Here is a 95710-nt window from a genome sequence, read left to right as displayed (position 1 = left end):
AAGACGACCACGTGGATAGGCTGGATGTGCAAGCGCGGTAACGCGCTGAGCTGACCAGTACTAATCGCTCGATCGGCTTGATCGCTCTCATGATCCGTGTCCGGATCAACCCAACCACAACACGATGAAGACGCGCGAACCAGCCACCCGGCTGCCACTCGCAAAAACATGCTTGCCGGACGACGTGCTTGGCCGGTCTGGTGGTCAGAGCGGGGTGATCAGAACCCGATCCCATCTCGAACTCGGCCGTTAACCGCCCCAGCGCCCATGGTACTGTGTCTCAAGACACGGGAGAGTCGGTCACCGCCAGACCTGCCAAGCACGTCATACATTCCCTCGTCACGATCCGAACCACGAAGCCCGCCAGGCGTAAGTCTGGCGGGCTTCGTCGCGTTTGGGATCATCGATGCAGGTATCGTGTGGCCTGTTCGATTCCTCGAATTCTCATCCTCGCCGCGTCCGGAACCGAGTCGTCGGCCATCGATCGGATGTCGGTCGCACTCGCCCGGTGGGACCGGGCTCACTGCCAGCGCGGTTCGTCATGCCGGGAACGCACGGCCGGGTACCGGGTGCGGCAGGGGAGGCGGGGGATGCCCAGCCGTCAGCCCCCCGCCGCCTGGCGACCGGTCCAGGTCCGCCGCTGCCAGACGTCGAGATGCGTGAAGCTGTCGTACAGCCCGATCCCGCCTCGGGAGAAGAACGAGGCGGCGAGCGCCACTGCGCGGGGCGGGTAGCCGCGCACCTGGATGTCGGCCGCGTAGCCGTAGAGATGCATCGAGTTGCGCGCCGCGTTCTCCAGCGCGGCGTTGTGCTCCGGCGTGCGGTAGCCGCTCGTCACCATCACGGGTAGCGGGCTGCCGTGCACCGCCGACATGCTGGCCTGCACCCCCGCCAGGAGATCGAACAGGCTCGGCTGCATCCAGACCGCGCGTCCGGCGTCGCGGATATCGCGCATGAACCAGGACAGGAGCAGGATTTGGGTCCTGTCGTGGCCGGCCCCGGTGCGGAAACGGCTGCGCAGTTCCGACCCGTCCGGCCGCATCAACCAGAGCCGGTCGCGGCCGGCGGGCGCGTCCCGCAGCGAGTCGGCGGCGCCCGCCAGGGCCGAGGAGAGACCCGGGCCGAGCCCGGCGCCGAGGCCCACGCCTCCGACGAGCCCGCGGCGGGTGAGGCCCGTCACCGGAAGGCGGCCGGCGGGGCCGCCCGAAATTTCGGGCTGACCGTCAGGTGGATGACGCGCTCGCCGACGAAGGCCCGCTCGCCGCCCGCCGCGACCCGGACCGGATGGTGGGTCCGGCTGAGTGTCGGCAGGCTGACTGCGCCGCTGCGGGCGAGGTCGTGGTAGCGGCCCATCCCGGTGAAGTCGCGGTCGAGGCGGTTGAAGTTCGCCGCGAAGCTCGCCCGGGCCTCGGTGATGCCGACCGCGAGGCCCGCCTCGAGCGCGACGCCCCAGACGCCCTCCTCGGTCGAATCCTCCGGACGCACCGCCGCCGCCGGCCCCGGCGGGGCGGGCGGCACGCCGGTATTGTAGAGGTAGTCGCGCCAGTCCGGCGGACGCAGCGCGAGACGCGCCGGGCGGACGATCTCGAAGGCGCCGAGCGTCAGGTAGAGCGTGCGGTCGCCGACGCGCTCGGCGAGCCGGTGGAGCTCGGTGATCACCGGCGGCACCAGGGTGCGCTCGATCATCAGCGGGCCGAAATCGTAGCGCCGGTCGAGCTCCGCCCCGTAGGCGCCGTCGAGCTCGGCGTTGAGCCGCGCCGTCTCCTCGGCGAAGCCCTGGCGGATGCCGACGCCGCGGGCGGCCTGGGCCAGGACCTGCTGGCGCAGGTCGCCGTTCTTCGATTGCAGCGCCCCGTAGCGCCCGAAGACCGGCGAGCCCGGATCCTGCAGCAATTCGTAACTGGTGGCGGGGTCTGGCGCCGAAAGCCCGGCATTCCCGCCTCCCGGCGAGCCGCCCTGTCCTCCCGCCTGACCGCCGCCGCCCTGTCCACCCCCGCCTTGTCCGCCTCCGCCCATGCCGCCGAGAAGGCCCTGCATCGGCGTCGCGCCGGCGCGGGGCGCGATGTTGGGGTTGGGCTGGCCCTGGGTGAGGGGGTTGAGGCCTGGATTCTGTGTCTGGTAGGGCGGATAGCCCCCGTAGACGTAAGGGGGAACGCCGTAAGGCACGCCGTAGGGGGCGACCGGTATCCCGGGCACCTGGGTCGCCGCCACGATCGGGCTCAGCTGCGCGAAGGCAGGCCCACCCGCGACGGTTGCGAGCGCCGCCGCCAGAATCGCCGCCCTCACAGCCCGCGCCGTCCCATCTCCTCCTTGAGGAAAATGCGCGTGCTCTCCGGAGATCCCGGGCGGCTTCCCGTGAGGGAGCAGGCCTGAAGGCACGCAGCACAAGAGAGAACGATAAGAAGCCATAACAACTTCATGTCCGATCGTCCGCACGCCACTGCTCCGGTCATGATCTCTCGCCATGGGATCGTCAATCGCCTACGGGAATGCGGATCGATCGCGGCAGAAACTGTGGCATCGGGGGCACAGGATCTAGGGAACGACGCCGGTAAAATAACAGCTCCGTCGGAGAAACGCTTGGTCCGGGCAAAATGTGCTGGACGCCGTCGATTTTCCTGCGATCTCGACCATTGCTTTCCCGCACTCCCTTGCGTCATATTGCCAGCCTGTAAGGGGCGTTCTCGGGGACAGGCGGGCCGGCAGGATGGGGGGACGGATCCGTACGGTGGGACTCGCCGCCCTCGCGGCGGCGGTAACCTGCGGGGCGGCGGACGCGCCTGCGCAACCGTGGCGCGTGGCCCAAGCGACCGGCGGCGCCGTGACGAATCCGGCCCCGATTTCTCCGGCTCCGATTTCTCCGGCACCGCCTTCCGCGGCGGCGCCGGTTCCCGGGCCTTCTCCCGCGGCCCCGCCCCAGGCGGCCGTTCCGGCTCCGGCTCCAGCTCCGGCTCCGTCCGAGGCCCCGCGTGCCGCCTCGCCGCCACCGCCGCGTGAATTGACCCCGGCGGAAATCTCGTCGCTCCAGACCGTCATGACCGATCGGTCGGGCAGCGCGATTCTCACTCCCGGCAATGTCGGGGCGATCCGCAACCGGGTGATCGACGCGCAGCGGGCGGCCACGGCCCCCGGATACGGGGACGAGGGGCCGCCGAAGATCCGGCCGCGGCTGATGAGCGTGCAGCCGCAGGTCGACATGGCCACGCCCCAGACCGTCCACCTCGCCTTCGGGATGGTGACGCCGATCACGATCCTGGATGCCGGCGGCCGGCCCTGGCCGATCGCCGCCTCCGCCTACGATCCGCGCAGCTTCGCGGTGGATGGCGGCGGCTGCGGCGGGCAGGCCTCGGCGCCCGCCGAGCGGCCGACCACGATCCACATCATGCCCTGCCGGGTCTCCACCTACGGCAACATCTCGATCACCCTCGAGAACTATCCGCTTCCGATCGTCCTGATCGTGCAAAGCGGCGGCCGCGGGGGCGACGCGGTGGACCTGCCGGTGACGATCGAGGTGCGCGGCCGCGCCGCGCCGCTCACCGCCCGCTCCGGCGAGCCGGCCGCGCCGACGAATCCCGCCGCCGCTGCGGCGCTGCGTCCGCCGGACGCGATCCCGGTGCCGCCGGGCCGCCACACTGCATTGGCGGCGGCCCCCGACGGGGCCGTACGCACGATCGCCGCCCGGGTCGGACGGGGCCGCGCCGCGCGGGCGACGGGCGACCTGCCGGACCGGTTGATGGACGAGTTCGGCCTCGGCACGCCGCCGCGCGGCGCGGTCCGGCTGCGGGTCGACGATCCGGCGGTCTCGGCCTGGATGCTCGGCGGGCGGCTCTACGTGCGCGGGCCGGTGGTGGTGGTGAATCCGGTGCAGGACGCGATGGCCCAGACGCCCGACGGCGTGCGGGTCTGGCGCTTCGACCGGCCGGTGCCGCGCCTCCTCGTCACCGACGCGGACGGGCGCGAGCGTGCCGTCGCAATCGATGACTGAGCGCGCGACGACCTTGCGGGCGCGCGCGCTCCCGGGGAGCCCGCCCCGACCGGCCATCGGGCCGGCCAAGGGCGCGACGACCGGGGATGTCCGGGGTACCGCCGAGAGAGGACGGACATGCCGATCACCGCACTGATCCTCGCCGCCACGCTGGCGGGCACGCCGCTCGTCCGGGTCCAGGCGGACGGGCAGGTGGCCGGGCAAGGGGGCGCGGCGGCCAAGGAGGCCGGGACGCCGGCGCCGGTCCAGCCGACGCCGCAGGCGACGATGCCGTTCATCCAGCCGCCGCTGCCGGGCCAGGCCCCGGCGGTGCCGAGCGTGGTCTATCAGGGCCCTCCGGGCCAGGTCCTGTCGGATCCGGCGATCGAGGCCCGCATCAACGCGCAGATCGAAGCCCTGATGACGCCGCCGAGCGGCGGCTTCACGGTGCAGCGCTACGCCCGGCCCGAGCCGGCGGCCCCGGCCAATCCGGGATCCGGCGGAAGCGGCACGCGCTCCGGCTCCCCGCTGCAGCAGGCGGCCTATCCGCAGCCGGGCGGCTCCGGCGGCGGAGTCCCGGGCGGGCCGGGCGGGTTCGGCCAGACCGGCTTCACCCCAGGCAATGTCGGTCAAGGCAATCTGGGCCAGGCGGCCGCCGGTCCCAGAGGCTACGGCCAGGGCGGCTACGGCGGAGCGCCCGGGCAGCCCGGTCTCGGCCAGGGTGGCTATGGCCAGGGTGGCGCCGGGCAGGGGAATTTCGGCCAGCCGGGCCAGGGAGGCGGATTCGGGGGTGGACCCGGCGGCATGGCGGGCGCCTATGGCGGCGCGCCGGCGCAGCCGCGCGAGCGGCTCTACGCCGTGGCGCGGGCCGGCGACACCGTCTACGCCTCCCTCGACCAGGGCTTCAACTCGGACGATCCCCAGGCGCCGATCTTCGCGACGGTCTACGACGTCGACGGCGCCCAGCGCGCCGGGCCGCTGCACGGAGTCCGGCTCATCGGGCAGATCGTCTACAGCACGAACCAGGCCGCGATCCAGTTCACGCAGCTCGTCCTCCTCGACGGTCGCCAGTATCCGCTGAAGGCCTACGCGATCTCGCCGCGGGACGCCCGCACCGGGATCTCGCGCGACGTCGACGACCACGCCTTCGAGCGCTACGCCGGGCTGTTCGCGGCCGCCCTCGTCCAGGGCGCCGGCCAGGCCGGGCAGCTCCTGCTGCAGACGAGCCGCAACGTGGCGATCGACCCCGCGACCGGCTTCGCGCTCTCCACCCCCGGGGGCGGCCAGCGCACCCAGGCGGCGCTCGCTGCCCTCCTGCCCCTCGGCCAGACCGCGACCGCCATCGGCGCGCAGAACTTCAACAAGCCGGCCACGATCGCGGGCGTGCCGGGCCTGCCGATCGGCGTCGTCTTCCTGGAGCCGCCGGCCCTGCCGCGCGACGCGGTCCGGATGGGTGCGACCGGCGTCGCGCCGCTCGGCCGCTCCCGGCTGAACTGAGGCGGCGGCGCGGGGTGCGGACGACGCGAGACGGCCGAGGCGGGCGATGACGCTGACCCTGCGAGTCCTGCAGGCGCCGGAAGGCGTGCCGGAGATCGATGCGCGCCGCCTCGAGCCCGGGGCCGGCCCGGTCTCGATCGGCCGCGGCCCGGACAGCGACTGGGTGTTGCCGGACCCCGAGCGGCACGTCTCCAAGCTGCATTGCCGGATCGAAGCCGGGGCGGACGGATTCTACCTCGTCGACCTGTCGAGCAACGGCGTCTACTTCGCCGAGGACGTGCGGCCGGTGGGCCGGGGCAACCGTCGGGCGCTCGATGCCGGCGACAGCTTCCGGATCGGCGACTACCGCATCGGGGTCGGGCGAGAGCCGGGCTCCGGGAGGGGCTGTCCGACGGGATTCGACGCGGCGCAGGACGGGAGCGCGCCTGGATTACCGCTGCACGAGGGCGGCATCTCGGCGATCCTCGCCGGCACCAGCGAGGCGAGCGAGCCGCGCGCCGCGCGCGGCCTCGGCGGCCCGGCGAGCGACTGGCTCGCGGCCGTGCCGGCCGGCGCCGCCGACGCCCAGGTGGTGCAGCCCTACGGCTGGCAGGCCCCGCCCGCCACGACGCTCACCGACCTGCCCGAGGCCGAGGAGGCCTTCAGCGACTTCGCGAGCCGCAGCGAGCACGTCCCGCCTATCAACGAGGCGCTGCAGCTCGCGCCGGCCCGCACCCTGTTGCCGACGGACTGGCATCTGGGCGACGCGGCAGGGCCGTCTCCCGCCGTCGGTGCGCCGGTCCCCGCCGCCCCCGACTGGAGCGAGGCCTGCGCCGCCCTGATCGAGGGGACCGGGCTCGGCGGCCTCGCGGCGGGGCCGGCTCCCGGCGACCGCGCCGCCCTGGTGCGGGCCGGCCAGCTCCTGCGCCGCCTCCTCGACGTGCTGGCGACGGTCGAGGCGGTCCAGCGCAAGACCGAGCGGGACCTCGGCCTGACCCCGCCGGACCGCCAGCGGTCCGGCGGGGCGGCGGCCGGGGCCCCTGCGGTCGAGGGCTTGGCAGTCCGAGACTTGGCAGTTCAAGACTTGGCGGGACTGGTGGCGGAGCTCCTGACGGCGGGCGCCGAGGATGCCGGCGACCGCCTGGTCGCGCGCCTCGCCGGGGTCGCGCGCGACGCCCGCGCGCTCGGCCTCGCGGTCGCCGAGACCGCCGACACGGTCGGCGCCCAGATCCTGCCGGACGCGATCGAGGACGCCGCCCGCGAGGGGACGCGGCTCGCGGTCGGCCCGCTGCTCAAGGCGGCCGCCTGGGAGCGCTACGCGGCCCTGCACGCCGCCCTCGCGGGCGGGGAGGGCGCCGCCGCGGCTGACGCCGTCCTGGCGCCGCTGCGCGGCAGCTACGCCCGCAAGACCTGACATCCGGGGAGCCCTGAGAGCCGATGCTGAGCGAGAACCGCGTGGTCTGGTCGGAGGGAATGTTCCTCCGCGTGCAGCATTTCCAGCAGGCCGACCGCTGGACCGAGCGCTTCGTGCGCGGGCTGACCCGCGACCTCTCGCCCTATCCGTGGGGCTTCTCGGAGATCGGCATCAACCGCGAGCTCCTCGGCGTCGGGCGCTTCGCGCTGTCGCATGCCCGCGGCATCTTCCCGGATGGGACCCCGTTCGAGGCCCCGGGCGACGCCGACCTGCCGCCGCCCCTCGAGCTCCTGCCCGGCACCCGCGACGTGACGATCCACCTCGCGGTGCCGATGCGCCAGCCCGGCAGCCCCGAGGTCGGCGCGGATCGGCGCGAGGACGTGGCGACGCGGCTGCGGCGCACCGCCTGCGACGTGCCCGACGCCAACGGCGACGGCTTTGCCAGCGCCGGCCTCGAGGTCGGGCGGCTGCGCCTGTCCTACGCGCCCTCGAACGGGCCGCTCGCCGGCACCGAGCGGCTGGCCGTCGCCCGCGTGGTCGAGGTCCGCTCGGATCTCGCGGTGGTGCTCGACGATCGCTTCGTGGCGCCCTGCCTCACCTGCGCCGCCGAGGGCCAGCTCGCCGCCCTCGTCGCCGAGCTGCAGGGCCTGGTCTCGCACCGGGCGGAGGCGCTGGCGGCCCGCATCGCCGACCCGACGACCCGCGGGGCCGGCGAGATCGCCGACTTCCTGCTGCTGCAGGTCCTCAACCGGGCCGAGCCGCTCCTGCGCCACGCCGGCGCCCAGGCCGGGCGGCTGCATCCGGAGGCGTTCTACGGCCTCTGCCTCGCGCTCGCCGGCGAGATCGCGACCTTCACGGCCCCCTCGCGGCGGGCGCCGCACCTGCCGGACTACCAGCACGACGACCTCGCGGCGACCTTCGCGGCGGTGTTCGCGGAGCTGCGCGCCGGCCTCTCGGCGCTACTCGAGCAGGTCGCGGTGCCGATCGACCTGCAGGAGCGCCGCCACGGCGTGCGCGTCGGCGCCATCAACGACCGCACTCTCCTGCGCGGGGCCGGATTCGTGCTGGCGGTGCGCGCCTCGCTGCCGCCCGAGACCCTGCGGCGCTCGCTGCCGAACCAGATCAAGATCGGCCCGGTCGAGCAGATCGCCCAGCTCGTCAACGTGGCCCTGCCGGGCATCGCCGTTCGCCCGCTCGCGGTCGCGCCGCGCCAGCTGCCCTATCGCGGCGGCACGGTCTACTTCGAGCTCGACACCACCAACCCGCTCTGGCGCGACCTCGAGCAGTCGAGCGCGGTGGCGATCCACATCGCCGGCAACTTCCCCGATCTCGACCTCGAGCTGTGGGCGATCAAGGGCTGATAGGGATCCCGCACGGGCCGCGGGCCCGCGATCGCCGCGCGATCGAAGATCCGGGCTCTTCGGCGACCGGATCGCGCCGGCCTGCGTCGTCGCGACCGGTCCGGTGCAAAAGGCGGAGTCGATCGCGCGCCGGAGCGCCGGGATAGTCTTTTGCCAGCCCGCCGTTCCTTCGGGAAGCGCCGGTGCGACATCTCTCGGGACGGATATTTTGTCGGTCGCGATGCGACGATCGGGCGTCTCGCGCATTGTCCGAACCGGGATGACGCAAGGGCGAGCACCCGCGATGACGAGAATTCCGGTCGGGGAACGGTGATGGAGGCGGATCCGCGCGGCTACGATTCAGAATCGACGGTGGTGAAGCCCACTCCGGGCGGCGTGCGTGCGCCGACGGTGCTCCGCGTCGATGCCGGAACGGCCGATTCCGGAACGGCCGGTCCCCGCCCCCCCGATTCCCGGGACGCCGGCCCGCGGGCGGCCCCGTCCGCCGCGACCGAGCCCGAGGCGGGCGACTTCGCCCGGGCCGGGATGCCCCCGATGGTCGAGGCGGCCCTGCCGCTGCTCAGCCTGATCGCGCGGCTGCGCACCCTGTCGGGCACGCCCGATCTCGAGGCCTTGCGCCTGCGGGTCATCGCCGCCGTCAAGGCGTTCGAGGCGGCGATCCTCGGCGTCGCGGTGACCCGCGAGCGGGCCCAGGCCGCGCATTACGCGCTCTGCGCGACGATCGACGACGTGATCCTGAACTCGTCCTGGGGCGCCTACAGCCTGTGGGCGCGCCAGGGCATGGTGTCGACCTTCCACACCGACGTCACCGGCGGCGAGCGCTTCTTCGACCTCCTCGCCCACCTGCACAAGGATCCGGGCTCGAACCGCGACGTCCTGCTGCTGATGTACCACTGCCTCTCCCTCGGCTTCGAGGGGCGGATGCGGGTGCACCCGCAGGGGCACCTGGAGATCGGCCGCATCCGCGAGGGCCTGTTCCGGACGCTGCGGGGGGATGCCGAGCGCGAGCTGTCGCCGGCCTGGCGCGGCGTCGACGCGCGGCTGGCGGCCTCCGGCGCCCGCCACCTGCTCTGGGCGGGGGCGGGCCTGGCGGTGCTCGCCCTGGCGGGCCTGTTCCTGCTGCTGCAATCGGCGGTGAACCGGCGCTCGGACGCGACCTTCGCGGCCTTCATCGCGGCGCCCCCGAACACGCCGCCGAGCCTGCGCGGCGGGCCGCCGGGCCCGGCCAGGGCCCCGGTCGCCGCCAAGGAGCAGAGCCGCCTCGTCGACGGCCTGCGCCGCACCCTCAAGCGCGAGATCGACGAGGGCGCCCTCGACGTCGTGCCGAACGGCAACGGAGCCACCCTGCGCATCCGCAATGCCGGCCTGTTCCAGAGCGGCAGCGCCGAGGTCGCGCCGGCCTACACCGCCCTGTTCGAGCGGATCGGCCGGGCGGTCCGGGGCGAGGACGTCTCGGTGCAGGTCATCGGCCACACCGACAACGTGCCGATCCGCACCGTACGCTTCCCGTCGAACTACGAGCTGTCGGTCGCCCGCGCCCAGGCGGTGGCGGCGATCCTCGCCCGCTCGATCGGCACCGACGCGATCCGCGCCGAGGGGCGCGGCGAGGCCCAGCCGGTGCGCCCGAACGACAGCCCCGCGAACATCGCCTTCAACAACAGCCCCGAGGGCCGGGCGCAGAACCGGCGCACCGAACTGGTGATCCGGCGCAACGGCCCGCAGGCGGCGCCCGACGGGTCCGTGCCCGAGAGCGCGCGGGAAACCGGGCAGGAGAGCGAGGAGGTCCGGCCGTGAACATCCTCAACTGGATCTACGAGATCCGCTCCTACGCGACCGCCTATGCGAGCCGGGTCAAGGCCTGGTGGCTCGTCGCGCTGATCTGGGCGCTCGTCGTCGCCTGCGTGGTGTTCTTCTACGGCGAGGCGGTGTCGTTCGGGACCTGGCGGCCCTTCGCGGCGCTCCAGACCCGGATCTACGCCGTCGCGGCCATCGCGGCGGCCTACGTCGTCTACTGCGCCTACCACCTCGTCCGCGGGCTGCGCCGCGACGAGGCGCTGATCGACGCGGTCTCCGGGACCGACCCGGCCCGGTCCGGTCCGGGCGACGTCGCCGAGCTGCAGGCGCGCCTGCGCGAGGCCCTGCGGCTCCTGCGCCGCACGATGGGCCGCCGGTCGGTCTACGCCCTGCCCTGGTACGCGCTGATCGGCCCGCCGGGCTCGGGCAAGACCACGGCCCTGCGCAATTCCGGCCTGCGCTTCCCCCTCGCCGACAGCGTCGGCGAATCGGTCGAGGGGGTGGGGGGCACCCGCTCCTGCGACTGGTGGTTCACCGACGACGCCATCCTGATCGACACCGCCGGCCGCTACACCGCCCAGGACGGCGACGGCGAGGCGGATGCCGCGGGCTGGCGCGGCTTCCTCAAGCTCCTGCGCAAGCACCGCCGGCGCCAGCCGCTGAACGGCGCCATCGTGATGCTGGGGCTCGACACGCTGGTCCAGGCCACCGCCCCCGAGCGGCTGCACCATGCCCGCACCATCCGCAAGCGCCTGCGCGAGCTCGACGAGGCCTTCGGCCTGCGCGTGCCGGTCTACGTCGTGCTGACCAAGGTCGACCGGCTCGCCGGCTTCGAGGCCTTCTTCGAGGCCATGCCGAAGAGCGAGCGCGAGCAGGTCTGGGGCACCACCCTGGCCCTGCCGAGGACCGGGACCGAGGGGCGCGACCTCGCCGACCGGCTCGGGCGCGCCTTCGACGACCTGATCGCGCGGCTCAACGGGCTCCTGCTCGGGCGGCTGCAGGACGAGACCGATCCCGAACGGCGCGCCCAGATCTTCGCCTTCCCGAGCCAGCTCGCGCTCGTCGCCGAGCCGCTGCACGAGGCGCTGGGCGAGATCACCGCCTCCTCCCGCTTCGATCCGCCGCCGCGCCTGCGCGGCCTCTACCTCGCCTCGGCCGAGCAGGACGGGCAGGTCGTCGACCTCGTCGGTCGCACCGCGAGCCGCCACTTCGCCCTCGACCTGCCGCGCTTCTCCCCCGCGGGCGCGGGCGGCCACCGCAGCTTCTTCCTCGCCCGGCTCTTCCGGGACGTGATCTTCAACGAGGCGAACCTCGTCTCCACCAACCCCGCCGCCGAGCGCCGCCGCCGCCTCCTGCGCCGGGCGGCCGCCGGCCTCGCCGCCGCCCTGGCGCTCGGCCTCGCGCTGACCTGGCTCGCCGCCTACCTGCGCCAGGACGGCCTGCTCGCGCAGACCGACGCGCGGCTCGCCCGCTACACCGCGGCCGCCGCGACGTTGCCGGTGGAGGAGGTCGCCGATGCCGACCTCGTGCGCACCGACGCGGTCCTGTCCGAGGCCCGCGACGCCGCCACGCCCTACGCGCAGGACCGCACGCCGCGCCTCCTCGACACGTTCGACCAGGGCGCGAAGGTCCGGGCGGGGCAGGCCAACCTCTACGAGCGGGCGCTGACCGGCTACCTCCAGCCGCGCCTGCTCGTCGCCCTCGCCACCCAGTTGCGGGACGGCGACGGCACGACGGAGGCGGGCAAGTCTCTCGCCGACAAGTCTCTCGCCGACAAGCCTTCCACCGACAGGTCCCCGCCCGGCTCCCCCGGGACGGAGGCCGTCGCGCCGGCACTCAAGTCCAAGGCCGAGCCGTCGCCCGGGCGGGCGGCGCGCAAGCCGGGCGAGGCCGCGCCGCCGTCCGCGCCCGACCTCGCCGAGGCACTGCGCCTCTACCGGATGCTCGGCGGCGAGGAGAGCCTCGACCGGGCCTTCGCTGTGCGGCGCCTGTCGGGCCTGTTCGCCCGCCTGTACCCGGGGGAGCGCCAGGCTCCCCTGCGGGCGAGCCTCGACGGCCACGTCGCCGTCCTGCTCTCGCGCCCCCTGATCCCGATCGCCCTCGACGACGGACTGGTGGCGCGGGCCGGCGACCGGGCGAAGGTGCAGGACCTCGCCGGGCGCTGGGCGCAGGCCGGCGGCGACCGGGCCTGCCGGGCCGCGACCGAGCGGCGCTACCCGTTCGACCGGAGCGCCACCGCCGAGGTCGGGCTGGCCGAGTTCTCGGCCCTGTTCGGGCCGGACGGCCTGTTTGCCCGCTTCCTGCGCACCGACCTCGCCGACCTGGTCGAGACCGGGACCCGGCCCTGGCGCTGGCGCGGCGAGGGGGCCGGCGACGAGACGGTCCTGCGCAGCGTCGAGGCGGCGGACGAGATCCGCCGGGCCTTCTTCCAGACCGGGGCCGCGCGGCCGGCGGTCGGCTTCGAGGTCACGCCCCTGCGGCTCGACGCCGAGGCCACCACCGCCTCGCTCGTCGCCGACGGCCAGGAGGTCACCTACACCCGCGGCAGCGCCCGCCCGCTGAAGCTGACCTGGCCGGGCCAGGGCCCGGCGAGCCCCGCCGCCCGCGTCGTGGTGCAGCCCGGCCCGCCCGAGGCCGCCGCGTTCACCGGGCCCTGGGCGCTGTTCCGCCTGGTCGAGGCCGGCCGGCCCGAGCCCGCCGGGCCCGACCGGCTGCGGCTCACCTACGACGCGGGCGGTCACGAGGCGAGCTTCGAGCTGCGCAGCCCGACGCGGCCGAACCCCTTCGCGCTCCCGGCGCTGCGGTCCTTCCGCTGCCCGAGGTTCCGGTGACCGGACGGCCTCCGGCCGCCGCGCCGGACTCGGCCGCGCCCGGGCTGTTCGGCAAGGTCCCGAGCCGGGGCGACTTCGTCAGCCGCCGCCTCGGCGGGGCCCTGCACGGCGCCCTCGACCAGTGGCTGTCGCGGGCGATCGTGGCGAGCCGCCGGCAGCTCGGCGAGGCCTGGCTGCCGGCCTACCTCGTCGCCCCGGTCTGGCGCTTCGTCCTCGGGCGCGACACGATGGGCCCGCATGCGGTCGCCGGGGTGCTGATGCCCTCGGTCGACCGGGTCGGGCGCTACTTCCCGCTAGTGCTCGCCGCCGAGATGCCGGGCCTTCCCGATCCCTGGCGGCTGTTTCGCCGCGCCGGGCCGTGGTTCGACGCCGCCGAGGCCCGGGCCCGGGCGTGCCTGGCCGACGATTTCGACTTCGACGCCTTCGAGGCGGGGCTCGCCGCGCTCGGCCTGCCGGAGCCGTCGCACCGGCCCGCCTCAGACGGCGCGGAGGTGTCGCGCCGCTTCGCCCTCGGCGACGAGATGGAGGCGGTCCGGGCCTATGCCGACGTCCTCGAGGCGGCGATGGCGGGCTCGCGCCGCAGCTTCACCCTGTGGTGGACCACGGGCTCCGAGACCGTCGCGCCCTCGCTCCTGATGCATCGGGGCGCGCCGGCGCCCGAGCAGTTCGCGGCCTTCCTCGACGGGCGCTGGGAGGCGAGGGGCTGGCACCAGGGCGGCCGACAGGACTCGGCACCGGAGGTCCGCCCGCCGCCGCCCGCGCCTCCTCCGGCCGACGCGCCGCTCGCGGCGCCGCCGCCGGCCGAGGCGGTGCGGCTCGTCTCGGCGGCGCGCACCCATCGGGGCACCCGGCGGCGGCGCAACGACGACGCGGTGGTGGACCGGCCCGATCTCGGCCTGTGGGCGGTCGCCGACGGGGCCGGCGGCCATGCCGCCGCGGATGTCGCCGCCGCCGCCGTGGCGGAGCGCCTGGCCGGGCTCCCGCCCGGCCCGGAAGCGCCCGGCCGCGGGGCGATCGAGTCGCTGCTGTCCGAGGCGAACGAGGCCCTGCGCGCCCGCGCCCGCCGCCTCGGCCCCGACGCGGTGGTGGCCGCGGTCGTCGTGGTGCTGATGGTGCGCGCGGGGCGCTACGCCGTCGCCTGGGCGGGCGACGCCCGCGCCTACCTGCTGCGCGGGCGCGGCCTCGTCCCGCTCACCCGCGACCACGCCACCCGCGAGGGCCGCAAGGTCGTGACCCGGGCGGTCGGGGCCGAGGACGCCTTCGCCCTCGACTGGGCCGAGGGCGCGGTACGGGCCGGCGACCGGTTCGTCCTATGCAGCGACGGCCTCGTCGGGGCGCTGGGCGAGCGCGGCCTCGCCCTGGTCGCCGGCCACGGCACGCCCGCCGAGGCGGTGGCGAGCGCCATCGACGACGCCCTGATCGCCGGCGCCCGCGACAACGTCTCGGTGGTGGTGGTCGACGCCTCCGGCGGGAGCGAGACGCGATGAGCCGGGCGGAGGAGGAGGCGCGCCGCGAGACCCTGCGGGTCCAGGTCAGGCTCGATGCGCTCGCGGCGGCGATCGGCCGGGACGGCGACGGGCGGCCGCGCCCGGAGCCCGAGCGCCGCATCGTCCTCGACGCCGCCCGCTCCGCCCTCGACCGCCTCGCCGATCCGGGCCTGCCGGCCGCCCCGCCCGGCGCGGCGGACGCCACGCTCCTGCCCGAGACGATCGTCGCCAACACCTACGCGGTGCGCGAGCGGATCGGCCGCGGCGGCCTCGCCGAGGTCTACCGGGTGCGCCACCGCGACCTGCGCAGCGATCACGCCGCCAAGGTCCTGCGGCCCGACCGCGCCGTCGATCCGGTGCTGGCGCGCCTTCATGTCAGCGAGGCCCGTGCCCTGATGAGCCTGTCGCACCCCGCAATCCCCCGGGCCCGCGACCTGCTGCGCCACGGCGACGGCCGCGCGGTGATCGTCATGGACCTCCTGCGCGGCGAGACCCTGGCGGAGGCGTTGCGCGCCCGGGGGGCCCTGCCGTCGCAGGACGTCGCGGCGCTGGCCCGGCGGCTTTCCGGGGCGCTCGCGGCGGTCCACGCCGCCGGCCTCGTCCACGGCGACGTGTCGCCGGAGAACGTGATGCTGTGCGGCGGGGCGCAGGGCGCGACGCTGATTGATTTCGGGGTGGTGCGCCGGGCCGGCGAGGCGCTGCCCGACGTCGAGTTCGCCGGCAAGTGGTCGGTCGCCGCGCCCGAGCAGCTCGACGGCCTTCCCGGCGGCCCCCCGGCCGACCTCTACGCCCTCGGCCTGCTCCTCGCCGCAGCGTCCCGCGGCGAGCGGGTCGGGACCGGCCGCGACCGCGAGAGCGCGCAGGCCGCCCGGGCGAGCCTGCCGGATCCGAGGATCGACGGGCGGCTGGGGCGGGTGGTGCGGGCGCTGCTCGCCCGCGATCCGGAGGACCGGCCGGACGCGGAGGCGGTGCGCGACCGCCTCGACGGGGGAGGGGTGTTCGGATGGCTCCGCCGGCCGTCACGCGCCGGCGCGTGACGGCCGGTGGGCGTTGCGGGTATTATGCAGCAAGCCCATCGGAAAGCGTTGATGGAGATGAAAGGTCGGGGGGCCGGAGCTTATCAAGCAAGATTTTCAACAAGCCGGCGTTGCAAGTTGACATGGCGGCTTGACAAGCAGCCACCTGAGCGGCACGTTGCATCGTGCGCAGAGTGCCGCCTATGATCGATCAGAACCCAATCGACGCGCTTATGCGAAAGCGTAGCGCCAACGCTGCAAGGATTACTCGCCTTAGCGAGAGGCTTGCGACTTTGCAGCGCGATAACGAGGAGATCCTTGTCGCCATAAGGGCCCTGGAGAAATTGGGGTTTAAGGGTGCGCCACTTGGCAGGCTTGATGATCAGCCCGTTACATCAGGAGTCCAAACGAAGCTGATTGATATAACAGTACCCGATATGATCTTCGCTATTCTGAGCGAAGATATTTGGGGGGAAGGCGTCGACGCAACCACAATAATCTCGGAGATCAAGCGTCGTTATATGCCCGATCCAGATCCAAATATTATCAGGCCAACGCTTTGGCGCCTGGCGAAGGCGAAAAGGCTGGTAAAGAGCGGCGGAAAGTATTTTCTTCCAGATTCATCCTCCACTGAGGAGGAGGAAGAAGACGAGTCCGAGCCTAGCGGCTCCTCATCTTCTAAGAATGAGCCGTCCAACGGTCGTGCGTCGGACGGCTCAGGTGCTGAGTCAGAATATGAGGACGATATCCTCTGAAATCTGGCTCTCCATTCCACCCCGCGTCCGGTCAGGCGCCAACGAGGAGAACGATATTGCGATCACTCACCCCCTCTAGGAGAGGGGAGAGGCCGGATCGGCGCTTCCGACGCCAACCCGGCCACGAACCTAACCAACCGGCCTACGGAGAGACTGGCGTGTAAGGCCCCGCGGCCCTAATGTTGCACGTCTAGAGGCATCCTTCAAGCCGGGTAGTTCGAAATCGCACTCAGGCGAGTTAACTACTTATGGCTAAATACGAGTTTCCCTGCGACCGCGAGACGGCAGGGCATATCATTCACGCTGTCAAAGTGCTTGGCTGGTCTCAGGCCAAGGCGTCCCACTACTTCTGCGTTAACGGCGGCACGGTCAGCAAGATCGTGCGCGGCCTCGCGCATCACGGAGTTGGACCGCTTCCTTTCTGATCTGACTCAGAAGCGTCGCCCGTAAAGGCGATCCCGGCCGGGCGTCCAACATGGTGAGCCCGGCTTCCTCAAACGCGCGCTTCATCGCCAGCCGGTTGTTGGCGATGGGCGTGCGCGAGCCGTTCTCGAACTGGTGGATCGTGCTCAGCCCTACGTTCGAGCGTTTAGCTAGGTCGGGCTGCGACCAGTCCAGCCACCGGTTACGACAACCATTTTGATGCGACAACATCAACGCTTTCCGGTGAGCTTGCTGCATAATACCGGGCGTTGCGGGTCCGTCCCGGGTCTCGTTTCAGGTCCCCTTGCCCGGCGCCTGGCCCGGGCAGTCGCCGACCCGGCGCGACAGGGTCAGGATCTCGGAGGAGTATTCCGGCCGGTCCGTGATCAGCGTGCGGGTGGTGGAGGAGACCGAATCTTTTCCGAAATGGAAGGTCAGGACGACCTTCGATCCCTTGCAGTCCATCGCGAAGGCGAAGCCGTCCGGCATCTCGCGGCTGTCGCCGAGCCGGCATCCCTCCAGGAATTCGGGATTGGTCTCGTACTGGGCGAGCGTCTCGCGCCGGAACGCCTCGTAGTCGGCTGAGGGAAAGCAGGTCCGGCTCGTCACGCCCTGGTCCCGGAACCGGCTGTTGCGGCTCTCGGTCTCGTAGAGGCCGGGGACGAAGACCGGCCTCGGGGTGAGGAGGGGGGCGGCCCGACCGGACGGCGCCTGCGCGGCGGCCGGCCCCGCGAGGGCGCCGAGGACGAGGACGGGGAACGCCGCAGGGAGGCATCGGCCGCCTCGCGCCGGCGCCCTGAGCAGACTTGCGTAGGCAGGCCAACGCTTCGCCCGCTCGGGTTCTTGTCTTGTCGCAGATGTCCGGCACCGAACCGGTAACCGCTTCGTCGAAATCAGCTTAGCCACCGACGGCCCGGATCGTGTCGAGTGCATCGTCCACCTGCCTCTCTTGGCTTTGCCCGAGCCAGACCTCGGGCACGATCGCGGTGATCCGGGTGCGGAACACCTCTGCGCACGCCCCGTACCGGCGCGCGAAGTACAGGCCGGCCGCCCAGCGGTTGTAGATGCTCTGGCACGGATAGCGCGCGGCGAGGTCCTCGTAGCCGCGCATCAGCAGATCGACGTCGCAGAGCGTGTCGCGCACGTCGTGGTCGCCGATCGCGTAGCCGCGGCCGTAGATCAGCGCGTAGAGGCCGGCGCCGAACCGGTCCTGGCCGACGCTCGCGGCGTGGCGGGCGAAGCTTTCGAGGTCGCCCATCCCGTCGCCGAACCAGCGCGGCAGCAGGCGCACGCCGTGGGCGACGCAGATCTGCCAGTTCGCGGTGTCGAGCGACCAGGCGCGCATGAAGCGGCCGTGGAAGTCCTCGAAGCCGTCGTTGCCGTGCAGGCCGTAATCGTAGTGCGTCCAGGCCCAGGGCAGGCTGCCGGCGCCCGACGCCGCGCAGGCGTCGAGCACGCCCCGGCCGGTCTCGATGCGCGCGTTGAACGCCGCCCACTGCGCCTCCGACACCGTGTCGACGTAGCCGCCGCCGCGATGCGCGAAAGCCGCGGAGAGCAGGGCCGAGGCGTAGGCCGCCCCGGCCATCGGCGTGCCGCTGCGCTCCCACCACCGCGCGAAGGGCTCGCAGAGCCGGTCGAGCGCTCGTCCGTCGCCGGCGCCCTCGGCGCGGGCCAGGAGCTCGGTCCAGAGCACGACGTGGAGCTTCAGGGCGTTGCCCATCATCAGGTCGCGCGCCTCGGCCGCCGCGTAGAGCGCGTCGAAGCGGTCGAGTTCGCCCGCTTGCCACAGGCGGTCGAGTGCGGCGAGGTCGTCCTCCGCCTCCGGCATGTCGCGCCGCAGCGGCAGGACGGCGAGCCCGTGCCGCTTGAGCGCGGCCCGGCGCTGCCGGGCGGCGCGGCCGTCGCGGATCCGGCCCCGCAGCGCGTCCAGTCCCATCATCGGATCCTCCCTCTCACGAGGCCGCCGCGGCGGGCGCGGTCTCCAGCGTCCAGCACGGCCCGTCGCGGGTGTCGGCCGAGGTGACGCCCCGGCTGGTCTCGTCCTCCGGAAAGCCGAACAGGATGCGCCGCCAGGGGCTGTCGATCTCGGTGTCGAGGCGCCGCATCAGCGGGTCCCACGGCTCGGCCTCGTGCGCGCCGGCCCAGAACGCCCGGCCGACGACGAAGTCGCGGCCGTAATCCTGCCAGCTCGCGAAGCTTAACGAGACCTCGCGGGCGAGGTCGAACAGGTAGGCCCTCACCTCGTCGAGCGACAGGAAGCCGAGGACGTAGCCGTTGCGGGCGAGCTGCGCGGCGCGGGCCGCGTCGAAGGCGAGGAAGCACGCGGTGCGGCAGCCGAGGAGGTCGCGCTCGACCGCCCGCATCCGCCACAGCGCGGTCCGCGCCGAATCGTTGCCCGCTCCGGCGTGCTCGGCGAGCATCGCCTCCCGTTCCCGCCAGGCGGGGCCCGGCAGGGCGCAGTAGCGCCGCACCAGGGCACGGTGGTCGCGGCGATGGCCGTCGCGGCCGAGCCAGCCCATCGCCGCGACGAGGTCGACCCGGTCCTCGACCGACCAGTCCCGCCGCAGCCATCCCTCCGCCCGGTCGCGCTGCGGGCGGAACCGCCGCCCTGCGGTCTCGGGATCGAGCGGCAGATCGACCGGATATTCGTGGTAGAGGTTGTAGCAGGCGCCGAGCGCGTAGGCCGAGCGCAAGGGCTCGCCCCGGTAGCCGGCGTCGTCGAGGTAGAGGAAGGGCGGCTCGGTCATCGGGACGGCTCGGTCATCGGGACGACTTGGGGCTGGGGGACGCGGCCCGCTCGCTCTGCCGCTTATGGGCGGCCAGGAGCGCGGCCGGGTCGTAGACCTGGTCCGAACTGCTCGCCCCGCTGCGGATGACGACGCGCAGCGTCATCCGCTCGGAGGTCGTCGGGATCGGCTGGAGCGGCGCGGTCGCGATCGCGTCCCAGTCGAGCACCCGCTCGGGGGCTCCGGGCGCCGCCCGCAGCCGGATCTCGCGCAGGCCCGCCCGGTTGGCGGGCCGCAGGATGTCCGACAGGTCGAGATACAGGGTACCGTCCCGGACGGTCAGCTTCGGCTGGAAATGGACGTCCGACGCGGAGGGCTGCGAGGCCGTGTCGTCCTCGGCCTCGGCCTTCCGCACGGCTTCGGCGAGATCGAAGTCGTACAACTCCGTGACGGCATCGTCGTCGAACACCAGCTGCACCCGCAGCGTCGTCCCGCCGGGCGGTACGAAGCGGATCGGCTCCCGCTCGATCGCCGCGAGGTCCAGCCTGGCGGGCTTGCGGTCGGGGGGGCCGATGCGGACCGCCTTCAGGACCGCGCGGGCCTTCGGGGACAGGAGCGTCGAGAGGTCGAGCCCGAGCCGTCCGTCGGCCTGTCGCGTGTGCACCGGAAAGTTCATCTCGACCGGCGGCCGGCGCGTCGTCGATTCCCGCACCGGCCAAGGTGAGGACGAGGACGCGGACACGGCCGCGGGGGCCGGCGGCTCCGACCCGCCCTCCCAGTGTTTGGCGACGTTGCCCAGGATGACGATGGCGAGCCAGACCATGCCCAGAGACGACCATTTCCATCGGCTCGGCGGGTTGATCGGCGCCCGGCTCGCGGCCTCGGCGGCCTCGCCCGGTGGCGCGACGGCCGCGGACGGCGCGGCGGCGAGCGGCGCCGCCCCGAGGGCGCCGCGCAGGGCCGCGAGGGTGCGGGCGTCGATCAGACCGTCGACCTCGGCGAGCGGCCCGATCACGGCGTTCAGCACCTCGACGGCGACCTCGCGCTCGGCATCGTCGAGGCCGCGGTCGAACAGCCCGACCCGGTAGGGGCCGAGCAGGCGCAGCAGCACCGTGTCCCCCGGCGCGCCCTCGCCCCGGCGGACCGCCTCGGCGCGCCCGCGCAGGGCGTCGGCGATCTCCATTCCCTCGATCCGCTGCCGCAGCAGCGCCAGCCCTTCCGCGTCGCGCGCCCTCTGGCGCGTCGTCGCCTCGCCCCAGGCGAAGCGCTCCGACAGCCCCCGCAGCAGCGCGGGGCCGGCCGAGGGGTCCCGGGCCAGGCGGTCGAACAGGCCGTCCTCGACGCTCTCGCGCCAGGCGATGTCGAGGCCGCCCGAGAGCGCCGCGTCGACGACCGCCAGGGCGCCCGCCGCATCGCCCCTGCGCCGGCGCGCGTCGAGGCGGTGAAGGAGGTCGTCGCGGGCGGCCGGATCGACGGTCGGGGCGGGGCGGGCATCCGCCCCGGCCCCCGGATCGCCGAGCGTGCCGCGCAGGGATTCGTAGGCCGCGCGCAGGGCCTGGAATCCCTCCGGATCGACGTCGGGCCGCACGGCCTTCAGCCGGCGCGCATAGGCGCTCTTCAGCGCGCGCTCGTCCGCCCCGGGTTCGAGGCCGAGGAGGGCGAGGGCCGCCCCGCGCTCGTCCGCCACCCCGGTCTCCTCCGCCGGAGCGGGGCCGGACGGCCCGGTCACGGGGCGGCCTCCAGGCTGCGGATCGTCGCGCGCAGGTCGTCCGCGGCCTTGGCGATCACCTCGACCTCGCCGGAATCCAGCGCGCGCTCGAAGGCCGCGATCGCCCGACCGACCGCCTCGCGCGGGGCGCCGAGCGCCTCGGCGAACAGCCGCTCGCCGCGGGCCAGGAGGGCGCGGTGGGCCTCGGTGTCGCGCGGGGCGATCTTCAGGTCGGCGAGGGCGGCGAGCCGCGCCTCGATCTCGGCCGGGTCGAGGGGGGTGGGCGAGTTCTGGATCACCAGCCGCTCGCTGCGCCCGTCGACGGTGCTGGTGGCCGAGACCTCGAGCACGCCGTTGACGTCGTAGGTGAAGCGCAGCTCCAGCGCCTGCCGGTCGATCGGCCGCGGCTGCAGGGTCAGGGTGAACTCGCCGAGCGGGATGTTGTCCTTGGTCAGCCGGCTCTCGCCCTGGAACACCGCGCAGGTCACCCGGCGCTGGTCGTCCGCGCAGGGATGCACGGTCTTCGTCCGGCTCACCGGGATCAGGGTGTTGCGCTCGATCACCGGCATGTAGAGGCCCGGGCGCAGCCGGCCGGAGGCGTCGGGCTCGGAGACCTCGACCCCGAGGGTGAAGGGCGCCACGTCGGTGAGCACCGTCTCCTCGAGCGCGGCGTCGCCGGCCTTGAGCCCGGCCTGGACCGCGGCGCCGCGGGCCACCACCTCGTCCGGGTCGAGGCTCGACAGCGGCAGCCGGCCGAACAGCCGGGCGGCGAGCCGGCGCACGATCGGCGCCCGGGTGGCGCCGCCGGCCAGCACCACGTCGGACAGGTCGCCGAGATCGAGCCGGGCGTCGCCCATCGCCCGCTCGACCGGGCGGCGAAGCCGCGCGAGCAGCGGCTCTGCGAGGTCGGCGAAGCGTGCCGCGGTGAGGACGGCCCGGTGCTCCCGGTCGCCGGCCTCGATCCGGATCTCGACCTCGGGCTCCCGGTCGAGGGCGCGCTTGGTGAGCTCCGCCTGGCGGCGCAGGCGCGCCCGGACGCCGGGATCGGCCCCGGTGAGCCCGGTCGTCGCCTCGAACCAGGCCACGATCGCGTCGACGAAGTCCTCGCCGCCCAGGAAGGCGTCGCCCGCAGTGGCGCGCACCTCCATGACGCCGTCGAACATCTCCAGCACCGAGACGTCGAAGGTGCCGCCGCCGAGATCGAAGACCAGGATCTTGCCGCCTTCCGCGTGCCGGGCCTGGAGGCCGTAGGCGAGGGCGGCCGCGGTCGGCTCGTTGAGGATGCGCTCGACCTTGAGATCGGCGAGCTGGCCGGCGGCGCGCACCGCCCGGCGCTGCACGTCGTTGAAGAAGGCCGGCACGGTGATCACCGCCTCGGTGACCTCGCGCCCGAGCGCGGCCTCGGCGTCGGACTTGAGCTGGCGCAGGATGAAGGCCGACAGCTCCTCCGGGCGGAAAGTGCGGCTGCCGAGCCGCACCTCGTGCCGGCTGCCCATGAAGCGCTTGAACGCCGCCGCCGCGAGCCCGGGCTGGGCCACCACCCGGTCGAGGGCGGGGCGGCCGACCGCGACGGTCCCGTCCCGGTCGAGGCAGACCGCCGAGGGGGTCAGGACCTCGCCGTAGACGTTCGGGATCAGCCGGGCCTCGCCCTCGGCCCAGACGCCCACGAGGCTGTTGGTGGTTCCCAGATCGATACCGACGATCATGCATCCTTCCTTCTCGCTGTCGCGGCGGTCGCGCGGCCTCAGAGCGCGCCCCGCATGGGGTCGAAGACCGACTGGTCGGCGTCGCGCTCCGCCGGCAGCTGGCGCAGCCAGGCGTTCCAGCCCAGCGCCGGCGCGTCCGCGCCGAGCCGGGCCTCCGGCACGTCCTCCTTGCGCAGGAGCACCTGCACGTCGAAGTCGAGGCCCGGATCCATGTAGAGCCGCACCAGCTCGACGAGCTCGGCCATGCGGGCGCCGCCCGGGGCGAGGTCGGCGAAGGCCGCGGCGTCGACCGGGCCGAGGACGACCCGGAAGGTGCTGGTCGCGTCGAGGACGCCCGCGCCCGCCACCGCGTCGACCCCGAGGCGGCCATAGGCCGGGGCGGGCCCGGCGAGCCGCGTCTGCTCCTCGGGTGCGATCGGCAGGCGCCGGACCCGGAACGGCTCCACCCGTACCGGCAGGCCGAGCCGGTCGGCGAGCAGCACCTCGAGCCCGGCGGCGGAGCGCACCGCGCGGCCGAGGAGCCCGGCATAGGGCAGGAGCTCGGAATCGGGCGTCGCCAGACGGTCGCGGTGGGCCGGCAGCATCAGGCCGGCGATGCCCCGCAGGGCCTCGGTGATCCGGTCGCCGCCGTCGATCCCGTGCCTGGCGATCCGGGCCGGCAGCCGGTACTTCTCGTCGGCGTCGAGGAAGGCGGCGGTCGCCCGCGCGAGGAACAGGTCGAGGAAGGCCGAGAGCCCCGGGCTGCGGGCGCGCCGCTCGCGCAGGGCGACCTCGGTGTAGACCGGCGGCAGCGGCCCGAGCGGCCCGACGAGGCCGACGAAAGCCGCCTCCGGCAGGCCGCGCCGGTCGAGCCCGAAGGTGCCGGGGGCGGCGAGCGGCGTGGCGACGTGGCGGTTCGTCACCGCCCCGACCGCGAGCGCGGGCTCGGGGACGGCGTCCCGGTCGCCGGGCCGGCCCTCGCCGTCGCGCCCGCCCTCCGGCGTCCGGAACGCCTCGATCAGGCGCAGGGCCTCGAACGGGTCGAACCGGTCGATCTCGGCGTCGAGGCGCGCGCCGAGGGTCCGCGTCTCGCCGGCGCCGCTCACGCCAGCGCCTTCGCGCCCGAGCGCGGGGCCCAGGTCTTGATCGGTACCGCCGCCCCGCGTTCGCGCAGGGTGAGCCGGGTGAAGCTGTTGAGGTTGACGTAGAGGCCGAAGAACCGGTCGAGCACCTGGCCGAGCAGGAAGGCGGCGCCCGGCTCGGCGAAGCGGCGGTCGATCTCGACCTCGATGTCGAGGCCGCGGGCGAGCCCGCCCTCCGCCACCCGGGCGGTGGTGCGCCGATGGGTGACCGAGACGATCGCGTCGATCAGGCTGCGGGTCTCGGGCGCGTCGCGGTAATCGTAGAGCCGCAGGATTTCGCGCAGGGCCTCCGGCCCGCCCTCGGCGTTCGACAGCGACAGGTGGCCGAGGGTGAGGTGGGAGACGAGCCGCCACAGCAGGCCGTCGCCGGGCTCGAGCCGCAGCGTCGGGGTGAAGGGCGTGAGCGCCCGCAGCCGGCCGACCTCGCCGGGGCCGCGCAGGACCTTGAGCACCGGCTGGTCGCCGCCGTAGGGCAGGCGGGCCGGCAGGTCGCGGTTGAGGCAGGTGGTGTCGATCGACAGCACCGCGTCGGTCGGCGAGGCCGGCGAGGCCTCGGCGTCGACGAGGGCGAGGCGCGCATCCGTGCCCTCGCCGCCCTCGGGCAGGTGACGCCGGCGAAGCTGCCAGAACAGCGCGCCGGCCTCGTCCGCTCCGGCCTCGTGCGCCCCGGTCAGCGTGCGGCCGAAGAGCGGCACGGCGTCCCGGGTCTGGCCGGCCCGGTCGGTCAGGGTGACGCGCTCGACCGCGTAGACCTCCCGGGTGGCGTGCCGGCGCGAATCCGGCACGATCGGGTATTCCCGCGCCGCGTGGGTGAGGGTGATCGGCTCGGCGGCCTGCGGGAACAGGTTGACCAGCGGCGTGCAGGCGAGCGCGAAGGTGCCGGGCGCGCAGGCCCGCTCCAGGTCGGCGGCGTGGCGCGAGAGGTAGACGAAGATCTCGAGCCGGTTGCCGGCCTGCCGCAGCGTCCGGGCGGAGATCCGCGTCAGGTCGACGAACAGGAACTTCTGCGGGTAGGCGAAGAGCTCAGTGAGGAGCCGGTAGGCCGGATGCGCCCGGGGCGCGGGCGGCAGCACCGCCTCCTCGGCCTCGAAGCCCACGGCCCGGATCGCGTCGCGGCCGAGGAAGGTGGCGGAGCGGTCCTCGGGATGGTCGGCGATGGCGACCTCGACGCATTCGGTGAGGAGGAGCCGGTAGAGCGCCACCGCCTGGCGCCAGGGCGCCCGCAGGTAGAACCGCAGGGAATCGAAGCCGAGATCGGTGAAGGTGACCCCCGGGTCGAGGGTCTCGAGGACGAGGCGCAGGCTCGCGGGCGCCTCGATATGCGGGCAGGGCGGCGCGACGAGCGGTCGCCCGGTGAGCGCGGCTGCGGTGACCCGCACCGGCCACAGCGAGACCTCCTGGGTGGTGCGGAACCGGCAGATGTCGCCCTCGACCGGGTCGGTCTCGACATTCGTGCCCCGCGGCAGGACGATCGCCTGCTTGAGGTCGGGCGGGAAGTCGACCTGCGCGACCGCCAGCGCGGGGATCGGCGCGAGGTAGTGCGGATAGAGGAATTCGAGCAGCGATTCGGCGATCTCGGGAAAGTCGTCGTCGAGCTTGAGCCGCAGCCGCGCCGCGATGAAGGCGACGCTCTCGATCAGCCGCGCGACGTGGGGATCGTCGACCGCGTCCGGCGACAGCCGCAGCCGGCCGGCGATCTTCGGGTGCGCCCGGGCGAACTGCCCGCCGAGCCCGCGCAGGGCCTCGAGCTCGGAATTGTAGAAGCCGTAGAGGCGGTCGTTCACGGGCGGCGGCTCCGTCCTTGGATCGGGCATCGCGGCGCGGGCCGCTGCAACCTCACCTTAGGGAAAGGATAGGGCGGCCCGGCGACCCCGGCCACGGGCGCGACAGCAGAAATCCGCCCCGAACGGACAACCCGTGGCGGCAACCTTCCCCGGGCCGGTGGTGCCGTCGGGCGCCAGACGGCCGCGTCACGGGCAACGTCTCGATCCCCCTACCACCGTCGCCGCGGTCCAGGCCGGGGCCGTTCGGACGGCGTGCTCAGTGGATCGTCGGATGACCGGGGAAGTCGATCCGCCCCCAGCCGTGACCGTCGAAGCGGGCGATGTCCCTGATGCTCATCGCCTACAGGTGGGCCGTCCCGGGTTTCCCGGAGGCTCCCCCTTCTGAGAGGATGGAGCCATGACGAAGCGAACAGCCCCGTTTTCCCCCGAGGTGCGCGAATGCGCCGTGCGGATGGTACGCGACCATGAGGGCGAGCACGGCTCGCAATGGTCGGCGATCCAGTCGATTACTGCGAAGATTGGCTGCTCGGGCGAAACGCCGAGGAACTGCTTGGTTTCAAGCGGTCATCGCAACACCATTTTGCACGTCCGCAAGAACAGCGTCGAGTGCCTCTGCCGGCGTCTTCCAGTTCAGCGTTTTGCGCGGTCTGCCGTTGAGGGCGGCAACCACAGCAGCAAGATCGTCCACGCCGTGGGCGCTCAGATCCGAGCCGTTCGGGAAGTACTGTCGCAGCAACCCGTTCGTATTCTCGGCCGTCCCCCGCTGCCAGGGCGAACGTGGATCGCAGAAGTAGGCCTGCAGACCCGCGTCGATCCGTAAGCGCGCATGCTCGGCCATCTCGGCTCCCTGTTCCACCCCGGGACGACCCGGTGACCGACGCGTCTCTCGAAGACACCGATCCGAACGCCGCCGACCTGCCATCACAACCGCCCCCCCGCCAAGCCGTTGCGACGACCACTTGAATCCACCCAATACTTGGCTCTACGGTACACAGAGCGCCCGGCCGGAGCGGACATCGAGCGGTCGGTCGGCAGCGTCGGCGGCTCTTACGACAACGCTCTGGCGGTGACGATCGACGGCTTGTTCAAGGCGGAGATGATCTATCGGCGCGGGCCGTGGCGCTTCCATCATAGCGGTCGAGAACGCCACCCTGGAGTGGGTCGACTGGTCCAACCACCGTCGCCTGCTCGCGCCGATCGGCAACGTCCCTCCCGCCGAGGCTGAAGCGCGCTCTCATACTCACGTCGGCGACCAAGCCCTGGCCGCCTGACCCAAGACAATCAGCCTCCGAAAAACCCGGAGTGGTTCAACGAGGAGGCTGGGGTGGCCTTCTGCGGCGAGTCGCCCGGACGCGCGATGTGACGGGCACAGTCGAGAGGTCCAGCCGGAAACTCACGCTCGGCCCGGTCCTACGCTCGAACGTCGCGAGGTGCACTGCGCCGTCACGAGACAACGACCTTCCTGAGCGAGCTTCGTGCAATGCCCCTCTGGCACCGCGGGTTCGCAGTAGCCGAATGAACGTCACTGCTATGGAAGTGTGATCCCGTTGCAATATGCGCCAAGGCGGGCGATCTTTGAAGCCAGCGAGTGCATTACTCGGCCGTGTCACACCCCAGCGGTAAAGTCGCGTCGATCACGACGCAGCTCGAGATGCCAGGGCAGATTCGGCCAGTTCAGGGGCAGTGCGAATCCGCTGCCAGCGGCCTCGAAGCAAGGCGCAATGCCTCATCGGAAAAAGCCCTTATATCTCAAGAGGGTTTGTGCGCAGTAGCCAAATTATGCTGAGATCGTGGACAAGAACGCACCCAAAAAGGGTAAATTATGGTGTGCGTTTCAGAATGCCTGGCGTCACAAACACCATAGATTTTCCGAAAACACCCTGTAAGTCATTGTTTCCTCAGCGTTCTCATTTTGGGCTTTGCTATTTTGCGCGATCCTTGTCACCATAATGTTGCGTCGCCAGACAGCATAATGCTGCGTCGCTGCACAGCATAATCTTGCGCCTAGCCGCTCGGTCATCGAGCATAGCGATGAGCGTTCCGGCAATGAACCAAAAGAAAGGCCCCGGCTTTCGCCGAGGCCCCATTGATTCAATGATAGACATTTGCTACATCATCGTACTTCTTAGATAGAATGTCGCCCCAACCTTTTCGTTGGTGATCGCAGGTTTTTTTCCACGCCTATCTAAGTCTGCCTTTAATTTGTAGGCGTTCACATTGTAACGTCGAGCCAGTTCGGATAGAGATACGTATTCACGCTCGAACGTATCGACTGTCTGCGATCGCACGATGAGAACGGGACACCGATTAACAGGGTTGATCCACTTCTCGCGGGCGAGATAACCATTGGCGATCAACCCAGTGACGGCGCGCTGGTGAATACCGAGACGCGTGCGCAGGTCGCTTGCGGTGAGGCCGTCCAAATCGGGTGCGCGCACCTTCTCCAAGACTTCGTCGGCGTTCACGAGGACGCCATGGAAGCCCGGTGTCTCGGGGTCTCTCCCAATCCACTCGAGGCCGTCATCGAGGATCATGCGCAGCAGGTCGGGCATGGTGCAGTAGGCGCGCTTGGCCGCCTCAGGGATGTCCATGACCGGCGGCTCCGGGTTCGGATGAACGACGGCGCGACGCGTGAGGCGGTCTAGGAAATCGTCGAGATCGGCCACCGCGTAGGTGGCACGTTGGCCTTGTCGTTCGACCGCATGTGTCACGAACGGCTTGATGAAGCCACCTCGGGTCAAGGTGAGTGTGTGGGCGTATCGCGTCCGCAGGTGGGCGGTCACGCCGCGGAGGCGAACACCCTTGGCGACTTGGCGCAGGTGGGGTGCCGCAGCGATCGCGTCGAACAGGACCTCCGAATCTTTGCGCGGAGCGTCCCGCGTGATGATCCCTTCGGCGATGAGGATCTTGCGCAGGCGTTTCGGATGCTGGCCGGTCTCGAGACCTGCGGTCGTGATCGAGTGGATGTGTCGGCGCGTGACGGGGAGGCCGACGAGGGTGTCCCCAGGACCGATCGGCACGTTCCGGAGGGCATGCTCGTAGACGATCTGGCGCAGCGGAGCGTAGGCCGGATCCGGTCGGTGATAGGTCAGGACGTCATGCAGGACACCGTAGAGCGCACGGGCACCGTCACGTCCCTTCGTGCGCGAGGCGCGCCGGCCCCGGAGATCATCCAGGAGGTCGCGAACCCGGGCCTCGCCTCCGTGGACGACATCGTATCCGTGGGCGGCGGCGTCGCGCCGAGCGATCTGGCCCAAGCCACGGCGTCCCGCGCGGGGTCCGTGCAATGCGACGATCCCGAGCGCTTCGCAAGTTCGCGCCGCCGCGTACCACGGCATCGCGTCCAACAATGGTGACGCTATGGGGGCGTCGGAGAACCGTGCTACGAGGTAGGCCTCGGCGGCCGAGGGGGTGACGGCCTGGGCCGAGGCCGCCCGCGCCTCGAGGGTGAGGAGACTGGACGCAACGGTCCGCGCAAAGTCGTGGGCCTTGTCGCCGTGCTCAACCTCGCGGATCGGCTCCAGCATCACATGGTGATGGGGGCAGGCCCGGATCGGGCTGAACTGCCAAATCGTTCGACCGTAGACAGCGGCCGGCGGCGGCAGGCGCGACGTCGCGAGATCGGCGATGAGGCACCTTGGACAGACGTGCGACCGTGCATGTCGCAGCATCTTTCTTTGAATGATCTCGCCTCGGTAACAGGAGGTGTGGCCCTGTACGGCCAAGGCCGCGCGCGTCAAGTCGACCGTCGGCACGCCCGTGAGATCCGCGAACGCCGCGAGCGCATCCGGATCTCCAGCTACGATCGGCTTATATGAGATACCAAAGCATCGCAGGAACGCGCGGACCGAGCCTCCATGATGGAGCGCCGTCACGCGGGCGGCATAGCTCGTGACGCTCTCGTCGGACATCAGCGCGAGGAAAGGGAGGAGCTTGGACATCAGCATCCCTTCCTCGACGCCTTGAACTTTGCGGTAGCGCGGCTGGACGGCCCCCGATCGTCGTCGGCGAAGGTCGAGCTGGTGCCGAGCGCGCGAAACGGGTCAGTAGCCTCCCAGTCCCCTACGACGAACGGGTTGTCGTCGGCCTGCACGCCTCGGCTGCGGGCGAAAGCGCGCGCGAAATCCTCCGGGACTAGGAGGGGGCTCGGCGTAACCGTGCCGCTCGTCGTCCGGTCGAGACGCTTCAAGCAGCACTCGATCGCGTCCTGGACGTACTCGATCGACCGGCCGAGCTGATACCCGCCGGCGTGGATCAAACGGGGCGTGATCCCCGCGATATGCTCAGGCGTGATCTCAAGTTCGGCAACCTGCGCCAGACGCCGGACGATGCTGCCCATCCGCTGCGCGTCGCCGTCGATTGTCAGGCCGTCCAGCGACACGAACTTCAGTCGCTCGCCGACCTGGGTGTCTTTCTGCAGGGCCGCGGTAAGTTCCGGGATGCCGGAAAATATCAGGGACACCGGCCATTCGTCGTCGATCATCAAGCACTTGAATGTGTTGATGATCCTCTTGATCTGAACTGCGTTGGCAGGCTGCGTGATGTGGTGCGCCTCGTCGATATGCAGGATCTTGACACCCATCAGCTTCAGCTGGTTGCGAATCATATGTGCCAGGCGGATCTCCTGCCGCGGAACTTCGCTGATCGGCATGCCGAGCTTGCGCAGTGTGTCGAGCGCGAATCGATCGAGGGTGCATGCGCCCTGCGGCGTGACCGTCACGAGCGCGCAGTTCGGCCGACCGTACGCCGGGAAAGCGGGATGCTCCCGGAAGACGCGCCGCAGCAGAGTGCTCTTCCCAGCTCGCGGTTCGGCGATGATGGCGATCCCGCGCGCTTCGTGCTCGCGGGCGCTGTCCGGGTCATCCTGACGTTCACGGACCTCGATCATCAGGCCGATGAGGTCGTCGATGTGTTCCGAGACTTCCTCGTGCTTCGGATGCCGGAAGTACGTCCCGCGGACGCGCTGCATGATTGCCGTCCGTCGCGCTTGGGCGTCGGATCGAACGCTGCGAAAATGGCTGAACGGGTCGATCACGTGATCAGACATCGGGCGTCTCCATGATCCAGTCGTCGTCGGCATCGTTCTCGGGCGGTGGCGTCTCGGTCGGATGCTCCTGCGCAGCGCGCGTCTTCGGCGGCCTCTTGGACTTGGTCGGCCCAAGCTCCGGATCGGTGACGGGGCCCGTCACCGGGATGCCGTGCGCCAGTGGGTCCGCGTCCGACGACCGATCCGGCCGGTGCGTCTCCACCGGGACGGCGAAGCCGCGGAAGAGTTCATCCTCGGCGCGGCCGATCTGGTCGGCGTTGTATGTATGCGGAGCGATCGAGAACCGACGTTCGGCCTTGGCGGCAATCGTCCGGATCTTCTGCAGCGCCTCCGCGATGACCGGCCGGCTTGCGGCCGCGGCGGTCTTGTGGCGACGGCGCTGATCGCGGACGACGGACAGCCAATCCCGGACTGTCGCTCCCTCCAACCCGGCGGTCGCGCACGGGACCGTTACCCAGGCTTTTCCGAGTTGGACGGAGATCCATCCCAGATCTTCCACATCAAGCCGAACCGGGAGATCGATACCGCCATTACTAGCCAGTACCCGAGCCAGGTCTTCGGACTGGTAGTGCAAGCCGAAGACGCGAATGCCCGTCTTTGTCAGCGTTCGCTTGAGATGGATGCCGAAAATAGCGCGCTGCTGGTGCGCGCCCGGTACGACGCGGACGGCTCCACGCTCGCGCATCAAGCGGATCCACGCATTGCGCGGAGTTTCGCCGTTCAGGCCTTCATGAGCCGAATTGTGATAGACATCGACATCGTAGATCACCAGCGCCTGGGCGAGCTCGTCGATGAAGAGACTGGCATTCTCGACCGCATTATAGCTCCCTTTGTCGGCAACATTCGCGAACGTCTGGCCACTAAATAGCGACAGGAACTCGGTTCGCGTTGTTCCGAAAGATCGCTCGACGTGGCTTCGTCTGTTCGGTTGCCCGATTTGTGACGCGTCGAACTGGACGCGCAAATCGGCGAGAACCTGACGCGTCCACTCCCCACGGAAAGCGAATGCGCCGTCGGGCGATATTGCTCGAGGTAGGCACGCGTATTCCCATGACGTTTTCGCTCCCATCGCCGTAGCGAGCGCGGTCTTGTCGTTGATGATCATGCGTAGAAGCGTGATCGCCGCCTTCGTCGACTCGGACGGAGTGAGGAGCTCGCCGAGGATGCATCGGCTGGCAACGTCGAACGCGCGCAGCAGGTACCAGCGCTTGCGCGGTACGGCCGCCTGCTGCTCTGGCGTCAGCGTCGCCCAGACACCGCTCTCGACGCAAAGCTGGATCAGAGAGAGCTGACACCCATCGATTTGGACGAGTTCTCCGATCTGCGTGACATCGAAGCGCTGCTTCGTCGCGCAATGCTTCCGTATGGCATAGTCTAATTCGTAGCGAGCTGCGTCCCTCTTAAAGAGCGATATTCTTTGAATTCGAGCGCGATATGTGCTCTTCCCGATCTGCCTGAGAGGTTGCAGGCCGAGTTCAGCACGCTCTTTGTTCTTTTCAGCGAGCGCATCAATGTAGCGTTCGTAGCATTGGTCATACGAGTGCCGCTTCAAGCTCAAGTAGTCATCGATCGCGTCGAGCAGCAGCGCGTACTCGTCAGGCTCGAATCGGTCGAGATGGTTGCCAGAGTTGCAGTGACATTGGCGCAGACCCCAGGCTTGGCAGCCGGCATCTTCGTACGCGCCAAGCCATGTTTGCAGAGTTCGCGGACCTGGAAGCGAACGGAAGACGATCTCGGTCCCTGCGCGGATCTTCCGCGGTGCACCCGATTTCGTCACGCTCGGTTGCTGCTTACTACGATCCGACGCTCCACCACGGCGCTTTGACTTCTCACGCCGGGCGTAGTCGAGCTGTAGCAAGTCCGGTCCAGCGAGACGCATCGCCTCGGCGAAGCCCGGAGCCGTACGATTGACGCGCTGCTTGTCCCTCGGAGGGGGATCCTCGCGGTGAAGCTTCTCCAAGCGCAGGAATGCTAGGACGCAAGCCTCAGCGAAGCGGACACGTGGCAGCTCCTCGACGGGGATCTCGTCCGTGCTCTCAAGCAGCGTCCGAGCTCGAGCGCGGGCCCGGGCCTCGGTGTAGTAAGCCGTGTCTTGGCGAAATTCGGGATGCTGTCGCTCGGCTTCGAACTCAGCGAAGCTGACGTGATCGGCAATATCAGTACCGAACGGCTGCATGACGTAGCCAGTCGGCGTTATACCTTTACATGTCAGGATGCGACCGCCGCCGAGCACGATGCGATCAGCAACTCCGAGTTGGTAGCGTGGTACGATTGGCGTTGGCCCGCTCATCGCGCAGCCCTCCGCTTGGCGGCGCGCACAAGCGTGCCGCCAGAGATGCGGCCCGTGCCCTGCGCGACGATACAGCCTGCACCAATAAGACGGACGATCGCCCGGAACGCCTCTCCCTCGTAAGAGGTCGCGTCCCTCAAATCCGCGACGCTGATCTGACCAGTCACTTTCGCAAGGACGGCGAGAACGGCCGCATCGGCTTCGCCGGGTGAATCGCGTCGGCAGTCATGCAGCAGCGCTGCATTGTGTAAAGCATCCTTCGGCAGATCTCGCTCTGTGTTGTGTATAATCTCGTCCGCGACCACCGGAGAAATCCGCGCAGCCAAATCGCCGAGGTAGTCTGCGAAGTGAAGCGCTTCCGCGCGGCGACGCGGCTTATAAGAGACGGCTTTGCGCGTGCCGTCGCGCATCGTTAAGACAGCGTCGAAATAGTGAGTTCGGACGACTCCAGCATCATCGCGATAAATTGCTGCTTGTTGCTCACGAACATCGACGATGTCGCCGCGAGCAAGCGCGTAGTGCAACAAGCCTAGCTCGCCGCTCGACTCGTAGAAGATTTGGCGCGGGGCGTCTCCAGTCGTGACGAGTATACCTTGGTTCGACCCGCGTGAGCGAAACCTCGTTGGCAGGCGATGCGCTAAACTCGGCTCGGTTGGGTGCCAGGCATCATCGAGCGTGCGATTACGACGCTTAGTCATAAATACATCCTTCTAATTTCTGAGGGTGATATGACGGCCAAGCTGAAGGCTCAGCGCGCCAAGTCGTGCGGTGCTGCTGACCGCCGTCGAATTCAGTTAGAGAAGAAGGGGTTTATCGTGACCGACGGCCTGCCGTCAGTGTTCGGCGGGACTTGCCGAACAGTCGAGCCCACGCTCGGTCAGCAAGTAAATTTCGTCCGCCACAGCTGGCGAAATCAGCCGTTGCAAAATTTTGAGATACTCTCCCAAATTATGCTTTTTGGCGTACGCTTCGTCATCGACGGCAATCACGAGACGCTTTCCGCAAATTGTGTGGGCGCGGAATGCGAAGCTGTAGCGACTAAACGATCCGTCGTCTCGCGAAAATATTACATTGAACGAGCCGTATTCTAATTTCAAAATATCAAATTCTGAACAAATATAAATCTCGATATTGCTCCGCACTTCCGGAGAGAGCGCGAGCATACGATGGTCGACGGTCGCTACTTGCCGGGAGCAGAAGTAATTCGGGGTGAGATCGACCGTAAAATTGCTCTGACGATTTTGTGTGCTGGACATGAGTATATCCTCATCTGTCGTCGTGCGCCGCATAGCGACACGGGAAGTGAAGCGGACAGCCGGCGGGGATCCTGCGACGCGGGGCGGCGCGGGGAGGGCGACTGAACTGAAAGACGATGAGGATGCTGTGCTGGGCCAGTGTCGCCCTTTCGAGGGCGCACAGGCTCTTGCATCGCACTGATGACCGTGCGAATCTCAAGCCTGTGCAGACCGTATGCGATTGATCGCATACGGTCGATCACAGCATCCTCTCAGGGGGATAGCCGACGCGGCTTGCTACAGCTGAGGCGTCGGCGTTCGGGTCATCACCGCCGGGGACATCCGACTGCAATCAGATGTCCCCTGGTGAACCGAGTAGATCAAGATCATAGACTGCGCATCGCGGTCTCCTTTTCGTTTCGCGGTTGGCGGTCTGTCGCCTTCCGGTGTCGAAAACTTAAGCGCAAAATTCAGTGCGTTGCTAGCGCCATCGCTTTTTCGCGGCTTGCGTGCCGGGGGGACGCCGGGCGCGATTCGCGAAGAATCTCAATCGAGTCAACCACTTGCTCCGACTCGTTTTTTTGTCCTGAGTCGCTGTTGTACCGTTGCGAAACGGTGCGAATCGAGCGCCGTTAACCGGCGATTCATGATGAATCGCCGTGATTCACGTTCGCTGCGAGTACTTACGTATCGGCACGAAATCGATGGGATGCGTCAAGCGCGGCCGGAGAACCTGTCATACGGCGAGATGGGAACGATCGGTATATCGGCTTCATAGCGATAGATTTCGAGCCGCAGCCACGCCAGTTCACTCGCCACTTCGGCTTCTGGAACGTCTTTGTACCAGCATTTCACATGAGTCTTGCTTCCGTCGTCCCACCGATACCGCCGAGCCTTAAGAGTATTTTTGCTATCATACGGTGTGCGAACGGCTTTGATCCGGTATGTCGGATTGAATGCGTTCTCGATTAAGTGTTCGTAGCCGGTTCGACCCGATTGAGGCAGCGGTCTCGACAGTATCTCGAGCGTCGCTTGGCAGTCGTCGACCGCGCGATGAGCAGAGTAGATCATCCCGAAATCGGACGCGATGTAGCTGAGCTTGCTACCCATACCTTCGGCGGCCCATGGAACCTGGGTCAATGAACAGCCCCAAGGTTTCTGCGCTAAAATAGGGCAAAGGTCTTCCGCAAATCTTCTGTCGAACCCTGCATTGTGCGCGATGACGAAATCGGCCTCGTCGACCATCGCTGTAACCCTGGATCGATCGATGATATGCCCCTCCACCATCGGCAAGTCTATGCCAGTTAGTCTTGTGATTTCTGGCAAGATCGGGCCGAAGGGCTGCTGGAATGAGCCATACGGTACGCCGGCTTCGATCAGCCGGCCGTCAACAGTGTAAACGAACGGCAGCAAGCCAACCTCGATGATCTCGTGGTATGCTGGATCCAGGCCTGTCGTCTCCAGGTCGATGATGAGTCCGTGTCGGACCTCCTCGCCAGGAGCCGCGATGCTGAAGATATGGCGAGGCTTATGACGTCGGAGGACACGATAATCACTATGCCGGTCGAGGGCGGACGCGATGATTTCGGGATCGATGTCAAGCATTTCGCTTGCACTCCTCTGTGGGCGGACAAGCGTAAGATAGATTCCCTTGGGGAAAACGATACACAGAGTATCGTTTTATGTCGATCACTTTTTCGTGATCGAGATCGCAGCGATGGATAGGCGGCTGGTCAAGGCAGCACGCGCGGCTCTCGGCTGGTCCCAAACGGAGCTTGCTAAGCGTGCGGGTGTGCAACGCCTCGTTGTCGTGCGCTACGAAAACGGTTCGCAAGTGCCACACGCGCGAACAATGAATAATATTGTTGAAGCATTTCGCGTCGGCGGCATAGAGGAAATCTATCGCGAAGATGGTGCTTCAGGCATTGTATTAACTAAAGACATAGGTGCATAATACCGTATCTCTTGAGCATTGGCGCGTTTGATGTGCGGTAAATTGACCGCATACAAAGCGCAATCAGCTTGACCGTGTGTGCATCAGCTTTCGCCCCAGTCGCGACACTCACGCAGTGAGCGCTACCGCACAGACAGCCTCCGAGATGGTAGCAAAGAGCTTCTTGCGCGTCATGCGAAGCGAGGCTGCCGATGGCTTGGGATAAGATGTACAGTGGCCTGCACGTCAATGTCATTCGAACAGGACCACGCGGTGGGGCACCCATCCTGTTCATCCACGCGGTCAGCCTCGACCTCACATGGTGGGACCATCAGTTCGCAGCCTACGGCATGGACCACGATCTCGTCGCCTTCGATCTGCCGGGTCACGGCGCATCACCGCGCCTCGATGGCTCCTATACTTTCGATGCCCTGGCTACTGTCACCGCGAACGTGATCACCGCTCTCGACACGGGATCTGCGCACGTGGTGGGCATCTCTGTTGGCGGCATGATCGCTCAGACCCTCGCGCTCGTGCGGCCCGATCTCGTGCGCTCACTGACGCTGGTCGCCACCCTCTGCACCCTGACCGATCCAGTACGTGAGGCGATGCGCGAGCGAGCGCGTGTCGCGCGAGCGGATGGTATGGCCGCTATCGTATCTCCAACGCTGGAGCGGTGGTTCCCGGCTTCATTTCGGGCCAGACGTCCCGACGTGCTGGACCGTGCCGCCAAGATCGTGCTGCGGCATGACCCAGCCGTCTACGCCGAGATGTGGGAGATGATCGCGGACCTCGACCTTGAAGCACGCATTCCCACCATCGCCTGCCCGACGCTCGTCGTGGCCGGTGCGCAGGACGTGAACGCCCCGGTCGCCGCAGGACAGAAGATCGCCGACAGGATCCCGGGTGCGTCGTTGCACGTGCTACCCGGCGTCGGGCACTTCCCTCCGTTGGAAGCACCGCATGCCTTCAACGAGCGGCTACGAGTTCATCTCGAAGGCAATAGGTCGCGCTGCCCAACGGGTAATTTCGACCCACTGCGGTCCATTGCACGGCCACGCTGATTGAGTTTTGACACAGACCACTAAAAGCTCCCGTCGCGGGGCGACGGGGGCTTCTCCGGCGGTTCCTGTGGCGTGGGGATGTACCGCGCCGCCTCGGCCGCCTAGCGCAGCAGCTGCAGGATGCCCTGCTGGGCCTGGTTCGCTAGCGAGAGCGCCGAGATCGACAGCGACTGGCGGGTCGACAGGGCCTGGGAGACGGCCGCCTCCTCGTTCATGTCGGCGTTGGTCAGGTTCGCCGCGCCGGTGTCGAGGACGTCGACGATCTGCTTCGTGAAGTCCTGCCGGGTCTGTATCACCGACAGGTTCGACCCCAGCGTCGAGGAGGTCGACTTCAGGGTCGTCAGCGCGTTGGTGAGTGCGTCGGCGGCATCGCCGAGGTCGGCGTTGTTCTGGACGCCGAAGTTCGCGCCGGCCTGCGCGGTGGCCGAGTCCGTAGCGGTGCCGATGCCGAGGTTCAGCGAGTTGATCGCGCTGTTCTGGATCTGGAGCTTCGACGCCGCGCTTCCGGTCTTCTCGTTGAAGGAGACCGTCATCGCGTCGCCGTTCAGGAGGTTGGTGCCGTTGAAGCCGGCATCCTTGACCGCCTGGTCGAGCTGGGTGCGCAGGTTGTTGAACTGGTTGACGAGGGCCGAGCGCTGGGCCGAGGTGCCGCCCGCTGCGGTCGCGACCGCGCCGCCGGTGAGCTTGGCGAGCTCGGTCGCGTCGGCGGTGATCGCGCCGGTGCCGGCGGTGATCTTGCCGGCCTGCACCGTCAGCGGGTCGGAGCCGGTCCCGGTGATCTGAAGCTGACCCTGCGAGTCGATCGAGGCGGTCGCGACGCCCGAGCGATTGATGCCGTTGACGAGGTCGTTGACGGTGTCGGTGGTCTTGATCGAAAGGTTGTAGACGGTGCTGCCGGCGGCGAGCTGCAGGGTGTCGACCTTGGTGGTGTCGACCCCGACGTTGCCGGAGGCGGTGCCGTTCGCCGCGCTCGCGGTGCCGATCACGGTCTTCGCGGCGGCGACGTCGCGCTGGCTCTTTCCGGTCGCAGTCGACTCGGCAGCGGTACCGAGGACGGCGGTGCCCTGGAGCTTCGGCAGGTTGGTCGCGGCGTTCGACTGCATCTGCGAGACGACCGACTGCATCTGCTTGACGATCGACGACGCCGCGTCGACGCCCTTCGACGCCGCCTGGATGGTCTGGATGCCGTTCGAGATACCGTCGAGCAGGTTGGTGAGGGCGTTCGCGCGGTCCGACAGGCCCTGGGCCTGGAAGAAGTTCACCGGGTTGTCCAGCGCGTTAGCGACGCGCTTGCCGGTCGAGAGGTGGTTCTGGTTGGTCGCCGCGAGGGCGGCGGTGTCCTGCAGCGAGAGCAGGTTTTGGCGGGTCGCGGCGGAGAGCGTGACGGACGACGGCATGGACGAGACTTCCCGATGTGCTCGCGGGGATCGCGAAGACACGAGGATTTTCGGCTCTGATGCGTCAGCCGACCGGGTAAGATTTCTTCACGATCGGATCTCGTCGCGGATGCGTCGTGCCAATTGGCGCACACCGTGTGCCAAGGGCTGCGCCGTGCGGCCTGGTACGGTAGGGTCAAAGTGTAATCAGCTTGCCCCTGCGACTGGCGGCTAAGAATGGGGGGCGGGTGCCGAGCGGCAGGATCGCGCCATTAGCCGGCTTTGTGCCAAGAGGCGCTGACCCGCCGCTCCCGACCCCACAGCAGACCCAAAGGCGTTGACGCAGTGTGGGCCATGATGTTTCCTACCAGCAGGCTGATGCGGCCTGCCGCTCGCGCCCCTCGGGGTACGGTGAACGCATCGACGGGTGAGATCGCGATCCCGCACCCAGGATCGATCGGTCGGCAAGGCGAGCACTGACAGCGCGGTCGATCCGGTTCGGGGACCAGCATGCCTACCGTCGATGATGCCAAGTCCATGGCGCGGGCCATGGAGAGCGCCTTGCGCGCCAAGAACGTCAGTCTCTCCCATGGCGAGTGCCTCGACATCGTGGCCCGCCAGTTCGGCCTCAAGGACTGGAACGTCCTCTCGGCCCAGGCCAAACGATCTGAGGCCGCCGCCCGGCGAGGCGTAGCGTTGCTGAAGGGCTGGGTGCTCGTCGCCGAGTATCCCGACGCCTACGATCATGGGGCCGATGCCGACCCAACCGCGGCGGGTGGCGGCGCTGCCCTCATCCGGCACGATCCCGTACTTGGGCCGAGGCACTATCCCGAACCGTCCCGCGCCTTCGGCTGCTATGTGCAGACTGTGTCGGCAGTGCCATTCCACGGCCAGCGGGTAGCGATCAGCGCCACGCTGCGCTGCCAGGAGGTGACCCACGGGGCGACGCTCTGGGCCAGGGTGGACGGCATGCCGGGGCACACCTTCGCATTCGACAACCTGAAAGACGCAACGGAGGGGTGGCTATTTGGCACCGTGCCGTGGGTTGAGCGCCGGGTTGAGGTGGACGTTCCTGCCAATGCAATCTCTCTGCACTTCGGCTTCTTCCTCAAGGGCCGAGGTGCGCTCTGGGCGGCGAACTTTCGCATTGAGCGCATGACTGCGGCCTCGCTTGGTGCGCGGCCTATGCCCCAGCAGCCGCAGGCTCCTGGGTGGATTACCCCAACGAACCTGATGTTTTCGGAGGTGATCGACCTTTCGGTGGTGACCACCTGATCTCTCCCACGACCGTCGCGTCGCGAGGCCCGGTTCGCATGCGGGATCCGAGTTCCTTCGCATGCGAACCGGGTCGGCGAAGGACTGCTCGCCACCCCATTCGGACTTCGATCCGCTCCCATTAAAGGACCGCATGGGGTCGCGAGCGGATTCCCATGCGGTCAAGCCGATCGATTGCAACCCTACAGCGTACGTAACCAACCCAGAAGGCCTGTATCCGGTCGATGGGGAAGGGTTGGCGTCGATCCTGGCTCGACCTCCGTCGGCGACATGCCGTACCGCCGACGAAAGGCGCGGCTGAACACGCGAGGATCACCGATGCCGCAATCGTGGGCGAGACGGGCGAGCTTCGGGCGGCGCGCCGTTGGAGTTTGCCGGAGGGCGCGCATTGCGAAGGCGAGCCGGCAATCGCGGATGCAGGCTTGGACCCCGCCCGTCCCCTCGAACAACCGGTAGAGCGAGCGACGCGACAAGCCGAAATGCTCCATCAGTCCGGTGACATCGACGCGATCTAGGTGCTCCTCGATATAACGGCGTACGGCCAGGACCGTCGCGCTTGCGGCGTCCCTCGCGCCCTCAGCTGATCCTGGTGCTGCGGGCCCTCCAGACGTGTCGATGGCCCGGCAGAGGGCGACCGTCGCCGGCACAAGTTCGGCGACCTGCGCCTCCGTGGCTGCAGCGAGTACGTCGGCAAGATGGATGAGATGGCCGGCGAGGAGGCGGATCAGCGGATCACGGTCCGCCACGAGGACGTGCCGGCTCAGGAGGCCGCTTGCGCCGCGGCCGTTCGCAAGGAGCCGTCGGGGTACGACGGCGGCGACCCCGATTACAGGCGGCATCGCGATGCTGATCGGCCGCGCCAAGTCGATCAGGAGGAGATCCCCGGGAGCAGCCTCGGCCGTTCGCGCATTCGTCGTGACCTGTGCGCGACCGCTCGCATGCGTGCGCAGGACGAGGTGATCGAGCGCCTGCGTCGAGACGATGTGCGGCGTGCGCTCGATGACCTGGGCTGGGCCATCTTCGACGGCGAAGACGATGTCGCCGAGGTGGTAGTATCGCAGCGATGCGTGCAACGAGACGGTCGCGCCGTCTGCGAGACGACCCTCGTAGAGGGGAGGGAGGCTGGCGAGCCAGGCGCGGCCGCGACGGCCCTCTTGCGGGATGTGCGCGAAGCGGTGCTCGAGGATCAGCACGGCGTCGCACCCGCAGGCCGCGACTGGCTTCGCGGCTCACTGGGACGGTGCCGTGCATCACGCCGGCGGCTCGCTACCACATCCGGGCGGCAATCTCCCGTTCCTCGGGACCCAACACGTCGCCGTAGATGGCCGTCGTCGAGATGTCGGCGTGTCCGAGCCAGCGCTGCAACAGGTTGAGTGGCACGCCCGAGCGCAGCGCATGCACGCCGAACCCGTGACGAAGGCCTTTTGGCGAGGCGGCGGTCGTGCCGACCCCAGCCTCCTGCATCACCACCTTGACGTGCCGCCACGCCGTCGTGCGGCCGATGGGCCAGAGGAGCGTATCGGGAGGCTTCTGCCCGTGGATGCGATCGAGGGCGGCCATGACCGAGGTCGGCACGGGCACCTCGCGCACGACGCCGGAGCGGCGCTTCTTGAGGCTGTGGATGCTGATGATCGCACCGTCCCGGTCGAGATCGGCATGGGTCAGGTGTAGGGCCTCGGTGATCCTGCAGCCGGTCCAGGCCAGGACGAGGCAGAGTGTCGTGATCTCGGGCGGGGAGGCCGCGGCGGCTCCCAGGAAGCGCACGCGCTCGTGTGGCGTCAGGTACTTGCGCCGACCGGACGCCGTATGGAGCGACAGCGGTGGAGCCGACGCGTAGCGGGCCATGGCGAGAGATCCTGAGAGCATCCGCCGATCGCTGCGACGACGGAGAGCGGAACGATTTTTCCAATTCTGTTCCACGCCGCAGCCCGACGCGCATCGCGCGTCGGCACGGGTGGGATTGGGCAAAACCGGTACTCCGCCTTGCTTCAGTCCTGCAATGTTAAAAATGCAATGGTTTCAAGAAAGTAAACAGAATTGGAAATTCTGTTCCGCGATTCGCAGGCGACCATAGCGCATCCGGCATGTAATGCCAATCCCTAAAAGCGGAGTCTGATCAGGCTCTTGCTGCGATTCGCCTTAGCCTCACCTTCGTAGCGCGCACGCGCCGGCCGAACGAACTCGGGCAGATCGCAGGAATGCGATTCGCCCTGCCGCCGGCAGCGACGGCGACGCACCCCGCGGCCGGGCATCGGTCCGCAGCCGGGACCCATCCCATGAATCGCCAGCTCCCGCCGGAGGGCGTCGCCGTCTGCGTCGTCCTGATCCTGCTCGTCTACCTCTTCGCAATGATCGTCACCGGCTGGCTGCGCTGACGAGCGTCGTACCCCGCTCCACAAGATGGCGAGACCATTCCATGCCGCAACGCTCCTCATCTCGACTGCGCTCTCTCTTGATCGCCGTCTCGCGCAAGATCGATGCGCACCTGCCGAGCGACAGCCTCTCATCGCTTGTCGTCTGGGCCGTCTTTACGCTCTTGGCTGGTCTCCTCGCGCTCTGCATTGTCCGCGATATTTGGGACGGAGCCCTGACAGGCTGCCCTGGCTATGACGGCGTCACGCACCAGAGAGAGGCTGAAGCGCTCTGTGTCTCGCCGTCAAATCGCAAACCTTGATAAATAATATCGAACAAACCGAATATATATTACATCACTATACACCGCACTGACGAAAGAAACTGGAAACACAACGTAATTTTTGTAATTACGTCTATTATATTCGATGCAATATACGTCTCATCTCCGCTACATTCGCAATTCGGGACGAGTGTGCGCCGTCGAAAGAATTTTGCAACGTGATGGACTGCTATGCGTTGTTCAATGAAGTCGTCACCCTCGGGCGGTCACAAAATATGCAGAACGAAAGTGCGCCGCCCGAGTCCCCCGGGCAGAAGCGGATAGCCCTGTTTCTGGACGGGACCTGGAACACGGTCAGCGACAACATGAACGTCTGGCGGCTCAAGGCCTTGTGCGCCGAGCGCAGCGCCGATGGTGCGCGCCAGGTCGCCTACTACAGTTGCGTTGAACCAACCGCTCGGCGCTCTTCTCACCGTGGGCTGCCCCGGTCAGGCCGCCCACCTCCAGCTCCATCAGTCGCTCGGCTGCAAAACCGATCATCTCGCGCAGCAGATCGGCGTCGGCACTCTTCTCCATCAGCCCACGCAGGGCCATGATCTCGTCGGTCATCGGCGGTCTCTCGGGTTCGGGCTTGGTCGTCGCAACCCGACCCTACCCGGCAACCGCCGATGACCACTCCCCAGCTACACCACCGCCTGGGACACGACCACGGGCCAAAGTTGAGCGGCTGACGCCCGATGCCCGCCGATCCCAAGCCTGGCGGGGCTGGCGAGCGACGGACTACAACCATTCAAACCGGTCGAGCCCGGATCAGCCGACGGTTCGATCTGGTGGGTAGAGGATGTGGTACCAACCAATTCCACCAAAGGGATGCGAGGGACGATGCCAACATTGAGGATGTTCCGAGGCTTGGCTATTCCAGCTTCGCAGCGGGATGACGTGATGGGAAGGATCGCGGCAACCGGGTTCGTCGGCGACGAGGGCCGGTGGAGCATCATCCATCAGCACCCGGGCGAAATCGATGCCCTCTTCGAGCAAGAGGATCTCGATACGAAGGTCACCCGCCCCGATGGCGTGGTGCATCCTAAGGTCGTTTGTGCGTGCGGCGAGATCGACGGAGCCTTATACTACGCCTGCAGCCATAATCGTTCGGAGGACGACGATGCCCCGATCATCGTCGAGTTCGATGTGCCGCTCGGTGACGTGGCCATCGACGGTCGCGACTTCCTGTACCCCGCCTTCCAGTTCGCGAGGCCTGAGGCGGCGCGGGAAGCTCTCCTGGCTGCCTTCGGTCCGCGTGTCCTCAGGTACGCAGACAAGGCCTGGTCTGCGGACGACCATGGCAGGCGCATCGCCCTGTGCGACCTCGCCATCCACGATCCCGCTGTCATCGAGGCTCACCACGGCAATCGGACCGTCATCGCAGGCCGATATGGTACCGTGTTCCGGAACGCCTTCACGGTCGTCTGCCCCGTCGCGCCGGAACGCATCCGCTCGGTGAGGTCGGCACCCGAGCGCTTCGCGGTTCCGCAAGCGGTATTCTCCTTGCGCGACATGATCGGGCGTTGAGACGATCCCGGGCCTGGTAGCGCTGCCCGGTGGGCGCGGGTCAAGCAACAGGCACGATCTCCGCAGCTGCGATCAGGTTGACCTGTCCGCTCCGCTCGCCGCGCATGCGCAGCAGGAACCCGCGCCGCAGGTAGGTGACGACCTCGTCCTCGCGTACGGCGATCTGGTTGGCGGCGTGGTGCTTGACCTTGCCGAGGGCCGGATCGGCCATTCGCAGGAGGCCGTCGCGGAAGCGATGCGGCACGAAGCGCTCGCCGTCCGCAGCGATGCGCACGAGGTCTCCCGGTCCGCACGCCGTACCCGGGAGTGCGACGAGCGCAGGTTGCGGTGAGCTCGGTAGGTCAGTTCGTACGATGGCAGCGGTGATGCCGGGGGTGGTCTCGGCATCACCGCCGATCAGTTTCCCGCCGCACTCCCGGTCATGGCGACGGGTGCGGGCGGCACGATGCCGGCCGGATCGAGGTCGAGGCCCCGCAGGCGCTGCCGGATCAACTCCTCGCGCGCGGCGACGAACTCGGGCAGCGCGCCCACCTGCCAGAGCGCCGGATCCCTCGGGATCAGGTGCCGCTCGAGGAACGTCCCATCGCGGGTGCGCAGCCACTGGTCGAACGGCAGGTTGCTCTTCTCGAGGTTCTCGCGCGCGAGCAGCAGCTCCAGGTTCCCGAGCCGGTTCACGTTGTCGAGGATGCGCTGGATCAGCGGCTCCGACAGGTTCTGCGCCATCAGCGCCTTCCGATCGGCGAGCGAGCGCGGGATGATGTGGTCGACGTGGTGCGGCGTCGAACCCCAGGCCTGCGTGTCGTAGAGGAGCGACAGCGCCAGGAAGCAGGTGCGCTTCCCGTAGCCGACGTCGAGGACACCTTCGATGTTGTTGTCGTCGAAGGCGATCGCCCGCCCGCGCGAGGCGAGACCCTGCACGAGGTCGCGGTGGGGGAAGTCCCGCCCGTCCTTCAGCGCCTCCTGCAGGATCGCGCGCGCCGCGCCGATCGTCCGGTCGGAGCTGCCCCCGAACACGCCGTTCAGCAGGCTGCCGAGCAGCCACCGATGGATGTGCCGGGCGTTCGCCGCCTCGAACGGCGTCGTGCCGTCCAGGCTGCCGCCGCCGACCCCGTGGAGGTAGTAGGCGATCGGCAGGAGCGCGTTGAGCGACGTCAGCGTCTCTCCGTCGATGCCGAAGCGGTTCACGAGCCGCAGCGTCGCCTCGAGGCTCGCCTTGATGCGCGTCCAGCTCGCCTCGATGCGGGCGAGGTTGGAGATCGTGAAGTTGGCGACCTTGTAGCGCTGGTCCAAGTCGCAGAGCACGAGGCAGGACTTCATCACGAAGTCCTTGTCGAGCCGGTTCTTCACGCCGAGCCCCTCGTTGAGGTGGTCGACGAAACCGTAGATCTCCTGGCGAGCGCTGACGCCCTGCCACTGCGCTGTGATCATCGACAGGAGGAGATCGGACTTGCTCAGCTTCGTTCCGCCGTCGTTGGCGCGGATGAAGATGTCGAGCACGCGGTCGTAGGACTGGTCCTTCTCCGTGTAGTAGGCGATGACCCCGTCCTTCCACACCATGCGGTAGAGCCGGTCGAGGGTCTTCTCGACGATCCTGCCCTGCGCCTTCGTGGACGTGTCGGGCAGGGCATCGACTACCTCGTCCCTCAAGCGATCAAAGGCATCGTCGCCGATGCAGTCGAGGATGCGCCCGATTTTGAACCAGTGGTGCCGTGCGTCGCTCTTCGGCTCCGTCTCGAAGAAGCGAAGGCCGTAGGTGATGCCGAGGTCCTCGTCGTCGGACACCTCGTCGTCGACCGCAGGGTCCTTGAGGAGGTCGAGGTAGAGGCGCTGCCTGCTCCAGGCGTCGGGGTTGTGCCGCCGGCCGTACCTGGCGCGCACCGAGTACGTGCCGCGCAGGCCAATGAGCAGCGAGGTCAGGCGCTGCTGCCCATCGAGCACGAGCTTGACGTCGCGCCCATCGGGCTCGGCCATCTCGTTGTGGGTGTCGCCGTGGCGGAAGTTCTCGATAAACTTGTAAATCTCCCAGTCGGCCCGGCGCTCGGGCCGGATCTCCCAGAACAGGAAGGAAGAGATCGGGTAGCCCTTCAGGAGGGAGTCGAACAGGGCTACGATCTGCTCGGGCTGCCAGACGTACGGTCGCTGTATGGCCGGCAAGAAGTAGCTGCGGTTGATGTCGTCGAGCACGCGGCCGATGGTGGACGAGACGTAGGACATGGCAGGAGGGTACGTTCGATGCGGAGCTGCGCCATGGGTGCCAAGGTTCGTGCATCGTGTCCATCGGACATCGCCGATTCAGGACGCGTCGTGTTCACGAGCGAAGGATACGCCTCCAGGATCGAGAGCACCCTCGGCCAGTCGTACCTTTTTGATGAATTCGCCAGATCATAGTGGATGCTAATATTCTCTTGATCCAGCACATGTTCAGCGACGACGCCGTCCCAAATTAGCGACGTGATCCGATCTCCTAACCCTTCGTCCAGCCCGGATGTTGCAGATCGACCGTATGCCGATTAGGATGGGCCGTGTCCACCGCTATCGAAATATCTTGAAGGTACGCCTCGCTTGTGTCTACCTGCGGTGATGAAACGTAGGACGTCATGCGACCAGCCAGCCCAGCGAAATTTGCAACGTACTGAGCTGGTCAGCGTTGTGTACAATTATTATGGGCTGAGTGGCGACAGACGATGTTGAACGACAGCGAGACGATAAAGTCCCCTGGGCGGAAGCGTGTAGCACTTTTCCTCGACGGGACATGGAATACAGTTGGTGACAATACGAATGTTTGGCGGCTGAAGGCGCTGTGTGCCGAGCGCGGCGCTGATGGCACGCGCCAAGTCGCCTACTATAGTACCGGTCTCGGCACCTTCGTCGGCGAAAAATTGCGCGGCGGGATGTTTGGATACGGATTGGATAAGGCGGTCATCGACGCCTATAAGTGGCTGGTCGAGACCTATGAGCCAGGCGACGAGATCTTCATCTTCGGCTTCAGTCGCGGAGCTTACACGGCACGAAGCCTCGCCGGGTTCATCTCGAAATGCGGCCTGCTCAAGCCGGGCGCTCCGCTCGGCATCGGACAGCTCTACGACCGGTACCGTAAGGACGAGACGGTCTCGACCATCTGGAAGCTCTACGCTGCGCGCGAGGCCGGCCTCGCCAGCGGGTCGGTCGAGGAGCGCTGGATGCTCGACTATGCGATGCGCACGCCGATCAAGATGATCGGTGTCTGGGACACGGTCGGGGCGCTCGGCGTCCCTTTTGGTGACATCCCGGGGATCAGTCGATCGGGCTTCAAGTTCCTGCACACGGGCCTGCGTGTCTCGCAGGAAAACGCCTACCATGCGGTCGCGATCGATGAGCACCGTAAGGCCTTCGCACCCACGCTCTGGACGCGGAAGATCCGGGACAACGTGCCGGCGACATCGATGGCGGCTCCGCGACCGATCGCGAGCGTCGAGCAGCGCTGGTTCGTCGGTGCGCACGCCAACGTCGGCGGCGGATGCCGCAGCGACCTTCTCGCGCAGATTCCCCTGCGCTGGCTGATGGACAAGGCGTCCAGCCTTGGCTTGTCCTTCCGCTCGACCGTCACGGTCGATCCGGACGTTCTGAATGCGCAACTCTCTAATAGCTACGGCGAATTCCTGCATGGAGCCTACCGGCGGGTCAGCAAGCCGTACCATCGCATCATCGGCGAACCGCCGCGGCCCTTCCCGGGTGGTCGGGACGAGACCATCAACGAGACGATTGATGCCAGCGTCTTCGACCGCTGGCGAGCCAATGCTGACTATCGGCCGGTGAACCTGGCGGATTGGGCACAGCGCCACGGCGTCGAGCCCGGCTCCATCACGACTCCTGTCCTCGCACACGATCCGCGGACCGCAGTTCGCTCATAGCCGGCCAGACATGCGACCGACTGGCCGTCGGAACCGCGTGATAGCTCTTGAGTAGCGCAGCCTCGAAGTAAGACGGCGCATCGTGCCCCAAGGTGCGCTGCACTTCGCATCCAACTCGGAGTATCGCCTAATGATTTTCTAAATAAGAGATATCCACCGGCCGATATAATTCGCCGATGCGATGATAATATGATCTCTATGGATACGAGCCATCCTCCGAAATCATGTCGAGGGGCGTGCTGTAAATTTACGTTGATGAAATGTTTGCTTTGATGTTGCAAGCTCGTCAACCGGCGAAATAATGCATTGCGCGCGGCGTTCGATGCCTTGAATAAGAATCGCAAACCAGCGACACAGATTGCAAAGTTTGCGCAGGGTGTCGCGATGAGTCGGGGTGGATGGCGCGGTGTTCTGCCGATTGTGGCGATCGTGGCTTCGATGGGTCCGGCTGTCGCGCAGGTTACGCCCCTCGACATCTTCGGCGGTCTGCTCGGTGCAGCCCAGATCCAGTCCGCGCGTGAGACCTGGGCGCGGCTCTCGACCCTCGACCGATTCTGCGTCGACCGCGCGCTCGCACGGCGGAACACCAACATCGAAGGCCTGATCCAGAGCGGCATCGGCCCCGACGACGGACGGCTCGGCAGCATCTTCGGAGAGTGCCGGCGCTTCACCGAGCCGGCCTTCCGACGCAATTTCAGCTGCACGACGACGGACGAGCACGGTTGGTCCGTCGCCACCACCTGCAACCAATCCTTCGCCACGCGCGACGGCAACAATCAGGTCCGCCTCGTCGAACCCCGGGAGGCGATCGAGCTGCATTTCTCGGGCACGCGGATCGTCGTCGCCGAGGTCGAGACCGGCGAGGCACGCGAAACGCGGCAGGCCCGGGCGGAAGCGCAAGGGCGGGCCGAGCAACTCCAGGTACTCAAGACCAACCTCGCTGCGTACCAGCGCGACGCATCTCCGGTCGTGCGTTCCGAGGCCACGCGGATCCAGGGCCGGATCGAGCAGCAGCTCGCAGCCCGCACCGGTCCGTCCGCGCCCGACACCGAGACGATCAACCGCGAGGTCGGCGGGCTCGGCCCCTTGTCGCAGGCCGAGGCCGTGCGCCTGTCCGCCCTCGATCGGATGAGCACCTTGCGGGCCCAGGCCGAAGCACGCACTCGGGGCGACACCCCCGAAGGGCTCAAGAAACGGCTGGCCGATCTGCGCAAGGAGGCGGTCGCCCTGTCCGAGCCGCCGCGCGCGATCCAGCCTCCGAAGCCGGCCGCTGCGGCCCGCGATCTGGGACCATCCTTCGACTGCGAGCGGGCCAATACCCCGCTACCGACCCTGATTTGCGAGGATGCCGGCTTGCGCCGGATCGACCTCGAGATGGCCCGGCCGTTCTACGTGCTGCGCCACCTCAAGCCCGAGGCAGGGGCGGAGCTGAAGGCGGAGTCGAACGAACTGGTCGAGCGCACGCTCAAGACCTGCCGCATCCCGGACTCGGGCAAGGTCACGGCGGCCCTGCGCGCCCGCGCAATCCCCTGCATCGCCGCGACCTACCAGCGCCAGAAGGAAGCGTGGGCCGCGCGCGTCGGCCGCGACGGACCGCCCGCCGCCCGGCAGGAGATCGGCCGGCCGATCGAGGAACATTTCCGCCTCCAGGAGGCCCTTCGCACCGCCGGCCACCTGGCGGCCGATGCGGTCGCCGACGGCGTCTACGGCGGCATCACGCGGCGGGCGATCGTCGCCTACGCGGAGGCCCAGGGCCTCCCGGGCGACGGCTTCCTCGGTGCGAGCCTCGCCGATCGGCTCGGGCGGGGATCAAGCGCCGGCCCGAGCCTCGTCTTCGTCACGGATCCGGGCCTGCCCGCGCGCATCGACGCGGTCGCCCGGCGCTACGAAACGTATCTCAACGACCTCGGCGTCGAGGAGCAGGACCGGAGCGCACAGCTCCAGGCCCAGCACCGGCTCGACGAACTGCGCAAGCGCGCCGAGACCGTGCTGAAAGGTCCGGTGCCGGACGATCTGCGGCCCGAACTGGCCGTCATCCTGCAGCAATCCGAGGGGGCCGCCCCGCGCGATCTGCCGCGTCTCGCCGACACCATCGGTCAGCGCTTCGCCCAGATCGCGCCGAGGCTCCGCGAGGCCGAGGCGGTGCAGCGGGCCGTCACCGACAAGAACCGCTTCCTCGTCGAGGGGGATGCCGGCGACCTCGTGCTGCTCTTCAACAGCTCGCCGCGTGCGAACGCGGTCGTGCGCGGCCTCGACGGCAACCTCGTCTTCGATCCCGAGCGGACGGTCGCCTGCGCCCTGCCGGATGCTCCCACCGACCGCATCGTCCTCGAACAGCTCGTCGCCACGCTGCGCAGCCTCAAGGCTCCGATCCGCGAGACGCTGCCACGCTGCACCAGCGCGCAGCAGCTGAGCGCCGACCTCCTCGCCCTCGAGCGCGGTGCCCTGCGGGCACAATCCGGGCTGTTCGCCACCATCGCATCGGCCGTCGATACCGGGGTCTACGCGCTCGCCGGGACGGTCCTAAAGAGCGACATCGAGGCGGCGCGCCAGCAGGAAGGGATCCGCGCGGCGGAGGCCGAGAGCGAGGTGGCCCGTGGAACCTCCGACGGGCTCGCGGTCCTCGCCTTCGGGGCCGGTTCGCGCACGGTCTGCCGCGTGGCATCCGGCGACAAGGCGCTGCACGACCGGCTCCTGGAGCCGCACGAGGCCTTGCTCAAGGCCGAACTCCGGGGTGCGACGACCGTCGTGGCGGCGAGCGCCGACGGCGCGTTCCTGTCGATCAAGCGCGGGCAGTGCGGGGCCGTCTACGGCAGCGCGAAGGATCTAGCCGTCCTGATCAAGGGGCTCACCCGGGACGGCGTCGGCTTCCGCTTCCTGCCGATCTGGATCGCGCCCGACACCGTGTCGAAGGCGCAGGCGGCTTTGGCGGAGCAGGGCGAAACCCAGCGTCGCGAGCGCGAGGCGGAAGCGGGCCGGCGCGAGCGGGACCAGGCGCAGAGCCGGCGCGCGGCCCTCGTCGAGCGCCTGAAGCGCGACGCGACCGAGGCGGAGACGACGCTGAAGGGCGGCATCCCGCAGGATCTCCAGACCTTCCTGTCGGGGTTCGTCGCCGACGTGACCGGGATCGTGCCGGAGACCAGCGACGAGCGCCTGAAGGAACTCACTGAAGCCTATGCGGGCAAGCGGGCCCGGATCGATGCGGCCGCGCGGCTCGCCCAGGCGGTGACGGGCAAGAGCCGGTTCCTGCTCGAGGGCGGTCGCGGCGACCTGATCATGCTCCACAACGACAGCGGCAAGGCCCCGTCCGTCGTGCGCAACCTGCGCGGCGAACTGGTCTTCGAGGACGGCCGGGCCGCCGCCTGCCTGTACCACGCACCGCTCTCGGACGTGTTCCTGAACCGGCAGATCCGCGACCGGAGCGCCGGGCTCGGGGCCAAGCTCGACCTGCCGCTCCAGGCCTGCGGGCCGAACGACCTCGCGAAGCAGGACCTGATCTTCGCCGAGCGCGAGCGCCTGCTGCGCGAGCCCGTCGACCGGGTGATCACGCTGGTCGAGGCCGTCAACGGCAACCTGTTCGCCCGGCTCGCCGTCGTCGATGCGGCGGCGCTCGCCGCCGTGCGGCAGGCGGACGCCGCGAAGGCCAACGAGGTCGAGGCGCTGGTGCGCGACCGCAAGGGTGAGGGCTTCGCCGTCGTCGTGGTGCCGAATCCCTCAAACGTGCTGTGTCGGGTCACGCCCGACAAGGCTGAGGCGCATGCGGCCATCCTCACCCGCCTGTCGGATCGGATCGGCGACGAGCTGCCGGGTCGTCCGGTCGTCGCAGCCACCTCGGCGGACGGAGCCTTCATCGCGGTCAAGCGGGCCGAGTGCGGCGCGGTCTATGCCGGGTCGGCCGATCTCGCCGCGATCACCGAGGCGATGACCCGGGACGGCCTGTCCCACCGCTTCCTGCCGCTCTGGATCGCGCCGTCCGAGGTCGCCCAGGCGCAGACCGAGATCGACGAGGGCAAGACGCGCAGCGCCGAGGAGCAGTTCAAGCGCCAGCGCGAACTCGACGACCGGCGCAGGCTCGACCGCGAGAAGGAGAAGGACGAGAGCGCCCGACGCGAGACCCGGGAGAGGGCGTTGCGCGCCCAGTACGGCGAACGGGCGCGGTTCTTCGAGCAGGCTCTCGGCGAGGAGGCGCGCGGCTTCGCGACCGGGACGCAGCCCGACGCCTTCCTCTCGCGCTATCCGCGGCTCGCGCGGCACTATCAGACCCAACGCGAGGATCGCTGGGAGTTCATGTCGAGCGAGACGGCAGTACTCGATTACGGCACCGCCCTCTACAAAGACCGCCCCCTGGAGACCGCGCTGGCGACGACGCGGATCAGGATGCGCAACCGCATCAAGGGCGAGTACCAGGACGTCTGCTACGTCACCGGCTACGTCAACGACGCCGAGTTCGGGGTCACGCGGGATCCGTTCGGTGAGCCCTGCGACGAGGTCGGCCCCAAGCTTGCCCGCTACAAGCTCGGCGAGCGCTTCTCCAGCCGGTGGATCGCGCAGTGAGCCTCGAGACGATCGAACCCGTCGCGGACATCGAGACCGAGGCCGCCGTGCGCGTCGGCTGCACCGCCACGGAGCACGTCAGTCTCGCCTATCATGAGAACGCCATCCCGGTGATCCGGGAGATCGTCGTCACCAATTCCTCCGATCGCGACCTCGTCGACCTGCTGATCCGGGTCGAGAGCCGACCGGCCGTCGTGCAGCCGCTGACCCTGCGCATCGACCGGATTCCGGCCGGCGCAAACCATCACATCGAGGCTCCCGATCTCCGTCTCGATGCTGCCTTGCTCGCCGGGTTCACCGAGGCGAGCCGCCTGGAACTGGCGACGATCCTGGAAGAGGCGGGGAGCGAGCGCGCACGGGACGTGGCGGAGATCCGCCTCCTGCCGCCGTCGCATTGGGGTGGGGGCGTCAGCGCGCCGGAGCTGCTCGCCGCCTTCGTGCGGCCCAACGATCCGGCCGTCGACGTGGTCCTGCGTGATGCCGCGACGAAGCTCGGCGAGGCCGGGCGCGAGACCGGGCTGAACGGCTACACCACCGGCAAGAAGGTCCGCGCCTGGGAGCTCGCCGCGGCGATCTGGGCGGCGCTCGCCGACCGGAGCATCGCCTATGTCCTGCCGCCCGCGAGCTTCGAGCGGGCCGGCCAGAAGGTGCGCGGTCCGAGCGAGGTGCTTGAGCGGCGGGTCGGCACCTGCCTCGACCTCTCGCTCCTCTACGCCGCCTGCCTGGAACAGGCAGGGCTCAACCCGGTCCTGGTGCTGACGGAGGGCCACGCCTTCGTCGGCCTGTGGCTGCAGGACGAGGATTTCTCCTCGGCCGCCATCGACGACATGCAACTCCTGCGCAAGCGCCGGGATCTGCAGGACCTGATCCTCGTCGAGACGACGTTTCTGACCCACAACCCGCCGTCAGGATTTTCGGCGGCGACGGCCCGAGGCAGTGCGCAGGTCGAGGACGATGCTCCCGCTGCGCTCGAGGTCGCGATCGACGTCCGCCGGTGCCGCCGGCGCGGCATCCGCCCGATGGATCTCGGGGAGAGCAGGCCCGGCATCGCTCCCACGCCGACGGCTTCGATCAACCAGCCGATCGCCCCGCCGCCCTCGCTCGACGACGACGAGCCGCGGCCGCCCGTCGACGAGGCCCCGGAGACCCCGGTCGGTCGCCTGGAGCGCTGGAAGCGCAAGCTTCTCGACCTCACGCTGCGCAACAAGCTCCTCAACTTCAAGCCGGGGACGGGGTCGGTCGCCCTCGAATGCGTCTCCCCCGGAGCCCTGGAGGACGGCCTCGCAGCGGGGCACGAGTTCCGGTTGAAGCCCGTCTCCGACGTGCTCACCGGGTCCGACGAACGCAGCGCCGACCTCTACGCGAGGCGGCATCAGGACGATGGCCGTCGCAGCTATCTCGAAGCGGCGCTCGCCCGGCGGGAGATCTACACCACCGCGACGGAAGCCGATCTCGATCGCCGGCTGCTCGATCTCTACCGGCTCGCCCGCAACGGCTTCGAGGAGGGCGGGGCCAACATCCTCTATCTGGCGATCGGCTTCCTGTCGTGGACCCGCAAGGAAGGCGAGGCGGCCTATCGCGCGCCCCTGCTGCTGGTCCCGGTCGCGCTGAAGCGCTCCAGCGTGCGCGCGGGCTTCCGCCTGGCGCTGCACGACGACGAGGTGCGGATCAACCCGACCCTGCTCGAGATGCTGCGCGAGGATTTCCGGTTGCGGATGCCGGAGCTCGAGGGCGAGCTGCCGCGGGATTCCTCCGGCATCGACGTCGACGGCATCATGCGGATCGTGCGCGGGCATGTGCGCGACCTGCGCGGCTGGGAGGTGGTGCCGGACGTCGTGCTGTCGGCCTTCTCCTTCACCAAGTACCTGATGTGGAAGGACCTGGTCGATCGGGCCGAGCTCTTGAAGCGTAACCCGGTCGTGCGGCACCTGATCGAGACGCCCAAGCACTCCTACGGCGACGGCACGTCCTTTCCCGAGCCGGCGAGCCTCGATCGGGACCATCCGCCCGAGACCGTGTTCGCGCCGCTCTCGGCCGATTCGTCCCAGCTCTCCGCGGTGCTGGCGGCGGCGCAGGGCAAGGACTTCGTGCTGTTCGGGCCGCCCGGCACCGGCAAGAGCCAGACGATCGGCAACATGATCGCCCAGTGCCTCGCGCAAGGGCGCACGGTGCTGTTCGTCTCGCAGAAGACGGCCGCGCTCGAAGTGGTGCAGCGCCGCCTGCAGGAGATCGGGCTCGGCGACTACTGCCTGGAGGTGCACTCGACCAAGGCGCAGAAATCGGCGGTGCTCAACCAGCTGCGCAAGGCTTGGCACGAGCGGACGACGCCCTCGCAGGGGACCTGGGACGAGGCCACGCGCGAACTCACCGCCCTGCGCGACGAACTCAACGGCCTCGTGAGCGCACTCCACCGGCGGCGCGAGAACGGTCTCTCGGCCTACGAGGCCTTCGGGCGCGTGATCGCGGCCGGCGGCGGCGATGTCGGGCTTCGGCTCACCTGGCCGGACCATCTCGCCCATGACGCGCAAACGCTCGCGACGCTGCGCGCAGGTTGCCGCGAGTTGCGTCCGGTCCTCGCCGCGGTGGGGTCGCTCGACGATCATCCTCTTCAGGGCGTCGAGGCCACGCAATGGTCGCCGGTCTGGCGCGACGACATGAGCGCCGCGATCGAGGCTGTCGAGAGCACGCTCATGGCCCTGCTCACCAGCGGACAGGCCTTCGCCGGGGCGATCGGTCTGCCGTCCCTGCTTGCGACCTACACCGGCACGCGCGGGCTCGTGGTTCTCGGCAACTTCTTGGTCCGGCCCGAAGCGCGATGCGGAGCCGCCTTCCTGGCCGATGGCACGGGCGACCTGCATCGCGCGGTCACCGCACGCGAGCACTTCCAGGGGACGCTGGACGCGCTGCTCGGCCGCCTGTCCGGCCGGTACCGTCCCGGCATTTTCGATCAGGATCTCGCCAACCTCCAGGCGGAGTGGACGGCCGCGCAAGCCTCGAACTTCCTGGTGAAGGGCGGAAAGCTCAAGAAGGTCCGAACGCAGGTCCAGCCCTATGCCGAGGGGGCGCTGCCGGAGGATATCGGACCGGATCTCGTCGGGCTCATCGAGGTCGCCCGGCACGTGAAGGCAGGCTGTCCCGGAGATGCGCTCCTCGCCCGGCTGGGGCCGCCCTGGAGCGATCCGAACACGCCGGCCTCCGAGTTTCAGGCGGCCGTCGCCTGGGCCGAGAAGGTCGAGCGTCTCCTCGACATCCTCGGTCCGCCCTCGCTCGGCATCGAGGGCTTACGCGATCACTTGGTGCAGCTCGTCGAACGCCAGGCCCGGGCCCTGGGCGAGGGCGGTCGTATCGCGCAGGCCTATGCGGCCTTCGAGCAGGATCGCGGGCGGGCGACCAAGGACATGGGGGCGCTCGGCCGGCTCGCCGGGCGTGCCGATCCCGAAGAGCCGCTGGCGACCGGGTCCGACTGGATCGACGCCAGCATCAGTCGGGCACGGCTCTGGGCGTCCGGGCTCGGCCGCGCGCAAGGGTGGTGCGCCTGGCAGGCGGCCGCCCAGAACGCCCGCGGCCGCGGCCTCGCTCCGCTGATCGAGGCGCTGGAAGAGGGCAGGGTCGCACCCGATCGGGCCGAAGCCGCATTCGAGACGGCTTACGCGCGCTGGTGGATCGACCGCGTCGTCAGCCACGATCCGGTGCTGCGCAGCTTCCTGCCGGAACGCCACGAGGACACGATCGCCCGTTTCCGCGCGGCAGACGCCCGCGTCACCGAACTCTCCAAGCAGGTCGTGCGCTCGCGGCTCGGCGGCGGCATTCCCGGACCCACGGCCTTCGGGGCCGATCCGGAATGGGGCACGCTCTCGCACGAGCTGACGAAGAAAGCGCAGCACGTGCCGCTTCGCAAGCTGTTCGGGAAGATGCCGACGGCGCTGACCAAGCTCACTCCCTGCGTGATGATGAGCCCACTCTCGATCGCGCAGTACCTGCCGCCCGACAAGGAACCGTTCGACGTCGTCATCTTCGACGAGGCCTCGCAGATCTCGCCCTGGGACGCTGTCGGGGCGATCGCCCGGGGCCGGCAGGTCGTCATCGTCGGTGATCCCGAGCAGCTGCCGCCGACCAATGTCGGCGACCGCGGCGTCGACGACATCGAGGACGGCAGCGACGTCACCGACCAGGAATCCATCCTCGACGAGTGCCTGGCGGCTAACATCCCGCGGCGCAACCTCGACTGGCACTACCGCAGTCGCCACGAGAGCCTGATCGCCTTCTCGAATGCCCGCTACTACGGCGGGCGGCTCGTCACCTTCCCGTCGCCGGTGACCGACGACCGCGCGGTACGGCTGTCCTTCGTGCCGGACGGCGTCTACGAGCGCGGCGCGGGCCGCGTGAACCGGCCTGAAGCACAGGCGATCGTCGCCGAGATCGTGCGCCGCCTGCGCGATCCGGGCTTCGCACAGGAGCGCCGCTCGCTCGGCATCGTCACCTTCAACGGCGAGCAGCAGCGCCTGATCGAGAACCTGCTCGACGCGCAGCGGCGGTCATACCCGGAACTCGAGCCGTTCTTCGACAAGGACCGCTGGCACGAGCCGGTCTTCGTGAAGAACCTGGAGAACGTGCAGGGCGACGAGCGCGACGCGATCCTGTTCTCCGTGGCGGTCGGGCCGGACCAGGCAGGCCGGCCGGTCAGCACCGTCTCCTCCCTCAACAAGGACGGCGGGTACCGCCGCCTGAACGTCGCGATCACCCGCGCCCGCCGCGAACTCGTCGTCTTCGCCTCGCTGAAACCTGAGCAGATCGACCTCGGTCGGACCCGGGCGCGCGGCGTGCGCGACTTCAAGCACTTCCTCGAATTCGCCGATCGCGGGGCACGGGCGCTGGCCGAGGCCTTCGCGCCGACCGGAGGCGACGTCGAATCCCCGTTCGAGGCCGCTGTGCTCGCCGGCCTCGAGGCGAAGGGCTGGCACGTGCACACCCAGATCGGCGTGTCGGGGTTCCGGGTCGACCTCGGGGTCGTCCATCCCGACGCACCCGGCCGCTATCTCGCCGGCGTCGAGTGCGATGGGGCGACCTATCACAGCTCGGCCACGGCGCGTGACCGCGACCGCCTGCGCGAGCACGTGCTGACCGGTCTCGGCTGGCGCATCCGCCGGGTCTGGAGCACCGAGTGGTGGATGGACGCGGAAGCCGCGCTTGCCAAGCTCGATCAGCGCCTGCGCGAAGATCTGGAACAGGATCGCGTGCGCTCAGCCGCGGCTCCGGCTGAAAAATCTCCTGAACCTGTCGACGTGAAACTGGATGCGCTCGACCACGCGGAAGACCTGTCGACGGATGTGACCGCCGCAGATGTAGTGCCGGAACCAGCCAACGATCCGCAGCCGGAACGAGATCCGGAGCTGCCACGCCTCTACGCGGACCAAGCCAGGCCCTCGACCGCCCCGACGATGGAAGCCGGGCCCCTGCATGACGAGCGCGTCTACCGGATCGCCGACTTCGCGGATCTTGGCTTGCCGGTCGAGCCGGAGCGGTTCTACGACGCCGCCTACCGCCCGACCCTGGCTGCGATGGTCGCGCACGTCCTCACAGTCGAAGCGCCCATCTACGAGGATGTCCTCGTCCGGCGCATCGCCCGCGCGCACGGGCTCGGCCGTGTCGGCCCCCTGATTCGCGCAGCGGTGTCCGCCCAGATCGACGCTTCGATCGCACGCACCGACGACGACGGCCGGACTGTCCTATGGCCATTGGGCCAGGAGCCACGGGCAAGCCATCCGCACCGGTCGGCTGACGCGAACTTACGCGGCCACAACGACACGCCCATGGTGGAACTTGTGGCACTCGCAGGCACCCTGCGATCCAACGCCTCTGAGACCGAACGCGTGAGAACGATGGGGCAGAGACTCGGCTTGTCCCGCATTGAGGCATCCGCGCGATCTCGGTTCGAGAGAGCAAGTCTAGACGCGCGAAAAATTCTCTAAGCAGACAAATCAGTTCGCGAAGAACCTTTTGATACGAGAGAGGCTCAATGAAGCCGTTCACGCGCACGATCATCGATCTGTTTGACGGAAAGCGGCGCTATCTGATCCCGCTTTATCAGCGCCAATATGCGTGGAAAGTAACGCCGCAGCTTGAGCTGCTGTGGCAAGACATCGCTCGCGAGGCGGGCCAGCTCGAGACCGGCGGCGGGGCGATTGCGCCACACTTTATGGGTGCGATCGTGATCGCCCAGGTAAAGACGTTCGGCAAGCAGGTTCAAGCATTCGAGGTCATCGATGGACAACAAAGGCTGACCACGTTTCAGCTCTTGATGGTAGCCCTTCGTGATGTAGCGGCAAAATATTCGCCAGAGTACGCTGCCGAAAGTGCCAAGCATCTGATCAACGACGGAGTGATGGAAGACGCTGCCATCGAACGCTTCAAGCTCTGGCCGTCGCTTGCGGATCGTCGGGCGTTCACCCATGTCGTCGACCCAACCGCCACGGTGCCTGGGCTTGATGTCATAGACGCAGACGGAGACGGCGTCGTTCGGCCGGCGACGGCGGCACATGCCTTCTTCGCCGAACGCATTGAGGCACATATCTGCCCCGGCGGGGTCTATGATCCATTCAAACTTGAAAAACTTTTCGAGGCTCTGAAGACGGGCCTCGCAGTCGTATCGATCGAATTGGAGGGCGGCGACGATCCACAAACGATCTTTGAGACTCTTAACAGCCGCGGAGTTGATCTTACAGCTGGCGACCTGATGCGCAATTTCATATTCCAGCGGGCCACCGGCTTGGGGATGGTGGCAGGCGATCTGGCTATCGATAACCTGTATCGGGGTTATTGGCTGCCTCTAGACGCATGGTTTTGGCGCGAGGGTGATACCCGTGGTCGTTTGACACGCTCACGATTGGACTGGCTACTCTCCGACCATCTCGCGATGATGAAAGCAGAACTGATCTCTGTAGAGACGTTGTTCGAGAGTTACCGTAGGTGGATCATCGACGGCAAACCGTTTGGGGGCGATGTCGAGGCGGAACTCAGAGCGATTGCTGCGAGCGCGACCGTATTTCGGAGGTTGACCGGGCACGACCGGAATGACGTGCTTGGCCGCTTTGGTCGGTTCTCGCGCGCATTCGACGTATCTACCGCGACACCGCTAGTACTCTACCTCGGCACCACCATTGAGGATCCGGCCGAATTAGGCGCGGCTCTGGGCTATATCGAGTCGTTCATCGTCCGGCGTGATATCTGTGGACTGACGACGGCAGGCTACAACAAGATTTTCACAGACCTCATTGCGAAGCTGAGAGCAGTAGAGCGATCTGCACTGCTGACGACACTACGCGACGGCCTGGCTGCTGGGACGCTCGATACGGCTCGTTGGCCCGATGATGCCGAGTTTGGCGATGCCTGGCGCTCCCGTACTCAGTACAAGCCTGCGCGACAGGCGCGGTTGCGCCACCTTTTCGAGCAGTTGGAGGAGCGCAAACGAACCAACGTGTCCGAAATCATCGAAATCAAGACAGACCTCACGCTCGAACACATCATGCCGCAGAAGTGGCGGGCGCATTGGCCGATCGCCGGCTTCGGCCACGAGGACGAGGCAGCGCCAAGCGCCGAGTACCTGTCTCGACAAGCGGCCCGTGAAAGCAAGGTGCATACCCTGGGCAATCTGACGCTACTCACCCACGCTTTGAATGCCTCTGTTTCGAATGGCGCGTTCTCGGTAAAGATGCCTGCGATTCGGGCGCAGTCGGCACTGGTGCTAAATCGAGAACTGCACGATCACTCCGAATGGGATGAAAATGCAATTACGATTCGTGGAGCGGCTCTGTTTAAGGTCGCAGCACTGCTGTGGCAGGCCCCGCCAGTTCCAGTTACTGGATCAGCGCGAATATAAATTCCAACTCAAGTCGAGTCTGACGTCATGAGCTGGCACCGTTTACAATAGACTGTGGGATCAGACTACGAGGTTTCACCGTCGCCGGCCGATCGAAGGTCTGCGATCGCTTTCAGCAGCCTTTGAATCGTCCTTGCACCCTCTGGGGTCTCGTCCCAGAGGCGGCGCATGCTTGACTGTGCTGCTGCCCACTCGGGAGCCACGTCGTCGAGGTCTGGCTGAAGCCGGGGTACGCTGACACCGAGCACGTTGCAGATTTGCACGACGTTGTGGCTGAACGTCTTGAAATGACCCGCACAGATGCGTCCGGCTTGGCTTGGATGAACCCCTGAAATCTGCCCGAGCTGCGTCAATGTCAGGCCGCGCCGTGCCTGAGCCACCGCAATTTTTGCCCGAAGGTCGACAAGCTGCTTGTCCGTTGGCTTCATGCAAATTAGCATGCAAAATAGCTAGCGTTTTTGCAAGGTGGGGCAAAGCCGATGGACGAAATCCGGTTCTATCGTGCGAGCGAGAAGCCGTACGGCGCGTTCAGCAACCTCTTCCGGCGGAGCGTCACGTTCGAGGGAGAGTTCTTCGCGACGAGCGAGCATGCCTATCAGGCAGGCAAGGCCCGCAAGCCAGCTGTAAAGCAATGGCTCATGGCAGCACCTTCGCCGGCGCTGCTCGCGATGGCTGCGCACGGTCTCTACTACTGGGACGTCGCCCCCGGCTGGTCCGCGACCAAGTTCGACCGCATGCGGGCCGTGCTGCGAGCGAAGTTCACGCAGCACGCTGACTTGGGCGCATTACTTCTCTCGACGGGCAATGCGACTCTCATAGAGAGTGCGACGGTCGACAACGAGGTCAACCGCCTCTGGGGGCAGGTCAACGGCGTCGGCAGGAACATGCTAGGCATGCTCCTTATGGAGCTGCGGGCCGAGCTTCGCGCCGAATGCGATCCGACCTATTCCGTCGCCGCTGAGTAGCCTTCGGCGTAGCCTCGAAGGAGCGTGCGCACGTAGTCCGCGCCTCGATGCCTGAACAGGCCGCGAGCGCCAGCATACGCGCAATTCTCAGCCGCTAAACGCTGGCCAGAAATGATGCCGTCCAAAAGGCTGGTCGCCCGGAGATCGGTGGATGCGAACTGGTTGGCCAGCATCCAGTCAATGACGCCGACGCTGACCATGTCGCCGGATCCGCAGGTATCCAGCACGGTCGGAGCGGCAGCCGCTGCACACCAAGTCACGCCATGGCGATCGCTGACCTCAAGGCCGGCGGCCCCGTAGGTCACGATTCGCACGCAACGCGACTGCATACCGGAAAGGCGCTTACCCAAGCGATCTTCCGAATATTTCAGGATGGACACCACCTTAAGTGCCTCATCAAATAAGTGCTCGTCGTGGATCTCTGACGGTTCGAAGAAGATAACGGCCCCGGCAATGCTCGCCATCCTCATCGCCGCTAGTATGCTCCCGGAGAGCCGATCCGCATAGAAAACATTGCAGCGGGTCAGTACGGCCCGCGCCAGTGCGAGTTCGTCCTCTCCAATGGGTTCATAGTTCGGGAACGCTTCGTTAGTCTCAGGACACATGAAACTGAAGTCGTGCCGCCCTGAACGGGTATCGAGGGACTGCGCAAGGACGGGCGAGCGCAAGTCTCCACGCCGGCTGATGTACTCGACGAGCGCACCCGCATGGAAGAGCTCCGCGACGAGTCTCTCGCCCGTCTCGTCATTTCCGAGTGCAACGACGGGTGCGACGTCGCGATGGAGCATAGCCAGCGACACCAGCACGTTCCCGCACGACCCTCCGAGCGCCTCGTCTGTTAGGCTGCCATCCGCGTAGACCCGGTCGAGGACGATAAAGCCCGTCCCCGCCACGTCGACTTTCCGGCTGCATCGGTGGCTTGCGTCGCGCATGTTCACTTTATGTACTCATCGGCCATGGCTGTCGAGCGCGAGCGAGGTGATGTCCAGGCTAATGCCCCCGCGGCGCGACGGCATCAAGGCACGGAGCAGCTTAAGAAGGGCTTCCGGGCCAACAGGGGCGGTACCGAACAGCGACCAGCAGCCGTCCGGCGCGTCGCAAACGTCGCCGACGCTGATCCCAAACGGGTGGGAAAGGAAGGCGTGATCGTTACCGTTCCTCGACCCGCTGTCGCCGATGCAGAGGATCTCTGTCCCGGTGCGCAGGGCCGACCTCATGGCCGCGGCAACGACGAGCTTGCTCGATGCTGCGGGGATGATGTCGAAGCTGTGCCCGGATCCTACAATCCGGACCCGTCCCTCGGTCAGCGCCGGACAGGCGGAAAGGTCGAGCGCGAAGCGGAATGGATGCTGTAGAGCGTCCATCTCGACGGTGATCTGAACCCCCCTCTGCCTGAATCCATATTTCGCAAATAGATCGGGCCGGTTGCGCAGCCACTCGGCGACCTCCTCGATCCCGGGGTCGGTTGGCGCAGGATCGGCGGCGATGTCCACATCGGCGGTTCTAAGGTGGCCGCCATTATAATATCCGATGAGGATTTCCCGTGCCATATTCGGCGGGAAAATCTTCCGAAGTTCTTGTCCGGCCGACCCACCACGGCCCGTCGCTATACCGATCGCTAGGCCAGCGTTGTACAAGCGGATCAACTCCCCGACGATTGCGGCGTCAGGCGGATGGGTACGTCGGTGGGTCGAAACGATGGTCCCATCGTAATCGAGGACCAAGCCACCGACGTCCGATGCTGCGAGCACCTCCAGGCGGTTTTGGGAGATCAACGCCAGCGGATTATCGCCGATCTCTCCTCGATCCACCCTCGCCATCGCAGCGCGTTTTTGGCGGACGGCTGGTGGCAGTTGGCTGGCCGTGTCGGCGAGTGAGCGATCCGCGTAGATCTCCCGTCCAAACTCACCCATTCCAGGCTTCCCCGGGTCTATACCCCGCACAGTCCCAAGTGCCTCGATCAGGCCGAGGCCGTCGATCAGCGACAGCACTCCTTCGAGGCGACCGCAAGTCCCGTGATCGAGGCTTAGGCGGCGCACGAAGTCGGGGATAGCGGCATCGATGGCAGCCCAGGCGGCACGAGACTCGCACCCCGTGAGCGCGAGGATGAACGTCTCGCGGCCCCGGTGATGAAGCCAAGCGTGCCGGCCATGGGCGAAGTTCCGGATGTCAGTCGTTTGGACTGGGCAGATCGCCGCCTCCCACACTGACGTATCGAGCAGAACCGCGAGCGGTCTCAGGAGCGGGTCGGCGGCGATGACGATTGTGTCGTGGCTGCCGAGGCTCTTCCACGCATCAACGGTCCTTGAGCGTGCCTCTGGATCGCGTGCCGCAGTCATCCGGGCGGTGAGGCAGCCAACGAGCGCCTTCGTCCCTTGGGGATTCGGAGAGTTTCGGTCGCTGGCAAGTAGCAGTGCCGCGCTCGTCGCCAAGAGAGAGTGCGTTGCGAGGTATCCATCTTTGCGGTCAGCGACGGGTACGACGTGTGTGGTGCCGCTACCCCGCCCGACGACCTCGACCGCGCTGCCGTGCGGGTTCCGGGTCACGAGGTGGAGGGAAGCGCAGTGGCGGTCGAGGGCGGCTTTCGCTGCCGCCGCAACGTCCGCGTTGTCGCTGCCTGCGCTGAAGAGCCAAACATCGGTGCGATCAAGGCCGTGCAGTTCGAGCACCGCCTGCATCGGTGTCTGGATCAGAGTCGGTCCGTAACCGAGGGTGTCACGACAGCGCGCAAGGTACTCCGCGGCGACGGCCGAGCCACCTGAACCGATCGCAAGCACGTTGCGGTCCTTACCCTGAGATAGGGCACCCGCGAGCAACTGGGGATCGTATCCCTCAAGAAGATCCAGTGTCGCCGGCAGGGCGTCGAGCTTACCGCTGAATTTCGGGGTGGTCATTCAGGTCTGACCCGCTTTGTCATAGCTGCCATAGAGGGGACCAGATAAAATTAGATGCACGTCTGTCTCGCACGGACCATCCGCTGGCTCAGCAGCGTCGACGATGGAGTAGCTCTCGGTCTCTTGGTAGTGGACGGCCATCTCATGCTCGATCGCGGCCATCAGCGCACCGGCCGCGAGCACTTTGCTGCCCACCGGCGACAGGATCATGCGCGGTTCGTACGTATCGCCGATAGCGCGGTCGAAGCGCTTCTTGAGTGTCGAGAGGGTCCGGTAGCAATCGAGTGGGTTCTTTTCCGACGCGTACAAGATATCCCGCGGATCGATTTCCCATTCGTCCGTAAGGGCGACTTGGTACTCGGATAGGAGGTCATCCGCGCGTCGAGGATTGCGTGACGGGAAGGGCAAGAGCGGGCAAATCTTGTAGCAGCGTCCGATCGCTGCCCCGATTCGAGTCAAAGATGCGGTTCGTCCGTGCGCTAGCTGAGGTATCCAGATTTGGGCGAGTTCTTCCGCACTCCCAACGATCGGCGGGGCAAAGCCACGAACCGGGCTAGTGCGACTGGACGGGATAGTGACGATCCGGTCATCCAACTCTGGGTTCGACGTGATCATGAGGTGGAACGCCCGATCGACCTCTGCCTCGCAGTCCTCGAGTAGGATGCGCGCCGCTGGAAAGCCAATTCCAATCGAAAGGGCGCTTAGGTCGAGAATGACATCCGTCACGCCTGCGGGGATGGGGTTATCCGAGAGGATCGCTGCAATGCGGGTCCCGCCCACAGGAGCGCTGTCGTCTGCGAAAACCTCGATTCGGAAGATGCGGCAGTCGGGCACGATGGCGGCGAGCACGGCTTCGTTCGCGTCAGCCCGTGCGATCAGCTCCTCGGACGCTCCGGGCCTTTCCTCGCGGACGAAGTAGGCGGCGAGTCGGTCGCCGAGGGTGCCTGCGAGCATCCTCGCAATCCTTGCCGATCGAGGGTCAAACCCAGCAGCAGCTACGAGCAGAACTCGCCTCGAAGTGTCGGCGTAGTACTCCGCAATGAAAGTGGCCACGTCGGCGTCAAAATTAGCTATACAGTTGGCCCAATGATCACGCATCGGAGGGGCCCATTAAGTTGCGCAAATAGTCGATCTTTTTAGGTAAGAAGCCACCCCGGTTGAAGGTCAGTCCGTGTACGAGGCTAACCGTCCCCGTAAGCTCGATGAGAGCCCACTTCTTGCCGCCCTGCCCATAATCGCGTTCAATCGTGATTGCACCGTTCGCGATAGCGTACTTCAAGATCGTTCCGAACTCATCATCGAGTGGAACCGCCAGCAATTCCTCCTCCAATACGGCGACCGCATTCGCGCCCGCTCCAAGTGGCGCATTCGGCAGGACAGATTCTGCTACGCATTCCCGACCGATCGCATCGACCATGGCGCGAACCCTCCCCGCGTGGGGGAATGCCCAGGCGTCCATGATCGCCTTCGCCTTGCTAGCGAGGATTGTCTGCTGGTCTTTGGCCGGCAGCGGAAGGGCAACGTTTCGAATCGCCCGCGTCTCAATGCTCGCGACCAGGGCACCAGCGAACTGCAGGAAGACCTCAGCGTTCTCGTTGCTCGCGCTACAGATCTCGTCGACGCCGTAGTGCAGGGGGCGCGCGAACTCGTGATGCAGGTGGAGGCGCGCACCGTGGGCGATGTCGGCGTCGGCCTTGAGCGGCACCTTCGGATCCGGGTCGAGTTCCTCGAACAACGAGGGCGTCGAGCGCGCGATTCGAATTGCGTAGCGATGCAGTAGGATGCGCTTCATCGCCAGGGCCACCTCTGGGCCCCCGTCGAAGGATCGCGTACGCTGAATGTAACCGTCCACGAGGTCGTCCACCTCCTTACGTCGGCTCGCACCGATCTCAAGCCTGGCCTGATCGCGGTCAACCTGCTCCTCCAGTTTCCTGAGTTGCCCCGCAGCGAAACGCGGCGGCTCGCTCGGCAGGAGGCGATCGACGTCCGTTGCGTTGCGGTTGCGCAGTGCCTCGACGAGGGGCAGGTAGCGATTTGCCATGTCGCGCGCCATCCTGCCGAACTGTCGGCGTGCCGATTCCTTCCTGGTCTCGGCCTGCATTCGGATATCGACGAAGTCCCGACCTTTGGCGCGGTTATGTGTCGGTTGTTCGCCTACCGACCGGAGGACCGCACCTGGGCTCAGCGCGTCGAGGCGCATCATCATCCAACGGCCGAAGCGCATTTCGCGATGCGACAGCGTCTCGAACATGGCTTCGAGTTGATCGTGATGAAGGGCATGCACGTCGTCCAACATCACGAGCGGGTTGAGCTCGATCATTTTCCCTTGCCATTCGATGCGGATGCGGTGGATCGCGTCGAAGGGCGCGTAAGGCGCTGTTGCGTCCTTAGGCAGGTTCTCGATCTTCGGCGGCCGGAGCCCTGCGCCAACAGAATAGATTGCGCGCTGCACGGCAAGGGCCCGCTCGCGGATGCCTCTGGCCGATAGGCCTCCGATCTGCTCCAGATGAGCCTCATAGTCGGCTCGTGGGACAAACTCGATGCCATCGAGATCCCGCGTTCTGTTCGCCGTCAAGTTTCGAAGTAATCCGAGCATCGTCCGGGCCTGAACCAGCCAAAAGGCGAGCTTGGTCTTCGTGGCCGGATCGTAGGGCAGTTCCCAGAAATCGCGGTATTCCGACTCCATCGGGACGCGCACCGCGGCAACACGTGGCCTTCCCTGTTGCAGAAAGCCCGCCTGTCCTAAGGACGCGGCAAGGTCACGATTGGTGGCGTTTGTCACGTCCTTAAGGATCGTCTCGACAATCCTGAACTCGGCAAAGGTGGCGAGCATGGTCTTTCCGCTGCCGGGCGCACCGATAATGCGCACCGGCACCTCGAACATGTCGTCCTTGTGCTTGTTCGTAGCTAGAAAGGTCGTGAGCGGGGTTGGACTGACGATCGAGAGGAAGGACTCGTCGTCGCGCACGTTCTCGGTCGCGCGCCGTAAAAATGGGTTCGCCATGGCCGATTAACCGTGCCTGTCGCGCCGGAGGAACAGAGAACGCATCGGTTTCCCCTCTTTTCCGTCAGTCTCTGCCCAGAGAAGAGGGACAGAGTTATTTGGGGTGTTGTGCTCTAGAATCATTGGCAACGCGCAGTTCGCATAGCCGAAGCGCATGTCCACCTGTCCAGCTTCTTTGCAATGTTTCTCAAGGCGCTTGAACAGGTCATGATCGTAGTATCGCTCACATAAATCGATGATCGTTGAATCGGATTCTTTCGTAGGAAGTATTTTTCGCGTCTCTTCGTCGACGATGCAGATTCTGAGTTCGGGCGGGAGAAGCATACCCTCGGTAATGATAGCTTTTCCAAAATTTCTATCCGGATATTTGTGCTCGGCTTCCTCGATTCGATCACACAAAACACTGTGCGCCTGCGACGTTGACACATAATGATGGATATGAAGCGTGTACCCTCGTGAAAGGGGGAATTGTGCTCCAAGCCGCGCCCTCGCGTCACGCACGATGCCTTCGAACTTCGCGAGCTTGCCCTTCGGCTTGCCTTCTGGAAACCGGATGAAAGTCGTCCCCGAGGCCGTAAAATCGTCGATGAGGTAGACATCGTCGAACGTCGCTTCGCTGCCGAGATCGTTCCTAAGATCTTCGGCGAGGCCTTTCCACTTGTCGTCGTCGATGTTCATCATAGGGACGACCTGCTCTTGCGACAGTCGGCCGGCATTTGCGCGACGAAGGATGTCGATACGGCTACCGTCGCTCAAGCCCACGAAGAGACATCGGCGCAGGTGCTGATCGAAGGTCCTGGATGCCTCCGGCGTCTTCCATACCTCGTAGGGTCTGATACCCAACTTGCCCGCGACGACGCGGCGTAGGTAGGGCGTTACGGTCTCAGGGACGAAGCAGTCGATAAGCCGCTGCATCTCGGCGCTCGAAATGTATACGAGACGTGTTTTAACGAAAGCGTAGGCGACATCACGGTCGGCTTCCTCAAAGCGTCGCAGCCACGACACCAAACTTTCGAGAAAGCGCGCGCCAGCGCGAAAGTCAGAGTAAGTATCGTATTTCATTGAAGACATGAGATGCAACCACGCGTACTCGCGAGTTGCAACCTCGTTGTCCCACTTCATGACGCTAGCAATAAGATTAAGCGCAAGCGTATTGATCATCGGCCTCTCGCACCGTGGGCGTTTCGATCGCCTCGCGGAGCAAATTGAGCTTGCACCAGGGAGCGGCTATCTTGTTCTATTTTGGCCGACGGCGACGGCACAACCCGACGTGATGACGCGCCTGATTTGCGGCGGAGATCACACCATAGATTGTGCGCGGCGTCCAGGATCAGCAGCGTACGCTCGCCCGACACCGCACAGAGTCGCTCGTAGCTGTCCGTGACAGCCAAGCGGAACACCCCTTGGCTGAGCCGCGATCGCACCAGGGCCGGCGCGCCGTATCGTGGTAGCCGCCAGCGCTGACGTTCGCGCGGCCATTGCGATCCGCTCCACGACGGCTTCCCAGAGCGCACGCCCATCAGCATCCTCTGTGTCGTACCCGCGCCCTTGCTGGGTCTGCAGCGGGAACGTCGCGAGGATCTGCAGCCAGAGTTCCTCAGGCCAGAAGAACGGTTGGATGAGCACGCGGCAGCCGATCACTGGCTTCTGCCGCGGGTCGAGCAGAGAGACATCCCGGCGATAGTGCGCGATCCGTCGACGCATGTCGTCGAGGCTCGCAACGCCGTTCTTGGACCCGAAGACTGACCAGGCCATCGACAGGGGGCGAGCGATGCATGAGAAAATACGCCACCACCGGCGATCACATTGCGGGGTGCGTGCAGCTTGAACAGGAACAGCTCGCCTGGACGCAGCGCACGGAACATCCGATTGCCGCTTGGCTGCCAGAAATTGACCTCATCCGGCGGCGCGGCTGAGAGTGCGTCGAACCAATCCTGATCGGTGATGCCGATATAGAGGCGAACCATGGGCGTAGAGTTGCCCGAGCGCCTCGATCTGACAAGGCATACCCGACACCCGTCCAACCAAAGATTGTCTGCGACCTCTTCGATGGCGGGTGACGATCATCGCTGGTCGGCAAGGCCGAACCGGGTCAGGCACACGTGCTTGACCAACGACGTCGCTGGAATGGCGACGGCCGGACTCGTGGAGGCGGGCTCGCTACCGTCGGCGTCCTCTCCATCCCGGAAGACCCCTGGTACATACCGCGTGCTGCACTGATCGTACTTGTTGCAGACCGCGAGCTTGGTGCAGATCGTGCGCCCGTCGCGCTCGTAGATGTAGTACGTCGCACCCGAATAGGGTGGGCGTGCGAAGCTCTCGGTGCGTACAGTCGTCGTACCAGCCTCAACGGGCCCGCCTGCCATGGCTGGAACGGGTACGACGATCCCGAGGATCAAGGTGACGGCGGCAAATCGCATGCTGCAGGTCTCCGGGCCGATAACGATCAGCGGGCGGTCGGCGCAGCCTTGTCCCAGCCGTGCGCCTTGATCGCCTGGACGAGCTTGCTCTGGATCTCCGGAGCAAGGGCACCCATCCATTGCGTCATGCCTGTGAGCTGCGCCTGCGCGAGCTGCGGCTGGGCCTTCGCCAACGCCTTGCCGGCAGGGGTGTCGTAGAACGCCGACACGGCCTTGAGCTCGTTCGCGCCGAGCACCCCGGCGAAGCTGCGGGCCTGGATGTCGAGGAGTTCGTCGTAGTGGGCGGTCATTACCGGCAGGATGACCTCGCGCACCATGACCTGCGCCCGCTCGGGATCCTTGACACCCATCTGCTGGATGAGCCCCACCATCGGGCCACCCATCGAAGCGAGCGCGGCGTCGCGGTCGCCTTGCATTTTTGCGATGACCTCGCGCGCCGCGGCGATCGTCGCCGCGTCGGGAGCGGTCGTCGCCGGGAGCGAACGGACAGGGGCCTGTGCAGCAGCGGGGCCGGCGAGGGAGATGCCGAGGGCGAGGGCGGAAACGAGAATGCGCATCGCGGAACCTCATTGGGATAGGGAAGGGGCTTTGGGCATCGTCGGCGAGCAGGTCAACACGTGGGTTTTTCCCGTCCTAGCCGCAGCCCGGCGGTCAGCACGCCACCTCTGGGGGGGCCACCTAGCCACCAAGACCGCGTTCAGAGGGTCTTTGCGAGTCTCTTCACGAGGATCACGGCAGCGGCGAGGACTGGAAAGGCCACGGCGAGGGATGTGGTGGTCGCCTTTTGATCGCCCCCCACCCTACGGCAGCGATCGATCCAGCCGTGGTACTCGATCACCCAATGTCTCGACTACATCGCAAAGCATGCTGGCCCGTCGATGAGTTCGAGGATTTCGACGGTGACGGTTGTGGTCATGGTCGTGCCAACCTGCTGGCTGCGGTAGCCGCGATAGGGACAGCGGTGGGCGAGGAGCGTCCAGAACTGGCGCGGGTCCCTCAGGATCGCGACAGGATAGAGAGCATTCGTTCCGCTCTACGGGGTGGGAGGGGAGGAGAGAGAAGGACGTCAGCTAATAGGCTTGGGGTTCGGTAGCCCATTCGTGATCAAGCTCAGACATGGTATCGTTCGAAATCGCCCCAAATATGCGTCCGTGGGCGTATTCTATGTGTCGTTTTACAGACGCGGTGCCCTCGATCAACGAGGCGCATGCGATCAACGCCCTGGTGATGCGCGCGCGGCTCTGGCAGTTCCGGTTCATCACCGCCGACGGCGAGGCCGAGAAGGCGCTCGCCACCAAGAGCTTTTCGGAGATGGACGCGGCGCTGGGCGAGCGGATGGCGCGCTACCGGGGGCTGATCAGCTCGCCGGCCGAGGAGGAGATCTTCGGGAGCCTGAGCGCCAGGATCGTGGCCTTCCGGGCCGACTGGGCCCGCCTCAAGGGGCTCCCGGGCCAGGCCGAGATCGACGCCTACTTCCGCGGGCCGATGAACGCGACCTACCGCGCCACGATCGACACCGCCGGCAAGCTCGTCGCCCTCGACGCGGTCGCAATGCTCGCGGTGTTGGTCCTCGTAACCCTGGCGACGGTGCTATTCTGCCTCGTCCGCGTCGTCCGGCCGCATGACAGGCGCGATGCGCTGCCTGGCTTGGCCCTAGGCCCGGATATCCCCATAGGCATGCGCTGCGCCGCCACCGGGCAGAGGCTTACTCAGCGTCCTCAGCGCAGCACCCTCTGGGATCGCGATTTCGCTATTGCCGAACAAGCGTGGCTGCAAAGGATGTGCGACTCTTCTGCAACACGCGCCAGCGCCGAACAATCGTTCAGGACAGCGAGGGCATCGCTCGGCCGTGTCGCACCCCAGCGGTAAGGGCGCGTCGAGCGTGACGCAGCTCGAGGTGCCAAGACAGATGCGGTTAGTTCGGGGGTGTGGGAGTCCGCTGCCAGGGCTCTCGATGCCAGCCGCATTGACGCGTCGGAAAAAGCCCTGATTCTTCAAGGGCGCTTGCACGAAATAGCAAAACTATGCTGAGATCGTAGCAGAGAACACCACGAAAAACGCAAAACTATGGTGTTCGTGATGCCTGGCGGAGAGGGAGGGATTCGAACCCCCGATGGACTTGCGCCCATGCCGCATTTCGAGTGCGGTGCATTCAACCGCTCTGCCACCTCTCCGCGGGCGCCGTCGCCAGCGCAGGCGGGGCATTAGCATGGGTTCTCGCCGCTCCACAAGCGGGGAGGGGCGAGAAATCTCGCGATCAGGCGATCGCGCGGCTGCCCGCGAGGCTGATGCGGCGCTGGCCGGGGAGGCGGGCCTCGGCGGGGCGGCGCTCGGCGCGGGACTGGGCGAACAGCACCGCGCCGGCATGGCCGGCGACGCGCACCAGGTCGGTCTCGGTGCAGGCCGAGGCGACGCGCAGGCCGAGGGCGTGGAGGTGGCTCTTGCCGTACAGGTAGGCGGCGAGGCGGGCGCGGGTGCCGGACGGGATGTCGGCCAGCACCGTCTCCACCATCTCGGAATCGCCGCGATAGAGCGTGCCGAGCACGTCGAGGGGGACGGGACAGTCGTCGGGGGCGGACGGGCGGGCCTGCGGCGCGGGCATGGGAACCTCGGGAAGGGCGACGGGAGAATTCGGCAAGGGATCGTGAATTGCCGTCAGGGTCGCCCCCTGTGCTTAACAGAAGGTTAAGCGTGGCCGTAAAAACCCGGAAATCCAAGTCCTCCCCAGACCTGATGCGCCGAAGCCACCGTCCTGGTGCGGGCCCTCGACGGACCCGCCCTCCGCCGATCCGCCGCCTGCGCAATGGAGAGGGCGTGAGATCGGGGTGAAACCTGCGGCATCGGCGCACCGGGACTGACGGCATCTCAGAACCGCGGGAAGGGAACCGTGATTAGCTTCCCGCGTTATCCTCGTCTTTCGCGGCCGGCCACGGTCACGGATGGCGGTGGATCGGGTCGACCCAGTAGACCGCCTCGGGCCGCTCGACGGGTTCGATGTCGGTGATGTTGACCACCACCGCCTCGTTGTCGGAGCGCACCAGCACGCATTCCAGCACCTCGTCCGGGGAGGCGTTGATCTCCTGGTGCGGCACGAAGGGCGGCACGTAGATGAAGTCGCCCGGGCCGGCCTCGGCGACGAATTCGAGCCGCTCGCCCCACCGCATCCGGGCCCGCCCGCGCACGACGTAGATCACGCTCTCCAGCGCGCCGTGGTGGTGCACCCCGGTCTTGGCGTCGGGCTCGATCGCCACGGTGCCGGCCCAGATCTTCTGCGCCCCGACCCGGGCGTGGTTGATCGCCGCCTGGCGGAACATGCCGGGGGTCTGGGCGGTGTTGGGATCGAGGCGGTCGCCGGTGATCACCCGGACGCCATCGTGCTTCCAGGGCGCCTCCTCCGCCCCGGCATGATCGTGGGAGTGATCGTGGTCTCGGGAGTGATCGTGGTCTTGCGACATGGCGGGCTCCGGCCGGATGGACACCCGCATCCTGCGCCACGGCGCGGGGCCGCGCCAGGGCGACGCCCTCCCGGTCGTGTTTGTTTTAAAGAACGATACTCGGTTGTGCGCGAGGGCCTTGGACGGAACAAGGTAGAGAAGCGGTCGATCTGCTCCCAAACAGTGCGGCGCGGGAAGCTTCTTGTCTTTCGAGTTGTTCCATAAAAAGAACATTCTCGTTGACATCCTGGCCCGGTCGGCCGATGCTGCCCTGGCATTCGAGGCCGGCGACCGGCCTCCCGCCGCGGTGATTTGAGGCGATTGCGCCGCGAGACCAAACGCTAAAGCACCCCGGCGCCGTGCGGCACCGGTGGGCCAACCCGGAGACATGACGCGATGCTGCTCTGCCGCATGCCCTGCGCCGGCCGCCCCGTTCCGGCTTCCGCCGCCCTCTGTCGATGCGGCGTGCGCCGCGACCCCGTTCGCGCCGCCCGCCCGGGCCGCTGAAACCGGCCCGATCCCTGCATCACCCGTTTCGCGAGACCTTTTGCGCGGCGCCCGAGCGGCGGCCGCGACCGGAGATTGTTGCCATGCAGCCCGCCCGCATCGTCGAGGTCGGCGAGACCTCGGCCGGAATCGTCGTTCCCGAGACCGACGGCTTCCGCTTCTTCTCCGCCCACCCGGACTTCCACACCCTCGAGGGCCGGATCTTCCGCAGCCCGCGCCACGCCACCCGGGCGGCGCAGGACCTGCACGCCCGCAAGCGCAACCGCCGCCTCGCCGCCTGAGCGCGACGGAGCCGGAGAAGAGAGAGGAAAGGGGCGTCCGCAGGGACGGCCCCTTTCCGTCTCAGCGGTTGCGGGCGAGGAGCAGGATCCAGCCGATCCCGATCGTCAGCACCAGGATGCCGATGGTGGCGAAGGCCGGGGTGCCGTGCTCCATCAGGCGGGGCGCGAGCTGGGTGGCGAAGGCCGCCACCACGAGGCCGACCGCGACCCGGGCGGCGGCGCGCTCGATGCCGCGGGTCAGCTTGTCCATGCCCTTGAGCTCGATCTCGACCGTGACCCGGCCCTGCTTGAGCCGCACCAGCATCAGGTGGATCAGCGTCGGCAGCTCGGAGGCGGCGCCGTAGAGGCCGGTCGCCAGGCCCTGGAACTTGCCCTTGATGTCCTTGACCGAGAACTGCGCTCGCATGTGGCGGCTGACGGTCGGGCCGGCCGCCGCGAACAGGTCGAAGGCGGGATCGAGCTGGCGCATCACGCCGTCGGCGGTGACGAGGCCCTTGAACAGGATCGCGAGGTCGGTCGGCATCGCGAGGTCGTTCTCGCGCGCCATGGTCATGAAGTCGGTGAGCACGAGGCCGAGATTGAGCGTCGCGCCGTTGTGGCGGGTGACGAAGGATTGCGAGGCCGCCTCGAGCTTGGTCAGGTCCGGGTTGCTGGCGCCGGTCCAGTCGAGCAGCACCGCCATCAGCCCGTCGGCATCCTCCTGCAGCATCGCGCCGATCAGCATCAGGAGCTGCGAGCGGCGGCGCTGCGACAGCCGGCCGACGATGCCGAAATCGATGAAGGCGATCCGGTTGCCCGGCATCGCCAAAAGGTTGCCCGGATGCGGGTCGGCGTGAAAGAGGCCCTCGATCATCGCCATCTGCAGGAAGGCGTCGACGCCGCGCTGGGCCAGGACCTTGCGGTCGAGCCCGGCCTCCTCCAGGCGCTTGGTGTCCGTCGGCGGGATGCCGTGGATGAACTCCTGCACCAGCACCCGCTCGGAGGTGTATTCCCAGTAGACCTTCGGGAACACGACGTCGTCGCGGTCGGGGAAGAGCGCCGCCAGCATCTCGCAGTTGCGGCCCTCGTTGGCGAGGTCGAGCTCCTCGCGCAGGCCGTTGGCGATGTGGCGCATCTGCTCGGTCGGCCGGTAGCGGGCCATCTCGGGCCACTCGGTCTCGACGATGCGCGAGGCGTGCGACAGGAGCCGCAGGTCGGCCTCGATGATCTTCTGGAGCCCCGGGCGCCGGACCTTGACGATCACCTCCTCGCCGGTCTCGAGCCGGGCGCGGTAGACCTGGGCGATCGACGCCGAGGCGATCGGGTTGGTGTCAAATTCCGAAAAGATCTCGGCCGGCGGGGCCCCGAGATCGGCCTCGAGCTGGGGCCGGATCACCTCCCAGGGCAGCGGCGCGACCTTGTCGTGCAGCTTGCCGAGTTCTTCCGTCCATTGCGGCGCGAGCAGGTCGGCGCGGCTCGCCAGCACCTGTCCGAGCTTGATGAAGGTGGGACCCAGGGCCTCGATCGCCCGGCGCAGGCGCTCGGGCTGGGACAGGCGCGCGAGGTCGACGGCGGGGGCACTGCGCCAGGCGAGCCGCGGGATCGCCCTAAGGCCGAGGCGGTCGACGACCTTGTTGACGCCGAAGCCGATGAGGATGCCGGCGATTTCCTGGAGGCGCTGGCGGTCGCGCGCCGCGACGATGGCGGTTTTCAGCATCTGCGCGTCGAATCTGCTCGGCTGGGAGGGGTGGGGGCGACGGCCGGGGCGAGCCGGCCGGGCAGGGCGGTGGGGGCGCGGGGCTCGCCCGGGCCGGGGATCGGGGCACGCATCGGCATCCTGGTCCTCCCGGGCATCGGCCCCGCCAATCGCCCGGTGGTCGGCCGCGGCGCGCCACCTTGCGGCGCCAAACGGGCGGGAAAGGGGCGGCGGGGCCCGTCGGCGGTAGCGCATGACCCGGACCGATACAATCGCGCCGGCGGACGGGCGCTCCATTGCCGCAACCCCGGCGGGCGGCCCGCACGCGCGAGGACCGACCGGGGAACGGCGGCGACGGGTCGGGGCCGGCGGCCGTCGCGCACGCGCGAAGGCCGGCCCCGGGGTGATCCGGGACCGGCCTTCATGGTGTGGCGGGGGTGGGCTTTGCGTCCGCGGATTACATCCGGCCGCCCGCGCCCGGCTGGCCGGCACCGGCCGGCTTGCCGCCTTCAGGCTGCCCGCCCGGACGGGCGCCGCCGCGCTGGGTGCTGCCGGTGGTGTCCGGACCGGCGCCGCGGTTGCCCATCTGGCGCTCGCCGGCCTGACGCTCGTTCATGCCGTCCTTGGCCGTGCGGTCCTTGGCCATGCCGTCCTTGGCCATGCCACGCTCGGCCCCGTTGCGGCCGGGCTGGTTGCCCGCGGCCTGCTCCGGCCGGGCGCCTTTGCGCTCGCCCATCTCGCGGCGGTCCTTGTCGCGGCGATCCTGGCCGTCCTTCATCTCGCCGCGCGACATCTCGCGGTCGACGGTGCCGTTGCGGCGCTCCTCGCTGCGGCTCAGCCGGTCCTCGCGGCGCTCGCCGCTCCGCACGTCGACGCGGTCGCGGCCGCGCACGCTGCCGGTGACGCTGCTGCGCTCGCTCACCACCAGGCGGCGGTACTCGGGCGAGCCGTAGAGCACGCGCTGGCCCGAGATCGTGACGTAGCGCTCGGTGCCGGTGCGCTCGGACACGATCAGGCGGCGGTATTCCGGCGAGCCGTAGATCACCCGCTGACCGCGGACCATCACGTACCGGCCCGGCCCGCTCCGCTCGCGGATGACGAGGCGGCGGTACTCGGGCGAGCCGACCCGCACCCGGCGGCCCTGGAGCGTCACGAACTCGACCCGGCCGGGACGCACGACGCGGTTCTCGCGCCGCTCGACCACGACGAGGCGACGGTACTCGGGCGAACCGTACAGCACGCGCTGGCCCGAGATCGTCACGTAGCGGCGACCGCCGACGGTGGCGATGCGATCCTCGCGGGCCTCGCTGCGGAAGCCGGCCCGGCCCTCGCGGTGCTCGAACCGCTCGGCCCGGTCGCCGCGGCGGTCCGCCCGGCGGTCGCCGTCGCGGCGCTCGTCCATCGCCCGGCGGGCGTCGCGGCCCTCGGGTCCGCGCTCGGCCCGGTCGCGGGTTCCGTCGCGGTCCATGCCGCCCTTGCGGTCGGCCGTGTCGCCGCGCCTGTCGGCCTTGTCCATGCCGTCGCGGCCGGCGCCCGGACGGGCGGCCTCGGCCTTGTCCATGCCGCCCTTGCCGGACTCGGATTTGCCCGCTTCGGACTTGCCGATCTCGGACTTGCCCATCTCGCCGCGGGCCTGGGCGCCGGGACCGGCCTTGGAGCCGCCGGCGTTGGGGCCGGACTGGTTCATCTCGCCGCCGCGGCCGGGGGCGCCGCCGGCGCCGGGGCCGGCAGTCTGGGCGAATGCCGAGGTGCTGAGCAGCAGCGCGGCCAGTCCAACGGTCAGTCTGTTCATGTTCGTTTGCCTCCCTGTGCGCCGGCATCGCGATGCGGCGGCGCTGCGAAGATGGTTCAAAACGCCGACTCCAGATTATCGTTCCGGATCTTCTCTACCCCCGACGTGATCTCGCCCTCCAAAAGGCCAAGTTTAGATCGCAAGACTTGACGATCCCGGGTCTGACACGGCGCGGACTGCGTCTCCACGCGCGGGCATTCTCGCGCGCGTGCGGCGCGCGAGTACGGTTACCGGAACCGTTTCGCCGGAGCCGACGTTTCTGCCGGACCGTAGCCGTTCCGCGTCTCCGGCCGCTCGCGTGCGGCCGGAGCGGGATGGGCTGAGTCCCGGAGACGATCAGGCAGGATGGTGGCGGAGCCGATGACGACGCAGTCCGGGCGGGATTGGCTCGACCTCGCCAGCCCGAAGCCCGAAGCCGCGGCCCCGCCCGCTCCCTCCCGCCTCTCGACCGCGCAGCGCGAGGTTTCCGACCGGCTCGCCCGGGCCCGGTCCGGCGCGGCGCGGGCCGGACGGGCGGCCCTCTCGCCGGTCCTGGCCGCCGCCGCCGTGCCGATGCGCCGGGTCGCACCGGCCTGGCGGGAAACGACCGCGCGCGTGAGCGATCGCCTGGGCGCCCACCCCCTCGCGGTCCGCGCCGCCGGCGCGGCGCGGCGGGCCTCGGCGCTGCCCTGGGGGCGCGCTCTCGGCCTCGCGGCGCTGGGGACCGCCGGCCTCGCCGTCCTGTTCCTGGCCTGGTGCGCCGCGACCCTGCCGCCCCTGTCGGGCCCGGCGCTCACGACCCGCACGGTCACCGTGCAGGCGGAGGACGGCACGCCGATCGCCCGGCGCGGCACCGCCCGCGGGCGAGACCTTCCCGTCGAGGCCGTGGCCCCGGCGATGCGGGCGGCTTTTCTCGCCGCGCAGGACCCGTGGTTCGACGACACCTACCGGCTCGATGCGGCGGGGATCGCCGCGGTGATCGGCCAGGCCTTTCGCGACACGATCAGCGACGGCCCGCGGACCGGCAGCCCGCGCCTGACCCAGCGGCTCGTGCGCCGCGACCTCGTCGGCGCCGCGCCGGGCGAGGCGCGCAGCCTCGCCGACCGGGTGCGCGAGGCGATGCTGGTGCTGCGTCTCCAGGCCGGGGAGGACCGGACGCGGATCCTCGCCCGGGCGCTCGACCTCGCCCGCTTCGGCCCCGGCCTGACCGGCCTCGACGCCGCCGCCCACGCCCTGTTCGGCAAGGAGGCGGCCGCCCTCGGCACCGCGGAGGCGGCGTATCTCGCCGCGCTCACCCGGGCGCCCGCCCTGCAGCCCGACCGCGACGTGACGGCGGTCCGGGCGCTCGCCCGCGACGTCCTCGACGGCATGGTGATGCGGGGCGACCTGTCGGCCGCCCGGGCCGCGGAGGCGGGGCGCACCCTCGACGGGCTCGCCCCCGTGGGCACCACCCCGTTGACCCGCAGCGGCGTCCCCGACCTCGTCCTGGCGGAGGCGGCCGACCGCCTCGGCCCCGAGGCGCCGCGGGACGCGGTGATCCGCACCACCCTCGAGCACGATCTCCAGGCGATGGCCGAGGCTGCGGTGGAGCGCCGCCTCGAGGCCGCCGGCCGCGGCGGCGCGCGGGCGAGCCTCCTGATCCTCGGGCCCGACGGCTCGGTGCGGGCGGCGGTCGCCGGCGGGGCGCCGCTGCGCGACACGCCGGAGGTACGGCGGGCGGCGAGCGCGAGCCTGCGCCATCTCGGCCGGGACGGCCGCCCGGTCTACGACCGCGTCGTCGCCGGCCCGGCGCCGGCGGCGGAGCGGCGCACCGCCCTCCTGGCGCTGCTCGCCGGCCTGGCCCGTCCTCCCGAGGGCGCCGACGACCCGGCGAGCCGGGACGGCCTGTTCGTCGGCATGATCGGCGACCTCCTCGTCGGCACGATCGTGTCGAGCAGCGCGGCCGAGAACGGTGCCGGCGACGGGCCCGAGGCGCTGTTCCAGGACGTGGCGGCGCAATGGGCCAAGGCCCACCCGGCCCCGCCCGCCCCCGAAGCGCGCGAGACCGCGCGCGAGACCGGGAGCACGGCCCGCAGTTCCGCCCGTCCGGCCTGGCAGAATCCCGGCGAGCGCACGGCCCAGAGCCTCAGCGGCGTGCCGCGGGTGATCGATACCGGGCGACTGCGCCTCGACGGGCAGGCGGTGCGCCTCGTCGGCGTCGATGGCCAGGGCGGAAGCTACGCCCGGGAGTTCCGCCAGTACCTGCGCCGGCGCGAGGTGACGTGCCAGCCGGTCGGCGGCCCGGATCTCTACCGCTGCCGCACCGGCGAGCAGGACCTGTCCGAGGTGGTGCTGTTCAACGGCGGCGGACGCGCCGCACCGGGCGCCCCGCAGGAATTGCAGGCGGCGGAAGCGAACGCCAAGGCGCGCAAGGCGGGGGTGTGGCAGTGAGCTCGGAAGCCGGCGTGAGGGCGCAAGGCCCTCACACCCCGAGATACGCCGCCGTCACCTCCGGGTTGCGGGCGATCTCCGCCGCCTGGCCCTGGAGGCGGATGCGGCCGGTCTCGAGCACGTAGGCGTAATCGGCGATGGCGAGCGCCGCGCTGGCATTCTGCTCGACGAGCAGGATCGTGCGCCCCTCGGCCCGCAGCGAGGCGATGATGGAGAAGATCTCGTCGACGATGAGGGGGGCGAGGCCCATCGAGGGCTCGTCCAGCAGCAGCAGCACCGGCTCGGCCATCAGCGCGCGGCCCATCGCCAGCATCTGCTGCTCGCCGCCCGACAGGTAGCCCGCCTGCTGGCGCAGCCGCTCGGCGAGCCGCGGGAACCGCGCCTCGACCGCCGCCTGGCGTCGCGCGGCCTCGGGGCCCGGGACGTGGTAGGCGCCGAGCCGCAGGTTCTCCGCCACCGTCATGTTGGCGAAGACCTGGCGGCCCTCCGGCACCTGGACGATGCCGCGGCGCGCGATGCGGTGGGCCGCCTCGCCGGCGATGTCGACGGGGGATTCGTCGCCGAACAGCACCCGGCCGGACCTGGGCTTCATCAGGCCCGACAGGCTGCGCAGGATCGTGGTCTTGCCGGCGCCGTTCGAGCCGATCAGCGACACGATGCTGCCGCGCCGCACCGTCAGGCCGATGCCGTGGACCACGTCGGCCCGGCCGTAGCCGAGGCGCAGGCCCTCGACCGCCAGAAGTTCGCTCACGAGACCGCTCCCCGGCTCACGCTGACCTCGTGGCTGCCGGTGCCGAGATAGGCCTCGATCACCGCCGGGTGGGCGCGCACCTCGGCCGGCGTGCCGTCGGCGATCCGCCGGCCGAAATTCAGGACCGTCAGCCGGTCGCACAGGCTCATCACCAGGGGCATGTCGTGCTCGACGAGCAGCAGGGTCAGGCCGCGCTCGTCGCGCAGGCGCCGCAGGAGGCCGAGGAGAGCGTGGGTCTCGGCCGGGTTCATGCCGGCGGCGGGCTCGTCGAGGAGGACGAGGCGCGGCTCGCAGGCGAGCGCCCGGGCGATCTCGAGCCGGCGCTGGTCGCCGTAGGGAAGGTCGCCGGCGCGTGCGTTCGCCGCCTCCGACAGGCCGACGAAGGCCAGGAGGTCGCGTGCCTTCGCTTTGGCCTGGCGCTCCTCGGCGCGGAAGCCGGGCCCGCGCAAGAGGATGCCCCAGGTCGAGGACAGGCGCGTGTGCAGGCCCGTCATCACGTTCTCCAGCACCGTCATCTCGGAGAAGATGCGGATGTTCTGGAACGTGCGGGCCAAGCCCAGCGCCGTGCGCCGGTAGGGCGCCAACCCGTCGAGGGGCTGGTCGCCGAGGCGCACGCTGCCGGCGCTGGGAGCGAGCACGCCGGAGACGAGGTTGAACAGGGTGGTCTTGCCGGCGCCGTTCGGGCCGATCAGGCCGTGGACGGTGCCGGGCTGGACCGCGAAGTCGACCGAATCGACCGCGACGAGCCCCTGGAAGCGGCGGGTGAGACCCTGGACGGTGAGCAGTGCCATGATCGTCAGCCGGTCCGGGCGATGCGCCAGGGCAGGATGCCCCGCGGCATGAAGAGGACGGCGAGCACGATGATCAGGCCGTTCACCATCAGGCGGAAATCGGCCAGCGGGCGCAGCACCTCGGGCAGCAGGGTCAGGATGGTCGAGCCCAGCACCGGCGCCAGGGGCGAGCCGATGCCGCCCAGCAGCGCGTAGCTCAGGATCGTCACCGCGGCCTCGAACCCGTACTCGTTGGGGCCGATGAACGAGGAGACGTGGGCCGAGAGGCAGCCCGCCACCCCGGCCATCGCCGAGGACACGACCAGCGCCACCAGCCGGTAGCGCGGCAGGTTCACGCCCATCACGCCGGCCGCCGCCTCGTCCTCGCGCATCGCCTCCATGGCGCGGCCGACGCGGGAGCGCGCCACCAGCGTCAGGCCGACGAGCAGCACGACGAGCGTGCCGTAGATCGCCACGACGCCGCCGCGCTCCGGGATGCTGGAGAGGCCGAGCGCCCCGCCGGCATAGTCCCAGTTGAGGAAGACGATGCGGGTGATCTCGCCGAGCCCGATCGTCGCGATGGCGAGGTAGACGCCGGTGAGCCGGAGCGTCGGCCCGCCGACGACCAGCGCCAGCAGGGCCGGCACCACGGCCGAGGCCAGCATGGCGACGCCGAACGGTACGCCGAACTTCACCGAGAGGAGCGCACCGGTATAGGCACCGACGCCCATGAAGGCGGCCTGGCCGAGCGAGAGCTGGCCCACCGCCAGCACGACGTAGACCGACAGCGCCAGGATGCCGTTCACGCCGATCGCGTGGATCAGGCTCTGGTAGGTCCAGTAGAAGTCGTCGAGGGCTTCCCACATGACGATTAGGCCCGCTTGGCGGCGGCGCGGCCGAACAGGCCGAGCGGACGGAACCACAGGGTGGCGACGAGGAGCGCGAAGGCGATCATGTCCTTGAGGGTCGAGGAGAGGTAGGCGGCGGTGAGCACCTCGGCGAGGCCGAGGATGAGGCCGGCGAGGAGCGCGCCGCGCAGGTCGCCGAGGCCGCCCACGATGATGACGGCAAAGCCCCGCAGCATCATGTGCTCGCCCATGAAGGGCTGGATGGCGTTGAAGTTGAGCCCGACGAGCACGCCCGCCGCGCCCCCGATGGCGCCGGACAGGAACGACACCACCCGCAGCATCAGGGCGCCGTTGATGCCCATCAAGGCGGCGGCGTCCGGGTTCTCGGCCACCGCCCGGATCGCGAGCCCGATCCGCGAGCCGCGCACCAGCGCCAGCAGCGCCAGCATCAGCACGATGGCGGCGGCGAGGATCAGGATCTGGGTCGTGCCGACCCGAACGTCGCCGAGGCTGTAGGCGCCGCCCGAGAACACCTCGGCGGGGAAGCGCCGGATCTCGGTGCCGAGCGCCGCCGCCATGCCGGCATAGAGGAAGAGCGTGGCGCCCAGCGTCACCATCAGGGACGAGAGCTCGGGCGCCTTGGCCTTGCGCAGGCGGGTGAGGAGCAGCGTGTCGAGGACGACCGCGACGAGGCCCGCGATCAGCGCGCCGACGGGGAGAGCCGCCCAGATCGGCAGGCCGAGCCCTTGCGTGCTCCAGAGCGCCGCGAAGGCGCCGAGCGCGAAGTAGACCCCGTAGGTGAGGTTGATGACGCCCATCACCCCGAACATCAGCGTGAAGCCGATGGCGAAGAGGGCATAGGTCGCGCCGAGCACGACGCCGTTGACGAGCTGCTGCTCAAGCATGGGGCTGTCGGGAGTTCGATGGGCGCCCGGCGCCCGCTGCGGTCCGGCCTCAGGGCCGAACAGGATGACGAGGGTGCGACGTGGCCGATATCGCGCGGCGGGTCAATCGGTGGGGGAGGGCGGCAGAGCACCGCTCAGAAGGTAAAGCGCGGTTCCCCCTCTCCCGTGTGGGAGAGGGGTCAGGGGTGAGGGTGCTACGGTCCTGAGTCAGGTTCTGACTGTTCCGCTGCCAGCACGACGCTCTTCGTTTCACACTGAAGCGCACCACCCTCACCCCTACCCCTCTCCCACACGGGAGAGGGGATCCCCTGCTCTATCCTTGGATGATCGAGCGACCGGAGCCGATTACTGCAGCAGCTGGAACTTGCCGCCCTTCATCACCAGCACCACCACGCCGGAGGTATCGGCCGGGTCGCGGGTGTCGGAGAACGAGAACGGGCCCATCACGCCGGTGTGCTTCACCTTGATCAGCGCGTCCTTGATCTTCTCGGAATCGGGCGCGCCGGCCGCATCGATCGCCTTGGCGACGATGAACAGGGTGTCGTAGGCCTGGGCCGCGAACTGGTCGGGCTGGTCGCCGCCGTACTTGTCCTTGAAGGCGTTGACGAAGGCCTGGTTGGCCGCGTCCGGCTTGCCGATGAACCACGGGCTGCCGACCAGCGTGCCGTCCGCCGCCTTGCCGGCGATGTCGCCGAGCTTGGGCGAGTTCAGGCCGTTGCCGCCGATGAAGAACACCTTGTCGGGGATGCCGAGCTGGCGCGCCTGGAGCTCGATGCCCGAGGCCGCCTCGACCAGCGCCGACAGCACGATCGCGTCGGGGTTCAGCGCCTTGATCTTGGTGAGCTGGGCGGAAAAGTCCGAATCCTTCGAGCCGAAGGTCTCGGTGGTCAGCGTCTCGATGCCGAGCTTCTCGAGCGAGGCCTTCATCACGTCGTAGGCCGACTTGGTGAAGGCGTCGTCGTTGCCGTACATCACGGCGACGCGCTTGATGCCGAACTTCGTCTGCGCGGTCTTGAGCGTGACCGGGATGACGTCGGATTCCGGCAGCGAGGTGCGGAAGACGTAGGGGCCGATCGCTGTGATGCCGTTGGCGGTGGTCGAGGTGCCGACGATCGGCACCTTGCGCTCGTTGGCGACGGGACCGGCGGCGAACATCTCGTTCGACAGGGTGGGCCCCAGGATCAGCGGGACCTTGTCGCGGCCGATCAGCTTGCGGGCGGCGTTGAGCGCCTGCTCCTTGGCGCCGGCCGAATCCTCGTAGGCGAGGGCCAGCGGCCGGCCGCCGAGCACGCCGCCGGCCTTGTTGATGTCGGCGAGCGCGAGGTCGAAGCCGCGCTGGATGGCGATGCCGTAGCGGCTGTTCGGACCGGTCAGGATCTCGATCGCGCCGAGCTTCACCGGGGTCTTGTCCTGCGCCAGCGCGCCGGTCAGGCTGCTCCCCAGCATCGCCGCCGCGAGCAGCATTCTCCTCGACATCGACCGCATCCCGGTTCCTCCTCGCATCCGCTCTTCTGGTTTAGGCCGCATCGGTGCCGCGCCTGCGGCGGGAGCCGAGGCCCGGACCGTCGCGCCGGACGGACGAGAGCGCCTTAAAGCACTGGACCACGGAGGTAAATCGTTTCCGGCGGCCTTCCCATGCGCGAACGGCCCCGCCGAGGGGCGGGGCCGTCGTGACATGCGGCGAAAGGATGATTCTCAGAGCGCGCGGTCGAAGCGCAGCTCGCCGGCCTGGCTCTTGATCACCAGCTGCGAGCCGACGAGGTCCCACTGGCCCGAGGTGCGCAGGGCGGTGAAGAACTGCATCTCGGAGGCGCCGACCGTCTTGTCACAGCTGCGCTTGGTCAGCGCCAGCGGGCCGACCGCGAGGTGCTGCTCCTTGAGCGGGAAGGCGGTCGCCGCGAAGGTGTTGCAGCCGCCGAAACCGCGGGCGCGGTACTGCTTGTCGATGATGAAGCTCGGCCGGTCGGCCCCGGCGAAGGGCTTGCCGTTGAGGCTGACCGCGGTCCAGGTCGAATCGAGCGGAAAGACCTTTTCCTGCGCCTTCATCGGCGGGATGTATTGCGGCTGTGCCGCCTTGTCGCGGTTCTTCTGGCCGTAGCCCATCATGTTCTGGGCCGAAGCCTGCGTGGCGGACGCCAACAGCGCGACGGCACCGGCGGCCAGCGCAACCTGCATCGCCTTCATCGCATTCCCCATTGCATTGTCATGTTGGTCGCGAACCGTAGAGAGGGCCCCGCACGCCTGCAACCCCGGCCGCCGGCGCGGATGGCCCGCATCGGCATCTTGCCGACGACTGTTGCATTTATGCGGCAAGCTTGGCGGTAATGTGGCAGGTCTCGCGAAAGCTTGCCGGTGTGGCAACGAAAGCGGGGCCGCGCCGTTAGCCAGGACGGCGCGGCGCCGATGCGCGGCGGCGCGGCAGGCCCACACCAGGCGGGGGACGAGAGTCAGTGAACGGCGGAGACGACATCACGGCGGCGCAGCTGCGCCGGGGGCGGGACCTGCTCGGCTGGTCGGAGGACGACCTGGCCCTGCGCGCCAACGTCGACGCGCAGAGCATCCGGCAGTTCGAGGCGGGCCAGTACCCGCCCTCGCCCCAGCAGCGCACCGCGATCCGCGGCGCCCTCCTCGCCGCGGGCGTGGAGCTGATCGGGGGCGCGGCCCCCGACGCCCGGCTGCGCCCGGACGACGCGCCCGACAAGGGCATCCCGCCGAGCGAGCTCACGACCGAGAACGACCGGTAGGGGCGGGGGTCCGGGGCGCCGCATCGGGGCGCCTCACCCCAGCGCCAGCGCCTTGAGGTCGAAGCCGGGATCTGCCGCCTGGTCGGGCGTCGGGCCCCGGCCGGCCTGGAGCAGGCGCCGGGCGACCATGTGGTCGGCCGGGCGGTTGAGCGATTCGACGCTCGTCAGCCGCCCGTCCCGATAGCGGAAGACCGAGACGCCCGGGCCGGGTGCCTCCCGGCGCACCGCCTCGTCCTGCGGCCGGGACAGGCCGGCGATCTGGAGCTTGAGCGGGCCCTGGTCGCTCCAGAACCACGGCACCGCCGTGAAGGCGGCGGGCCGGCCGGCGAGGCGGGCGGCGAGGCAGCGGGCGCCGTCGACGGCGTTCTGCACCGATTCGATCCGCACCCGGGCGCCGTCGGCATGCGGCGAGGGGAAGCTGGCGCAGTCGCCGATCGCCGAGATGGCGGGATCCTCGGTGGCGAGCATCGCGTCGACCGCGACCCCGTTCTCGACCCGCAGGCCTGCCGAGGCCGCCAGCGCGTCGTTGGGGATCACCCCGATGCCGACGAGAACCAGGTCGGCGGCGACCTCGCGCCCGTCCGCCAGCGCGACGGCGCGGGCGCGCTCCGGCCCGACGATGCGCGAGACCGCGCTGCCGAACAGGAACCGCACCCCGGCCGCGACGTGCGCGGCCTCGATCAGCGCCGCCATGTCGGCGGAGACCGCCCGGGCGAGGGGACGGTCCAGCCCCTCGATCACCGTGACGGCGATCCCGGCCTGGGCGCAGACCGCCGCGAATTCGAGCCCGATGAAGCCCGCCCCCACCACCGCGACCGCACTCGCCCCGGCGAGCGCCGCCTTGAGGGCGTCGGCCTCCGCGAGCGTGCGCAGCTGGTGGACACCGGGCAGGTCGGCGCCCGGAACCGGCAGCGGGCGGTTGCGCGCACCCGCCGCCAGGACGAGGTGGTCGTAGGGCAGGGTCTCGCCCGAGGCGAGGAGGAGGAGGCGGCCGGCGCGGTCGATGGCCGCCGCCCGCTCGCCGCCGCGCACGCTCAGCCGGTGCTCGGCGAAGTAGGCCTCCGGCCGCAGCGACAGGCCGGCCGCGTCGGTCTTGCCGAGCATGTAGGCCTTCGACAGGGGCGGGCGGCCGTAGGGCAGGCCCGGCTCGTCGCCGACCAGGGTCACCGGGCCGGCATAGCCGTTCTCCCGCAGGGAGGCCCCGAGCTGAAAGCCGGCCTGGCCGGTGCCGACCACCACGATTCCGTTCATGACAAGCCCATATCCCGGATGCCGCAGCGCCGTCGAGCGCGGGAATGCGCGGCCGGGGGTACGGCCGGGCGCCGCAGGCCCTTATGAGACGCCCAGGACTACCAGGCGACGCAAGACTACCAGGCGACGCAGAGCTTGCCGAAATGGCTCCCGCTCTCCTGGTGGCGGAAGGCCTCGGGCAGTTCCGCGAAGGCGTAGGTGCGATCGATCACCGGGCGGATCCCGGTCCGGTCGAGGGCCGCGACGTAGTCCTGCTGCTGGCGCCGGCTGCCGACGATCAGACCCTGAAGCCGGGCCTGCTTGGCCATCAGCGCGGAGGTCGGCACCTCGCCGGCCCGCCCGGTGAGCACGCCGATCAGCGCGATGTGGCCGCCGACCCGGACCGCCTCGATCGACTGCGCCAGGGTCCCGGGCCCGCCGACCTCGACGACGTGGTCGACGCCGACACCCCCGGTCCAGTCGCGCACCTGGCGGCCCCAGTCGGGATGGGTGCGGTAGTTGATCGTGTGGTCGGCGCCGAGCGCCCGCACCCGCTCGAGCTTGGCGTCGGAGGAGGAGGTGACGATCACCGCCGCCCCCATCGCCTTGGCGATCTGGAGCGCGGCGATCGAGACGCCGCCGGTGCCGAGCGCCAGCACCGTGTCGCCGGCCTTGATCCCACCGTCGCCGACGAGCGCCCGCCAGGCCGTGAGCCCCGCGGTGGTGATGGTGGCGGATTCCGCAAAGCTCCAGCCGCGGGGCGCCTGCGTGAAGGCGCCGACGGGACGGACTGCGTGGGTCAGCGCGAAACCGTCGACGCCGTCGCCCGGCACGCGAGCGAAGTTGCCGACCGGCGCCTGCGGCAGCCCGTCGGTCCAATGCGGGAAGAAGCAGGAGACGACCCGATCGCCCGGGGCGAAGTCGGTGACGCCCGCACCGACCGCCTCGACGGTGCCGGCCCCGTCCGACATCAGGATGCGGCCGTCCTCGGCCGGCGAGCGCCCGCTCGCCACGATCAGGTCGTGGAAGTTGAGCGAGGTCGCCCGGATCGCGACCCGGACCTCGCCGGGGCCGGGCTGGCCGGGATCGGGCCGCTCGGCGATCTCCAGACGGTCGAGGCCGCCGGGTTGTCGGACGACGAAGGCCTTCATGCTGTCCTCCTGACCGATCGCCGCCGCGGGGGCGGGACCTGGGTTCGAGCCAGGGACAGTTAGTTCATGGGACCGGGGATTCGAGCGGGGGGCAGCGGATTTCGCGATGCCTGAACCCCATCTGCGACCTCATTCTGAGGTGCGACCAACGGGAGCCTCGAAGGAGGGCTCCAGGAATCGGAGAGGCCTCTGGAGCCTTCCTTCGAGGTCAATCGATCTTCGATCGCGTGCGATCTTCGATCGCCAACACCTCAGGATGAGGTCGCGGGTTAGAGGAACGGAGGCCGAAACGAATCGCCGAAAATGTCCTCAATGCGCCGTCGCCGCCAGCACCGCCTCGGCCCGGATCTCCTCGGTGAGCTGCGCCTTCAGCCGCGAGAAGTCGGGACTGGTCTTGAGGGTGTAGTGACGCGGATGGCCGAGATCGACCGGGACGTCGGCCTTGATCCGCCCGGGCCGGGCCGTCATCACGATCACCCGCGAGGCCATGAAGATCGCCTCCTCGATGTCGTGGGTGACGAAGATCACGGTCTTGCGCTCGCGCTCCCAGATGCCGAGCAGCAGTTCCTGCATCAGCCCGCGGGTCTGGTTGTCGAGCGCCCCGAAGGGCTCGTCGAGGAGCAGGATGGCGGGGTCGTTGGCGAGCGCCCGGGCGATGGCGGTGCGCTGCTGCATGCCGCCGGAAAGCTGCTTGGGGTAATGCCCCTCGAAGCCGCGCAAGCCCACCTTGTCGATGTAGGCCGCGACGATCTCGCGGCGCTGAGCCACCGGCACCCCGCGCTCGCGCAGGCCGAAGCCGATATTCTCCGCGATCGTGAGCCAGGGAAACAGGGTGTAGGACTGGAACACCATGCCCCGGTCGGGGCCGGGCCCGCGGACCTCGCGGCCCGCGACCAGGACGCGGCCGGCGCTCGGCCGGTCGAGCCCGGCGATGATGCGCAGGAGCGTCGACTTCCCGCATCCCGAGGGCCCCAGGATGGTGATGAAGTCGTTCTTGGCGACGGTGAGGTCCGTGGGGGAGAGGGCCTGGACGGGCTTCCCGCCGCGGTGGCCGGGAAAGACCCGCGCCACGCCCTCGACCGCGACCTCGACGGTGTCCCGCATCAGGCGAGCTTCCAGGGAAACAGGAGCCGGTTGGCCGCCTTGAACAGGAAGTCCGAGACGAGGCCGATCAGCCCGATGACGATGATGCCGAAGATGATCTGGCCGGTGGCGAGCAGGGCCTGGCTCTCGATGATCATGTGGCCGATGCCCGAGGACGAGCCGATCAGCTCGGCGACGATGACGTAGGTCCAGGCCCAGCCGAGCACGAGGCGCAGGATCTCGGCGATCTCCGGGGCGGTCGCCGGGATGAGCACCCGGCGGATGATGCCGGCGTCGCTGGCCCCGAGCGTGTAGGCCGCCTCGACGAGGTCGCGCCGGACCTGGCCGACCGCCACCGCGATCATCAGGATCAGCTGGAACACCGAGCCGATGAAGATGACGAGCAGCTTCTGCGTCTCGCCGATGCCGGCCCACAGGATCAGGAGCGGCACGAAGGCGGAGGCCGGCAGGTAGCGGGCGAAGGAGACGAAGGGCTCGAAGAACGCCTCGACCGGCTTGTAGGCCCCCATCATCACGCCGAGCGGCACCGCGATCAGGGAGGCGAGCAGGAAGCCGCCGACCACCCGGTACACCGTGATGCCGATATCCGACAGGAAGTCGAACCGGGTCAGCAGCAGCCAGCCGTCCTGCACCATGGTGATGGGGTCGGCCAGGAAGGTCCTGGGCACCAGCCCGCCGAGCGTCGCGGCGGCCCAGGCCGCCACGAACAGCACGAAGAAGCTCAGGCCCAGAACGACCTTCGCCGGGCCGCCGACCGGCTGCAGCGGGCGCAAGCCGTTCACTGCACGAAGCGCGGATCGGCGAGGGCGGCGATGTCGGGCTTCTGCCGGATCACGCCGATCTCGAGCAGCAGGTCGGCCGCCTGCTCGGAGAACTTCTGGATCTCGCCGGCGAAGAACGCCTTGTTGGCGGCGCGGTCCTGCCAGCGCAGGAACTGGGCGGACTTGCCGAAGGCCTCGCCGGTCTGCTTCACGTCGGCGCCCATGATCTCGTAGGATTTTTGCGGATCCTTGGCGATCATGTCGAGCGCCTCGAAGTAGCTGTCGGCGAGCGCCTTGGCGGCCTTCGGGTTCTGGTCGAGGAACTCGGGCGTGCAGCCGAATGTGTCCATCACCATCGGGTAGTCGAGGGTGGTGGCGATGATCTTGCCCGATTGCGGCGCGGCGCGGACCGACGAGAGGTAGGGCTCGTAGGTCATCGCGGCGTCGTTCTGGCCGGCGATGAACGCTTGCGCGGCCGGGCCCGGCTCCAGGTTGACGACCTTCACGTCCTTGAGCGACAGGCCGTTGGCCTTGAGGATCCAGGCCAGCCCGAAATACGGCGCCGTGCCGGGCACCGAGGCGGCGACCGTCTTGCCCTTCAGGTCCTTGACCGCCGCGACGTCGTTGCGCACGGCCAGCCCGTCGGCGCCGTAGGACTTGTCGAGCTGGAAGATCTGCTTCGTCGGCACGCCGTTGGCGTTCCACACCACCCAGGTCTCGACCGTGGTGGCGGCGCATTGCACGTCGCCGGAGCGGATGGCGAGGTGGCGGCTCGCCTGCGGGATCTTCTTGAGCGAGACGTCGAGGCCGTTCTTCTTGAAGATGCCGGCTTCCTTGGCGAGCGTCAGGGGAGCGAAACCCGTCCAGCCCGACAGGCCGACGGTCACCTTCGTCTCCTGGGCGAGCGCCGGCCACGCCAGCGCGACCGCTCCCAGCAAACCTGCCGCAACCGCCTTCATCGTCCCCTCCCGCGCCTTCCGGTCGGGCCCGTCGTACCGGCGCCCGGCCCATGTGTATAGACATGATAGCGGGCAGCCCGCCCGCCGATCCGGCACGTCCCCGTCGTCCCGAAATCCCTGCACCCGAACGCGCCCGAGCGCGTTGTCGGGGCTGACGCAGGATCATCGGGAGCAATCGGATGAGCGGAACAACGCGCCCCACCGTCGTGGTGACCGGCGGCAGCGCCGGGGTCGGGCGCGCCGTGGCGGTGGCCTTCGGGCGCCGGGGCTGGAACGTCGGCATCGTCGCGCGGGGACGGGCCGGGATCGCGGCGGCGGTCGCGGAGGTCGAGGCGGCGGGCGGCCGGGCGCTCGGCTACCGGGCCGACGTCGCCGACCCGAAGGCGGTGGAGCGGGCGGCGGATGCCTTCGCGGAGGAGTTCGGCGGCATCGACGTCTGGGTCAACAACGCCATGGTGACGGTCTACGCCGAGGTCGAGCAGATGACCGCGGAGGAGTTCCAGCGCGTCACCGACGTCACCTATCTCGGCCAGGTCCACGGCACGCTGGCGGCGCTGCGCCACATGAAGGCCTCGGACCGGGGGACCATCGTGCATGTCGGCTCGGCGCTCGCCTACCGGTCGATCCCGCTGCAATCGGCCTATTGCGCCGCCAAGGCGGCGGTGCGCGGCTTCGTCGACAGCCTGCGCACCGAGTTGCTGCATCACCGCAGCCGCATCCGCCTGACGATGGTGCAGCTGCCGGCGGTGAACACGCCGCAATTCGACTGGGCCCGCTCGCGCCTGCCGCGCAAGCTCGAGCCGGTGCCGCCGATCTTCCAGCCGGAGGCGATCGCCGAGGAGATCGTGCGGGCCGCCCACGACGCGCCGCGGGAACTCTGGATCGGCACCCCGTCCTGGCTCGCGATCTTCGGCGCGCAGGCCGCACCGGCCTTCACCGACCATTACCTCGCCCGCCACGGCTACCGGGGCGAGATGACGTCGCAGGCGGCGCGGCGGGGCGGGCCCGACAACCTGTTCGAGCCGGTCGACGCCAAGCGCGACCACGGCGCCCACGGCCGGTTCGACGCGCAAGCCAAGGACCGGGTCGTCGCCGCCGACCCGATGTGGCTGCATATCGGCCTGATCGCGGCGGCGGGGCTGATCGGCGGGACGGCACTGGCGGCGGCGCGGCGCAGCGGCCGGCGGGAGCCCCGCATCGCCGGCCACTGAGGCCGCGACGGGGCAAGGAGGGGCCTCGCGGAACCGGCGTCGCCACCGGTCCCCGCGAGGGCCCCGCTCTCAGGCCTCGGGCAGTTCGCGCACCACGACGCGGCCGCCCTCGGCCGACAGGGCCAGGCGGCCGGCCTTGAGGGCCAGCGCCTTCTCGCCGAACAGGCCGCGGCGCCAGCCGTGCAGCACCGGCACGTCGGCGGCGCCGTCTTCGGCCAGGGCCTCGAGGTCGTCCACGGTGGCGATGATCTTGGGCGCGACGCGCTCCTCCTCGCAGACCGCCTTGAGCAGCACCTTGAGGAGCTCGACCAGCGCGCCGTTGCCGCCGCTGCGGGCGCGGCCGCGCTCGGGGGTCGGCACCGAGGCGGGATCGCGCGACAGGCCGCGCTCGACGGCGGCCAGGATGTCGGTGCCGGTGCGCGAGCGCTCGAACCCGGCGGGGATCGTGCGCAGGCGCCCCAGCGCCTCGACGCTGCGGGGCGCAGAGGTGGCGATGTCGATCACCGCCTCGTCCTTCAGGATGCGCCCGCGCGGCACGTTGCGGGTCTGCGCCTCGCGCTCGCGCCAGGCCGCCACCTCCATCAGCACCGCGATCTCGCGGGCCTTGCGCATCCGCGAGCTCAGGCGCTTCCAGGCATGCTCCGGGTCGGCCCGGTAGGTGTCGGGGGAGGTGAGGACCGCCATCTCCTCGTCGAGCCAGGCGCCGCGGTCGGTGTCGAGCAGCTCGCGCGCCAGCACCTCGTAGACCTTGATCAGGTGGGTCACGTCCGAGAGCGCGTAGCTCAGCTGCGCGTCCGAGAGCGGCCGGCGCGACCAGTCGGTGAAGCGCGACGACTTGTCGATCTTCGCCTTGGCGACGTCGTTGACGAGCTGCTCGTAGGAGACCGAGTCGCCGTAGCCGCATACCATCGCGGCGACCTGCGTGTCGAAGAAGGGCTGCGGCAGGAGCCCGCCGAGCAGCCAGATGATCTCGAGGTCCTGGCGGGCCGAGTGGAAGACCTTCAGCACGCTCTCGTCGCCCATCAGCGCGAAGAACGGCGCGAGGTCGATGTCGGGCGCCAGCGGGTCGACGAGCGCGGTCGATCCGTCCGGTGCCGCGATCTGGATCAGGCACAGCTTCGGATAGTAGGTCGTCTCGCGCATGAACTCCGTGTCGACGGTCACGAAGGGTTGCGTGGCAAAGCGCGAGCAGACCGAGGCGAGGTCTTCCGTCGAAGTAATCAGCTTCATGGGTCCGGCTATAGCGGAGCCTGCCGCCCAGCGCGAGACGCCGCGAGACGCCGGCACCGTGGGTTATGGGGATTGGGCGCCGCGGACAGCGAAAATCACGCGGCGCGGGCTTTCCCGCCGGGGCGATCCGCCTTGGGCCGAGCCGCCTCGGGCAGGGTCTTCCGGCGCAGGGCCGCCGCGCGGGCGCGCCGCGCCGCTTCCGCCCGACGGGTGAGCCAGTCGAGGATGTTGTGCTCGACCTGCTCGCCGGTGTCCCGGTCGGTCAGGCGGTGGATGCGGTCGGCGCGAAAGCCCCGGTAGCCGTCCCGGTCCCGGTCGGTACCGCAGACCAGCACCCGGCCGGGACCGATCTTGAGTTCGCGCGCCTGGAGCCGGCGCACGCTCCAGGCGCCGTTGCCGTCCTCGTAGACGAGCTCGAACCGGCCCTCGATCGGCAGGACCCGCCAGGCGCCGTCCTGGCGTTCGACGAACGCAGACTGGCGTTCGGTGAACGCGGGCCGTCGTTCGTGGATGGCGTCGCGGTGGTCGACGGGCATGGCGTGGGCCTCCGGTGGCTGGGTCCGGGTCGCCGCGGGCGTGCCCGGGGGCGGATCCGGTCGGGTGTCGAGCGACGGGTCGAGCGAGGGGTCGGGGCGAGGCTCGCAGGAGCCGAAAAAGGCGTTCTGATCCATGGGGATAATATAATTGTTCGTCTTTTGTTCCACAAGTTCCGGGAGGTGTCCGGCGAGGCCCCGCGCTTGACTTCGCTCCCCCCTTCGCGAATGGGTGCCGCACACTCTGGCGTGCGGGCGGACTACCCGCGCGCCCGGCCTGCCAGCCCGGTCGAGACGGCCGAGATCCTGGCAAGGGTCCCGGCAAGACATCTGGCAAGAATTCTGGACAGCGAAGACACGCCCATGCACCGCTATCGTTCCCATACCTGCGGGGCGCTCCGCCCGTCCGACGTCGGCGCGACCGTCCGCCTCTCCGGCTGGTGCCACCGCGTCCGCGACCATGGCGGCGTGCTGTTCATCGACCTGCGCGACCATTACGGGATCACGCAATGCGTGATCGATCCCGATTCCGCGGCCTTCAAGGCGGCGGAAGCCGTGCGCTCGGAGTGGGTGATCCGCATCGACGGGCGGGTGCGCCAGCGCCCCGCCGGCACCGAGAACGCGGAACTGCCGACCGGCGCGGTCGAGGTCTACATCACCGACCTCGAGGTGCTGGGCGCCGCCGCCGAACTGCCGATGCCGGTCTTCGGCGACCAGGAATACCCCGAGGAGACGCGGCTCAAGTACCGCTTCCTCGACCTGCGCCGCGAGAAGCTGCACGCCAACATCATGCGCCGCGGCGCGATCATCGACTCGCTGCGCCGGCGGATGCGCGAGGGCGGGTTCTTCGAGTTCCAGACCCCGATCCTCACCGCGTCCTCGCCGGAGGGCGCGCGCGACTTCCTGGTGCCGTCGCGCCTGCATCCGGGCAAGTTCTACGCCCTGCCGCAGGCCCCGCAGCAGTTCAAGCAGCTGACGATGATCGCCGGCTTCGACCGGTACTTCCAGATCGCGCCGTGCTTCCGCGACGAGGACGCCCGCGCCGACCGCTCGCCGGGCGAGTTCTACCAGCTCGACATCGAGATGAGCTTCGTCACCCAGGAAGACGTCTTCCAGGCGGTGGAGCCGGTCCTGCGCTCGGTGTTCGAGGAATTCGCCGAGGGCAAGCGCGTCTCGCCGAGCTTCGTGCGCATCCCCTACGCCGAGGCGATGCTGAAATACGGCGTCGACAAGCCGGACCTGCGCAACCCGCTCGTCATCGCCGACGTGACGGACGAGTTCCTGCGCGAGGACGTGACTTTCAACGCGTTCAAGAACGCCATCAAGGCCGGCGGCGTGGTCCGCGCCGTGCCGGCCCCCGGCGCCGCGTCGCAGCCGCGCTCGTTCTTCGACAAGCTCAACGACTGGGCCCGCTCCGAGGGCGCGCCCGGCCTCGGCTACATCGTGTTCGAGGAGGAGGGCGGGACGCTCACCGGCCGCGGGCCGATCGCTAAGTTCGTGCCGGCGGAGGCGCAGGCCGCCATCGCCGCCAAGGCCGGGCTCAAGGCCGGCGACGCGGTGTTCTTCTCCGCCGGGCCCGAGGCCAAGGCGGCGGGACTTGCCGGCAAGGCCCGCATCCGCGTCGGCGACGAACTGGCCCTGTCCGACAAGGACCAGTTCGCGTTCTGCTGGATCACCGACTTCCCGATGTACGAGTGGAACGAGGACGAGAAGCGGGTCGACTTCTCGCACAACCCGTTCTCCATGCCGAACTTCGACCACGACGCCTTCATGGCGCTCGATCCCGCCGACCACGCCACGATCCTCGGCATCAAGGCGTTCC

71 protein-coding genes, 1 tRNA gene, 2 rRNA genes and 4 pseudogenes (1 of these 78 only partly in view) are annotated in these 95710 nt (G+C 68.6%); 30 read left to right on the top strand and 48 right to left on the bottom strand.

The window, feature by feature from the left end:
• A 23S ribosomal RNA gene (locus BMX97_RS21700) occupies positions 1-85 on the top strand; the annotation flags it as partial.
• A gap of 111 nt (positions 86-196) precedes the next feature.
• Positions 197-312, top strand: a 5S ribosomal RNA gene (rrf, locus tag BMX97_RS21695).
• Between the two features lie 289 nt (positions 313-601).
• On the opposite strand, the gene BMX97_RS21690 is transcribed toward rrf, so the two are convergent.
• Positions 602-1180, bottom strand: coding sequence for a YcbK family protein (locus tag BMX97_RS21690; RefSeq protein WP_244538573.1), 579 nt, complete (start codon positions 1178-1180; stop codon positions 602-604).
• Positions 1177-2286 (bottom strand): type IV secretory system conjugative DNA transfer family protein, encoded by a 1110-nt coding sequence (locus BMX97_RS34225; RefSeq protein ID WP_091753324.1) that lies wholly within the window; start codon positions 2284-2286, stop codon positions 1177-1179. Before BMX97_RS34225 ends, BMX97_RS21690 begins: the two co-directional genes overlap by 4 nt.
• 748 nt (positions 2287-3034) lie before the next feature.
• On the opposite strand from BMX97_RS34225, the gene BMX97_RS21680 reads away from it, so the two are divergent.
• The 9 genes from BMX97_RS21680 to BMX97_RS32280 all read left to right on the top strand — a co-directional run bounded on the left by BMX97_RS21680 (position 3035) and on the right by BMX97_RS32280 (position 16098).
• Positions 3035-3985: a DotH/IcmK family type IV secretion protein gene (locus BMX97_RS21680; protein WP_143074687.1), complete on the top strand. Its 951-nt coding sequence runs from the start codon at positions 3035-3037 to the stop codon at positions 3983-3985.
• 117 nt (positions 3986-4102) lie between these two features.
• Entirely contained in the window at positions 4103-5461 is a 1359-nt protein-coding gene (locus tag BMX97_RS34220) for a DotG/IcmE/VirB10 family type IV secretion system protein (RefSeq protein WP_091753322.1), read from the top strand.
• Between the two features lie 46 nt (positions 5462-5507).
• On the top strand, positions 5508-6854 hold the full coding sequence (locus BMX97_RS21670) for an FHA domain-containing protein (RefSeq protein ID WP_091753321.1): 1347 nt from the start codon (positions 5508-5510) through the stop codon (positions 6852-6854).
• A 23-nt stretch (positions 6855-6877) separates the two neighbouring features.
• Entirely contained in the window at positions 6878-8215 is a 1338-nt protein-coding gene (gene tssK, locus BMX97_RS21665) for a type VI secretion system baseplate subunit TssK (protein WP_091753320.1), read from the top strand.
• Between the two features lie 312 nt (positions 8216-8527).
• Positions 8528-10009, top strand: coding sequence for a type IVB secretion system protein IcmH/DotU (gene icmH, locus BMX97_RS21660; protein WP_091753319.1), 1482 nt, complete (start codon positions 8528-8530; stop codon positions 10007-10009).
• Positions 10006-12840, top strand: a complete 2835-nt coding sequence (gene tssM / locus BMX97_RS21655) for a type VI secretion system membrane subunit TssM (protein ID WP_091753318.1) — start codon at positions 10006-10008, stop codon at positions 12838-12840. The genes icmH and tssM overlap by 4 nt, the downstream gene beginning before the upstream one ends.
• Positions 12837-14327, top strand: a complete 1491-nt coding sequence (tagF, locus tag BMX97_RS32985; protein WP_177202307.1) for a type VI secretion system-associated protein TagF — start codon at positions 12837-12839, stop codon at positions 14325-14327. The genes tssM and tagF overlap by 4 nt, the downstream gene beginning before the upstream one ends.
• Positions 14324-15364, top strand: coding sequence for a serine/threonine-protein kinase (locus BMX97_RS21640; RefSeq protein ID WP_143074686.1), 1041 nt, complete (start codon positions 14324-14326; stop codon positions 15362-15364). Before tagF ends, BMX97_RS21640 begins: the two co-directional genes overlap by 4 nt.
• 182 nt (positions 15365-15546) lie before the next feature.
• Positions 15547-16098 (top strand): hypothetical protein, encoded by a 552-nt coding sequence (locus tag BMX97_RS32280; protein WP_143074685.1) that lies wholly within the window; start codon positions 15547-15549, stop codon positions 16096-16098.
• Between the two features lie 717 nt (positions 16099-16815).
• Here the strand turns inward: BMX97_RS32280 and BMX97_RS21630 are convergent.
• From BMX97_RS21630 to tssF, 7 genes are all read right to left on the bottom strand, one after another.
• Positions 16816-17130 carry a hypothetical protein gene (locus tag BMX97_RS21630; RefSeq protein ID WP_091753316.1) on the bottom strand — a complete coding sequence of 105 codons (315 nt, stop codon included), beginning with the start codon at positions 17128-17130 and terminating at the stop codon, positions 16816-16818.
• Positions 17131-17419: 289 nt separating this feature from the next.
• Positions 17420-18460 carry a hypothetical protein gene (locus BMX97_RS21625; RefSeq protein WP_143074684.1) on the bottom strand — a complete coding sequence of 347 codons (1041 nt, stop codon included), beginning with the start codon at positions 18458-18460 and terminating at the stop codon, positions 17420-17422.
• Positions 18461-18473: 13 nt separating this feature from the next.
• Positions 18474-19268 (bottom strand): DUF1266 domain-containing protein, encoded by a 795-nt coding sequence (locus tag BMX97_RS21620; RefSeq protein WP_091753314.1) that lies wholly within the window; start codon positions 19266-19268, stop codon positions 18474-18476.
• A gap of 13 nt (positions 19269-19281) precedes the next feature.
• Entirely contained in the window at positions 19282-20976 is a 1695-nt protein-coding gene (locus BMX97_RS21615; RefSeq protein WP_143074683.1) for a J domain-containing protein, read from the bottom strand.
• Positions 20973-22661, bottom strand: coding sequence for an Hsp70 family protein (locus tag BMX97_RS21610; protein WP_091753312.1), 1689 nt, complete (start codon positions 22659-22661; stop codon positions 20973-20975). The genes BMX97_RS21615 and BMX97_RS21610 overlap by 4 nt, the downstream gene beginning before the upstream one ends.
• Positions 22662-22699: 38 nt before the next feature.
• A complete protein-coding gene (gene tssG / locus BMX97_RS21605; protein ID WP_177202306.1) occupies positions 22700-23746 on the bottom strand; it encodes a type VI secretion system baseplate subunit TssG in 1047 nt (348 codons plus the stop codon).
• Positions 23743-25566 carry a type VI secretion system baseplate subunit TssF gene (gene tssF, locus BMX97_RS21600; RefSeq protein WP_210187663.1) on the bottom strand — a complete coding sequence of 608 codons (1824 nt, stop codon included), beginning with the start codon at positions 25564-25566 and terminating at the stop codon, positions 23743-23745. The genes tssG and tssF overlap by 4 nt, the downstream gene beginning before the upstream one ends.
• Before the next feature lie 397 nt (positions 25567-25963).
• On the opposite strand from tssF, the pseudogene BMX97_RS32275 reads away from it, so the two are divergent.
• A pseudogene (locus BMX97_RS32275) lies at positions 25964-26110 on the top strand (IS3 family transposase); the annotation flags it as partial.
• Positions 26111-26122: 12 nt separating this feature from the next.
• Here BMX97_RS32275 and BMX97_RS21595 read toward each other — a convergent pair.
• Positions 26123-26419, bottom strand: a pseudogene (locus tag BMX97_RS21595) (IS30 family transposase); the annotation flags it as partial.
• Positions 26420-26533: 114 nt separating this feature from the next.
• Between BMX97_RS21595 and BMX97_RS21590 the strand changes: the two are divergent.
• Positions 26534-26837: pseudogene (locus tag BMX97_RS21590) on the top strand (IS3 family transposase); the annotation flags it as partial.
• 837 nt (positions 26838-27674) lie between these two features.
• On the opposite strand, the gene BMX97_RS21585 reads toward BMX97_RS21590, so the two are convergent.
• The 6 genes from BMX97_RS21585 to BMX97_RS21565 form a co-directional block, all read right to left on the bottom strand.
• Positions 27675-29507 (bottom strand): TniQ family protein, encoded by a 1833-nt coding sequence (locus BMX97_RS21585; protein WP_091753338.1) that lies wholly within the window; start codon positions 29505-29507, stop codon positions 27675-27677.
• Entirely contained in the window at positions 29507-30613 is a 1107-nt protein-coding gene (locus BMX97_RS21580; protein ID WP_177202305.1) for an ATP-binding protein, read from the bottom strand. Before BMX97_RS21580 ends, BMX97_RS21585 begins: the two co-directional genes overlap by 1 nt.
• Entirely contained in the window at positions 30606-32903 is a 2298-nt protein-coding gene (locus tag BMX97_RS21575) for a Mu transposase C-terminal domain-containing protein (protein WP_091753310.1), read from the bottom strand. Before BMX97_RS21575 ends, BMX97_RS21580 begins: the two co-directional genes overlap by 8 nt.
• Positions 32900-33427: a hypothetical protein gene (locus tag BMX97_RS21570; protein ID WP_244538572.1), complete on the bottom strand. Its 528-nt coding sequence runs from the start codon at positions 33425-33427 to the stop codon at positions 32900-32902. The genes BMX97_RS21575 and BMX97_RS21570 overlap by 4 nt, the downstream gene beginning before the upstream one ends.
• A 309-nt stretch (positions 33428-33736) precedes the next feature.
• A complete protein-coding gene (locus BMX97_RS32270) occupies positions 33737-34159 on the bottom strand; it encodes a hypothetical protein (RefSeq protein ID WP_143074680.1) in 423 nt (140 codons plus the stop codon).
• Positions 34160-34852: 693 nt separating this feature from the next.
• The gene (locus tag BMX97_RS21565; RefSeq protein ID WP_091753308.1) at positions 34853-35743 is read right to left on the bottom strand and encodes a 3'-5' exonuclease; all 891 of its coding nucleotides are present in this window, start codon (positions 35741-35743) and stop codon (positions 34853-34855) included.
• Between the two features lie 94 nt (positions 35744-35837).
• Here BMX97_RS21565 and BMX97_RS21560 point away from each other — a divergent pair, with 94 nt between their 5' ends.
• Positions 35838-36092: a helix-turn-helix transcriptional regulator gene (locus BMX97_RS21560; RefSeq protein ID WP_143074679.1), complete on the top strand. Its 255-nt coding sequence runs from the start codon at positions 35838-35840 to the stop codon at positions 36090-36092.
• Between the two features lie 206 nt (positions 36093-36298).
• A complete protein-coding gene (locus BMX97_RS21555) occupies positions 36299-37135 on the top strand; it encodes an alpha/beta fold hydrolase (RefSeq protein WP_177202304.1) in 837 nt (278 codons plus the stop codon).
• A gap of 101 nt (positions 37136-37236) precedes the next feature.
• Here BMX97_RS21555 and BMX97_RS21550 read toward each other — a convergent pair whose 3' ends face one another.
• Positions 37237-38532 (bottom strand): flagellin N-terminal helical domain-containing protein, encoded by a 1296-nt coding sequence (locus BMX97_RS21550; protein ID WP_091753306.1) that lies wholly within the window; start codon positions 38530-38532, stop codon positions 37237-37239.
• Positions 38533-39021: 489 nt separating this feature from the next.
• Between BMX97_RS21550 and BMX97_RS21545 the strand changes: the two genes are divergently transcribed.
• Positions 39022-39786, top strand: coding sequence for a glyoxalase superfamily protein (locus tag BMX97_RS21545; RefSeq protein ID WP_091753305.1), 765 nt, complete (start codon positions 39022-39024; stop codon positions 39784-39786).
• Positions 39787-39968: 182 nt separating this feature from the next.
• Here the strand turns inward: BMX97_RS21545 and BMX97_RS21540 are convergent, their stop codons facing one another.
• On the bottom strand, positions 39969-40979 hold the full coding sequence (locus BMX97_RS21540; RefSeq protein WP_091753304.1) for a helix-turn-helix domain-containing protein: 1011 nt from the start codon (positions 40977-40979) through the stop codon (positions 39969-39971).
• A 73-nt stretch (positions 40980-41052) separates the two neighbouring features.
• Positions 41053-41631, bottom strand: coding sequence for a tyrosine-type recombinase/integrase (locus BMX97_RS21535; protein ID WP_177202303.1), 579 nt, complete (start codon positions 41629-41631; stop codon positions 41053-41055).
• A gap of 571 nt (positions 41632-42202) precedes the next feature.
• On the opposite strand from BMX97_RS21535, the gene BMX97_RS32265 reads away from it, so the two are divergent.
• Positions 42203-42460 carry a hypothetical protein gene (locus BMX97_RS32265; protein ID WP_143074678.1) on the top strand — a complete coding sequence of 86 codons (258 nt, stop codon included), beginning with the start codon at positions 42203-42205 and terminating at the stop codon, positions 42458-42460.
• A 399-nt stretch (positions 42461-42859) separates the two neighbouring features.
• On the opposite strand, the pseudogene BMX97_RS21530 reads toward BMX97_RS32265, so the two are convergent.
• Positions 42860-43030, bottom strand: a pseudogene (locus BMX97_RS21530) (IS256 family transposase); the annotation flags it as partial.
• 333 nt (positions 43031-43363) lie between these two features.
• Between BMX97_RS21530 and BMX97_RS21525 the strand changes: the two are divergent.
• Positions 43364-43990, top strand: coding sequence for a hypothetical protein (locus BMX97_RS21525; protein WP_143074677.1), 627 nt, complete (start codon positions 43364-43366; stop codon positions 43988-43990).
• A gap of 40 nt (positions 43991-44030) precedes the next feature.
• Here BMX97_RS21525 and BMX97_RS21520 read toward each other — a convergent pair whose 3' ends face one another.
• The gene (locus BMX97_RS21520) at positions 44031-44264 is read right to left on the bottom strand and encodes a hypothetical protein (protein ID WP_091753300.1); all 234 of its coding nucleotides are present in this window, start codon (positions 44262-44264) and stop codon (positions 44031-44033) included.
• Between the two features lie 122 nt (positions 44265-44386).
• The gene (locus BMX97_RS21515) at positions 44387-46204 is read right to left on the bottom strand and encodes a GmrSD restriction endonuclease domain-containing protein (protein ID WP_091753299.1); all 1818 of its coding nucleotides are present in this window, start codon (positions 46202-46204) and stop codon (positions 44387-44389) included.
• 470 nt (positions 46205-46674) lie between these two features.
• Here BMX97_RS21515 and BMX97_RS21510 point away from each other — a divergent pair, with 470 nt between their 5' ends.
• The 4 genes from BMX97_RS21510 to BMX97_RS21495 all read left to right on the top strand — a co-directional run bounded on the left by BMX97_RS21510 (position 46675) and on the right by BMX97_RS21495 (position 60310).
• The gene (locus BMX97_RS21510) at positions 46675-47880 is read left to right on the top strand and encodes a DUF2235 domain-containing protein (RefSeq protein WP_091753298.1); all 1206 of its coding nucleotides are present in this window, start codon (positions 46675-46677) and stop codon (positions 47878-47880) included.
• Positions 47881-48318: 438 nt separating this feature from the next.
• On the top strand, positions 48319-52434 hold the full coding sequence (locus BMX97_RS21505; RefSeq protein ID WP_091753297.1) for a peptidoglycan-binding protein: 4116 nt from the start codon (positions 48319-48321) through the stop codon (positions 52432-52434).
• Positions 52431-58403: a DUF3320 domain-containing protein gene (locus BMX97_RS21500; RefSeq protein WP_244538571.1), complete on the top strand. Its 5973-nt coding sequence runs from the start codon at positions 52431-52433 to the stop codon at positions 58401-58403. Before BMX97_RS21505 ends, BMX97_RS21500 begins: the two co-directional genes overlap by 4 nt.
• A 47-nt stretch (positions 58404-58450) precedes the next feature.
• A complete protein-coding gene (locus BMX97_RS21495) occupies positions 58451-60310 on the top strand; it encodes a DUF262 domain-containing protein (RefSeq protein WP_091753296.1) in 1860 nt (619 codons plus the stop codon).
• 65 nt (positions 60311-60375) lie between these two features.
• Here the strand turns inward: BMX97_RS21495 and BMX97_RS32255 are convergent, their stop codons facing one another.
• Entirely contained in the window at positions 60376-60738 is a 363-nt protein-coding gene (locus BMX97_RS32255) for a helix-turn-helix domain-containing protein (RefSeq protein WP_143074676.1), read from the bottom strand.
• Positions 60739-60789: 51 nt separating this feature from the next.
• On the opposite strand from BMX97_RS32255, the gene BMX97_RS21490 reads away from it, so the two are divergent.
• Positions 60790-61275: an NADAR family protein gene (locus BMX97_RS21490; RefSeq protein WP_091753295.1), complete on the top strand. Its 486-nt coding sequence runs from the start codon at positions 60790-60792 to the stop codon at positions 61273-61275.
• Here the strand turns inward: BMX97_RS21490 and BMX97_RS21485 are convergent.
• The 5 genes from BMX97_RS21485 to BMX97_RS21465 form a co-directional block, all read right to left on the bottom strand.
• On the bottom strand, positions 61254-62207 hold the full coding sequence (locus BMX97_RS21485) for a PfkB family carbohydrate kinase (RefSeq protein WP_091753294.1): 954 nt from the start codon (positions 62205-62207) through the stop codon (positions 61254-61256). The two genes, BMX97_RS21490 and BMX97_RS21485, sit on opposite strands and share 22 nt — an antisense overlap.
• Positions 62208-62222: 15 nt before the next feature.
• A complete protein-coding gene (locus BMX97_RS21480) occupies positions 62223-64169 on the bottom strand; it encodes a Cof-type HAD-IIB family hydrolase (RefSeq protein WP_091753293.1) in 1947 nt (648 codons plus the stop codon).
• The gene (locus tag BMX97_RS21475) at positions 64170-65123 is read right to left on the bottom strand and encodes a hypothetical protein (RefSeq protein ID WP_091753292.1); all 954 of its coding nucleotides are present in this window, start codon (positions 65121-65123) and stop codon (positions 64170-64172) included.
• Positions 65124-65259: 136 nt separating this feature from the next.
• Entirely contained in the window at positions 65260-67137 is a 1878-nt protein-coding gene (locus BMX97_RS21470; RefSeq protein ID WP_210187662.1) for a hypothetical protein, read from the bottom strand.
• 42 nt (positions 67138-67179) lie between these two features.
• Positions 67180-68334 (bottom strand): phosphoribosyltransferase-like protein, encoded by a 1155-nt coding sequence (locus BMX97_RS21465; RefSeq protein WP_091753290.1) that lies wholly within the window; start codon positions 68332-68334, stop codon positions 67180-67182.
• Between the two features lie 614 nt (positions 68335-68948).
• Here BMX97_RS21465 and BMX97_RS32980 point away from each other — a divergent pair.
• The gene (locus BMX97_RS32980; RefSeq protein ID WP_177202302.1) at positions 68949-69089 is read left to right on the top strand and encodes a hypothetical protein; all 141 of its coding nucleotides are present in this window, start codon (positions 68949-68951) and stop codon (positions 69087-69089) included.
• Between the two features lie 147 nt (positions 69090-69236).
• On the opposite strand, the gene BMX97_RS21460 is transcribed toward BMX97_RS32980, so the two are convergent.
• Positions 69237-69593 (bottom strand): hypothetical protein, encoded by a 357-nt coding sequence (locus tag BMX97_RS21460; protein WP_244538570.1) that lies wholly within the window; start codon positions 69591-69593, stop codon positions 69237-69239.
• A 26-nt stretch (positions 69594-69619) separates the two neighbouring features.
• A complete protein-coding gene (locus BMX97_RS21455; protein WP_091753289.1) occupies positions 69620-70150 on the bottom strand; it encodes a DUF2059 domain-containing protein in 531 nt (176 codons plus the stop codon).
• Between the two features lie 628 nt (positions 70151-70778).
• On the opposite strand from BMX97_RS21455, the gene BMX97_RS21450 reads away from it, so the two are divergent.
• Positions 70779-71462 carry a hypothetical protein gene (locus BMX97_RS21450; RefSeq protein WP_143074674.1) on the top strand — a complete coding sequence of 228 codons (684 nt, stop codon included), beginning with the start codon at positions 70779-70781 and terminating at the stop codon, positions 71460-71462.
• 215 nt (positions 71463-71677) lie between these two features.
• Here the strand turns inward: BMX97_RS21450 and BMX97_RS21445 are convergent.
• The 3 genes from BMX97_RS21445 to BMX97_RS21435 all read right to left on the bottom strand — a co-directional run bounded on the left by BMX97_RS21445 (position 71678) and on the right by BMX97_RS21435 (position 73048).
• Positions 71678-71767: transfer RNA gene (locus BMX97_RS21445), tRNA-Ser, on the bottom strand.
• 83 nt (positions 71768-71850) lie between these two features.
• The gene (locus BMX97_RS21440) at positions 71851-72195 is read right to left on the bottom strand and encodes a hypothetical protein (protein WP_091753287.1); all 345 of its coding nucleotides are present in this window, start codon (positions 72193-72195) and stop codon (positions 71851-71853) included.
• Between the two features lie 331 nt (positions 72196-72526).
• Entirely contained in the window at positions 72527-73048 is a 522-nt protein-coding gene (locus BMX97_RS21435) for a cupin domain-containing protein (protein WP_091753286.1), read from the bottom strand.
• A gap of 569 nt (positions 73049-73617) precedes the next feature.
• On the opposite strand from BMX97_RS21435, the gene BMX97_RS21430 reads away from it, so the two are divergent.
• Positions 73618-73815 (top strand): hypothetical protein, encoded by a 198-nt coding sequence (locus tag BMX97_RS21430; RefSeq protein ID WP_060846261.1) that lies wholly within the window; start codon positions 73618-73620, stop codon positions 73813-73815.
• Between the two features lie 61 nt (positions 73816-73876).
• On the opposite strand, the gene BMX97_RS21425 is transcribed toward BMX97_RS21430, so the two are convergent.
• Together BMX97_RS21425 and BMX97_RS21420 are read right to left on the bottom strand one after the other, a co-directional pair.
• Positions 73877-75511: an ABC1 kinase family protein gene (locus tag BMX97_RS21425; RefSeq protein WP_091753285.1), complete on the bottom strand. Its 1635-nt coding sequence runs from the start codon at positions 75509-75511 to the stop codon at positions 73877-73879.
• A gap of 436 nt (positions 75512-75947) precedes the next feature.
• Positions 75948-77282 (bottom strand): hypothetical protein, encoded by a 1335-nt coding sequence (locus BMX97_RS21420; RefSeq protein ID WP_091753284.1) that lies wholly within the window; start codon positions 77280-77282, stop codon positions 75948-75950.
• A gap of 360 nt (positions 77283-77642) precedes the next feature.
• Here BMX97_RS21420 and BMX97_RS21415 point away from each other — a divergent pair, with 360 nt between their 5' ends.
• Entirely contained in the window at positions 77643-79691 is a 2049-nt protein-coding gene (locus BMX97_RS21415; RefSeq protein ID WP_244538569.1) for a transglycosylase domain-containing protein, read from the top strand.
• Positions 79692-79722: 31 nt separating this feature from the next.
• On the opposite strand, the gene BMX97_RS21410 is transcribed toward BMX97_RS21415, so the two are convergent.
• From BMX97_RS21410 to BMX97_RS21385, 6 genes are all read right to left on the bottom strand, one after another.
• A complete protein-coding gene (locus BMX97_RS21410) occupies positions 79723-80442 on the bottom strand; it encodes an ABC transporter ATP-binding protein (protein ID WP_091753282.1) in 720 nt (239 codons plus the stop codon).
• Positions 80439-81233 carry an ABC transporter ATP-binding protein gene (locus BMX97_RS21405; protein WP_091753281.1) on the bottom strand — a complete coding sequence of 265 codons (795 nt, stop codon included), beginning with the start codon at positions 81231-81233 and terminating at the stop codon, positions 80439-80441. Before BMX97_RS21405 ends, BMX97_RS21410 begins: the two co-directional genes overlap by 4 nt.
• 5 nt (positions 81234-81238) lie before the next feature.
• The gene (locus tag BMX97_RS21400) at positions 81239-82078 is read right to left on the bottom strand and encodes a branched-chain amino acid ABC transporter permease (RefSeq protein WP_091753280.1); all 840 of its coding nucleotides are present in this window, start codon (positions 82076-82078) and stop codon (positions 81239-81241) included.
• A 5-nt stretch (positions 82079-82083) separates the two neighbouring features.
• Positions 82084-82965: a branched-chain amino acid ABC transporter permease gene (locus BMX97_RS21395; RefSeq protein ID WP_060846255.1), complete on the bottom strand. Its 882-nt coding sequence runs from the start codon at positions 82963-82965 to the stop codon at positions 82084-82086.
• Between the two features lie 345 nt (positions 82966-83310).
• Entirely contained in the window at positions 83311-84441 is a 1131-nt protein-coding gene (locus BMX97_RS21390) for an ABC transporter substrate-binding protein (RefSeq protein WP_244533473.1), read from the bottom strand.
• Positions 84442-84660: 219 nt separating this feature from the next.
• On the bottom strand, positions 84661-85149 hold the full coding sequence (locus BMX97_RS21385; RefSeq protein ID WP_091753333.1) for an META domain-containing protein: 489 nt from the start codon (positions 85147-85149) through the stop codon (positions 84661-84663).
• Between the two features lie 266 nt (positions 85150-85415).
• Here BMX97_RS21385 and BMX97_RS21380 point away from each other — a divergent pair, with 266 nt between their 5' ends.
• Positions 85416-85709 (top strand): helix-turn-helix domain-containing protein, encoded by a 294-nt coding sequence (locus tag BMX97_RS21380; RefSeq protein ID WP_091753279.1) that lies wholly within the window; start codon positions 85416-85418, stop codon positions 85707-85709.
• A 33-nt stretch (positions 85710-85742) separates the two neighbouring features.
• Here BMX97_RS21380 and BMX97_RS21375 read toward each other — a convergent pair whose 3' ends face one another.
• The 5 genes from BMX97_RS21375 to BMX97_RS21355 all read right to left on the bottom strand — a co-directional run bounded on the left by BMX97_RS21375 (position 85743) and on the right by BMX97_RS21355 (position 90914).
• Entirely contained in the window at positions 85743-86960 is a 1218-nt protein-coding gene (locus BMX97_RS21375; RefSeq protein ID WP_091753278.1) for an NAD(P)/FAD-dependent oxidoreductase, read from the bottom strand.
• Between the two features lie 116 nt (positions 86961-87076).
• Positions 87077-88090 (bottom strand): zinc-dependent alcohol dehydrogenase family protein, encoded by a 1014-nt coding sequence (locus BMX97_RS21370; protein ID WP_091753277.1) that lies wholly within the window; start codon positions 88088-88090, stop codon positions 87077-87079.
• A gap of 309 nt (positions 88091-88399) precedes the next feature.
• Entirely contained in the window at positions 88400-89194 is a 795-nt protein-coding gene (locus BMX97_RS21365) for an ABC transporter ATP-binding protein (RefSeq protein WP_091753276.1), read from the bottom strand.
• Complete coding sequence (locus BMX97_RS21360; RefSeq protein ID WP_091753332.1) at positions 89194-89967, bottom strand: ABC transporter permease; 774 nt, start codon at positions 89965-89967, stop codon at positions 89194-89196. Before BMX97_RS21360 ends, BMX97_RS21365 begins: the two co-directional genes overlap by 1 nt.
• A 5-nt stretch (positions 89968-89972) precedes the next feature.
• Complete coding sequence (locus tag BMX97_RS21355; RefSeq protein WP_091753275.1) at positions 89973-90914, bottom strand: ABC transporter substrate-binding protein; 942 nt, start codon at positions 90912-90914, stop codon at positions 89973-89975.
• 179 nt (positions 90915-91093) lie between these two features.
• Here BMX97_RS21355 and BMX97_RS21350 point away from each other — a divergent pair, with 179 nt between their 5' ends.
• Positions 91094-92125: an SDR family oxidoreductase gene (locus BMX97_RS21350; protein ID WP_091753274.1), complete on the top strand. Its 1032-nt coding sequence runs from the start codon at positions 91094-91096 to the stop codon at positions 92123-92125.
• Between the two features lie 69 nt (positions 92126-92194).
• Here the strand turns inward: BMX97_RS21350 and rnd are convergent, their stop codons facing one another.
• Together rnd and BMX97_RS21340 are read right to left on the bottom strand one after the other, a co-directional pair.
• Positions 92195-93355: a ribonuclease D gene (gene rnd / locus BMX97_RS21345; protein WP_091753273.1), complete on the bottom strand. Its 1161-nt coding sequence runs from the start codon at positions 93353-93355 to the stop codon at positions 92195-92197.
• A gap of 95 nt (positions 93356-93450) precedes the next feature.
• Positions 93451-93891 (bottom strand): hypothetical protein, encoded by a 441-nt coding sequence (locus BMX97_RS21340; RefSeq protein ID WP_244538568.1) that lies wholly within the window; start codon positions 93889-93891, stop codon positions 93451-93453.
• A gap of 360 nt (positions 93892-94251) precedes the next feature.
• Here BMX97_RS21340 and aspS point away from each other — a divergent pair, with 360 nt between their 5' ends.
• A protein-coding gene (aspS, locus tag BMX97_RS21335) for an aspartate--tRNA ligase (RefSeq protein ID WP_091753272.1) crosses the window boundary here: on the top strand, positions 94252-95710 show its 5' portion. Its footprint extends 356 nt past the window's final position; only the first 1459 of its 1815 coding nucleotides appear in the window; the start codon lies at positions 94252-94254; its stop codon lies beyond the right edge, outside the window.

This window comes from Methylobacterium sp. ap11, from assembly GCF_900110515.1.
GTDB lineage: Bacteria > Pseudomonadota > Alphaproteobacteria > Rhizobiales > Beijerinckiaceae > Methylobacterium > Methylobacterium ajmalii.
Note: the sequence above shows the minus strand (reverse complement) of the source record. Positions and strands in the feature narration are given on the sequence as shown.

Excerpts from the sequence above, each read along its gene's own strand:
- BMX97_RS21680 (WP_143074687.1), top strand. The coding sequence starts at position 3,035 with ATGACCGATCGGTCGGGCAGCGCGATTCTCACTCCCGGCAATGTCGGG.
- BMX97_RS34220 (WP_091753322.1), top strand. The coding sequence starts at position 4,103 with ATGCCGATCACCGCACTGATCCTCGCCGCCACGCTGGCGGGCACGCCG.
- BMX97_RS21670 (WP_091753321.1), top strand. The coding sequence starts at position 5,508 with ATGACGCTGACCCTGCGAGTCCTGCAGGCGCCGGAAGGCGTGCCGGAG.
- tssK (WP_091753320.1), top strand. The coding sequence starts at position 6,878 with ATGCTGAGCGAGAACCGCGTGGTCTGGTCGGAGGGAATGTTCCTCCGC.
- icmH (WP_091753319.1), top strand. The coding sequence starts at position 8,528 with ATGGAGGCGGATCCGCGCGGCTACGATTCAGAATCGACGGTGGTGAAG.
- BMX97_RS21640 (WP_143074686.1), top strand. The coding sequence starts at position 14,324 with ATGAGCCGGGCGGAGGAGGAGGCGCGCCGCGAGACCCTGCGGGTCCAG.
- BMX97_RS32280 (WP_143074685.1), top strand. The coding sequence starts at position 15,547 with ATGATCGATCAGAACCCAATCGACGCGCTTATGCGAAAGCGTAGCGCC.
- BMX97_RS21625 (WP_143074684.1), bottom strand. The coding sequence starts at position 18,460 with ATGATGGGACTGGACGCGCTGCGGGGCCGGATCCGCGACGGCCGCGCC.
- BMX97_RS21620 (WP_091753314.1), bottom strand. The coding sequence starts at position 19,268 with ATGACCGAGCCGCCCTTCCTCTACCTCGACGACGCCGGCTACCGGGGC.
- BMX97_RS21610 (WP_091753312.1), bottom strand. The coding sequence starts at position 22,661 with ATGATCGTCGGTATCGATCTGGGAACCACCAACAGCCTCGTGGGCGTC.
- BMX97_RS21585 (WP_091753338.1), bottom strand. The coding sequence starts at position 29,507 with ATGTCCAAGCTCCTCCCTTTCCTCGCGCTGATGTCCGACGAGAGCGTC.
- BMX97_RS21580 (WP_177202305.1), bottom strand. The coding sequence starts at position 30,613 with ATGTCTGATCACGTGATCGACCCGTTCAGCCATTTTCGCAGCGTTCGA.
- BMX97_RS21575 (WP_091753310.1), bottom strand. The coding sequence starts at position 32,903 with ATGAGCGGGCCAACGCCAATCGTACCACGCTACCAACTCGGAGTTGCT.
- BMX97_RS32270 (WP_143074680.1), bottom strand. The coding sequence starts at position 34,159 with ATGTCCAGCACACAAAATCGTCAGAGCAATTTTACGGTCGATCTCACC.
- BMX97_RS21565 (WP_091753308.1), bottom strand. The coding sequence starts at position 35,743 with ATGCTTGACATCGATCCCGAAATCATCGCGTCCGCCCTCGACCGGCAT.
- BMX97_RS21555 (WP_177202304.1), top strand. The coding sequence starts at position 36,299 with ATGTACAGTGGCCTGCACGTCAATGTCATTCGAACAGGACCACGCGGT.
- BMX97_RS21550 (WP_091753306.1), bottom strand. The coding sequence starts at position 38,532 with ATGCCGTCGTCCGTCACGCTCTCCGCCGCGACCCGCCAAAACCTGCTC.
- BMX97_RS21545 (WP_091753305.1), top strand. The coding sequence starts at position 39,022 with ATGCCTACCGTCGATGATGCCAAGTCCATGGCGCGGGCCATGGAGAGC.
- BMX97_RS21535 (WP_177202303.1), bottom strand. The coding sequence starts at position 41,631 with ATGGCCCGCTACGCGTCGGCTCCACCGCTGTCGCTCCATACGGCGTCC.
- BMX97_RS32265 (WP_143074678.1), top strand. The coding sequence starts at position 42,203 with ATGCCGCAACGCTCCTCATCTCGACTGCGCTCTCTCTTGATCGCCGTC.
- BMX97_RS21525 (WP_143074677.1), top strand. The coding sequence starts at position 43,364 with ATGGGAAGGATCGCGGCAACCGGGTTCGTCGGCGACGAGGGCCGGTGG.
- BMX97_RS21515 (WP_091753299.1), bottom strand. The coding sequence starts at position 46,204 with ATGTCCTACGTCTCGTCCACCATCGGCCGCGTGCTCGACGACATCAAC.
- BMX97_RS21510 (WP_091753298.1), top strand. The coding sequence starts at position 46,675 with ATGTTGAACGACAGCGAGACGATAAAGTCCCCTGGGCGGAAGCGTGTA.
- BMX97_RS21505 (WP_091753297.1), top strand. The coding sequence starts at position 48,319 with ATGGGTCCGGCTGTCGCGCAGGTTACGCCCCTCGACATCTTCGGCGGT.
- BMX97_RS21495 (WP_091753296.1), top strand. The coding sequence starts at position 58,451 with ATGAAGCCGTTCACGCGCACGATCATCGATCTGTTTGACGGAAAGCGG.
- BMX97_RS32255 (WP_143074676.1), bottom strand. The coding sequence starts at position 60,738 with ATGAAGCCAACGGACAAGCAGCTTGTCGACCTTCGGGCAAAAATTGCG.
- BMX97_RS21490 (WP_091753295.1), top strand. The coding sequence starts at position 60,790 with ATGGACGAAATCCGGTTCTATCGTGCGAGCGAGAAGCCGTACGGCGCG.
- BMX97_RS21485 (WP_091753294.1), bottom strand. The coding sequence starts at position 62,207 with ATGCGCGACGCAAGCCACCGATGCAGCCGGAAAGTCGACGTGGCGGGG.
- BMX97_RS21480 (WP_091753293.1), bottom strand. The coding sequence starts at position 64,169 with ATGACCACCCCGAAATTCAGCGGTAAGCTCGACGCCCTGCCGGCGACA.
- BMX97_RS21475 (WP_091753292.1), bottom strand. The coding sequence starts at position 65,123 with ATGCTCGCAGGCACCCTCGGCGACCGACTCGCCGCCTACTTCGTCCGC.
- BMX97_RS21465 (WP_091753290.1), bottom strand. The coding sequence starts at position 68,334 with ATGATCAATACGCTTGCGCTTAATCTTATTGCTAGCGTCATGAAGTGG.
- BMX97_RS32980 (WP_177202302.1), top strand. The coding sequence starts at position 68,949 with ATGAGAAAATACGCCACCACCGGCGATCACATTGCGGGGTGCGTGCAG.
- BMX97_RS21460 (WP_244538570.1), bottom strand. The coding sequence starts at position 69,593 with ATGCGATTTGCCGCCGTCACCTTGATCCTCGGGATCGTCGTACCCGTT.
- BMX97_RS21455 (WP_091753289.1), bottom strand. The coding sequence starts at position 70,150 with ATGCGCATTCTCGTTTCCGCCCTCGCCCTCGGCATCTCCCTCGCCGGC.
- BMX97_RS21440 (WP_091753287.1), bottom strand. The coding sequence starts at position 72,195 with ATGCCCGCGCCGCAGGCCCGCCCGTCCGCCCCCGACGACTGTCCCGTC.
- BMX97_RS21435 (WP_091753286.1), bottom strand. The coding sequence starts at position 73,048 with ATGTCGCAAGACCACGATCACTCCCGAGACCACGATCACTCCCACGAT.
- BMX97_RS21430 (WP_060846261.1), top strand. The coding sequence starts at position 73,618 with ATGCAGCCCGCCCGCATCGTCGAGGTCGGCGAGACCTCGGCCGGAATC.
- BMX97_RS21425 (WP_091753285.1), bottom strand. The coding sequence starts at position 75,511 with ATGCTGAAAACCGCCATCGTCGCGGCGCGCGACCGCCAGCGCCTCCAG.
- BMX97_RS21420 (WP_091753284.1), bottom strand. The coding sequence starts at position 77,282 with ATGAACAGACTGACCGTTGGACTGGCCGCGCTGCTGCTCAGCACCTCG.
- BMX97_RS21415 (WP_244538569.1), top strand. The coding sequence starts at position 77,643 with ATGACGACGCAGTCCGGGCGGGATTGGCTCGACCTCGCCAGCCCGAAG.
- BMX97_RS21405 (WP_091753281.1), bottom strand. The coding sequence starts at position 81,233 with ATGGCACTGCTCACCGTCCAGGGTCTCACCCGCCGCTTCCAGGGGCTC.
- BMX97_RS21400 (WP_091753280.1), bottom strand. The coding sequence starts at position 82,078 with ATGTGGGAAGCCCTCGACGACTTCTACTGGACCTACCAGAGCCTGATC.
- BMX97_RS21395 (WP_060846255.1), bottom strand. The coding sequence starts at position 82,965 with ATGCTTGAGCAGCAGCTCGTCAACGGCGTCGTGCTCGGCGCGACCTAT.
- BMX97_RS21390 (WP_244533473.1), bottom strand. The coding sequence starts at position 84,441 with ATGTCGAGGAGAATGCTGCTCGCGGCGGCGATGCTGGGGAGCAGCCTG.
- BMX97_RS21385 (WP_091753333.1), bottom strand. The coding sequence starts at position 85,149 with ATGAAGGCGATGCAGGTTGCGCTGGCCGCCGGTGCCGTCGCGCTGTTG.
- BMX97_RS21375 (WP_091753278.1), bottom strand. The coding sequence starts at position 86,960 with ATGAACGGAATCGTGGTGGTCGGCACCGGCCAGGCCGGCTTTCAGCTC.
- BMX97_RS21370 (WP_091753277.1), bottom strand. The coding sequence starts at position 88,090 with ATGAAGGCCTTCGTCGTCCGACAACCCGGCGGCCTCGACCGTCTGGAG.
- BMX97_RS21365 (WP_091753276.1), bottom strand. The coding sequence starts at position 89,194 with ATGCGGGACACCGTCGAGGTCGCGGTCGAGGGCGTGGCGCGGGTCTTT.
- BMX97_RS21355 (WP_091753275.1), bottom strand. The coding sequence starts at position 90,914 with ATGAAGGCGGTTGCGGCAGGTTTGCTGGGAGCGGTCGCGCTGGCGTGG.
- BMX97_RS21350 (WP_091753274.1), top strand. The coding sequence starts at position 91,094 with ATGAGCGGAACAACGCGCCCCACCGTCGTGGTGACCGGCGGCAGCGCC.
- rnd (WP_091753273.1), bottom strand. The coding sequence starts at position 93,355 with ATGAAGCTGATTACTTCGACGGAAGACCTCGCCTCGGTCTGCTCGCGC.
- BMX97_RS21340 (WP_244538568.1), bottom strand. The coding sequence starts at position 93,891 with ATGCCCGTCGACCACCGCGACGCCATCCACGAACGACGGCCCGCGTTC.